The following is a 111,659-nucleotide window of genomic DNA, read 5'->3' as shown; positions in this document are numbered from 1 at the left end:
GATCAAAGTCAGGCTTCTCCGCCCTGTACGCGGGCTCTGAGTGCCCGTGCTTATCCATGACCCTCTTGGATTGGGCGAAGATTTCCTGTCTTCGCTCCTCTTTGGCGGCCTTCTCCCGAGACTTTGCGGTCTTTGTCTTTGCCTTTGGTTCTTCTTCATAAAGGTGCAGAGCCATCGCAGAGATCAGCGCCTTTTCTTGAAGTTCTTCGTCTTCCGGGGTGAAAGTTTGCTTTCGCAGTCTCGCCAACTCATCGAAGGATAGAGCCGGGCACTCTTCATACTTTGCGGGCACGAAGAAATGCTCATTATTCAGGCGATCCAGAACTGCAATTTCTCGAATGTCATTCGGGTCAACGCGGATTTCGACCGTCGCTGGCACACCGACCATTTTCAAGTAGTTGGCGAGTTCAGCGCTATGGTATGTCACTCCGCCGTAGGAGATACCGTACCGTTGCACAGTTCTCGTCGCGGCCTGAACCATAAACATCTCTCTGAGTTCGTGGGGATCTGGGGGCATTGGCACAAAACACTCTTGGGAAGCCCTCTTCCAAGATTGCATCGGACAATCCCGCGTTCGGAGCACGTGTTGTACGCGCCGCCTGGGCATGCGTAAGTACACATCGTAACGCCATCTTTGCAGTCGCGTTTCAATCTCTTGCAAAGTTAGGCAGGCCTCTTTTTGGGCCTTTTCCGTCCGATCTCTCGGGCCGATGAGTGACGTTTGCGAAGCACCGGGAAATTGAGTGACAAACCGGCTCAACTCCAAGAAGAAACGTTCGATGAACGGTTTTTTATCCGGTCGACCTGGGATCATCTTGCGCCATTCCAGGCTCGAGTAATCGATGATCGAATGGAAGACTTCACCACTGTTTTCACTGCCCTGGTCTGTAATCAACAGCTGAGGCGTGCCAATTGTCTGAAAATCATTCTCGATACCGTGCATCATGAAAAATGCTGGTGTTTTGGGCTCCAAGATTTCTTTTACAGTTCGAGAAACCAACGCGGTGTCAGGACGGCTCCAGCTGAGTTGCATCCCAAGAATAACACCAGTTGCGCAGTCGATTGCTACGCAAATGTTGGGGCGACCAATTGGGGTTCCGTCATCATCGACGCACCAAACATCGAGCGTGGTGCAGTCCAATTCCACTCTTTCGAGCGGGGTTGATACTCTTTGGTACTCCAGCGCCATAAGATAGCGCCTATTTGCCTCTTCGTCCCCCAGACGCCGTTTTAGGAGTCCGGCATGCGGCAGACTATAAACGATTGATTCAACGCTTTTTCTCCCGCAAGGGCCGGGCACTTTGCCTTCGGTTTTGCATTGCCTTCGGTACAGCCGCTCGGCTTGCCGGGCAATCCAAGAGATAGTCTTTAGGTCATTGTTAAGAAAATGTTCTTCCAAAAGATCCAAAACAACTTCCCGGAACTCCGGGTTGTACCTCGGAGTACGATTTCCGGAGTTACTTGTTTTGGGTCGTAGACCCGCTTTTCCAGAAATAAGGTACTGGGTGCGCCAATGCTGAATGGTCCTTACAGTCGGAAATGGTTTCTTCCGATTTAAGTGAAGCGGATGCGCACCGAACTCACCTGCCAATTTGTTTCTAATCTTAACCCACGAGTATCCTTGCCTTTGTAGTTCAGTTACTCTGACAAGGATCAGCTCTCGAAAATACGTTTCGTTGTTCTCCTCTGGTGTACCCAGTCTTTTGGAAGTCGTACCTCGAACATGCGGGCTGTTTACCACACCGAGAGAATAGAGCGTCCTGAACTCTTCGTTGGTAATCTCTTTGTATGTCCCCTCTTCATCCTTAAGCAAAACGTGGTCTCGGTAATGATCAACCTCCTTGACCACGAAAGCCTCTGTTCCGATGAGAACATTCCATCCGACATAGTTGGGGCCTTTCTGCGTCATAGTGGAAAGATTTCCAGATGAGACTTTTCGCCGTGGGCTAGCCGTCCGACAGATTTAGGTCGAAGCATGCCTGCTCTAAGATCAACTGAGATGTGGCCCAATACGATTGAACTTAGTACATCGATCTGGTTACAACCCAGTTCTTTCAGGAGAAATTCCAGCCGGAACGGTTGTGCTTCAATTGAAGACAGTTTGCGAAGGAACTCGTCAGTTGGAGACCTCTGAATGTAGGGATGTAGAGATCGGATATTGTGCACCAAATCTCTGGCAAGAAATTGATCGGTGAGGATCAAAAGCTCTAATCCGAGGCTTCTAAAGATATTTGGCAGTAGCAATGTGCTCTCATTGTGCTTCAACAATCTAGAGTGCCGCACTTCCACGAAGAGCTTCCGACCATCAAAACAGATGACTTCAAAATCAGGGGTGTAAGGTTTTGGCTTGTATCCCGTTCCCTTGAACTTGGTGATGAGCTCCGCTTTTGTTGGATAAACACGACCTGATTTCAGATCGAAAGTGCAGGGTTGCGGCCTGATAGCTTTGACCTTCGGATGCAGGTCGCAACCAAAAGCAAAACTTGCCTCTAATCCACTTTCAGTCTGGATCACGCCCTGTGCTTTTCTTGCGGACAAGAAATGGGACTTCTTTTTTTGCCCTCTTCGCCAAGCTTGGCGCGCGGGAATTTCTGCTCTACTGTCGATTTTCATAGGGTATTCCCTACAATATAAGCGTCGTGTACTGCAATTAATTGTTGCCGACGCACAATAATGGTGAATTAACCGATGCGAAAAAGCAACGGCCTCGAAGACGTGGCAAAAAGAGAAAATTGGATAGACTTTGGTGAGGCGCTAGCAGAAGCGGTCGAAGACCCAATAAAATATGACCTCCGCTCGTCTTCGGAGGTTCTAAATTCGGTAGCGGAACTAAGAGGGAAGCGTGCTCATACCCTGAGAAACCCACTCGAAGCATACAAGTGGTTAAAAAAGAGATTTCCTGACGTAGAAAAAGAGAGACCGGCTTGGCTAGGTATGACCCTGGTCATGTTTTTGATGAAAATCGAAGAACTGGATCCGACGACTGCTGAAAGACTTGCGCCCCAGGTGTTCGGCGGACAAATGAGACAAGTGCAGTTAAAAGCCGAGTTCGACCGGCTCCGACAGGAGCGAGCAGAAAAACACTCGGATGCAAATCTTTCAAAACTATCCTCTCCTCAACGCGCGCAGATTTTTGACCAATCTGTTTTCTCTTTCCTCAGGCAATACGGACCCAAGATGTTCGGGTCCGACAATGCCGAGCTAAAAGACGGAAGAAGCCTGGGTTCATTGTATCCTGACTACGTCATCGAAGTTGACGGGATGCCCAAAGTAGCGGTCGAAATAAACGCGCACAGGACAAGAGTAGAAAGACAGTTCGCAATAAACACGCTTGGCTACCTGTGGCTCCTTAGGAGGCTTGTACCCGAGGCCCTGTTGGTCGTTCCTCGAGACTCCGGCTACGACCTGAAGCAGCTGGCAAAACTCAGAGATGAAATTGGTCTTGATGGAATTCGTTTTGCGACATTACCGGAAGCTGGAGCCAAGCGTTTCGAAGATTTGGTGGTTCAGGAGTAAGGAACGGCTAGGGATAGTCGATCCAGTTTTGTAGTCGCTGAGCTGCTTGTGCAATCCCCGGCAGCGCTAATCCTATCCGGGAGTTTCAAAACTCGACCACCAATCCGGCACTTAGGAGCAACGCCGACCATATTGGTTCAATAGCACACTCTACGATTTATTCATTTGTCGAGTTGCAGCCTCCAAAAGGAGACATGCTTGAACAAAAACCGCGCAAAAAGAACTTTTATGGCCACAGCGAAAGAACTCGACGTTTCGCTGAACAAAGATATTGCACCAACTAAGGCTCAAAGCGCAACGTTTGGAAACTGATCGCTTCACCTAACACTTCATGAAATCATTTCAATTTCGTCCTCGGCAAACAACCCATTGTTGATTGCTGTATCCTTCACGGCTCTTGGATTGTCAGTGTACGCAACAATTGCCAAGCTTTCTTTGGCACGGCTTGCAGTTACATAAAGAAGACGGCGGGTTCGATCCAAAGCACTGTCTAATCCCGCGGCCTCATTCTCAATATCGCGTTTGCTCTTTTCCTTTGCGCCGAAGAGCTTATCGTAGCTGAACAAAAAGCCTCTTGCTTCGTCGTCATTGATGACGACCATCACACGAGGGAACTCCAATCCTTTGACGCCTTGGTGTGTATCAAAGCCTGTGCGCCCATTAACATACGAATAGTACTTTCGAGCTTGGCTAAGCGGTGCATCTAGTGCCGCCCTCCATGCCGAGATTTCCGACTTTGCATCGTCGGCATCAGCCTCATCATCTTCTATTGTTCCATTTGCCTGCTCATCCACGAACGGACTTAACGACCGAGGTATTTGAAAAAGCCGATTGGATGCCACCACTTTCAACAACTCGTTCAGCGTAGGGTCTTCTTCCGCTTTCAGAAGTTGTCGCAGTTCGTAAACGGCAGATTTGGCGGCTTTCAGTACTTCCAATTGCGCGTTGCCCGCAGTCTTAAATGACTGCGGATCAAGGATAGGCGATTTGTCTTGGATAATTCGAGCGACAGCGAATTCATCGTTTTGTACAATTGCGTCAACAAGCTCCGTCACATCGACACAAAAAAAACGCAACCCTGGCAACGATCCTTCAAGTAGATTAGTGCGGAAAGTGTCGTTAGATACTCTATACAGCGGATCAAATACTTCGCTGAAGCCCATGCGGCCGGCTGCCATATGGTGTTCCAAAATAAGCGTTTTGACGGACGCCTCAACCCCCTGCTCGTCTGAGGTCCAATTTGCATCACTTGTCGTGTCCGCCATTTTTTGTCGAACGCTATTTTCGACAACAAGCGGTTTCGCATGTTGAAGTCGATCAACGACAAAGAGCCGGACACAACCGCCAGTCTTGTCACTTCGTGGCTTTTGTTTGTGATCGTCTGCGTCTGACCGGATCTTATTAACAAGCTCGATGATCCGACTACGACTACGGTGGTTCATTTTTTTTGCGGGCTTGGACCAAGTTTCTGGAACGAAACCTTTCTTGCCAAGATTCGGGTGACCATCGGCATAGATTTTTTGCATGGTATCACCAAGCAAACCCAAACTGAAAATGCCACTATAGTTGGCTTCAACCTTGAGCAAAGCTTCAAGAAGATGACGGTTGGTGTCTTGACTCTCGTCGATGAGAAGCACTGGAAAAGCATCAACCAAAATTCGCTGGATAGTCGGTTTTTCGGATAGAAAACTAGCTACAATCTTTAAGACTTCGCCATGACTCAGTGAGTCTCTACTGCTGTTGTCGCCGGTAGGGCTATAGATGAACTCTGGAATTTCATCCAACAGCTCTAGACGCTCTTTCTTCGAGACTATGGAGCGTTCTGTGTCCGCATAGACCTTTGTGTCGGTTCGCTTCCTTCCGGCTTGAGCTTCTTGCATCTCTTCAATTGATGCCTCCAGCTCATCTTTCAGCCAGACTCGTATGTCAGACTGATGGTCTCGAATTAGCAGCCATGAGAAAGAATGGATCGTATGCACGAAAACCAATGGGTCTTGTTTGGTTCGATCAATGATCTCGTCTCGGGCAGCATTTGTGAAAGTGATAACCGCAACTTTCTTACCGCGAACTTGCAACCAACGTCGGTTCTGCATCGTTGGATCGTCAGCTGAGCGAAGAAAATCTATTGCCTTGACCAAAGACCTTGTCTTTCCAGATCCAGCTCCCGCAAAAAGAAAGAAGCTTTGGGGGGCATCAAAACTCAAGCAAGATTGGATTTCCTCGTCCACTTCATCGTCAATGTGATCGTCATTTGCCTGATCAGACATCTTCGTTTCCCTTGGGTAACATGTCAGACTTATTCATCCGTAGTCGGTCTTCCAGCCACTTCAGTCCTTCTTCAATATAGTTTGGGACGATAAGGGCTTCGAAGCCATCACCACTGAGAACATCCAGTGCAAAACTCGCTTTGCTGCCCTTTCCTAAGGCTTCATAAAGCTTCGAAGCGACTGCACTCCAGTCTGGCGCTGAGGCAAGCGCCTCTCGGATTTTACTTGTGAGATCGTTTCCTTGCAGTTTCTTGAAGAAGTCTACGTTTTGCAGCACCATCGAGTCTTCGAATGTGCTTGGAAAAATAGTTGCAGCTTCTTCTTTTGCGCCATCTGACGCCGTTTCCACACCTATCTGATATGCGACTCGAACACCAAAGAGTTGATCATGCTCTACTAGTTTTTCGTCGAACGCCATTTCAACTAGTACATCGAACTCAGTTTCCTTTGGCAGCCAGTTCTTCAAAGTAGCATTGGTTGTGACTTGGCCATCACCTTTTGCAGGAGGGACGCCAGAAACCCTGGTCGTTTCGCCCTCGCCTTTCTTGCCGGCGTCGATGTCGGTTATAATCAGAGTCAGTAAACCCAACTTCTCAATCAGATCCTTCAATCTATGTGCATGGCTTCCATTGATTTCTAAAAGCGTCACAAAGCATTGATGCAAGAATGGGAAGCGATTCTTAATGAAGTGTGGCACAAGCATCCGCTCCGCCGAACCCTCGATCAAAATTGCGGCATCGGCAAAAAACAGATCTGAATGTTGCGCTCGAATGTACCGAGTCACGAAATCCTGTGTTTCCTTCTCGCTGTTTCCAAACACCTCTTTTAGATTTACCACAGTCGATATTGGAACCACTGCGCTCATTCCAGCAGGGAGCCGTCTGAAATAGCGCAAGCAGTTATATGGTGTTTCGTGAGCAACGTGGCTCGAATGAGTGCTGACAACGAGTTGTGTTGTTAAGTTTTTCTTATCCCCCAGGCGATCATGTTGTCTAAGTACATCGTAGGCTTTCTTTATGAAGACCTGTTGCACTTGGACATGGAGATGCGCTTCCGGTTCTTCCAAAAGAACGAGGTGGATGGGTTCAAAGACTGTGTCATCAGATTTCTCTGCCTTTCCTACTCGCATCCATGCATCTCGAAAACGCATTAGCTTGAAGACCATTGAAATCAGGTTCTGGTATCCCAGCCCATTCTGGTTCTCCGGCAAACGCATTAGTTTGTGCGAAGTAGCGGATTTCGAAGGATCACCCATCACATACGAAACAGTTGTCTTGTGCTGAAGTATGTCTCCAGCCTTGAGTTCGGATGTCACTTGGATGTGAGGGTCAGTTACCCCAGGGTAGTTCATACCCTCAACTTCTACAAAGGCTGGTTGGAATGCTTCTCCAATGCGCTCATCGAATGCGGTTCTCGCGGCCTCTATTGCCTCAAGTGCTCCGATATCATCCGGGGAAGGACTGTCGGTTGGATCTAGGTGTTTTTGGTGATAGTGCCCAAGTTGGCTGGAAAGCCGTTGTCCGGGGAACACTTCGAAACGATCATCTGGTCCGCTAGTTTCGTTTTCATCGCTCATTCCGCGTTGCGCTGGTTCGAAGTTCACACGAATGAGGTGCTTGAGCGGGTCTTCTTTCAGTGGTCGAGAAGTTTCACGTAACTTCTGAGGCCTTGCCAACGTTGAAGTAGGCGTCTTGATTTTTGCCGGATCGAGAGGATAAGCGACAACTTTAAATTTTCTCGACAGCAATCGATCTAGGTAGTCCGGCAAATCACGCGGCCAGATCGGGATTTTGGGTTCCTTAAAATCCGTACCGGTTTCTTCTGCCTGCGCCTTTGCCTTTTCGACAGCTGCCGAATGCAGTTCATTTGCCTCATTTCTTAGTTTTCGGAAGTCGTAGAACATGTCCTCAATGTTTGAGGGCTCGAGGCGCAGTCGAAGACCTATCAAACCACCTGCCCAATCTAGATTTGGCATAATGGAACTAACGTAGTGAAACTCGCCTTCATCTACATTCAGCCAAAGATCGAGATATGGGAGCAGTTGAACCCACTCTAACATGCTAACTGGTATCGGATCGCCGGACTCAGGGTCGTGTTTCTCCCAAGTTTGGCCGATCTTTTCCAAAGCAGCGATGTGGCTCAACGTCAAATCTTGCAGCTTGAAGGCGGTTGAGGACTGACTCAAGAACCTGCGAAAAGCCAACATTGCAGATGTCTTGCCGCTGTTGTTCGCACCAACGAAAATCGTCTTCTTGGGTGATAGGTCAATCCTAGTTGCCAGGAGCTTTCGAAAGTTCCCGACTTCGACAAAATCTATCTGCATTATGGCCTCAATCAAAATTCTAGGGAACGCTATTACCTCGTCCCTTACAACTCAGAGTAGCGTCGCCTAATACGGATCACAATCGCGCTTCAATAGCGAACGTATTTTTCGAGCAGGCTAATTTTCCGAATTGACGTCAGACATGATGCAACAAGAGTGTGGTTGATAGCTGCATCAAATGCTTGGAACGTCACATTTTTTTAAGCCGTGCGTGAGAATCGGCGGCTATGTTGAATGTAAGCTTTAGACCGATTGCGAAACACAGCTAAGCCCTGTTTCCACTCAGCGCAATCTTTGCAACTGGCTACGCAACCAGCTGCATTTCATACTTAGCTGTTCAGGCAGTATCCGCTTCAAGTCGATAGACGCAGAAAGTCGAGAACCGCTAGAGTTGCGCCCTGAGTTAATCTAATCCGTCGGAGCGGCAGACAGAAACTCACAGCGCAATACTATGGGCAAACTACGCAAACTTATGGGGTGCGCGAAGTGTTATGCGCAAACCTACAACCGCTCAAAAATCCAAATTCTCCACGCTCAGAGCATTCTTTTGAATGAATTCACGACGCGGCTCCACCACATCACCCATGAGTTTGGTGAACAGATCATCGGCCTCGACCATATCATCCACGCGTACCTGCAACAGGGTCCGCGCGTCCGGGTCCAGCGTTGTTTCCCAGAGTTGATCGGGGTTCATCTCTCCCAAACCTTTGTAGCGTTGCAGCGACAAGCCCTTTTCGCCTTCTTCCAGAATCGCGCGCAGCAGGTCGAGCGGGCCGTGTATGACTTGACCCCGATCACGACGCACCAACGTTGCGGGGGTGTTGTAGACCTCTTGCAGGCTCTGGGTGAAACTGCCGGTTTTACGGGCCTCACCCGAGCGCAACATGGGGCCGTCCAGTGTGCGCACTTCTTCCACACCGCGCAGGATGCGCGCGAGGCGGATGCCGTGATCCTGTGTGATGCGGCCTTGCCAGCCGCGTTCGTATTCCAGTGCAATCAAGTCAAGGCGCGCCGCGACCTTGTCGGCCACGCCCTGCAAATCGGCATCAACAGCGCCGGGCACGAAAGCACCGGCTACAGCAGCCTGCTCCAGAATATGGCGTGGATAATGCGTTGGGAAGGCGTCCAGCACACGCTTCAGCTGGCGCGCTTCATCCACTACGCGGGTCAGGTCCTGGCCGATGATTTCCTCGCCCGAGCCTAATTTAAGTACTGCGCCTTCGACGCCCTGATTGATCAAATAATCATCCAGCGCAGCCTGGTCCTTCAAGTAAACCTCTGATTTACCTCTAGAAACCTTGTATAGCGGTGGTTGAGCGATGTAGAGATACCCGCCCTCGATCAACTCTGGCATTTGCCGGTAGAAGAAGGTCAACAAGAGGGTGCGGATATGCGCGCCGTCAACATCTGCGTCCGTCATAATGACGATTTTGTGGTAACGCAGTTTTTCGATGTTGAATTCGTCGCGGCCAATGCCGGTGCCCAACGCCATCACGAGGTTACCGATCTCTTGGCTCGACAACATCCGGTCAAACCGCGCCCGTTCCACGTTCAAGATTTTGCCACGCAAAGGCAGAACAGCCTGAGTCAGCCGATCCCGACCGGTCTGAGCAGAACCACCAGCCGAGTCCCCCTCGACCAGGAAAACTTCAGTCTTGGACGGATCTTTTTCAGAGCAATCCTTCAGCTTACCAGCCAGATAGTTCACATCCATCGCAGTCTTGCGGCGGGTCAGTTCGCGGGCTTTACGGGCGGCCTCGCGCGCTAAAGCTGCCTCGATGATCTTACCGACAATCCCCTTAGCCTCATTCGGGTTCTCTTCGAACCATTCAGCCAGCTTCTCGTTCATCAGACCTTCGACCGCCGGGCGCACCTCAGAGCTGACCAACTTGTCCTTGGTCTGGGACGAGAATTTCGGATCGGGCACTTTCACAGACAACACGCAGGTCAGGCCTTCGCGTGCATCGTCACCGGTGAAGCTGACCTTTTCCTTCTTTGCGATGCCGCTGGACTGCGCATAGTTGTTGATCGTCCGGGTCAGCGCGCCGCGGAACCCAGCCACATGGGTGCCGCCATCGCGCTGCGGGATGTTATTGGTGAAGGGCAGTACGGTCTCATGATAACTGTCGTTCCACCACATGGCGATTTCCACGCCGATATCGTCACGCTCGCCCTTGATATAAATCGGTTCGGGCATCGCCGGGGTCTTGGACCGGTCGAGATATTTGACAAACTCTTTTACGCCGCCCTCGTAGAACAGCTCGGTTTCCAGCCGCTCAGCAGGGCGCTCGTCGATCAGGATGATCCGCACGCCCGAGTTCAGGAAAGCCAGCTCGCGCAAGCGCTTTTCCAGCGTTTCAAACGAGTATTCGAGGTTCGAAAACGTGTTGGTCGAGGCCAGAAATCGTACCTCGGTTCCCGTGCGATCGCCGCACTCGCCGACGACTTTCAGATGTTCCGCCGTCTCACCGCCCTCAAAACGCGCCACATGTTCCTTGCCGGCCCGCCAAATGCGCAGTTCCAGCCAATCGGATAGCGCATTCACCACCGAGACGCCCACTCCATGCAGACCGCCTGACACCTTGTACGAGTTGCTGTCGAACTTACCGCCAGCGTGCAGTTGGGTCATGATGACTTCAGCCGCTGAAACGCCTTCCTCGGGGTGGATATCCACCGGGATTCCACGTCCATTGTCGCTGACCGAAACGCTGGAATCCGCGTGAATTTTTACAGTCACATGGTCGGCATGACCGGCCAGTGCCTCGTCAATTCCGTTATCGACAACCTCGTACACCATATGGTGCAGACCCGAACCATCATCCGTATCCCCGATATACATACCGGGACGTTTGCGAACTGCCTCTAAGCCTTTGAGAACTTTGATGGAATCAGCGCCGTATTCTTGGGGTGCCTGTGCGTCTTCGGACATGCCGTTAGTACCTATATTATTTTGGTAACTTATACGTTTTCTGGTGGGGATTGTCACGTGCTCCCCCCATATTTTGTGGTTCTGATCCGCTTAATTTGCGGATCAAAGCCGATCAAGGTCTGCTGCAATATCCTCGGCGATTTCTGCCGCGTTCACATCGTCCCGTTCGGCTGACAATCGCAACCCCAGAAGGTCGGATTGATAGCGCGCCGCCAAGCGATCCGGGTCATGACTTGGCGCGATTTCTCCGGCCTTCTGCGCGCTGCGAAAGAGGTCCGCAAAACAAGCTTTCATGTCAGCCATGTGGGTTTGCGCCTGATCAGCCAAATCATGGTCTTTGGCTTGCAATTCCGCATAAGTCTTCGCCAACATGCAGGCTTTTGTTGGCAGTTCCGACGCCTCGATCACACGACAAGGTTGCACCTTAAGAGCACCAAGCGGGCCTAATTCCTGCGCCAAAGCCTTCATATTGGCAACCCCTTCCTGAGTATACCGCTCTAACGCCAGCGCGTAGAGCGCATCTTTCGACCCGAATGCCGCGTAGAAGCTGCCCGGTTTCAGCTTCAGCTCTCGCTCGAGATCCTTAAGCGACGTCCCCGCCCAGCCGTGACGCCAGAAAATATCTCGCGCCTGCGCGATAAGCGCGTCTCGGTCATATGAGGGTTTGCGGGGCATCGTTTCACCAATTCTTGAACGTTCGCTCAAATATATACTTGAGTGATCGCTCAAGAAACCCTAAATACGACTCATCGCGCCAGAAACAGGAGTTTTGACATGGCCAATTTCCCGTCTCACGACCTAGAAACCGCCCCGGAAGGGTCCAAGCCGCTGCTTGAGAAATCTCAGGCTGCATTCGGCCGCCTGCCCGGTCTTCATAAAGTAATGGCCGAGAGCCCCCAGCATCTGGAAGGCTATCAGGTTCTGCACGGCCTGTTTCTGCAGACCGATTTCAACAACGACGAAAAAACCGTTGTCTGGCAAACCATCAATGTCGAAAACGAATGCCATTACTGTGTGCCTGCGCATACCGGCATCGCAAAGATGATGAAAGTCTCTGACGAGATCACCGAGGCGCTGCGCAACGAAACTCCGCTGCCCACGGCCAAGCTGGAAGCGCTACGCACCTTTACCCTGCAAGTGATGGAAACCCGTGGAAACCCGACTGAGGAACAGCTGCAGGCCTTCTTTGACGCTGGCTATTCCCACCGTGCGGTCCTGGATGTCGTACTGGGTCTGGCACAAAAAACCATGTCGAACTACGTCAACCACATGGCCAAAACCCCGGTCGACGAAGTGATGCGCGGCTTCCTTTGGGAACGCAAAGTCGGCGAGCCTGCCTAAACGCTGACGACCGAGCCCTCGTCACCTTCGGTAACGACCAGCGTTTGGGCTCGATCCCCCAATTCTGCAAATAGCTCAGGCCCGGTGCCCGTCATCCAGGCCTGTGCACCCAGCGCACAAATCTCATCATACAACGCAGCGCGCCGACCCGCATCCAGATGCGCGGCCACCTCATCCAGCAATACAATAGGAGGTGCTCCAACCATCTCCGCCAACGCTCGCGCGTTTGATAGGATCAGCGATACCAGCAGTGCTTTCTGCTCACCGGTCGAGCAATCTTTGGCAGGAACGCCCTTGGCGGAATATACACCATACAGGTCTGATCGATGCGGGCCGACCAAAGTCCGCCCGGCGGCCAGATCGCGAAACCGGCTTTCATCCAAAGCTTCTCGCAAGTCTTCCGCCGTCTCAGGCATTGCACCTTCGGTTTGAACCAATTCGAGATCCGCTGACGGAAAGGCCGTCTCAGCTTTGTCCTGTGCTGCGCGCAGATACTCCAACGCACTCAACCGCGCGGCGTGGATGCGATGCCCCATCTCAGCCATCTGCCCTTCCAGCGCCGCGTACCAATGGGCATCGCGAACTTGTTCTTTCAGCAACCGGTTCCGCTCGCGCATCGCTTTTTCATAGGTCAGAGATGCCTCGGCATGTGCAGGATCAAAACTCAGCGCGATTCTGTCGAGGAACCGCCGTCGCCCTTCGGCCCCTTCGATCCAGAGACGGTCCATCGATGGGATTAACCAAACTACCCGCGCCAGCTTTCCCAATTCAATCTGGCTTGAGGTTTTCTCATCAATCCGCACTTGCCGCGCCGCACCACCTTCGGACCAGGTTTCAATCTCGAAATTCTGTCCTTGCGCATTCAATAGCCCAATCAGCTTCCACCCCAGCGCCTCGGGGCGCCGTGTCATCTCAGCGGCGCTTGCCCGCCGCATCCCGCGCCCGGGTGAAAACAGAGAAACCGCTTCCAGGATGTTGGTCTTACCGGCCCCGTTTGGCCCATGGATCGCCACTGGCCGCCCGTCCAACGACAGGCGCGCCAGCTTATGAGACCGAAAATGCGAGACCGTAAGCTCGGTCAGGGCCAATCCCATGACCCCTCTCTTTCGTTAGAGATCACCCAGTCGAGGCAATCAGACGCGCATCGGCATTACGACATATACCGCGCTTTGGTCGTTGCCTTCGCGCATCAGTGTCGGATCACCCGCCGAGTTGAACATAAACACCGCATTTTCACGATCCACCTGAGACGCGATTTCGAGCAGATACTTTGCGTTGAACCCGATCTCCAGGCGCTCATCCCCGTAAGCAACTGCCAGCTCTTCCTCAGCCGCGCCACTGTCGGGTGCATTCACTGACAGAACCAGCTTATCCGCATCCAACTGCAGTTTGACGGCCCGCGACCGTTCGGACGAAACTGTCGCCACTCGATCCACGGCCTGCGCGAATTCAGCCGCGTCCACTTCTAACTTGCGCGTGTTACCTTGCGGGATGACACGTGTGTAATCCGGGAACGTTCCGTCGATCACTTTCGAGGTGAGCGTGATGTCAGGCGTTGCAAACCGCACCTTGGTTTCGCTGACAGAGACGGCGATGTCCATCTCGTCATCATCCAGCAGCTTGCGCAGTTCGCCCACGGTTTTGCGGGGCACGATCACGCCCGGCATATCCGCTGCACCATCCGGCAGATCCGCATCGATCCGTGCCAAGCGGTGACCATCAGTCGCCACGCAACGCAGTACCTTGCCGCCCTCGGAACCATCCGCAACGTGCATGTAAACGCCGTTCAAATAGTATCTCGTCTCTTCCGTGGAAATGGCAAACTTCGATTTATCGAACAGCCGGCGCAACAATGCCGCCGACGCCGTAAAGTTCGATTGGTATTCTGAAGACGCCATAACCGGGAAATCTTCTTTCGGCAGCGTGGCCAGAGAAAAATTCGAGCGCCCCGCTTCCACGGTCAACCGCCCAGCTGCACTATCTGCGGTCAGGGTCACCAGCGCCCCATCGGGCAGCTTGCGTACGATCTCATGTAGCGTTGTGGCCGCAACAGTCGTAGCGCCCGCTTTCTCGACTTGCGCGGGGGCCTTGTCGACCACTTCGATGTCCAGATCGGTGGCACGAAACAGCGCCTGATCGCCTTCGGCCTCGATCAGCACGTTGGCAAGTATGGGAATCGTGTTGCGACGTTCGACAACTGACTGGGCCTGCGAAACGGCCTTGAGAAGGGTGCCGCGTTCGATGCTGATCTTCATACCCTCTGTTCCTTTGACTTGCGTGCCGAAATAGGCGGGACTGGCACGTTAGCGTCTCAGCCCTGAGGCACAAGGATTTTTTACGGATTTCTGGGTCGGATTGCCTCGGTGGTCAAGAGCAGCGCGCGTGAAACACACCAGATCATTCTCAACCGTGGACAATAGCGCACAAGAAAACACCCCGAACGTAATAGTCCGGGGTGTTTTTCAAGGATTCAGTGCGGTTTAGGCTTCCAAGGCCCGGCGCAGCATCTCAACATCTTCGGCAATCTGGCCATCGGTCAACTTCAGCTCTTCGATGCGCTTCACGCCATGCATGACCGTGGTGTGGTCGCGCCCGCCAAATCGACGGCCAATCTCAGGCAGCGACCGACTGGTCAGTTGCTTGCACAGATACATCGCCACCTGACGCGGACGCGCATAGGACCGCAGGCGTTTAGGGCCGATGATATCGCTGAGGCGGATGTTGTAATAATCCGAGACCTTTCGCTGGATCTCTTCGACGGTGATCTTGCGCTCGGAGGCGCGCAGTACATCGGCCAGACAATCCTGCGTCAGCTCCATATCGATCTCGCGCCCGACCAGCGAGGCAAAGGCAAAAAGGCGGGTCAGCGCCCCTTCCAGCACGCGCACATTGGTCGAGATGCGGTGTGCAAGGAACTCCAATACACCATCAGCAATGGTCAGATCGGGATAAGTGCTGCTGTACTGCTGCACTTTGTTCTGCAGGATTCCCAGACGCAATTCGTAGTCTGTGGGATGAAGATCGACGACAAGGCCACATTGCAGGCGTGACTTTACGCGGTCTTCAAGGTCCTTGATCTCGCCCGGCGCGCGGTCGGCCGAGATGATGATCTGCTTGTTCTGATCCACCAGCGCGTTGAACGTGTGGAAAAACTCTTCCTGCGTCGAATCCTTGCCAGCGATGAACTGCACGTCATCGACCATCAGCACATCGACCGAACGGAACAAGTGCTTGAAATCCATCATGCGGCGTTCACGCAAAGCCTGCACAAAGCGATACATGAACTGTTCTGCTGACAGATAAAGCACATTCAACTCGGGGTGCTTGGTTTTCAACTCCCACGCAATCGCGTGCATCAGGTGGGTTTTACCCAGTCCAACACCGCCGTAGAGCACGAGCGGGTTGAAAGTTACCGGGCCGCCCTCGGATACGCGGCGAGCTGCGGCATGTGCAAGTTCGTTGGGTTTGCCAACAACAAAGCTATCAAAGGTAAACCGTGCATCCAGTGGCGCAGCCTGTAGTGCTTCAAGCGCATCGTTGGCTGTATCTGTAACAGCGGGCCGGGTTTCTGGCGCGGGAGATGGCTTGGACTCTTCCACCAATGTGGGACGGGCTGACGAATTGGCCGCTGTGCGAAATGCCAAGCGCTGAACCTTTTCGCCCGATGTGTTCAACTCATAGAGAATAAGGTCCGCAAAATTCTGACTGACATAGTTGCCCATGAAGTTGGTCGGCACCGAGAACACCGCTACACCATCCTGCAACTCCTGAAACTCCAAGGGTTCAATCCAGGTGGTAAAATTGTTCTTCCCAACCGCCTTCATCAATTTGCTACGCAGTTGTCCCCATTTCTCTTGTGTCATTCGGCGCCTCACGCATCCCATTCATTATTGGCCTTAAGGCCTTTTTTAATGTGTCCCGAATTACGGGCCTTTATGGCGCTCACACACAAGGGAACGTTTCGCCAAACCTGATGGTCTGGCGGGTACGCTCGAATATCATCGCAGTCCAATACAGCACGGCCCCAAAATGGGGGCACACCCGGAATCCGGGATGCGCATGATATTCCAATTTATCGACAGGGCCAGGATCTTCGGCTAACCCGAGACCCAGAGCAGATCGTCCAACTGACCGAAGCCAGCTTTCGAACATTCGTTCCTAAATCTTTCCGATGCCCGTCGGTCAGATCCTTGGAACAGCCTGTCCCCCCAAGCGAGTGAATCGCTGATTAAGTCGTAGCAAGAGCCCAAGGGTCCGGGCAACGAAACTCTGATATTGACTCGGGGTTCTGGGCGAAAGAATCTCTCGGCTTCGTGAAGACGCGGCTTTCCGGCAACAATGAAAAAGGCGTCGCAATCAGCGACGCCTTTTTCGCAAATCAACGCTTGACGCGTTTTCCCAAAGAATCAGCCCAGCGCTTTGACGCGCGCCGACAGGCGCGACATTTTGCGGGCAGCGGTGTTCTTGTGGAAGACGCCTTTGGTGACGCCACGCATCAACTCGGGCTGAGCGGCGCGCAGGGCTGCGGTAGCCGCGTCCTTGTCGCCGGATGCGATCGCTTCTTCAACTTTGCGCAGGTGGGTACGGATGCGCGAACGACGCGCTTTGTTGACGGCGAAGCGCTTTTCGTTCTGACGGGCGCGTTTCTTTGCCTGGGGCGAATTTGCCATGTGTCTCTGACCTTTTGTTCGGTACGGTTATCTTGGGTTGTGCGCCACGGACATATCCGCACCGGATCAGAAATCACGAGTGTGAGTCGGGCCAAGCGGGCCGCACGCGCATGTATGACGGCGGTCTCTATCCAAGTTTGGCAGGTTTGCCAAGCTGATTCTTCCAGTATGTGATGAGGGAAAAAGGCGGGGTCTGCCCGCCTAATATCACTAAGCGACGATTATGATCACTTGTCGCGGAACTGAGCCGCACGTTTTTCCAGAAACGCGGCCATGCCTTCTTTCTGGTCCTCTGTCGCGAACATCGAATGGAACACCCGACGCTCAAACAGCATGCCTTCGCTCAGCGGCAGCTCATAGCTGCGGTTCACAGCCTCTTTGGCCGCGATGGCCGTGATCTGCGATTTCTCTGCAATCTTCTGCGCCGCACCGGTTGCCTCTTCGATCAGCTTTTTGGCGGGCACAACCCGACTTACCAATCCGGCGCGCTCGGCCTCTTCCGCGTCCATGAAGCGGCCTGTCAGGTTCATGTCCATCGATTTGGACTTACCAACGAAGCGGGTCAGACGCTGACTGCCACCAAGCCCCGCGATGACGCCCAGATTGATCTCGGGCTGGCCGAACTTGGCGGTGTCGGCAGCGATGATGAAATCGCACAGCATCGCCAGTTCACAGCCGCCGCCCAGCGCGTAACCGGCAACGGCAGCGATGATAGGTTTACGGATCGCGGAAACCCTATCGTTGGCGTCTGCAAACAGATTGACGTCGAATACATCGACAAAACTCATCTCGGACATTTCCTTAATGTCCGCACCGGCGGCAAAGGCCTTGTCCGAGCCGGTGATGACGATGCAGCGCACTTTGTCATTGCTATCCGCATCTTCCAGCGCATCGCACAGCTCACCCAGCAACTGGGTGTTCAGCGCGTTCATCGCATCGGGGCGGTTGAGCTTGATAAGGGCGACGTGGTCTTCGATTTCGACGATGATCGTCTCAAAAGCCATGAGGTGTAAGCTTCCGGTTGTTCCGTTCAGGTACGATTCCTTATCACGCGATTTCGCTGGATCAAGTTATCTTTGGCATTGCGCGCAATAGAAGGATGAGCGACCGGACTGGGTGATTCTCTTGATTTCAGCGCCACAACCCTCGGTTCGACAAGGCTCTCCTTCGCGGCCGTAGACGTCGAAACTGTGTTGAAAATATCCAAGTTCTCCATCGGCTTGGCGGAAATCACGCAGCGATGACCCACCCGCTTCAATCGCGTCCTGCAACACTTTTCTGATGATCGGCACAAGGGCCGCAACGCGTGGCGCAGAAATCTGTCCGGCTTTGCGACGTGGCGACACCTTGCCGCGATAAAGCGCTTCGCAGACGTAAATATTACCCAAACCAGCAACGATTCCCTGATCCAACAACGCTGATTTGACCGGGCTGTTCTTGCCTTTGAAGGCGTCTATCAGGTGCTGTTCGTGAAAATCATTACCCAACGGTTCAGGACCCAGAACCGATAGCAGCTTGTGCTGCTCCGCCGTTGCCGTCGGCAGCAGGTCCATTGCCCCGAACCGGCGCGGATCGTTGAAGGTGATGCGTGCGCCATTAGCCATATGAAACACCACGTGATCATGTTTCTGCGCCATCGGATGCTCATGCGCATACTGTCCGAGCGGATCGCCAGAGACCGTCATCCGCCCCGACATGCCCAGATGGATCAACAACGTCTCGGCACTGCTGAGATCCGCCAGAATGTACTTCGACCGTCGCCGCAGCCGATCCACCCGTTGCCCCGTCAGCCGCTCGGCCATGCGAGCCGGGAAAGGCCAACGCAAATCGGGGCGATTCACATCCGCCCTTTCGATCACTGCGCCCTCCATTGCAGGGCTCAGGCCGCGTCTTACTGTCTCGACCTCGGGCAATTCGGGCATTACAGGGCTCCTATTCCAAAGGGCCGCATTGTGCCCGCCTCTTATCGCCCTATAACAGAGGCGAAATTCGACAAACGGCAAGGCAAATGTCCGACACAAACGACAAGACCACCCATTTCGGGTTCGAAACCGTGCGCGAGGCTGAAAAAGCCGGCCGCGTACAGGGCGTGTTCAATTCGGTCGCCTCGAAATACGACGTGATGAACGACGTGATGTCGATGGGCATCCACCGGGTCTGGAAAGACGCGATGATGGACTGGCTTGCCCCGCGCGCCGGTCAGCGGCTTCTGGATGTGGCGGGCGGCACCGGCGATATCTCGTTCCGCTTTCTGAAGCGCGCAGGCCACGGCCATGCTACCGTGCTGGACCTGACCGAGCCGATGCTGGTCGAGGGCCGCCAGCGCGCCGAGGCCGACCAGATGTCCGACAGCCTGAATTGGGTGGTGGGCGATGCGATGGCGCTGCCCTTTGAGGATAACACCTTCGACGTCTACACCATCTCCTTCGGCATCCGGAACGTCACCCGCCCGCAAGAGGCGCTGAACGAAGCCTTCCGCGTGTTGAAACCCGGTGGACGCCTGATGGTACTGGAATTCAGCCAACTACCCAATGACGGGCTGCAAAAGCTCTATGATCTCTACAGCTTCAACGTCATCCCGCGCATGGGCAAGCTGATCGCCAATGACTACGACAGCTACCAGTATCTGGTGGAGTCGATCCGCAAGTTCCCGGATCAGGAGACATTCCTGAACATGGTCCGCACCGCCGGGTTCGAAAACGCCAAATACCGCAACCTGAGCATGGGCATTGCCGCACTGCATTCTGGCTGGAAGATCTAGATGCGCGGCCCTCACAACATCATCCGCCTGATCCGCACAGGCGCCACACTGGAACGTACCGGTGCCATGAACGTCGTATTGGATGCATTCGAGGCACCGCGCGCCGTACGTATTCTGGCGCATACGCTGGGCAAACCGTTCCAATGGCTGGGCTACAAGGGCGACCCCGAGATGCCGCCCGCCACCCGTGCCCTGACCGCATTGGGTCCGGCTTACATCAAATTCGGGCAGGTGCTTTCGACCCGCCCCGACGTGGTGGGAAATGAGCTGGCCGAGCAATTGCGTGTTCTGCAAGACAAGCTGCCGCCCTTTTCCAAAGCTGAAGCAATGGCAGAGGTCGAGAAAGAGTTAGGCCAACCGACGTCAGAGATATTCAGCGAGTTCAGTGAACCTATTGCCGCTGCCTCGATTGCTCAGGTTCACAAGGCCAAGCTGACCAGCACAGGCGAAGACGTTGCTGTCAAAGTCCTGAGACCGGGTATCGAGCGCGCCTTCCGCAAGGATGTAGACGCGTTCTATTTCGCCGCGCGTATGGTGCAACTTTGCGCCCCCGGAGCGCGCCGACTACGCCCGATGGAAGTGATCGAGCATTTCGACGGCGTAGTACGCGGCGAGTTGGACCTGCGTCTGGAAAGTGCCGCCGCCTCAGAATACGCTGCCAATACCAAGGATGATGCCGGATTCTGGCTGCCTCCGGTGGTCTGGTCGCTATCCGCACGCCGCGTCATGACGCTCAGCTGGGCTGATGGCATTCCCTTGGGAGATAACAATGCGCTGGACGCTGCCGGACATAATCGCCGCGATCTGGCTGAGCGCGTGCTCCGCCTGTTCCTATTGCACGCGCTACGCGACGGCTATTTTCACGCCGACATGCACCAAGGCAACCTCAAGGTCGCTGCGAACGGGGACATTATCGCCTATGACTACGGCATCATGGGTCATATCGATGAATATACTCGCCGGGTATATGCCGAGATTCTCTTTGGTTTCATCCGCCGCGACTATAAACGCGTGGCTGAAGTCCATTTCGAAGCAGGCTATGTGCCTGCCAATCAGGACGTCGACGAATTCGCCCGCGCCTTGCGCGCGGTAGGTGAGCCGATCTTCGGCATGGACGCCACCCATATCTCGATGGGTCGGCTGCTGAGCTACCTGTTCGAAGTCACTGAACGCTTTGGCATGGAAACCCGCACCGAGCTGATCCTGCTGCAACGCACCATGGTGGTGGTCGAAGGCGTCGCCCGCTCGCTTGATGATCACATGAACATCTGGGAGGTCGCCCGACCGGTGGTCGAGGATTACATCAAACAATCCATCGGCCCCCGCGCCGCCCTGCGCGATTTCGGTAAAACCGCCCTGGTGCTTGCCCGTTTCGGTCCCCGCTTGCCCGGTCTGGTGGAAAATGCCCTGATTGCCCAGACCCAAAAAGACGACCCAAAGACACCGGGTTTCATCGCAAACCTTCTGCCAGCAGCGATCGGCGCGGCCGCAGGCATAGCCGCGACGCTTGTCATCTTCGCACTCAGCTAAACCAACCCGACCGCTTCATCTGGCCAAAAATACCTTCGGGGGGAATCGCGCCCCGGCGCGATGGGGGGCAGACAGCCCCCCCTTGCCCCGGTCCAACTCAGAGCCGCTCGATGGCGAGGGCAATCCCCTGACCTCCGCCGATGCACATGGTGATCAGACCTTTCGATCCGCCAATACGCTCCAACTCATACAATGCCTTAAGCGTGATAATCGCCCCTGTGGCGCCCACCGGATGGCCCAGTGCAATAGCCCCACCGTTCGGATTCACCTTTGCAGCGTCCAGACCCAATTCCTGATTGACGGCCAGAGCTTGCGCCGCAAACGCCTCGTTGCTTTCGATCACGTCGAAATCATCCGAAGACAGACCCGTCTTTGCGAACAGGTTCTGCACAGCTGGAACCGGGCCGATGCCCATCACCTCGGGTCGCACGCCGGCATGGGCATAGCCAATCACGCGCGCTTTGGGATTCAAGCCCGCCTTTTCTGCAGCATCCGCTGTCGCCAACACCATCGCCGCCGCGCCGTCATTGATGCCCGAGGCGTTGCCCGCCGTCACCCGCCCATCTTTCTGGAATACCGGGCGCAATCCGGCCAGCGCCTCGGCAGTGGTGGCCTTGGGATGTTCATCGACCTTGAAGTCGACCATGTCGCGCTTGACCTTGACCTGCACCGGCGCGATCTGGCTGCCGAAATACCCGGCCTCAATCGCCGCAGCCGCACGGGTCTGGCTGGTCAGCGCAAACGCGTCCATCTGTTCGCGGCTGATCTGGTGTTCATCCGCCACATTCTCGGCGGTCACCCCCATATGCCCGGTGCCGAATGGGCAGTTCAGCGCGCCCAGCATCATGTCGAGCGATTTGACATCGCCCATCTTCGCCCCCCAACGGGCCTGCGGTACGACATAAGGGCTGCGCGACATGCTTTCGGCACCGCCCGCCACGGCAAACTCGGCATCGCCTAGCATCAGCGCCTGCACCGCCGACACTACTGCCTGCGCCCCCGAACCGCACAGCCGGTTCACGTTCATCGCCGGAGTCCCGTTCGGAATACCCGCCTGCATTGCGGCGACTCGCGACAGATACATGTCGCGCGGTTCGGTGTTGATCACATGACCAAAGACAACATGATCAATCTGCGCGCCTTCAACGCCCGAACGCTCCATTGCCGCCTCGGTCGCCACGGTCGCCAGATCGATCGGAGCGGTCGAGGCCAACGCACCGCCAAAGGTCCCGATGGCTGTGCGCGCACCGTCCAGTATTACTATGTCCGTCATGTTTTCTCCTCCAAGTCTCGCGCCCATTATGCACCTGCAGCATGATCTTCATATTAGACTCACTGTCACGCCGGAATTGACATTACGTTGCGCAACACCCATGGATTCCGTCATGACGGAAAACACAGACGATATTCTGACGCGCCTGCCCGCCCGATTGAAAGAGGCGCGCCGCGCCAAAGGCCTGTCGCTTGAGGCGGTCGCCAACCTCAGCGGCGTCTCGCGTTCCATGGTCAGCCAGATCGAGCGTGGCGAAAGCAGCCCCACAATTTCGACTCTGTGGAACCTGACACGCGCTCTGCAGGTGGATTTCGCCGGACTTTTGGAAGACGCCAAAACGACCGACCAGATCGAAGTGCTGCGTCAAGCAGAAGTGCCCAGTATCGACAATATGGGCGATAAATGCCGGATTCGCATCCTCTCTCCCCCCGAAGAGGCCGGGGGACACGAGGTCTATGATATTCAGTTTCAGGCCAATGGGAGCCTAAACAGCCAACCTCATGCGCGCGGCGCACGGGAGCAACTGACTGTGCTGGAAGGCGCCGTCCGTGTCACTTCGGGAACGGCATCCAGCGATCTGAAACAAGGGGATACCGCCCGGTATGCCGCCGATATTACGCATTCGATAAGCGCTGAAAACCCGGCCCGCGTTTTCCTGATCGTAAAAAACGCCTGAACGGGCAAGATTCCGCCTTCACGGATATTTTTCCCAAATACTGTAATTCTCCTATTTGGGAATTTCATCCGCTATGTTAGACGTGCGACTCAGATTAACGGAGGTCGCCATGGCTGATGCATTCCTGTCCCATATTTCGGATACACTCGCGCAGATTGAGGCAGAGGGTCTGTACAAGCGCGAACGAATGATCACCTCGCCTCAGGGCGGTGAGATTACAGTGGGCGACAAGCAGGTGATCAACCTGTGCGCCAACAACTATCTGGGTTTGGCCGATCACCCTGCGCTGATCAACGCCGCCAAAGGCGCAATGGAGCCCAAGGGGTTCGGCATGGCCTCGGTCCGGTTCATCTGCGGTACGCAGGACATTCATCGTGAACTTGAGCAGAAGCTGGCAAAGTTCCTGAACAAGGACGATTCAATTCTGTTCGCTGCCTGCTTCGACGCCAATGGCGGGTTGTTTGAGCCTTTGTTAGGGCCCGAAGACGCCATTATCTCTGACAGTCTAAATCATGCCTCGATCATCGACGGGGTACGGCTGTGTAAGGCAAAACGCTATCGCCACATGAACAACGACATGAATGACCTCGAAGCGTGGCTGAAACAAGCGCGCGAGGACGGGGCGCGGCATATCATGATCGCAACCGATGGCGTGTTCTCAATGGATGGCTATCTGGCCAATCTGCCGAAGATTCGCGAGCTGGCCAACAAATACGACGCCATCGTGATGGTCGATGACTGCCACGCCACCGGCTTTATGGGGCCAAACGGAGCGGGCACGCCGGACCACTTCGGCGTCGACGTGGATATTCTGACGGGAACTTTGGGCAAGGCACTTGGGGGGGCAATCGGCGGTTATATCGCCGGGCCGCAGCCAGTGATCGACCTGCTGCGGCAGCGGGCGCGGCCCTATCTGTTCTCAAACTCGCTGCCGCCGTCCATCGTTGCCGCAGGGCTTGAGGCAATCCGTCTGGTTGAAGAAGGTGACATGCTGCGCGCCCAATTGTTCGGCAATGCCAAGTACTGGCGCGCCGGGTTAGAGAATCTCGGCTTCGACCTACTTCCGGGCGAACACCCGATCATCCCGGTCATGCTGGGTGAAGCGACCCTGGCGCAGGATATGGCATCGCGATTGTTTGACGAAGGCGTCTATGTTTCGGGCTTTTTCTTCCCTGTCGTGCCGCGTGGTCAGGCCCGAATCAGAACGCAGATGAATGCGGCTCTAACACGCGACGAATTAGACCGGGCGCTCGCGGCATTTGGCAGGGTCGGCAAAGAATTGGGGATAATCTGATGCGGCCCAACACGATGAAAGCCCTTGAGAAATCCAAGCCCGAGGAAGGCCTGTGGATGGTGCAGGCCCCAGTACCCGAGATCGGCCCCGACGAGGTTCTGATCCGCATCAACAAGACCGGGATTTGCGGCACGGATATTCATATCTGGAACTGGGATGAATGGGCTGCGGCCACCGTGCCGATCCCGATGATCACCGGCCACGAGTTCGCGGGTGAAATTGTTGAATTGGGTCGCAACGTGACAGGGATGACGGTCGGCCAGCGCTGTTCAGGCGAGGGGCATCTGATCACCCCTGACAGCCGCCAGAGCCGTGCGGGCAAGTTCCACCTTGATCCCGGCACGCGCGGTATCGGTGTGAATGAACAGGGTGCCTTTGCGCAATACCTGAAACTGCCTGCCTTTAACGTGGTGCCCCTGCCTGACGACGTACCGGATGAGATCGGGGCGATCCTCGACCCACTGGGCAATGCCGTGCACACTGCACTCAGCTTCGATCTGCTGGGCGAGGACGTATTGATTACTGGCGCAGGCCCCATCGGCATCATGGCCGCCGCCGTTGCCCGTCATGCCGGTGCCCGGCATGTAGTGATCACCGATATCAACCCCGACCGCCTGAAACTGGCCGAACACGTGGTACCAACGGTACGCACCGTTGATGTGTCCAAAGAGGATCTGCAGGATGTCATCGCGGAACTGGGCATGACTCAGGGCTTTGATGTCGGGCTTGAAATGTCGGGCTCGCAAGCCGCGCTGGACCAGATGGTCGAAGCGCTGGTTATGGGCGGCAAGATCGCACTGTTGGGGATTCCGCCCGGAAAATCTCCGGTGGACTGGTCGCGCATCGTGTTCAAAGCTATCACCATCAAGGGTGTCTATGGGCGCGAGATGTTCGAAACCTGGTACAAGATGATCGCCATGTTGCAGAACGGGCTGGATGTCAGCCGCGTAATCACCCACCAGTTCGCGGTCGATGACTTTGCTCAGGGATTCAAGGCCATGAAATCCGGTCAATCAGGCAAGGTGGTTCTGGACTGGACCTAACGCTCTGGAACCGTGCGGGTTTTGTCCCTAAACATGGATAAACCCGCGCGTCTGGAGGAGCACATGGGCGACAAAGACAGGTATACAGAACGGGGAATCGAAGAGTCTCTGGTCACCGATTTCACAGAAACTCACCGCAAAAGCTATGGGGATTTTCTGCAACTTAAGACTCTGCTGAACCTGCAAAAGACCTTTCAGGACCCGGCCCAACCTGATGAGATGTTGTTCATCATCATTCATCAGGTCAGCGAACTGTGGCTGAAACTGATGCACCATCAACTTGTCGAAGTCCGCCGGTTCTTGCAGCAGGACGATTTCGGTCCGGCGATGAAGAACCTCGACCGGATCAAGGCGATCCAACGGCAGTTGATCGCCGCGTGGGAGACGCTACTGACTATGACTCCCGCGGACTACATGACGTTTCGGGACGCATTAGGCAGTTCGTCAGGCTTTCAAAGCTATGGCTATCGCCAAATCGAGTTCATTCTGGGCAACAAAGATCCCGCGACCCTGAAAGTGCATGCGCATGACCCAGAAGTGATGGAGATGCTGAACGCGGCTCTTACCAAACCCTCGCTCTATGACGAAGTGCTGCGGATGCTGGCCCGGCAAGGGTTTGACGTGCCGCATGAGCTGATCGAGCGGGATTACGCAAAGCCCTATTCCGGCGATCCGCGTATCGTCAAAATCTGGGTCGAAGTGTTCCGCAACACGGAACAATACTGGGATCTTTACGCGCTGGCCGAAAAACTGATGGATGTGGAATCTCTGTTCCAGAGGTGGCGATTCGATCATGCAACCGCGGTTGAGCGCGTGATCGGAATGCAGCCCGGAACGGGTGGATCTAGCGGCGTGGCCTTCCTGCGCAAGGCGCTGGAGTTGCGGTTCTTCCACGACCTCTACGACGTGCGAACCGAACTGATGTATACTGGGGAATAGGCCATGCTGTATCGCGGATTCACCCAAGAAGAGCTTGAGCAGGAGTATTCCCCTAGCTCAATGATTGGCGGTGATCTGACGCCATATCTAGCCAGCTATTCTGCCCTCAGCGCACAGGCACGGTCTGAAATTAGGATGCAGGAAAACCGTTCCTATGGCGACAGCCCGACGCAAGTTCTGGATTTCTTCCCCGCACCTGGCGCCAACGCGCCTTTGCATGTCTTTATTCATGGTGGCTATTGGCAGGCGCTTAGCCAGCGTGAGTCGGCCCCTATGGCACCGGTATTGCATGAGAACGGGCAAGCCTTTGCCACGCTGAATTATACGCTCGCCCCCGATGCCAGATTGGGGCAGATGGTCGAAGAATGCCGTACCGCCTTGTTGTGGCTTGCGTCACAGGCCGAAACACTGGGTTTTGATCCATCAAACATCACGCTATCGGGTCACAGTGCAGGTGCCCATCTGGTTGCGATGGTGATGGCGACGTCTTCGAAGGCATTTGCGCAGGCTGGCCTGCGGGTGCGCAATGTGATCCTGATTAGCGGGATCTATGACCTTGTTCCGATCAGCCTGACCTCGGTGAATGATCCGCTGCAACTGACCAAGGTCGAGATTCACGATTTCTCACCCTGCCTCAACCTGCCCGCGCCAGGACCCCGTTACAGGGTGACAGTCGCCGAGCGGGATACGCCCGAGTTTATCCGCCAAAGCCGTGACTATGCTGAACTACTGCGCAAGGCCGGACATTCGGTCAGTTTCGATCTGCAGAAGGGCAAGCATCATTTTGACATCATCATGCCCTCGGGCACGTTTCTGTCGTCGCGCACGGACTAACCTAAATGAAAACAGCGGCCTAGTGGGGCCGCTGTTTCAAGTTTTTTTCTAGATCCGGATCAGTCCAGCGTACGCGTGACCTCTTCGCGTTCGAAAATCTCGATCACGTCGCCGGCGCGAATATCGTCGTAATTCTCGAACGCCATACCGCATTCCTGTCCCGACTGAACTTCGGCCACTTCATCCTTGAAGCGCTTGAGGGTCTTCAGCGTACCTTCGTGGATCACCACGTTGTCGCGCAGCAGGCGTACGCCAGCCGAGCGGCGGGCAACACCTTCGGTGACCAGACAGCCGGCAACTTTGCCGACGCCGGTAACCTTGAAGACCTCTTTGATCTCGGCGTAACCGATGAACTTTTCGCGAATCTCGGCGCTCAGCAGGCCCGATGCGGCTGCTTTCACGTCATCAACCAGATCGTAGATCACCGAGTAATACCGGATCTCGACGCCCTTCTGGTTCGCAGTGTTCCGCGCCGATGCGTTGGCACGGACGTTGAACCCGAAGATCGGAGCGCCAGAGGCTTCGGCCAGGCCGACATCCGTCTCGGTGATCGCACCAACGCCAGAATGCAAAACGCGCACGCGGACTTCGTCGTTGCCGATTTTTTCCATCGCCTGAACGATGGCTTCGGCAGAGCCCTGCACATCCGCTTTCATCAGGATCGGCAGCTCGGTGACGTTTTCGTCTTCCTTTGCCTTCTGCATCAGCTGCTCAAGGGTGGTCGCGGCACCGGCGGCGGCGCGTTTGTCCTTGGCGGCTTGCTCACGATAGGCGGCAATCTCACGGGCCTGCGCTTCGGTCTCGGTCACGTTCAGAACATCGCCCGCTTCGGGTGTACCGTTCAAACCCAGAACCTCGACCGGAACCGAGGGGCCAGCTTCTTTGACGCGGTCGCCCTTATCGTTGATCAGCGCACGGACCTTACCGTACTGCTCACCCACAACGAAGATATCGCCCTGACGCAGCGTGCCGTTCTGAACCAGAACGGTGGCGACGGGGCCACGGCCCACATCCAGCTGCGCCTCGATCACGGCACCTTGGGCGGCGCGATCCGGGTTAGCTTTCAGTTCCAGTATCTCGGCCTGCAGCGCGATGGCTTCCAATAGTTCGTCCAGACCCTGACCAGTCATTGCCGAGACCTCAACGTCCTGAACCTCACCCGACATCTTCTCGACAATCACTTCGTGCTGAAGCAAATCGGTACGAACTTTGTCCGGGTTGGCATCCGGCTTGTCGATCTTGTTGATCGCCACGATCATCGGCACTTCGGCCGCTTTGGCGTGGTTGATCGCTTCGATCGTCTGCGGCATCACAGCGTCATCGGCGGCAACAACCAGAACCACGATATCCGTGACCTGAGCACCGCGAGAGCGCATCGAGGTAAAGGCCGCGTGGCCCGGCGTATCCAGGAAGGTCAGCGTGGTGCCACCATCGGTTTTCACCTGATAGGCGCCAATATGCTGGGTGATACCCCCGGCTTCGCCAGCCACAACACGCGCGTCGCGGATCGCATCCAGCAACGAGGTTTTGCCGTGGTCAACGTGACCCATGATGGTGATGACCGGCGGACGGGGCTGCAGATCGTCATCGCTGTCTTCGACCTCTTTGATGACGTCTTCAACATCCGAATCAGAGACACGCGTGACCTTGTGGCCAAATTCTTCGATGATCAGTTCAGCGGTGTCAGCGTCGATGGTCTGGTTCTGCGTGACCATCATGCCCATCTGCATCAGCGATTTGACAACGTCAGCGACACGCTCGGCCATACGGTTGGCCAATTCCGAGACCATGATCGCCTCGGGCAGCTGAACGTCGCGGATCACCTTTTCCCGCTCGACCGTGCCGCCCATGGCCTTCTGGCGCGCACGCTCCTGCTTGCGCTTCATCGCGGCCATTGAGCGTTGGCGATTGCCTTCGCCGCCAGTGGCCTGACCAAGTGTCAGCTTGCCCGAGCGGCGGTTGTCGTCACGGCCCTTGCCACGGCCACGCTGCTCACGCTCGCGATCCTGCTTGCGCGGTGCCGCAGCAGGTGCAGGCTTGCTGGATGGGCTGCGTGCTGCCTTGGGCTCGGCGGGTGCCGGGGCTGCGGCAGCACGCTGGGCTGCTTCCTCGGCCTCTTTACGCTTGCGTTCTTCCTCTTCGGCCTTGGCACGGGCACGCTCTTCAGCTTCACGCTGCTCGCGTTCCTTGGCCTCTTGTTCGGCCCGGCGGCGTGCGCGTTCTTCTTCGCGCGCCTTTTCCTGCGCCTCACGGGCAGCGGCCTCTTCAGCCTCACGTGCCTTGGCGGCTTGCAACGCCTTCATACGACGCGCCATTTCCGCATCGGAAATACCCGCTGGGCGACGCGAAGGATCACCCGAAGGTGTCGCACCACCACTTGGTTTGGTCGCGCCCGGCTTGGGAACGACCACGCGTTTGCGTTTGGTCTCCACCACGACATTCTTGGTGCGTCCGTGGCTGAAACTCTGTTTCACATTTCCGGGGCGTGCCCCGCCACGAAGACCCAATGTCTTTTTGCCGTCACTATCGCTCATAAAGCTTCTTACCCTTCCGAGCGGCCCTTGCCGCCGTCATCCTTTTCGCGCAAGCCACGCAGGCGCTGCGCTTCCTCTACAACACGTTTGGCGAGTCCGCCAGAGGCCAAGGCCGCATGAATCACGGTTTGGCGCCCAAATGCCGCCCCAAGCTCGTCTGCGGTCAGCCAGCCGATGTATTTCCCGAAGTGCGGCGTGCTGAGTTTCGACTTGCCGCGCCCCGATCCGTCTGAGGCCTGAATCAGCACCTGGGCCTCTTCCCGGTCCAGCCACGACTTGACCTTTTCATACCCGGCGACCGCATCTCCGGATTTGCGCGCCAGACTGATCAGTTCGATCACACGACGCGCCACCTGTTTCTCGACCTCATCGGTCAGGTCCTTGGCGGCACTCACCTGTGCCTTAAACCCGCGCGAGAACAGTTTCTTGTTCACCGCCTTGTCCAGCGCCGCGCGATCCGCCGCCACGTAAACCCCACGCCCCGGCAGTTTTGCCGCAACATCGGGAAAAACCTGACCGTCGGGCCCCGTTACAAAGCGGATCAAGCCATATTTAGGCTGAACCTCGCCCGTGGCGATGCACTTGCGTTCAGGGCCTTCCGACCGATCCTTATGGACGCCACCGCGACCCATGTCAGCCACCCGAGGCCTGAGATCAGGCCTCGACCTCCTCATCGGTTGCTTCACCGTCTTCTTCGGCCTGCTCCAGCTCGGCCGGATCGACCCAACCCAGCATGATGCGCGCGGTCATGACCAGATCCTGCGCCTCTTCCAGCGTCACGCCGAAGGGCTCCAGTACACCATCATCCTTGATGCGTTCGCCATCGACCGTGGTCCAGCCACCGGCCAGTTCCCAGTCGGCGCAGGTTGCGAAGTCTTCCAGGGTCTTCACATCATCCTTGGCCAGCGCCTCTACCATCTGGGGTGTCAGGCCCTCGAATTCAATAAGACTGTCCTCGGCACCCAGCGCACGGGCTGCATCCAGCGCCGCCTTGGCCTGAGCTTCCAGGAATTCGCGTGCACGTGTCTGAAGTTCTTGCGCGGTACCTTCATCCACACCGTCGATGACCAGCAGTTCGTCGATTTCAACATATGCCACTTCTTCGAGGTTGGTGAAGCCTTCAGAAACCAGCAGCTGAGCGAAGAATTCGTCCAGATCCAGCGTTTCCATGAACAACTGGGTACGGGCCTCGAATTCTTTCTGACGGCGCGCCGATTCTTCGGCTTCGGTCATGATGTCGATGTCCAGATTGGTCAGCTGGCTGGCCAGACGCACGTTCTGACCACGACGGCCAATGGCGAGGCTCAGTTGCTCCTCGGGAACCACAACTTCGATCTTGCCGGCTTCTTCGTCCAGAACCACCTTTGAAACTTCGGCGGGCTGCAGAGCGTTCACAAGGAAAGTCGGCTGATCTTCGTTCCACGGAATGATGTCGATCTTTTCGCCCTGCAGCTCGTTCACAACGGCCTGCACGCGGCTACCGCGCATACCGACGCAGGCACCGACTGGGTCAATCGAGCCGTCATAAGAAATCACGGCAATCTTGGCGCGCGAGCCGGGATCACGAGCAACGGCCTTGACCTCGATGATGCCGTCATAGATTTCCGGTACTTCCATCTTGAACAGCTCAGCCATGAATTCCGGCGCAGTGCGCGACAGGAATATCTGGTGGCCACGAACCTCGCGGCGGACTTCCTTGATGTAGGCACGCACACGGTCGTTCGGGCGATAGCTTTCGCGACCGATCTTGTCATTGCGGCGCAGAACAGCCTCGGCACCGCCCAGATCGACGATCACATTGCCGAACTCTTCACGCTTGACCGCACCGTTGATGATGGTGCCGGCACGATCCTTGAATTCTTCGTACTGACGATCACGCTCGGCTTCGCGAACCTTTTGCAAGATGACCTGCTTGGCGGACTGAGCAGCGATACGGCCCATTTCCACGGGCGGGACTTCTTCAACGAAGACGTCACCAACCTCTGGCGCCTCCATGTACTGCTTGGCCTGCTCGACGGTCATCTCGGCCTGATAGTTCTCAAGCTCTTCATCCTCGACCACGGTGCGGACACGGGTAAAGGTCGCCTTGCCGGTCTTGCGGTCGATGCTGACGCGGATGTCCATCTCGGCGCCGTAGCGGCTTTTGGCGGCACGGGCGAGCGATTCCTCCATCGCTTCGACAACCAGACCGGGGTCGATCATCTTTTCGCGGGCCACGGCCTCGGCGGTCTGCAGCAGCTCCAGCTGGTTGGCTGAGGTGATTGCCATCAGTTCGTCTCCTCTTCGGACCCTTCGGTCTCAATCTCGTCGAAAGCGTTTTCGTTCAGGGCACCAGCGTCTTTGCGCTGGCGCAGCATTTCCTTGATCAGGTCATCGGTCAGAACCAGCTTGGCGTCGCTCAGCCAGTCAAATTGCAGACCGATGGTAATGGTCTCGTCTCCCTCGGGGATGTTGATCAGAACCTCAGCCCCTTCGATCCCGGCCAATTCGCCCTTGAAGCGGCGGCGACCGTCGATCAGTTCTGCGGTTTCGATCTTGGCCTCATACCCTTCGAACGTCTCAAAATCTTTGAGACGGGTCAGAGGACGGTCAATTCCAGGGCTGGAAACTTCAAGCGTGTAGGCGTCCAAAATGGGGTCTTCGACATCCAGCGTGGCGCTGACCGCATTGGAAATCTCGGCGCAGTCATCCACTTCGATTCCGCCATCGGGCTTGTCTGCCATTATCTGCATCGTGGTGGTCTTGCCGCTCATCAGCCGAATGCGGACAAGCTCATACCCCAGATCCTCGATCACAGGGGTGATGATCTCGGCCAGTCGCCGGTCGATGGCAGCTTTGGCTATCAGGTCGTTTGTCATTCAGGTTCTCTACCCTGTTATCGGGCACAAAAAAACGGGCGCGCGGCCCGTCGAATTTTCCGGTGGAGCCCCGGACCAGAAGTCCGACGCGCCGCTGTTGCAACTGCATATACGCAGGAGTTCCTGAGTCTGCAACCCCCGGCGCAAATCGTGATCAAATTTACGCCAGCCACCACCGTTCGGCGATGCGCCCATCATCCAGCGCAGCCCGGCTGATCTGGCGCGGCATACCGACATGAGAGGCCATTGCCAACGCCATCTCGGCCTCAGACGGATGAAATCGCAGCCCGCGTTGCGCGGTTAGCTCCTCACCAGCCGGGAGCGCTGCGATATCTACATATCCATCGCGCAATGCTTCGGCCCGCACCCCGGCGTCCGGGATCACGATAATCTCAAGCGTATCGACCCATCCTGCCGTTCCGCTTTTGTAGTGATTGGACACCCTGCGTGCGCGGAAATGACGTTCATCCTCGGCCCGCTCAACCCGGTAGCATCCTGTGCCGTTGGCCAGAGCCAGTGGCGTCACGCCCCCTCGCGCAATGACAAACCGTGACCCAGCCAGCAAGAATGGTAGTCCCGGGTTACCCTCAGCCAATTGCAACTGCACACGATCAGGTGCAATGGCCTCGGCCTGACCAATATCTTCCAGAACAGCTAGAACATCGTTCACGTCCAGCTTGGTGCCATCGTGGAACACAGCATCATCGCGCAGATCAAAGTTCCAGACCCGCGCATCAGCATCGGTCTGCCAATTTGTAGCCAGCTCTCCGCGCAGGGTACCATCGGGCGCGATCTCGGTCAGGCTGTCAAAGACTGCGCCCCGAGCCACCTGTTCCAGACTGTTGTCGCGTGGCACCGCCAGCCGCAAGGTGCCACCCTGTTTCGGCGTATCGGCCAGAGACGCTCCTGTCGCCGCCAGCAAAGCGGCGGCGGCGCCCGAGGCAAATAATGCGCGACGGTCGATGCGAGTCATACCGTTTCCTCCGACACGCGATCCATGATCCGAACCAGTTCCGCGCTGATGCCCGGTTCTGACAGGGCGTGACCGGCCTGCCGCACCATCTTCAGTTCGACATTGGGCCAGCGCTCGGACAGGTTCCATGCAGCCTGCGGTGGGCAGATCATGTCATAGCGTCCCTGAACGATATGACCGGGAATATGGGCAATCCGGTCCATCTGATCCAGAATTTGCCCGTCATACTCAAGAAACGCCTTGTTCGTGAAATAGTGATTCTCAAGCCGCGCAAAAGTTCGCGCGTATTCGCCGGGGCTTTCCCCAACCGAACCATTGGTGTGGATCGAAGCCAAAGCGTTTTCCCAATGTGACCACGCGCGGGCATAGAGGATCTCGGTCGCGCGGTCGCCCGAAAACAGGCGCTTGTTGTAGGCCGAAATTGCGTCATTTACTTCATGTTCGGGCAAGAGAGAGGTGAACTTGGCCCATTGTTCAGGCCAGAATTTGCCCGCACCACCGCCATAAAACCAGTCCAGCTCGGCCTGTGTGGCCAGAAACACGCCGCGCAATACCAGCCGATTTATCCGATCCGGATGTGTTTGGGCATAGATCAACGCCAGTGTCGCGCCCCAGCTACCGCCAAAGACGATCCAATCTTCGATGTCGAACAATTTGCGCAGACGCTCGATATCCGCCACCAGATGCCATGTCGTGTTGTTTTCGACCGACGCAGTTGGCCGCGATCGGCCACATCCGCGCTGATCAAAGAGAATCACCCGATAGGCATCCGGGTTGAAATACCGTCGCATCGCCGGGCTGCAGCCGCCGCCCGGCCCGCCGTGCAGGATCACCACTGGTATCCCATTGGGATTACCGCATTGTTCCACATAAATACGGTGCCCATCGCCCATATCGACCACGCGCTGATCGAACGGATCGATCGGCGGGTAAAGATATTGAACTGCGCGCTTTTGGTCCGGGTACTTATCCATTACGGCCCTATATAGTCCTTAAGCGTAAAAGAGCACACGGAGACAGGAATGCAAGCGCATCCGAACACGGTTGACCCGTCCGAGATCGCAAAATTCGAGGCGATGGCCGCAGAATGGTGGGACCCGCATGGGAAATTCAAACCTCTGCACATGCTGAATCCGTGTCGCCTGGATTATATCACACAGCAGATCGCAGGCGAGTTCGACCGTGATCTGAAAGCTCCGCGTCCCTTCGAAGGCTTGCGCCTGCTGGATATCGGCTGCGGCGGCGGGTTATTGAGCGAACCGATGGCGCGTTTGGGCGCCACGGTCGTGGGCGCCGACGCCGCCGAAGGCAACCTGCCTGTCGCCCGCATCCATGCCGAGCAATCGGGGCTGCAGATCAACTACCGCCACACTACCGCCGAAGACATGGCCGCCGCAGGCGAACAGTTCGATGTGGTGCTGAATATGGAAGTGGTCGAACACGTCGCTGATCCGTTGGGTTTCCTGACCGCATCGCAGCAATTGCTGAAACCGGGCGGGTTACTGATCTGCTCAACCATCAACCGCAACCCAAAATCCTACGCGATGGCCATCATCGGGGCCGAGGTCGTCATGCGTTGGCTGCCGCGCGGCACGCACGAGTGGAACAAGTTCATCACCCCGGATGAGCTGTTCGACCTGCTGCGCCAGGCCGGGCTGGATCCGGTGGACCGCAAGGGGTTCGTCTTCAACCCGATCCTGTGGAGCTGGTCGATCTCGGACCGGGATTTGAGCGTGAATTACGTGACGGCGAGTGTGAAGCCTAGGTAGGATGGGTTTTCAACCCATCTTGCAAGCGTTTTCGATCTTAAGCGATGGGTTAAAACCCATCCTACGCTTGATTATTTTACGGCTAAACGGTGAAGGTAAAACGCTGAGGCAAAACCAGCTTCGTCCAACGAGTGTTTGAGACGCCCATTTAGAAAAACGCGATGTGGTACGCCCGGGTCGCGCCAAATGTCGATCCCGGACGCCGCATCTGCATTGCAGACAACGTCCCCGGGCTTGGCATCCTTCCATTCAGGAAGTCGAAAAAGGTCATCCCGGTCGGGTCGGGCTCGTCGAAGACTTTTTGACTCAGCAATGTTCAGCGTGCCGGATTTGTTTGCGATCCACAGGATCGAGTAGTCCTGCTCAATCGGTGTGATCTTGTCTCTTTCGAACAGGTTGACGGGATAAAGCCCCCCTTGCCCTAATTCGAGATTTTTGAGGATATCAGCCACATCTGATCGGATCGCCAGAATTCCAAACAAAGTGATTACAGGAGAATACTTCCCGTAGTGAGGCTCAAAATCATGATCTTCAGGAGCAACCTCTTGAAAGAAATCCGGCAAGATATCCTGCTGCTCCAGCGGCTCCCCGTGGCGCTGCCAACGATACAGATTCGCATGATAACCTGATCCGGGTTGCCACCTGAAGGCCTTGAAGCGTTCACTTGGTTCTTCAGGAAAATCATCGGGGACAAGCGCTCGGAATGGCCTCTGCAGGTCCATCCCGACGGTAATGTCTGAAACCCAAATTTCATCCGTCATCTTTTACGATCCTTTGGCACAGTTGGCGTAAAGCCCCTACTCCCCCTCCAACTGCAACCGCAAATCCCGTAGCACGGGCAGCGTGCTGCGCACCCGCTCCAGCCCCAGCTCTCCGACCACGCGGTTGATCAGCGGGGCAATCGAGGAAATCGCCTGATCGCGTGCGCGTCGGCCTGCGGGGCTGATGGCGACCATCTTGCGGCGGGCGTCGTCCCAGTCGGGGCGGATGTGGATATAACCGGCCCATTCTAGTTTGGCCAAAGTGTTGGTCATTGCGCCTCGGGTCACGTGGAAGGTGTTGGCCAATTGCGCGGGGGTGCGCTCGTCGCCGACAAACACCAGATGGTTCAGCACCGAGAAATGCGAGATTTCCATGCCCTTGGGCAGCACCCGGCTCAGCCGGTTGCGCAATAGCTGATCGGCGGTCAGGATCTCGCTGAACAGCGTGACCGCAAGGGCATTTTTTTCGTCAGTCATGGTCCGGTTCTGGATCAGGGTCCGTCAAAGGGGCGGACATGTGTTAGTGAAGGCACGCGTCGTCGCGCCTCTGTAACAGACCTATCATCCAAATCAAAAAAGTGAATGCCCGGATCGGTGCCTGCGTCGATCAGCACCTCTCCCCACGGGGCGACAACCATACTGTGGCCGTGTGTATATCGCGTCTTGCCGCGAGTTTTAGGGTGCTCACCCGTTTGTGCCGGAGCCAGCACCCAGCAGCCGGTCTCAATGGCCCGCGCGCGCAGCAGTGCTTCCCAATGGGCCGCACCGGTGACCGGCGAAAACGCCGCTGGGACGGTGAGAATCCGCGCGCCCGCCTGCGCCAAAGCGGCATACAGGTAGGGAAATCGAATATCATAGCAGATGGTCAGGCCGACTTTACCGAAATCGGTGTCGGCAATCACCGCTTTCTGACCGGGGCGGTAGTTCTTCGATTCGCGGAAGGTCTCGGATTCCGTGACCTGCACGTCGAACATGTGAATCTTATCATACCGCGCCACGATCTGCCCCTGCGGGTCGATCATGAAGCTACGGTTGGCAAAGCGGCCATCGGTATCATGCGTTTTGATCGCTAGTGACCCGATCAGCAGCCAAACACCCAAATTGGCGGCCTGTTCGCCAAGGCCCGCCAGAGTGATATCGTCCTCTTCATGCTGCAAAACCTCGCGCTGCCGAGTGGTGCTGGTTGAGACGCAATTCGTGACTTCAGGCGTCAGAATGAACTGCGCACCTTGCGCAGCCGCATCGGCCATCATGGTTCGCACCATGTCCAGATTCTCGGTCGGATCATCCGACGCGGTGATCTGCAGCAAAGCGGTTTTCATCAAGCCGCCAGCAGGCGGTCCAGCTTGCCCTGACGTTCAAGCTCGTAAAGATCGTCGCACCCACCAACATGGGTGGTGCCCACAAAAATCTGCGGCACAGTGCGTTTTCCTGCCGCGCGCTGGATCATTTCAGGTTTGCGTTTCGGATGCATCAGCACGTCGATTTCCTTGAATTCGACGCCTTTCTGTTTCAACAACCGCTTGGCCGCATGACAAAAGCCGCACAGCGGCGAGGTGTAGATTTCTACCGGCTTCATATTCCGTCCCTTTGGGTTTCGCACATTCTTGGGCGAATTAGGCATCCTTGGCAACGCGCGCCAGTACCAACACGAAAATATGATTTGCCCCTGACGCGCGACAGACACGCGCGCAGGCGTCCAACGTCGCACCCGAGGTCATAACATCATCGACCAGAAGAATATCTCGGCCTCTGATCATGGGAGCACGTTTTCGGTGCAGGGATATGGCGCTGGACAACGCAAGGGATCGCTCAACCGCAGTTTTTCCATCCAGAACAGGGGTGCGTACCGTGCGTACCAGAAGATCGGGGCAGACACTCAACTCCGCTTCCCGGCCCAGATGCCCCGCCAGCAGCGCCGATTGATTGTAGCGACGCTTGATCAGCCGGGTCCAGTGCAGCGGAACCGGTGCGATCAGCATGTTCGGGTGCAACAGCTCTTGCCCGGCTTGAGCCATCCAGCGTGCGGCAGGGCGGGCCAACTCAGGCCGATCCCCGTGCTTAAAGGCAAGTATGAGTGCCTTCGCGCGCCCCTGATACAGCAACGCTGCCCGACCATTCTGCCACGCGCGTGGAGCCCTGAGGCAGTCATCACATTCAATCCGGTGTCCGTCCTGCGCGCCGGGAAGTGGCATGCCGCAGCTTTCGCAGACGGTGCCACCGATGAACGGCGTGTCGCGCCAGCATGCGCCGCAGAGGCCGAAATCGGATTCGGTCAGTGCTCCGCAGGACAGGCAACGCGGTGGGTAGATCATCTCGACAGCGGTTTGAATCCCCTGACGAATGCGATACTTGCGGCTTATGAAGCTTCCGTCCGACACTACACCCTCTCTGTTTGACCGCGCCGTCCTTGCGCTTCACCGCAGCCGCGCGCGGGACGACGCGCTTTTCCTGCACCATGCCGCTGTCGACGAAGTGCAGGATCGTCTGTCCATGGTTAACAAAACCTTTAAGGCGCCCGCCGTCGTGACCCCCTTCCCCCATATCTGGGAGGGGTTGTGGCCCGAGGCTCGGGTGATTGGGGATGAAGATGTTCTCGACTTGACGCCAAGTGCGCATGATCTCGTGATACATGCGATGGCGCTGCATTGGGCAAACGACCCGGTCGGGCAACTGATCCAATGCCATCGCGCCATGAAACCCGATGGATTGCTACTGGCGGTATGTTTGGGGGGTGACACCCTTCAGGAATTACGCGCGGCCTTGGGTCAAGCCGAGATCGAGGTGACTGGCGGTCTCAGCCCCCGTATTGCTCCCATGGCCGAGCTTCGTGATCTGGGGGGGCTGCTGCAGCGGGCCGGGCTGGCTTTGCCCGTCGCCGACAAGGCGACACTGTCTGCGGAATACCGCGATCTGTTGCATCTGATGCGTGACCTGCGTGCAATGGGAGAAACCAACGCATTGGCCGATCGCCTGAAACACGCGACCCGACGTGCTGTTTTTGACAAAGCGCAAGACATCTATGCCGGACATTACAAATCGCCACAGGGCCGCCTGACGGCAACCTTTGAACTGATCTGTCTGACGGGCTGGACCCCCGATGACAGCCAACCCAAACCTTTGCGTCCGGGATCCGCCAAGATGCGGCTGGCTGATGCGCTAGGTACGGATGAGGGCAAACTGCCCGATTGACGACCGGCCTTTTCCCTATATCTCAGGCCAAACACCACAAATCAGGAAGCTTTCAATGTTTGATGCCACTCGTCCAACCCATGCCCCTGCAGACCATCCCAAGGTCAAGATGGGCCGCGTCGGCATCCTGCTGGCTAATCTGGGAACTCCAGATGACTACAGTTATTGGCCTATGCGGCGGTATCTGAACGAGTTCCTGTCGGACAAGCGCGTGATCGACTACCCGGCGTGGAAGTGGCAGCCGATTCTGCAAAGCATCATTCTGACCAAGCGGCCTTTCAGTTCGGGTGGGGCGTACAAGTCAATCTGGAATCACGATAAGGGCGAAAGCCCGTTGATGACGATCACCAAAGATCAGACTGCCAAGCTGCGCGCAGCGATGCAGCAGCGGTATGGCGATCGGGTGATGCTGGATTTTTGCATGCGCTACGGCAATCCTTCAACTCCGTCGAAGGTCCGGGAGATGGTAGAAGAAGGCTGTGATCGCATCCTGTTCTTCCCGCTCTACCCGCAATATGCCGGTGCCACGACTGCTACAGCAAATGATCAGTTCTTCCGCGCGTTGATGAAGGAGACATGGCAGCCTGCCAGCCGAACTGTTCCGGCCTATTTCGACGAACCTGCCTATATCGATGCGTTGGCGAGCTCTGTCGAGCGCGCCTATGCAGATATGGAGACAAAACCGGATGTCCTGGTCTGCTCGTATCACGGGATGCCCCAGCGCTATTTGCAGCAAGGGGACCCCTATCACTGCCAATGCGTGAAAACATCAAGGCTACTGAAAGAGCGTCTGGGATGGACGGATGATCAGCTGATCTCGACCTTTCAATCGCGCTTTGGACCGGAAGAATGGCTGAAGCCCTACACCGTCGATCACGTGGCTGATCTGGCGCGTCAGGGCAAGAAGAACATCGCCGTCATCGCACCTGCCTTCTCTGCCGATTGCATTGAGACGCTGGAAGAGATCAACGAAGAGATCAAAGAGAGCTTCGAAGAGGCGGGTGGTGAATCGTTCACCTATATCCCTTGCCTTAACGACGATGATTCGCATATCGCCGCGCTGAGCAAGGTGATCGAAGACAATCTGCGTGGTTGGTTAGACTAATCGCGCGCTTTCACCAGACACGAAAAAAGGCGGTGGTTTGCACCACCGCCTTTTAAGTGCATAAAGTCTCGTCGACTTAGCTTGCTGCAACAGCTGCGGCAACAACAACCAGCAGGATCAGCGGCAGGATGATGCCCTGCGACGAACCTTGGGTCTCTTCGACAACAACAGGTGCTTCAACAACCGGCTCTTCCAGGTTGCCAGCATATGCGGTCGAAGCAGCAGCGGTCAGAGCAGCAGCGAGAACGAGTTTCTTCATATTAACCTCCAGAATTTGCGCGATTCCCAATAGCGAAACCACGCATCTAAGACTTACCTCGTGAGTTTTTCTAATCAGCAATGCAGGCGGATTGCAATTGCAACTTGTCCCGCAAGCGGGTTCGTGCGCGAAAATGTCGTCAAATTAGCAACACTTGCGTGCCGACCTTGGCCATAGAAAACAGTTCGGCGATGTCATCGTTGAACAAGCCAATGCACCCGTTCGACGACCGGCGTCCAATTTTACGCGTATCGTGGGTGCCATGGATGCGATAGTACTTCCAGCTCAGATATAAAGCGTGTGTTCCCAGCGGGTTATCAGGACCCGGCGGAATATAATCCGGCCATTCAGGGTTGCGCTTCTTCATCGATGGCGTCGGTGACCAGCTTGGGCCTTCCACCTTGCGGATGACACTGGTGCGCCCCCGACGGGTCAATTCCTCGGTCAGAGGCACCGACGAAGGGTACAGTTTGTATACAGATTGATCATCTGACCAATAATGCAGCGCCCGCGAAACGGTATCCACCAGGATGGCACCGTTTCTTGTGTTCGAGAAATATGGCTGCCAATCCAGCGCACGGAAGCCAGACACGTTGCGACGCACCTGCGGTTCAGGCTCGGGCGCCGGGCGCAGCGGGTCTCCCGGGATGTACTGGGACAGCGCAGGCGAAGCCAAACTGGCGGTGGCACCCGCCAGAAATCCGCGGCGTGTCGAAGTGTAAATGCGTTTCTTGACCATGAGGAGCGGTCCTTTGCTAACAAAAATGCAAAATCTGATGCATTTTATGGCCAGAATGCTTCAGTCGCAAATCAAACCGGCAGAATCACGCGAGGATCGGCCATTGTGGGTTTGCCCCGGACACTCAGGCAGGCTATTTCCCTTGTTAACACTACATTCAGGCCGATCATGACACGTATTCTTTCCCTTCTCGCGATTTGTTTTTTTGCTCTGGCGGCATGTACCGATTCGGGTACGACCGCTATTGGCGCGGATGGCAGACCGCTGCCGTCCGTTTACAAAATCCGTGGCAATCCCGAAAAGCTGCAGTTCAGGATGCTGGATTCGGTGAATGCGCTGCGGCAGGCGTCTGGTCTGCAACAGGTCCAATTGAACTCGCAATTGAATGCGGCGGCTGCGACTCATTCTAAAGACATGGCCCGTCAGAATCGGCCCTGGCATTTCGGGTCTGACGGCTCTTCTCCGTTGGATCGTGCATCACGGGCTGGGTATTTTGGTACATTCCTGGGTGAAGCGATCTCGGAAACCTATGAAACCGAGACCGAGACGCTGGCGGCGTGGATGCAGGAACCCGGCCCCCGCGCAGTGATTATGGATCCCAAAGCCTCGCAGATGGGGTTTGCGTGGCATCAGGAAAATGGCGGCAAAATCTGGTGGACGCTAGAAATGGGAACTGGCGGTTAAACGTCGCCATATAGGCAAAAAAAGCCCCCGATTGTCGGGGGCTTTATTTGTTGATAAGTGGGCCAATCAGGCAGCTTGCATCGATTGCGCTTCAGTCAGAATGGCATACAGCTTTACCGGGTCAGGGTTGGCCCGCAGCTTGGCGCAGACCGATTGCTCGCGCAGCGTGCGCGAGACCAACGCCAGCGCCTTAAGGTGTTCAACCCCCGCCTCTTCTGGCGCAAACAGGGAAAACGCCAAATCGACCGGCTGACGGTCGACCGACCCGAAGTCGATGGGCTTTTCCAGCATGACAAACACGCCCGAAACCGATTCCAGTTCGGAAAGCCGTGCGTGCGGAAGTGCAACACCATGTCCAACACCAGTTGGGCCAAGGCTCTCCCTCTCAAGCAGGCTGTCTACGATCGTCTGAGCATCCAGCCCAAGCGTCGCGGCGCCCACATCGCCAATTTCCTGAAACAAACGCTTCTTGCTGGAAGCAGCGGACAGTACACGCACCGCTTCTGGCTTTAGAATGCTCGAAAGCTCCATCATTTTGCTCCTAAGCCGTGCCCCCGCTATTCGGGGGCAGGCCGATTAGTCTTGCCTGTTACGGATCGATCCAACCGATATTGCCGTCCTCGCGGCGATAAACGACATTCAATCCGTCCTTGTTCTCATTTCGGAACACCAAAACCGGCGCACCAGCGAGTTCCATCTGCATAACGGCTTCACCAACACTGAGCGATGGGATCTTGGTTTCCATCTCAGCCACAATCATAGGCTGCAGTGAATCAGGCTCGTCAGCTGTCTCCGATTCGTCAGAGGCGAGGATATAAGAGGACGCGCCAAAGAGTTCAACCGGCTCGGACCGATCCTTGTGGTGGTCTTTCAGGCGGCGTTTATAGCGTCGCAGTTGTGTCTCCATCTTGTCGCAGCAGCCTTCGAATGCCGCGTAAATCTCGGTCGCGTGCGCCTTGGCCTGTGCGGTCAGGCCGGTCGACAGATGCACGGTGGTTTCGCATACATATTCATGCGCCGAACGGGAAAAGACGACGTTGGCGTCTGTAGGCCGCTGGGCATATTTGCCCACGACCTCGCCCAGTTCGGTCTGCACATGGGTCTGCAGGGCCGCACCGATGTCGATCTGTTTTCCGCTGATTTGGTAACGCATGTGATCTCCTTCACAATTCACACCCATTCTGACGTCGCGTAACGCGACTGACTTGTTTTTATCGGGTGGGGGGTATCGGCATGTTCTGCGGTTGCCGTTGGCCCGGCCCTTCAACGAAGGGAGATCGAGATCCAGTTTGGAACCGAAGAAATGCCATATGCCAATTGAGCCAAGAGGTGAGGGAAGAGTCAATCAAAACAGGTGTGTATATACGTGATTTCCGTCATGCATCAGGCGCATCTCCGCACAACCTTATGAAATACGGAAGTTTTCACCCAGATAGACCCGGCGAACATTTTCGTTTTCGACAACTTCATCGGGCGTGCCTGACATCAAAACCTGGCCGTCATGCAAGATATAAGCCCGATCCACAATCTCCAGCGTTTCCCGGACGTTATGATCCGTGATCAGCACTCCGATGCCACGCTTTTTCAGATCGGCCACCAGATGCCGGATATCACCGACACTGATCGGGTCGACACCCGCAAATGGTTCGTCCAACAGCAGATATTTCGGATCGGCGGCCAGACAGCGCGCAATTTCGACCCGGCGGCGTTCCCCGCCGGACAATGCCAATGCAGGCGCTCGGCGCAGGTGTTCGATGGAAAAGTCCGATAGCAGCTCTTCCAGCCGCTCCTTGCGGCGATGGGCATGTTTAACCGTGATATCTAGAACCGAAGCGATGTTGTCTTCAACGCTCATCCCGCGGAAAATCGACATCTCCTGCGGCAGATATCCGATCCCCATCCGTGCACGACGATACATCGGCAGGGTCGTGACGCTCTGCCCATCAATCGTGACCGTGCCCGCTTCGGGGAAAACCAGACCGGCGACAGAATAAAAAGTGGTGGTCTTGCCCGATCCGTTCGGGCCTAGCAACGCCACGACCTCGGAGCGGTTCAATTCCATGGACACATCGCGAATGACGGTCTTCTTGCGATAAGACTTTCGTAGCTTTTCGATCTTCAGACCGGAAGAACCTTCAGCGATGGAGAGTTCGGGCCGGTTCATCAGTTGCCACCTTGTTGCAGAATGGTTTTGACACGCCCTGACATCGTCGCGGTTCCCGTGGTCAGATTTGCAATCATCTCGTCGCCGCTGATGATACTTGGGCCCTGCGTCAGCAACACGTTGCCCTTCATCTCAATCACGCCGGAATCGATGGTGTATTCTGCCCAATCGCCCTCGGCTGCGTCGGGCGGACTGACTAGAACCACGTTTTCGGTGGCCTCCATCCGTTCGATGGCTGAGCGTTCTTCGTTATAGATGACAAGAACCCGGTCTGCCGTCAGGCGCATCTCGCCCTGGATGACAATGACGTTGCCGATAAACTCGGCCGATCCATCTTCCTGATTCACGTTCAATGTCTCGGACGTCACCTCGACCGGCAGCGTCGGGTCGGCATTGACCGAGCCGAACGCCACCTGAGCCTCTTGTGCAGAAACAGGTGTGGCTCCGACAGCCACGGCTAGACACAAAAAGGCGACACGTAAATCGAACACAAGTTATCTTTCTGCTTTTTGCGGCTCATATATCAACTTCACGCCGCCTGTAAAAAGAATATGAACCGGACCGTCCTTTTTTTCGGTCCCAAACACCATTCTTCCGGCAGTAAAGTCGCCAATCGGACCGGTTCCGTCAATCTGTCCAGGGCTATCACCACGTATTTCATCCAGCGACGTATTCAACAGGTCGGTGGTGACCTGGATGCCGTCTCTGGTGGTGATGACCACATCCCCTGCAAACGTTGCAGTACCCTTGTCTGGCCTGATGATGCCTGTGTTGGATTCGAGTGTGATCTCGCCCCCATTGCTTAGTCCAAAGCGGCCCTGCACTTCGGCTGCCGTCGGTGTGTCGCCATCGCCACCCTGACTGGCCCTTCGGGCTTCGACTCGGATTTCCTCGCCCTTGCTGGTGACACCTTTATAGTCGGGCCGCGTGACCACCTGGTCTGTCAGCCGGTCGTCAATATCCTGATCACTGAACGGCACCGAGACATTGGTGTCGACGCTGCGAGAAAGAAGAAAGACAGAAGACAGCAACAAAATCGCCACAAGCGGTAGCAGTACCTTCAGGAACTGCACCCATCGGGAATGGCGATCAACTTCAGCCATCTTCCTAACCCAATCCTACACGCAGACAGTCATGTATGTGCAGCAGACCCAAAGCTGGGCCATTTGTGTCAGGATCAACCACAAAGAGTGACGTGATCTTGCGATCGTTCATGATTGCAACCGCCTCCTCCGCCATGGCACTTGGCGCAATGGTCATTGGGTTTTCGGTCATCACCTCTTCGGTGTTTTTGCTCAATAGTCCGTCCATGTTCCTGCGCAGGTCGCCATCGGTCACAATACCTAGCAAACGACCTGCATGATCAGTGACTCCCACAACACCAAAGCTCTTCTGACTCATGACCAGCAGCGCCTCGCTCATCGGGGTGCCAGCGGTCACCAAGGGCAAATCTTCATGCATCAGATCACGCACAGTAGACAGTTGCGCCCCCAACTTTCCACCTGGGTGGTAAGCGCGGAAATCTTCGGGTTTGAAATCCCGGTACTTCATCAGCGCAATCGCCAGCGCGTCGCCCATCGCAAGGGTCAGCGTCGTCGAGATTGAAGGCACCATCCCAAAACCACAGGCCTCTCCCAGTGACGGGATAAGCAGATGCACATCCGCCTGTTTCATCAAGGTGCTTTCCGGCTTGCTCGACAACCCGATCAGCGGAATTCCAAAGCGACGCGTAAAGGCCAGCAAGTTCGCCAGTTCCGGCGCTTCACCTGAGTTCGAGATCGCAAGGACCACATCGCCTTTCGAGACCATGCCCAAATCACCATGGCTGGCTTCGGCGGGATGGACAAAATAGGCGGGTGTACCAGTGCTGGCCAGAGTCGCCGCGATCTTGTGGCCAATATGGCCGGATTTGCCGATACCACTGATAATGATGCGGCCAGTGGCCTGCAGGATCAGTTGCACGGCTTCGGCGAAATGCTCGTCCAAGCTTTCGGCAAGGACCTCCAATGCGCGGGCTTCGTCGGTAACGACCTGCCGGGCGGTTCTGAGGAATGCTTCGGTGTCAGTCATGAGTGCGCAAAAATATCGGTTTCGGGCCAGCCTGCGAGGTCAAGCTTCGCACGCATCGGCAGGAAATCAAAACACGCCTGCGCCATTTCGGTGCGGCCTTCGCGGGCCAGACGTCCGTCCAGTGCATCCCGCAGTTGGTGCAGGTACAAAACATCCGATGCCGCATAGTCCAACTGGGCATCAGTCAGCGTTTCAGCGCCCCAATCGCTCATCTGCTGTTGCTTCGAGATATCGACGCCGATCAGTTCCTGACACAGGTTCTTAAGACCATGACGATCAGTATAGGTGCGCACCAACCGGCTGGCGATCTTGGTGCAATAGACCGGGGCGGCCAAAGCGCCAAAGGTGTGATACATCGCAGCAATATCGAAGCGGCCAAAGTGGAACAGCTTCAAAACATTCGGATTTTCCAGCATCGCACAGAGGTTCGGCGCCTGCGTCTGCCCAATCTCAACCTGAACGATATGGCTGTTGCCGTCCCCTCCTGACATCTGGATCACGCACAGGCGATCTCGATGTGGGTTCAACCCCATGGTTTCACAGTCAATGGCCACGATGGGGCCCAAATCCAACCCGTCCGGCAGGTCATTTTTATACAGATGGTTCGCCACGGAATTGTCCTTTGTGCGCTTTCGGCCCCGAGATAGGCGGTTTGGCCCGCAAACTCAACGCCGTCCTTGGAAAAGCGTCCCCTTGACCTTGTGGCCAACACTTGAACTATGGATCGGCGACACCGCGATTGAGAAATTCCGACAATGCTCAGCATCCTGAGAAACCGCACTTACAGACATCTGCTGGCCGCGCAGATCGTGGCGCTGACCGGAACCGGGCTGGCGACGGTTGCCTTGGGGCTGTTAGCCTTTGATCTGGCCGGAGAGGCCGCCGGGATGGTCCTTGGTACCGCTCTTACGATCAAAATGATCGCCTATGTCACCGTTGCCCCGCTTGCTGCTGCCTTTGCCGAGCGGCTGGATCGTCGCCGGATGCTGGTCGCACTGGATTTGGTGCGCGCTGTGGTTGCGCTCTGCCTGCCTTTCGTGTCCGAAATCTGGCAGGTCTACGTGCTGATCTTTGTGCTGCAATCCGCCTCAGCCGGATTTACACCCGCGTTTCAGGCCACCATCCCGGATGTGCTGACCAACGAACAGGACTATACCAAAGCCCTGTCCCTGTCGCGGCTGGCTTACGATCTGGAAAGCCTGCTGAGCCCGATGCTGGCCGCCACCTTGCTGCTGTTCGTCAGTTTCGACAGCCTGTTTCTGGGCACCTGTGTCGGTTTTGTCGCCTCGGCCCTGCTTGTGGTGTCTGCAACTTTGCCCTCACCCAAACCATCCCAGCCGCGTGGCATCTATGACCGCACAACGCGCGGCATTCGAATTTACCTTAAAACCCCGCGCCTGCGGGGCCTGCTGGCGCTGAGTTGGAGCGCGGCCGCGCTCAGTTCGATGGTCATCGTCAACACGGTCGTGATCGTGCGCGGCGATCTTGGTCTTTCTGAAAGCGCCGTTGCCATCGCGCTGGCCGGGTTCGGTGGCGGTTCGATGCTCGCGGCATTTGCACTGCCACGCCTTCTGGATCACATTCCAGAGCGTCGCGTCATGCTGGGTGGTGCATCATTGGCGACGGGCACCATGGCGGTGGCAGCGCTGCTATCTGTCACTCTGCCGATGACATTAGGTTTGCTGACAACGACATGGCTATTGATTGGTTTTGGGTATTCCAGCATGCTGACGCCTTCGGGCCGCCTACTGACCCGATCAGCCCACCCCGAAGATCGACCCGCCGTGTTTGCCGCACAGTTCACTCTGTCTCATGCTTGCTGGCTGGTGCTTTATCCCCTGGCCGGGTGGCTGATGACCCGCTTTGGCGTAACTGTGGCCATGGCCGGAATGGCGACCGCAGCGATTCTGGGTCTGGTTCTTGTGCTCATTGCCTGGCCACGGCGCGAAGACAATGCGGTGGTTCACGGCCATCCTGACCTCCCACAGGATCACCCCCACCTGTCTGGGCCGAAACCTCATGCGCATCCGATCATCATTGATGAACTGCATCCCCGTTATCCGCACCAGCCTTGAGCCCGAACACCAAACTACCCTAAACCGAGGCGAAGTTGCCTGAACCCGGAGCCGCAATGGACCAGCTTGACCGACGCATCATCGCCGCCTTACAGCACAATGCGCGCGACTCGACGACCCGCATTGCAACAACACTTGGCGTCGCGCGGACAACGGTGCATGAACGCATCAATCGAATGGAAGAGCGGGGCGTCATCGCTGGTTACTCGGTCGTCCTGCGCGAAACCGTAGATACGCCACGCGTTCAGATCATCGTTCTGCTTGAAGTGCAGCAGAAAGAAACCACACGGATCATCAAGCGGCTTGAAGCTTATCCCGAGGTCAAACTGTGTTTATCAATCAATGGCGAATTTGACCTGCTGCTTTCCGCCGAAGCGCCACGGATCGAAGACCTCGACATTCTGGTCGACGAACTTGCGCGCATCCCCGGCGTATTGCGTACCAACACCAGTGTGGTTTTTGGCCGAAAGATTGATCGAAACTAAGGCGCGCTAACTCTCTGTAAACAGATGATTGGATAGCTTGGCCCGGACTGATTAGAATTCCGGACCGGCAGAATGCCAACTCAAAACCTACTAGTTTCCGCGCTCTTGGCACAGGCCCTTCTGGCGCAGGCCGGATACGCATCGCCAACATCGGCGCTGTGTGATCAAGCGGCCCGGCGGGCTGCGCAGGCCGAAGGCGTCCCGCTCGATGTTCTCAAGGCAATTGCCCGCGTAGAAACAGGCCGCACGCAGAACGGATTACTGGAACCCTGGCCATGGACCGTCAATCGTGAAGGACGGGGATATTGGTTTGCCTCCGAGGTTGAGGCAAAGTCTTACGTGTTCGACATCTTCAAATCCGGTGTACGCAGCTTTGACGTCGGTTGCTTTCAGATCAACTATCGCTGGCACGGAAAGGCTTTTCGATCGATCGACGCGATGTTCGATCCGGATGAAAACGCAGTTTATGCGGCGCGGTTTCTGGCCCAGCTTTATGCGGAACTTGGATCATGGCCCGCCGCTGCCGGGGCTTACCACTCGCGCACGCAGCACCTCGCAGCCTCATATTCTGACCGTTTTCAGACGGTCCTGGCGCAGCTGGATGGCTCGGGCACAGCCCACGAACGCGATCCATTCACCGCATCTGCCAGCCCACTCATCCCGCTGAACGCTCACCCGGTCGGCCAGAACGCGCTGGGTTCACTGGTTCCCGAAACCTCTACAGCCACCGCCTTTATCGCTTTCAATTAGGAGCAGATAGTGCCCCGAATCGATCCCCGCACCTTGTTCTCTCCGACCATACTGCTGGCGCTGGCGCTGATGGCGGTCATCGTGATGATGATCCTGCCCATGCCAGCCTGGGTCCTGGATGTGGGGCTGGCGGCGTCCTTTGCGCTGGCGATCCTGATCTTCACATTGACGCTGTTCATCGAACGGCCACTGGATTTCTCATCCTTCCCGACGATCCTGCTGGCCTCGCTGATGCTGCGCTTGTCGCTGAACGTGTCTTCGACGAAGCTGATCATCGGTCAGGGGCATACTGGCACTAACGCCGCTGGCGATGTGATCGAAGGTTTCGCCCAGTTTGTCATGGGCGGCAGCATCTTTCTGGGCCTTGTGGTGTTTGGCGTTCTGCTGATCGTGAACTTCATGGTCATCACAAAGGGTGCAGCCCGCATGGCCGAAGTGGGTGCCCGGTTCGCGCTGGACGGGATGCCAGGCAAACAGTTGGCCATCGACAGTGACATGTCGGCTGGAGCCATCGATCACCAGCAAGCCAAAGAACGGCGCGAGCGCGAGCAGCAGGAAACCACCTTTTTTGGTTCGCTCGACGGCGCGTCGAAATTCGTCAAAGGCGATGCGATTGCCGGGTTGCTAATCACACTTCTCAACCTCGTGATGGGATTGGTCATGGGGGTCATCGTGCATGGGATGCCGGTATCGTCCGCCTTCGAAACCTATGCAATCCTGACCGTTGGGGACGGGTTGGTATCGCAGATACCAGCAGTGATCATCTCGATTGCGTCTGCCTTGCTGTTGGCGCGTGGCGGTACGCAGGGTGCAACTGACAATGCGATCTTCTCGCAGCTTGGACGCCACCCGGCGGCGTTGGGCACCGTAGCGGTTCTAATGGTGCTGTTCGCCCTGGTGCCCGGTTTGCCGTTCTTACCGTTCATTCTTGGGGCCGGGGTGCTGGGCTATGCGGCTTATTCAGGCCTCAGAAAACGCAACGCCAGCGAGGCAGAGGCTCAGACCCCCGAGGCCGAGTCTGACACTCCGGTTTCACAGGCCATCGGTGATATCCTTGACCTCGACGACGTTCACTTGGAATTCGCCCCCGATCTGGTCAGCATGGTGCTGAATCCCGGTACCGGCCTTGACGCGCGGATCGCCAACATGCGGACCTATGTCGCCTCAAGCTTTGGGCTTATCCTGCCCGAAATTCGATTGACTGACCGCGCCGATCTTCCGACCGGAACTTATGTGATCAAAGTACAAGGGGTCGAACAGGCGCGTGGTGTTCTGAATTCTGAACTCGTGCTCGCACTGGTACAGGACGGGCACGACTTTCTACCTGATGGCACCGATGTGACCGAACCCGTCTACGGTGCCCCGGCGCGCTGGATATTGCCCAAGGACCAGGAGGTCGCCGCACTGAATGGGGCCACCATCGTCACCCCTCCTGAAATTCTGGCGACCCATCTGCTAGAGATCATCAAACAGAGTTTCTCGCGCCTTATGACCCTGAAATCCCTTCGCCGCCTGCTGTCCGAGATGACGCGGCTCAGCGATCCGACCCGAGCTGAAGCCAACCGCAAAATGCTGGACGAATTGATCCCGGACAAGGTGCCGATCGACACACTGCATGCTGTTCTGCGGCTGTTGCTAGACGAACGGGTCTCGATCCGAAACATGGCGCTGATCCTTGAAAGCGTGGCCGAAGCACGATTGACCACCACCCAGCCCGAAGGGATCTGCGAACTGGTCCGCCAGCGGCTGGGCTTTCAACTGGTTGCCGACATGAAGCGCGAGGACGGCTCGATCCCTCTGATCCAACTCGCGCCGGAATGGGAGGACACATTTGCCACCTACCAGATCGACGCCGCGAACGCCGGTATCGACGTGGCACTACCGCCCAACCTGTTCAATAAGCTGGCCGATGGAGTTGTCGATAGCGTCGCAAAATCAGCAGATCACGGGTTGTTCCCGGCGGTCGTAACCACGACCCGCCGACGCAGATTGCTCAGGACCATTATGCACGCGCGCGGCGTCGCCAACCCCGTCCTGTCTTTTGAAGAGATCGGGCTTGAGGCGCGCCCCGCCTTGGTCGGAACGGTGCCCGCGTGATCTCAGTCCCGTCAGAGCTTTTGCCACATCTGGGGCAAAACCTGTGGCATCTGTTCGCCGTATTTCTTCGTGTGTCCGCATTGGTTTCGCTGCTACCGGCCTTTGGTGAACGCAGCGTCCCTGTGCGGGTCAAACTGGGCGTGGCAGTTGCTTTCACAATGATTGTCATTCCCGCCATACCCGCATCGGGTGTTATGCCGGGCTTTCACAAAATGATTGGATTAATCACCATCGAAGTCTTGATCGGTCTTATGCTCGGCATCGGGTTGCGCCTTTTTGTCCTTGCACTACAAACTGCAGGTTCAATCGCGGCGCAAGCGACATCCTTGTCTCAGATCCTGGGCGGAGCGGACGCAGAACCTGTCCCGGCGATGGGGTATCTGCTGACGCTGGCCGGCTTGGCGCTGGCGGTATTGCTTGGCCTTCATATCCGTGCAGCGCAGTTCATGATCCACAGCTATATGCTGTTTCCGATGGGCGCGCTTCCAACTGCGCCTGATCTGTCGCAATGGGGCGTTGCGCAAGTCGCCCGCAGCTTTGGACTGGCCTTTGCGCTGGCGACGCCCTTTGTCATCGCATCGCTGATCTACAACCTCGCACTGGGCGTAATTAACCGCGCCATGCCGCAGCTCATGGTCGCTTTTGTCGGTGCCCCAGCAATCACTTTCGCAGGCCTTTTCCTGCTTTTCGCCGGGGCACCATTGATCTTGGCAACCTGGTCTGACGCTTTGTTCACCTTTCTCCAAAATCCTCTGGGAGGGCTGAGATGAGCGCATCAGACGACGACAGTGATAAGTCATTTGAGGCGACCCCGCAAAAGCTGGAAAAAGCCCGCAAAAAAGGCGAGGTGGCGAAGTCCAATGATCTGTCGGTTGTGGCTGCATACATGGGACTGCTCGCCGCACTTTTGCTCACGGGGCAATTCACGGCAGAGCATCTGGGGACTGTGTTCGTGGTCTTGATCGACCAATCAGATCAATTCGCAAGCTTGCTGACCGTCGGACCCGCGACATCCACCGTCGCTGGGATTCTGAGATCAACTCTGGCACCAATCGCCGCGTTGTTTATCGTTCCTGCAGTCGCGGTGTTGCTCAACCTGATCGCCCAGCGCGCACTGATCTTCGCGCCGGAAAAGCTGAAACTACGCGGTTCACGCATCTCGATCGTCTCAAACGCAAAGAACAAGTTTGGCCGGGGCGGGTTGTTCGAATTCGCCAAGAGCTTTGTTAAATTGTTGATCTATGGAACATGCCTGACCCTATTTTTACACGCCCACCTGCCCGAGATTCTGACAGCCAGTGCAGCCGCCCCGAGATCCTCAATTCTGTTGATGATGAACTTACTAAGCCAATTTCTGTTTATCGCCATAATGATCGCGCTGGCGATCGGCGTGATCGACTATCTGTGGCAACATGCCGAACACCTTCGCAAAAACAGAATGTCACGCAAAGAAATTCAGGATGAAACCAAGGATTCCGAGGGTGATCCGCACGTCAAACAGCAGCGTCGCCAACGCGCGCAGGACATAGCAACCAATCAGATGATGGCGGATGTGCCCAAGGCCGATGTGGTGATCGTCAACCCGACGCATTATGCGGTGGCGCTGAAATGGTCGCGAGCAAGTGGCAGCGCTCCGGTTTGCGTCGCCAAAGGGGTAGATGAAATCGCGGCAACAATCAGGGTCACGGCCGGAGACGCAGGCATTCCTATTCATTCCGATCCACCAACAGCACGCGCATTGCACGCGACCGTCGGGATCGGACAGGAAATTACCGAAGAATACTACCGACCCGTTGCAGCAGCTATTCGGTTTGCCGAAGCCATGCGCAAACGAGCGAAGGGTCAGGTCGGATGACGCAAGATCGCATAGATAACCTTTTGACCGTCTCCGAAGCTGTTTATCAACGGGAACACCAAAAATTGCACCCTTTGTTGCAGCGCGAAGCCCAGTTGCTTCAGCAATTGACGCGTCTGGATTCTCAATTAGCCGAAGTAAAATCGACGAGTTCACAGTCGGATGGCTATCAGGTCACCGGCGCAGACCTGTTGTGGCACGGCTGGGAATCTTTGACACGGCGCAACCTGAACACCGAGTTGGCGCGCCTGCGATCACAAAAGCTTGCGGCAATGGAAGAATTGCGTGGGGCATTTGGGCGCAAACTGGCCGTTGCCGATCTGTCGCGCCGCCTGCAAGAACACAAGCGACGCGTGCGACAATCTAAGGCCCAGGATTCGTAACCCCAACCCGTTCAGGTATCCTGTCGGCTGACACTCATGATCAGAACTTGCGAGACATCTTCACCCAGATCCTTTCTCGCAACCTCCAGCAACGCATTGCGCAATGCCGTCAGGTTGTCTGACCGCGTGAATGCGCCGTCAAACCCGCCGATATTGGCGTGATCAAACAGAACTTGCAGAAACCGGTCCCTTAATTTTGGCTCGATCTCATAAAACGCTTCGGCAATCCCCGGCCTCACCTCAAGGCTGAGGGACATGGTGACGAGCGCCGATATCTCGTCCTCGGAAACCACGGGGACCACGAACTGTTTGGTGAGTTTCAGATACTCATGTGTTTCTGATTGATCATCTTTGCCGGGTTTAGTTTTGTTTTTCTTGTCTTCATTGGGTTTTTGCCCAGCCTCCGCAAGATCTTCAGCTTCCCCGGAAGGGGACAATAGGATCCGGGCGCCCGCACCGGCAGCCAGGCCGAAAACCAGAAAAACGATCGGTAGTAGTTTTCCCATAAGCGCGGCCCTCAGAAAGGTAGCAAGGTATCAAGTATCTGTTGTCCATAGCGTGGTTGCTGCACATCCGTGATCTGCCCGCGGCCACCATAAGACACCCGCGCTGACGCGATCTTGTCATAGGTGATTTCATTCTGGCGCGAGATATCTTCGGGGCGGACATAGCCCGAGACCAGCAGTTCCCGAAGTTCGAAATTCACCCGCAGTTCTTGCGATCCAGAAATCGAAAGCACACCGTTAGGCAGCACGTCGACGACCGTTGCCGCCACGCGCAAGGTCAGTTTCTCTTTGCGTTTGACCGATCCCTTCCCTTTGCTGACCGAAGCGGAGTCAATTGAAACGGCATCATCAAGTGAGGCCCCTTCAGGTAGTCGTTCACCTGCACGCTGCGGCAGGCCGAAGAGTTCCGGCACTGCAAGGCTTTCCGACCCCGCGCGCGATCGATTGGTATCGTTGGAAATTTCGGCCTTTTCATCCAGCTCGATCACGACCGTTAGAATGTCCCCTTTTTTCATCGCGCGCTGATCCCCAAGCAAGGAATGCTGACCGCCACTCCACAAAGATGACTGATCAACGGTTCGCTGAGGCTGGCTGTGCAAAGGTAGTCCGGGCCACAGCATCGCTACATGCTCAGGCGATTCCGTGTTTGGTGTCAGGCTGGGCGGCTTGCCAAGGTGGTCCAATCGTCCACACGCCGCAACACTCAGAACGACAAATAGCAGGGGTTTCGAAAGGCTCGGCATCATTTAACCTCAATTTGTCCATCGGGACGGATTACGCCCGTTACTGTTGTGCGAGACGCCAGATTCATGACACGGATACGCTCGCCTGCTGCGCCCCGGCCCAACGCGCGGCCTTCGGCAGTGATCGATAGCGCGACGTGATCGAACACCAGCGTCACCAGATCGTTTCGGTCCACGATCGCAGGCGGACCGACATCGGCAGGGCGGATTGGCCGACCTGGATAAAGCGCAACACGTGCCTCCTGACCGATAAGATCCTCTGGCCTACGAACCGCCCCATTGACCTCAGAGGTTTTGACTTCGAGGTCGGATGAGACAATGACCTCTTTGGCGCGGATCGTGCGGGTCGGCACAACGATCTCGGCCAAGCTTGGCATCGGCGTCAGGCATAGTATGAGGGTTAACAGGCGCATCACCGCACCTGCGTGGTCGCGCCCATCATCTGGTCGACGGCGGAAATAACTTTGGCGTTCATTTCATAGCCACGCTGCGCTTCGATCAGTTCCGTGACCTCGCGCACCGCATCGACTGAGCTGTCCTCAAGATAGCCCTGCCGCAATGTGCCCAGCCCATCTTCGCCCGGGGTGCCGGCCACCGGTGCACCCGAGGCTTCGGTTTCCTTGAAGAGGTTGCTACCAATGGCCTCAAGACCCTTGGCGTTCGAGAAGCTGGCCAGCGTAAACTCGCCCAGCAACTGCCCCTCGGCCGTATCATCGAAATAGGCATAGACCTCACCCGCCGCATTGATCGAGATCGATCTGGCATCGTCTGGAATGGTAATTTCAGGGGCAACGGCAAAGCCATCAGAAGTTACGATCAGACCTTCGGCCGAACGTTTCAGGCTTCCGTCTCGGGTAAAGGCGGATTGGCCATTCGGCATGGTGACTTCAAGGTAACCTCGCCCTTCAATGGCGACATCCAGATCACTGCCCGTTGCCGAAAGCCCACCCTGTTCCAGCTGTACGGTGACGGCGGCAGGGCGCACGCCCAACCCCAACTGAATACCTGTCGGAAGGACCGTTCCATCCGAGGCATTGACCGCCCCGGCGCGCGCCATCTGTTGATAGTGCAGATCGGCAAACTCGGCCCGGCGGGTGTTGTAGCCGGTTGTATTCATATTCGCGAGGTTGTTTGAAATTGTCTCAACCCGCATCTGCTGTGCGGTCATGCCCGTAGCCGCGATCTTCAATGCTCGCATGTCGTATTCTCCTTCCGGTAATCAGCGCATCAATGCCTTAAGCGCCCCGCGAACCCGTTCGTCTTCGGCCTCAAGAAAACTCTGCCCGAGCTCGTAGGCCCGCTGAATTTCAATCATCCGGGTCACCTGACCAATGGCATTGACATTCGATCCTTCGAGGAACCGATGCAGCACGACCGGCTCGCCCACCGGTTCCACCTGCCCGCCTGCACGAAAATGTGTGCTTCCTTCGCGCACCAGGTTTTCGGGATCAGCGACGTTGTAGACACCGATCTGGCTCAGAAATTGTCCATCGACGCTCATCGTGCCGTCGCTGCCAACATCGATCGTTGCGGCGTCGGGCGGGACAAAGACCGGCGCGCCATTGCTGTCCAGAACCCGGTGCCCGTCCATCGTCACCAGATCGCCCTCAGCATTGGGTGAGAAACTGCCGGAACGCGTCAGGCGGTTCCCAGCGGACGTTTCGATCATAAAGAACCCGTCCCCTTCGATGGCAAAGTCGAAGGACCCGCCTGTCTCGGTCAGCACACCTTGTTGCAGAGAAGTGTTTCGAACCTGCGCACGGCTGAGCGATAGTGAAGGATTGCCCGGCATATCCCGGACGAATTCGGAGAACACCAGCCCCTGCTGACGATACCCGGTCGTGTTGGCATTGGCGATATTGTTGGCCACCATTCGCATCTCATCCATGAGACCGGATTGACGGGACAAGGTGACATAAGCGGTGTCCATTAGCGACCTCCGGCAATAAGCGGGACCAATGTCCCGGTAAAAAACGTAACAAGGGTCTGGGTCATGAAACCCATCGACATCCAGAACACGACCACGATTGCAATCAGCTTAGGCACGAAGGTCAGGGTCATCTCCTGAACCGAGGTCAAGGCCTGAAACAAACCAACTGTAAGGCCCGAGATCAGCGCCACCGCCAGGATCGGAACCGACGTGATGACTGCAACCCAAAGTGCCTGGCGCACGATGTCGTAGAACAGACCTTCGCTCAGCATCGTTCAGACCGGCATCCGCAAGATTTCCTGATAGGCTTCAACGACTTTGTTCCGAACAATCACAGCCGTTTCCACTGCCAGCTCTGTCTGCGCCAGCGCCTGAACCAAAGCGTGCGGGTCGGCCTGCCCAACCATCGAAGATTGCGTGACTTGCTCGCTTTGTTTCAGCGTCGCCACGAAATCCTGAAACGAGGATCGCAGCCCTTGCGCTGTCCCCTGATGTTCGGGGGCGGCCTGCGTTGCAGGGCGCGCCCCCGTATAATTCTGCGCGGCGGTAAGTGAGCGAACATCCATTCTGGTATTCCTTTATTTACGGAGTAGATCCATCAGACTCGATGACATCTGCCGGGTCTGGTCGAACATCTTGAGGTTGGCTTCATAGCTGCGCTGCGCCTCTCGGGCGTCTGCGATTTCGATCATCAGATCGACGTTTGATCCTCTGTAATGGCCAGTCTCATCAGCCATAGGGTGGCCAGGATCATAAATTCGGCTCAGGTCGCGACGATCGAGTTTGACGCGCCCCGCCTGGACCATCTCTTTTCCGTCCCGTTCGACTGTCTCAAACGGGACTGTCTTACGCCGGTATCCGGGCGTATCGGCGTTCGAGATGTTCTCGGACACATGACGCAACCGCGCTGCTTGCGCACGCAGTGCGCTAGCCGACGCGTCCAACGAGTAGGAAAAATCGCTCATCGTGAAACCCCCTATGCCCGGCCCAGACTCGTGCGCAGCACACCGATTGAAGACTTGTAGATCGCTAATGCCCGGTCATGTTGTCGCTTGACCTCGACAGCTTTCAGCATCTCTTCTTCCAATGAAACACCATTGCCATTCGGATCGCTCGAAGCCGCGACCGTGAATTCAGCCCAAAGCTGAGCGCGCACATCACCATTCAGATGACCCGTCCGAGTCGCGGTCATCGCGACCTCTCGGCTCGTGTTTTCAAACGCTGTCTGGAAGGCTTCAATATCGCGGGGCTTGTATCCCGGCGTATCCGCGTTGGCCATGTTGCGCGCAACAACCGCTTGCCGTTGTCCGGCATGGGTTGCCATTGCGTACGCAGTCTTAAAGACGTTCAGGTCATTGAACATCGGGGCTTCTCCCTCGATCAATTTCAATCAAGGCTTAACCCCGATTCCTTTAGAAACCGTTTTCAACAAATCTATTTGGAGGACCTGCGATGGCCGATCTCGATCCGATGCGTCTGAAATGCGAATTCGATAGGATGTCGGCGGTACACCATATCGGGCGTGTGACCGGTGTTGCGCGCGGCGTGGTTGAAATCGATGGTCTGACCGCCCAAGCCCGGATCGGGGATCATCTGACGCTGCGCCGACAAAAAGGCCCGGACCTGCCGGGCGAGGTCCTGCATGTCGAATCAGGCGCGATCCATATGCTGCCAGCCTCCGCACCCGATGGCGTAAGCCTGGGGGATCAGGTCTCTCTCGACCAGATGCCTGCCTTTGCGCCCGGAATGCATTGGCTTGGGCGGGTAATCGATCCGTCTAGCAAACCTCTGGACGGCAAGCCCCTGCTGCCTGGCACGCTTGAACGTGACCTTATGCAGGCCCCGCCATCTGCGGTATCGCGCAAGCCGCTGGGCTGTCGTATGGAAACCGGGTTGGCCATCCTCAATACGATGCTGCCCATTGTCCAAGGTCAGCGAATCGGCCTGTTCGCTGGTTCAGGCGTTGGCAAATCAACACTTCTGGCGACGCTTGCCCGTTCAGTCCAGGCGGATGCTGTGGTCGTTGCATTGGTGGGCGAACGCGGGCGCGAAGTGAATGAGTTTGTCGAGAACGCCCTGGGTGCCGAAGGTCTGAAACGATCCGTCGTCGTGGCCGCAACCTCGGATCAATCGGCCCTGATACGCAGACGGTGCGCATGGTCGGCCATGTCGGTGGCGGAATACCTGCGGGATCAAGGGTTAAACGTTCTGTTTCTGGCCGATTCAGTTACTCGTTTTGCCGAAGCGCATCGCGAGATTGCCGCCGCAATGGGTGAGGCCCCATCGCTACGTGGCTACCCGCCATCGGTCACGCCGCTGATTGCAAACCTGTGCGAACGGGCGGGTCCCGGAACTGCCGATCAAGGTGACATCACCGCAGTCTTCAGTGTTCTTGTCGCGGGTTCTGACATGGACGAGCCCATTGCGGACATTCTGCGCGGCGTCTTGGACGGACATGTCGTGCTGAGCCGAGACATCGCCGAACGCGGGCGCTTCCCAGCGATTGACCTCAGCCGATCCGTATCACGCAGCCTACCAGGTGCGGCGACCGCAGATGAGAACCAGTTGATTACAGAAACCCGCAAGCTGGTCGGCAGTTATGAGCAATCTGAGGTGATGATCAAAGCCGGTCTCTATGCCGAAGGAACAGATGCTTTGTTGGATCGCGCCGTCCGGGTCCACGAAGAGCTAGATAGCTTTTTTGCGAAGGCCGATCCCGATGGTATCGAAAACAGCTTTAATCGATTATCTCTGGTTTTAAGGCGCGCTGGTGTAAACCCGGTGTCGCAGTCTTAGAATTCAGAACAGTTTTAAGTGTTAAGCCCACCTTAACACCTGCCCTGCTAGGCCAGTAAGCGGGTGAATAGAAGGTGGTGGAGATGGGTGCGCAATCCAATGCGGCGCCAATCATCATCAAGAAGAAACGTGTATCGGGTGGCGATTCTCACCACGGTGGTGCGTGGAAGGTCGCGTATGCGGACTTTGTCACTGCCATGATGGCGTTCTTCATGTTGATGTGGCTGCTGAATGCAACGACCGAGACGCAACGCAAGGGTCTGGCGGATTATTTTTCGCCCACGATACCGGTCAATCCGGTCTCGGGCGGTGGCGATGGTGCCTTCGGCGGTGACAACATGTTTTCGGAAAAAACCATGGTTATGGATGGATCAGGTGCCAGCAATCGGAACCCCACCGAGGCGAAACAGGCGCGCGGATCAACCGGCGTGGATGCGAAAGGCGGCGGTAAGGGTGCGTTCGAAGATTTCTCGTCGCTCGAGGCGCAGTTGCTGGGGCGCGCTGGGGAAAGCCTGGTGTCCGATAAGATGCGCAAGCACATCGTGACCCGCGTCACCGACGAAGGGCTGGTGGTCGAGCTGTTCGCCACTGAGGATCAACCGTTGTTCGAATCGGGGACAGACACGCCAACCCAAATGATGCGCGCGCTGACACTTTTGGTAGCGCGGTCTTCTGATCTGGTGACAAACGCAATCGCGGTCGAAGGGCATGTGCGGTCTGCGCCCGTCGTGTTGGCGAATAACCCGGTCTGGGATCTGTCGACCGCGCGGGCGCAAAGCACCCGCCAACTGCTGCAGAACAAAGGCATCCAGCCACAGCGGTTGGACCGCGTGACTGGGCACGCGGACCGAGAGCTTTCGGATAAAAACCCCATGGCGATACGCAATAATCGGATTGAGATCATCTTTTTACGCAACCCTTAAGGGGTAAAGGATAGACAGCATTTTAGCTGTTAGCCGGCTGTTAAGGGCCAGTGCGGTACGTGTTGCATCAACGAATGACGCAACAAAAGGGCGTACCGATGACCATATCCTCTTCGCTGAATGCCGGTGTGGCAGCGTTGAAGGCCAACGCCAACAGGCTGGCCACGATCTCTGACAACATCGCCAATTCATCGACATTTGGCTATAAAAGAGTCGAGACCGACTTTCACTCCATGGTCACGTCTGGTCAGGGCGGCAGCTATTCGGCAGGCGGGGTCAGAACCACCAGCCAACGCCTGATAGATCAGCGCGGATCGCTGGTAACCACCAACAATTCAACCGATCTGGCCGTGCGCGGTAGAGGCATGCTGCCTGTCCGTCCCAGTTCGCAGATCGCGTCAGGTTCAAATGAGATGCTGCTGACCACGACAGGCTCATTCCGCACCAATGAGGAGGGATATCTGGTCACACAATCCGGCCTTGTACTTCTTGGCTGGCGTGCCAATCCAGATGGCTCGATCCCCAGCGTCCCGAGGGATACGCCCGCCGCTCTGGAACCCATTCAGCTAAGCGTTAATCAACTTTCGGGCGCCCCCACAACATCCATGAACCTGCGGATGAACCTGCCTGCAACAGCGACCGACGCCGGTGCTCCGGGTGACACGCAGCCCTTGTCGGTCGAGTATTTTGACAATTTGGGCAAGTCTGAAAGCGTCGATATCGAATTGGTCCCCACCGTTCCTGCAACCGGCAGCAGCAATGAATGGACCATGACATTGCGCGATTCAGCCTCGGGCGGTGCTGTCATCGGAGAATATACCCTGACCTTCACCGATAGCCGTACAGCCGGTGGTACACTAGCCAGCGTCACCGCCGTGACCGGCGGTGCCTATGACCCGGCAAACGGCAGCGTTGTCGTCAACGTCGCCGGCGGACCGATGGAGATCAACATCGGCCAGATCGGCGATGCGGACGGCATTACACAGCTTTCCGATACCTTTGCTCCGGTTTCGATCACACGCGATGGTTCGGCCGTTGGCACGATGACAAGCGTACAGGTTGATGAGAACGGCTATGTCTATGCTTTCTATGATACTGGGGTCAGCCGCCGGATGTTCCAGATTCCGCTGGCCGATGTGCCGAATCCAAACGGTCTGACGGCGTTGGACAGTCAGACCTATGCCCCCTCGCGCGACAGCGGCACCTTTTTCTTATGGAACGCGGGTGAAGGTCCAACAGGCGATCTCGTGTCTTTCGCACGCGAGGAATCGACCACCGATGTCGCCACCGAGTTGACCTCAATGATCCAGACCCAGCGGGCCTATTCCTCAAGCGCCAAGGTCATTCAGACTGTGGATGAGATGCTGCAGGAAACCACCAATATCAAACGCTGATCTGATGATTGATCAACGAAAGGGATGCGTCCGATGAATATGTCGACAGCACTGAACAACGCTCTGGGCGGGCTGAGCGCAGCCAGCCGTGGTGCGGCGGTGGTTTCAGGAAACATCGCCAACGCCTTGACCCCGGGATATGCTCGCAGATCGCTTGAACTGGCGACCAGCGCAGTTTCTGGTAATGGCGTTCGTGTCGTTGGTATCACTCGGCACCAGGATCCGGTACTGATCGCAAACCGCCGTGCGACCGATGCAGACCTGATGGCAGCCAAAACCGTGGCGCAATTTCATTCAAGTTACGAGAAACTGTTGGGGGCAGCCGACGATGCCACTTCGATCTCGGCCAGACTGGCCCAATTCGAAAGCAGCCTGATTACAGCTGCAAGCCTGCCCGGCTCAGCCCAACGGCTGGATCAGGCCGCCCGTGCAGGCGGTACATTGAGCACAGCGCTCAATACAGCGTCCGAAGGGGTGCGGCAAATGCGATCCGATGCGGATCGCACGATAGGCAAACAGGTCGATACGCTGAATCAGACTCTGAAAGACATCGAGAAACTGAATGCTCGTATCCCCGCTGTCCGCAATTCGGGCGGTGATATTGGCGCGCTGTTGGATCATCGTCAGATTCTGGTCGATCAAGTCAACGAGTTGGTGCCTGTCAACGCGATCGCGCGCGATAATGATCAGATTTCCCTTTATTCCGATGGCGGGTTGATCCTGCTGGAAGGAACCGCGGCCGAATTTTCGTTCTCGACCACAGGCGATACCATGCCGCATATGACCGTTGGCAACGGGTTGTTGTCCGGGCTCGAGATCAACGGCCGACCCGTTCGCGTGAGCGGAGAGTTCGCCCAAATCCGAGGCGGCGCATTGATGGCCCAGTTCTCGGTCCGCGACGAACTGACCGTCGAAGCGCAAGCCGATCTGGACGCCGTCGCCCGCGACCTGATCGAGCGCTTTGAAACCACCGGGTTGGACCCGACCGCTGCCGCGACCGATCCGGGCGTCTTCACGGATGACGGCAGCCGCTTTGATTCGGTTTCTGAAACCGGTCTTGCGTCGCGCATCTCACTAAATGTTGTGGTCGACCCGGATGCAGGGGGTGACAGCTGGAGATTACGCGCGGGTCTGGGGGCATTGATTCCCGGTGCGCCGGGTGATGCCAGCCAGTTGCAAGCTTTTGGGGCCGTTCTGACCGACTCGCGCCCGGCCCCCAGCGTGGGGTTTGGGACAGGCACGATGCGCGCGGCCGAGATCGCCGAGGCGTTGCTTTCCAAAGCCGGGGCAAACGCACACACAGCTGACCAGCGCAGCAGTTTTGCAGCAAACGCGCAGCTGGAAATGCAAAAAGTCGTCGCGGAGCAAGGTGTTGACAGTGACGTGGAACTGCAGCGCTTGATGCAGATCGAGCAGGCCTATGCCGCAAACGCACGCATCGTCGCCGTCGTGGATGAACTGATGGATACCCTGTTGAGGTTATGAACATGACACTGAATTCGATCGGGGATCTGGCCCGCGGCCTTACCCTCAGAACTCGCAGCGCCGAGATCAAATCACAAATCGAAACACTGTCGTATGAGATGTCCACCGGCAAGGTGCAGGATATCTCGGGTCGTCTGGGTGGTGATTACTCGCACCTACTGGATCTAGATCGCAGCCTGGAACGGTTGGACGCGCTTTCCATCGCCACCGTCGAGGCGCGGCTATTCACGGACGCAATGCAATTGAGCCTGACAACGCTAAGCGGCTCGGTCGCCGAGATGTCAGCGTCGCTGCTATCATTCGGCACGGCGAACCAGACCGTGACACATGAACAAGCATCGGTTCAGGCACGAAATGAGCTCGACACAATGATCTCAGCCCTGAATACGCGGGCGGGAGGGCGCAGCCTGTATTCCGGAACATCGACTGACGTCTCACCTCTGCCCTCCGCTGAAACATTATTGACAGCGCTGCAGGCCGAATTGATAGGGCTGACCTCCCTAACAGATATCCAACAGGCCGCTGAGGATTGGTTCAACGACCCCGCCGGATTTGATGCGGTGATATATCAAGGTGGCACAGACACCTTGGCTCCGATGCAGATTTCCGAGAACGAGCGGATCACGCTTCCGATCACTGCGACAGACCCCACGCTCAAGGACGCTTTGCGCGATGTTGCGGTTGCGGCTCTGGCCACAGATGATGCGCTTGGATGGACGCCTGATCTACGAACCGCAATGTTCACGCAGCTTGGTGTTGAGCTGGCCAATACACAGGATGCGACGGTCAATTTGCGCGCCCAGGTCGGCGCGGCTGAGGCGCGTGTGGAGCAAGCCGCAACGCGCAACGCCGCCGCAAGGACCAGCGCTGAGCATGCGCGCAATGCGTTGATCGCTGCAGATCCCTATGAGACTGCGGCACAGTTGCAAACCGTGCAGTTCCAACTGGAGAGTCTGTATTCCGTGACCGTTCGCAATGCCAACCTGTCACTGGTGAATTTCTTAAGATGAAGATACTCGCATTCCTTTTGATAGTCTTACCGTGCATTGCCAATGCCGGGGCTATACGCCTGAAAGATCTGGTGGATTTCGACGGTGTCCGCGGCAATGATCTGGTTGGCTACGGCCTTGTGGTTGGCCTGAATGGCACTGGCGACGGCTTGCGCAATTCTCCGTTCACCGAAGAGATTATGTCCAACATTCTCGAACGGCTGGGTGTAAACGTGAATGGTGAAGATTTTCGCCCCAAAAACGTCGCCGCCGTATTGGTCACCGCCACCCTTCCACCCTTCGCGCGTGTCGGAGGTCAGATTGACGTTACTGTCTCTGCCATCGGAGATTCCAAAGGGCTTCTTGGGGGGACATTGATCATGACACACCTGAATGCAGCGGATGGTCAGATTTATGCCGTGGCACAAGGGACAGTGCTTGCCGGAGGCGCTGCGGTTGAGGGCGATGCAGCGTCGGTTGTCAGTGGGGTGCCGACATCGGGTGTCATACCCGCGGGCGCGCGGGTGGAGCGTGAGATTGATTTTCAGCTTGCTGATTTGACTCAACTGAGGCTGGCGCTGAGAGAACCGGATTTCACGACCGCAAGCCGCATTGAGGCCGCCATCAACAGGGAGTTCAACCGCGCCGTCGCACTCATGCGCGATTCCGGCACTGTGGAGTTAAGCGTCGAGGCGACGCGGGCCGTATCAACCGCGCATGCGATTGGACGTATTGAAAACATTCTGGTCGAACCCGAAAGCAAAGCCCGCGTCGTGGTGGATCAGAGATCCGGCACAATTGTCATGGGTCGGGACGTCAGGATTTCACGCGTCGCGGTATCGCAGGGCAACTTGACCCTCACAGTCGAGGAAGCCCCGATTGCTGTTCAGCCAAATCCGTTTGCGCGAGGCGAAACAGTCGTTGTTCCGCGCACCTACGCTGGGATCGAAGAGGAAGAAGGAACGGGGCTTGCAGAAATCCCCGAGGCAACCACCTTGTCCGAAGTGGTGGCCGGGTTGAACGCCTTGGGCGTGTCGCCACGCGATATGATCGACATCCTGAAAACCATCAAAGCTGCCGGGGCACTTCATGCAGAGTTCATCGTGAGATGAGCAGTCAGACCACAGCGCACGCCTTTTGGTGTACCACTTTACTTGGATTTCCAACTGTCCAGCCAGCGGCGAAAGCCCTTGCGCTTTTCATCTATTGCATCACCAGCGGCGTAAAGACCATCTTCCATGTTCTCCAAAACAGGATCGATCTTCTTTTGCCGAAACCGCCGCCATCGAACCCAGATGGCCCAAACCAGCGCAGCAAACACTGTCAGGAAGACGATATTGAACCACGGGATGATGCGGACATCCGGCCCCTCGACATGCCGGATGAAAATTGCGTTGGGAAAAATCGACATGAACTCATTGCGCCAGCCGTAATGCGTTACGACCACCCAATCGGGGTTATCTTTGGTCGACTTGGCATCGTTGGCCTCGGTGTAAAGATTCGCAGTGTCGAACTTGAAATAAGGCGGCCAGCCCCAACCGGTGTCTTCGTTGCGATAGACAATGGGCTTCCCGTTGGCGCGTACGGCCTGAATGAACTGTACATCGCGGTTTGACAGGCTGGTGGATTGATCTTCAGGCTCGGACCAGAAGATTCGCGTCCAGTCCGTCAGGTCCTGACGTTCCTCATAGGTGTTGACGATCCGCACCACATCGTGCTGCGGTAGGGAATACTGCAAGATCACGGCGATCGTGCCCCAGAAGATGATAATGAACGCCCATTTCACATAGGCCATGCCTTAACCCTCACATGTAATTCACGATGTAGATCAGCGCGCCAATCGCCACCCAAGGTACAATATAGACACCCAAAATCAGTTTGCGCCGGAATGAGTTGTCGTAGACGTGCAAACCACGCGCAACAAACGCTTCTTTGTTACCGGTTTTGCCCTTTTCGTCCCACCACGTCTCCAACTTTCGCCGCCTAACTCCGCGCGAATAAAAGGACAGCGCGAAATAGGCAATCGTCTGGATCACCAGCAGGATCAGAAACAGGCGCAACGCTCCGAACATCTTAATCTCTCCTGACCGCGCCCCAAGGGCCGACCCGTGCGATCACTGTTTCGCTGACCCGGTCATTGCCGGTCATATCCGGTTCATGACCAAATAAAGCCGCCCGCGCACCAGCCTTGTCCACCTGATACTCGCGGGCAAGGAAGTCGGCAACATAGGCTTTCTTGGTCTCGGGCCAGGTCCTGTAAGTACTATAAAACAATTCCTTGTGGCAGATGAACATCTGCCGCGGATCCAGCGGAGCCAATTCGGTCAACAGCATATTCACCAGATCGCGGTTCGGCGTATCGGCTGCGCGCAATGTGTAGAAATAGGCGGGATGATCCGAGGTGATGCGTGGCCAGCGCCCGCCATCGGTCGCCCAGCGCAGCAATTGTGCGAGGCCGTGGTACGCCTCGGGCAGGCGATCCGCGTGGTTGCGGGCCAGTCGGCGCATGTCGCTGCGATCCAGCCCGCTCAGATCAACATCTGCGTCAGCAGCCGCAGAAATGGTCAGAAAATCCATTTTCTGTTGCAGGATCGCAGCAGCATCCACACCGCGCGCCTTAACGATAGGTTCAACCAGATCATTGTAGTCGAGAAACTTGGCAATCTGGTTTCGCTGCGACGGGTCAAAAATGTATTTGATCGGCATATCGTCGGGCTTTTCGCCCATGCAAATCGCCGCCGGGTGATCCATATCCGGGAACAGGTAGAGCCCGCCAAAGTGTGCCGTCCAGAAATTACGCTGCTCGAATGCGGTGTGGCGCAGGCGAACGGGATTGCGAGTGACGTCGCCGGTTTCCTTGGCCGTTTCGATCATCTTGGCGATCAGCACATCGTCGAACCATGCATCCTCTTCGGTTTTGAAACGTTCGACCATGCCCGCTAGCTGCTGGGCCTTGCGTAGGGTGCCGCCTGCGGTGTCGGCCTCGATCTCGATCTTGCTCAGGTTCAACAGGTCGCGCGGGGTTGTGAGTTTGATGACCGAGTTCACAAGCTCTCCGGCCACTGCATCGGTGGCGGTCAGGGCGAACAGCTGCGCCTCGTTCATCTCGATGAATTCGCGCAGAATATCGCGCGAGGTAGAAAATTTGACGTTCAGCAAAGGCGCGCGTTTCTGCTCGGTCGTCAGCAGGATGAACTGCCGGTTGACCCCGTTGGGATTGAGGTAAAGCTCATCCTCCAGCTCAATCCCCACCTCCGGAGAATAACCCGAGATATCGACATGGAAATCGGTCAGCGCCGTGGTCTTGCCCGCCAGATGCTGCAGCGCGCGGTTATACCGCTCGACCAGAGCCGGGCTGGAGATGTGGACGAGGTTGCCGAACATCAAGCCTTTTTCGATGAGGCGGATCATATGCTCATGAACCAGTTTTCATCAACATGAACTTCTTCAATCATCCTTTTTGAGACACCAAGTTCATTGTCTTTTAGCAAATCACACAGCCGTTCCCCATCAATCAGATCTATCGCTGTCGCGCCGTCGCGGGTCGCTTCATCCGATGCTTGGGCCGTAAAACTTCCGGTTGTTATGAACAGACCTTTGTCTGCACGTCCCATCATCGCGCCTCTAAAGTCGCGAATATCAGAGGATCCAACGCTACCTTTATACCGTTTGCATTGAAAAAAGACTTGGAACGAAACAAGGTTGACTCTGAGAACACCGACCCCGTCTATCCCTCCATCGCCCGACTTTCCTCTGACCTCCACCTTAGTGAAACCACTTTCTCTCAGTAGTCGTTGGGCAAGTCTTTCAAACGCTGATGGGTCCATCGATTTTAGAACGTCCAAGAGCTCATTACGCCAATCCCGAACGCTACTGTCAGGTCCCTCAACCGCTGCCATTGAGCCGGTTATGAATTCAGGGCTTTGTTGTACTTTTTCTTCTTTCGCTTTCTTTTCAAGGCGTTTTAACCGCGCTTTTTCGCGCTCTTCCGCATTAACTTGATCGCTAATTTCTTTTGTTTGTTTATATTCGGTTATTCGTGCCCCGGATTCGGTTATGGCCCAGACTCCACGAGCAGAGTTCTCAATTGCTCCACCACGCTTTAGATAAGTTCGCGACCAAGCTAGATAGTAGTTCAATCTGGGACGAGGATCATCACCAGACATCTGAAATGCTTGCTCTTCTTCTGTTACACCCTCAAGCTCTGCAACCTTTTCATCCATTTCTTGAATGGTTCCAGAACCACCCATAGCGCGCAAAGCCTCTAGTGTAACCAGCATCATACCCGGCAAATCCGGAAAGCCTTCCGCTTCAATTACAAATCTTCTAGTCAATGTTCTTTCCTTCTAAATACCGCCGCTTCGCCTCTTCCATCCGGCCCATCTCGCGGACGGCGTTTTCGATGGCGACCTCGTCGCTCTTGTCGGCATAGCGGAACTCGCTGTCGGCGTAGCGGTTGATCTCTTGCATCACCATCTCGACCGTGATCGGCTGGCGCAGGTCCTCGATCATCGACTTCTTGGTGTCGTAGTCGCGGAACAGGAACAGGTCGGGGTTTTCCATCCATTCGTCGGGCAGTTCGAAATCCATCGCACGCACCTTGACCGCGTCGGTGATGTTCTTGATCGCGCGGCCGGTAAAGCGCTCATCGGCCTGTTGGATCGCCTTGAGGTAGGTGCCCAGTTTGGCAATCGTGTCCATCTGGCCGATATCGCCGGAGACCCGATCATAGACTTGCAGCAGCGCATCCTCATGCGGTCGGGAATGGCTTTCGAAGCTGGCCGCGACGGCCTTTTTGATTTCCTGCGCGGCATAGGCTTCGTGTTCGCCCAGCGGAATGTCGTGGTTGCGGCCCATCAGCAGGTGCAGGATGTCGATGTAATCCTCGCGCGTTTGCGGCCCGTCCACCAGGAACCGCGCGCCTGCCCGCTGGCGCAGGGCGTCGTCCACATTCTCGGGGTAGTTCGAGAACATGCCAAAGGTGCAGTTGCCGCGCACGACGGTGTTGGCCCCCGCAAAGCTCTCCATCAGCACGGCGGTGATTTCCAGTTGCCCAGCCGAGGACTGCCGGTCGCCGCGCTTGCCTGCCAGTTGGTCGATATCGTCGATGGTGCCGAACCCGATGACCGAGGGGTCGATGATCGTATTGATAAACGCCTTGGCGTTCTGGCCGGACTTGCCCTGATAGCTGTCGATATTGTCGGTACTCAGGTTCTGATAGCGGAACGGATAGCCCGCGTTCTGGCAATAGTCGTTGATCAACCCGGCCATCATCTGGATCAGGGTGGTTTTGCCGGTGCCCGGTTTGCCGTCGCCCATGAAGGTAAAGATGAACCCGCCAAGTTCCGCAAACGGGTTCAGGCGGCGGTCGAAATCATAGGCCATCACCATCTTGGCCAGCTTCATGGCCTGATATTTGGCGATATGGTTGCCGACCACCTCGTTCGGTTTCTTGAACGTCATGGTCAGGGTGGTGGATTTGGCCTTTGATGCCGGTTCGAAGCCCCGGATGGTCAGATCATCTGCCTCGATATGCCAAGCGGCACTCTGGAACGGTGCCAGATGGCCTGCGGACTGGGCGCGTAGAGCTACCTTTTCCAACAGTTGCTCGGCATAGGCGCTGGTGGCCGCGATCAGGTGGGCATCATCGGGGGCGTGTTTGGCAAGGGTCTGGTCCAACTCCCACAGCGCGCCGTGCAAGGCGAGTTGGCCGTTGTCGGTCAGGACCTCTTCGATCTCACCGATATCGACAGTGGTCTCTCCCAGATGCGAGGACATCAAGTACGCCAGCGCATTGCCGAAGGTGTGCGAGGTGATCAGCGCCTCGGCAGTCAGCAGTTCCGAGAATTCGGTCTTTCGCGCGGCGGGCAAATCGCCCGCAAGGTTCGCGCGTTTCAAGTCTGCCAACGGTGTCTGTTCGGCGTAGGCCTCGCTCACCGCCAGAGCGATGGCAACCGCACGGCGGATTGCCTGCTGCGTTGTGGCCTGTGGTGGCGAGACCAGCGCATCGCCATCATCCGAGGCCTCGATCCGTTCGACCAAATGCACCCCGTCTGCGCGCACTGTGCGCCGTGTCACCAAACCCGGCGTGGTGGACCGAAACCTCCGTCCGGTCGACACCCCCGGCGACCGTTCCGTCGACGTCTCCACCGCCTTGGCAATCCGCGGCGCGTGTTCGAACCCATTCAGCAAGGCGGTCGCTGCCGGGTAATGCTTGCGAATATCCGCCTCGCGCAATTCCATCTGATCTGACGTCAAACTCATCTCAAAAACCGCCCTTGATTCATCTTTTTCAAAAATACTCTCGCCGAAGGCGAAACTAATACCTCAACACCTGCCCTGACTTGCTGACCACGAACTTGCGCACATCGGCAAACCCTGGAGGGTTACGCTCGGCCAGCACCTGAAACGGACGCTGGGGCAAGATGATCGACCGTTGGGTGCGTGTGGCCCCGGTTTCGGCCCCTTGCGCGCCGAATGGGTCGAGCGCAAAAACCTCGCGTTCGACGGTCGAGAACCATCCGGCCCGCTCTTCGATCACCTCTTCGCTTTCCAACTCTTCTGTGGTCCAGGCCAGCGCCCAGTCTTGACCTTGCGGAGATTGCGCATCCTCCAGCACCTGCCGCAGGGGGCCGGATTGTTCGGTATAGGCCGAGGAATACATTGGCCCCACATGAATGCGGCGCAGGTGTTTGGGGTGCAGGTCGTCGAAATCCTGATCGAACCCTTTGGCTATGGTCACCAGTTTCAACCCGCCCAGAGACTGCGCCATCAGATGCGCCTGCACTTCGGGCCAGCGGCGTTGGTCTTTGGGAAGGGCGGTTTTGCCGCTGTCCTCCAGTTGCATCAGGTAGATCACTGGCAGGTTGATCTGGCTGTCATAGACCGCCCAGTGGATCATGAACTTCCGCCGTTCGCCCTCATTCCCGATCCATTGGCACTCGGGATCGTTGCGGGCCCAGAACAGCTGACCTTTCAGCAATTCCTCATAGTAGAGCCTTTGTGACAGCGCGAATTGCAGCTTGGTGGGGATTTCCTGATCGCCAATGATCGTCCGCACCATGTCAGTTTTTAGGTCATCCTCGGACGGCATATTCGCCAGATGCACCTGCGCCTGCTGCGCGTCATTGGCCATGGTCAGCAGCTCAGCCGCCACCGGAAAACCGCTGTCACGCTTGTCCATCGCAAGGCTGCCAAAAAACCGTCCCGTATCGCGACCGACCAGCAGATACTTCATGGAAAGCGCGCGGAAGGTGTAGAGCAGCCCCGAGAGGTAGCGCGACACGATCCGCACCTCTTGCTTGCTGATTGCGCCCTCCGCCTCCATCGTCGCGGCCACGCGCAGGAGGTGGACGGTGATGACTTCGAATTTGCGGAAATAGCGGCGTGAGGCGAAGGTGTCGGTCAGGCCGACATGGTCTTGGGTGGGGTTGGTATCGGTCATCTTGGGGCGTCCAAGTCCTTCCCGTTTTTGTCGATATGAAACCACCATCTAAAGAGAGGCGAACCGACACTATGCAGTACTACTTGAGGGTTGATCCCAACCGAGTGCTGAAAACGCCGCCCCCTTTCGCTGCCCCAACTCAACCAACACAGAAGTCGCATTAAGCAAGCCGCAATTACTGCCATAAGCAATGCCTGTAGCACTTCAGGATAAGTCGGCTTCTGATCTATAAAACCAATTTTTTCCAAGAATCTCGGCACCTCCAAGGGACCAAGACTAACTGCTAGTAATAGAAATTGTTGGTGAGCGAAACGCACTTAACCACCATACAAATTCTTATCATGCTTCTCGACAATCGAGGCAAAGCGCCGCGCGAACCGCTCATCCGCCTTGGCCTTTTTCTCCAGCACGTCGCGGGCAAAGACCATGTGGTCCTCATGCGCCTCAAGCATGTCGGCCATCTTCTGGTTGGTCGCGGTGCCGATGGCGGCCATGGCGGTTTGCGCTTCTTGATCCGTCTGCACGCCGATCTCGTTGATGCGGTGGGCCACGTCCTGCTGCTGTGCTGTTTTCAGCGATTTGGTCAGGGCGTCATACAGCACCACGCGCTGTTGCGTGTCTGTCTGCAGCTTGTTGATCAGCACCATCTGCGTCGCCGCCTGGTTTTGCAGTGAGTCGACCCAGGTTTTGCCCTTTTCGATATAGCGTTCCAGCGTCTGAGACTTGGCCAGCTTGACCTGCTCTTCCTGAACCTTGGCGTTGTATTGCTTGTTCAGCTCGGCCAGTTCAGTTTCCAGCTGGGTCCGCGCGGCGGCGTCCTGTTCGACGCTGATTTTGTTTTCCAGCGTGATGATTGTCGGGTCCATACCCTGAATCTCGGCGCGCAGTGCTTCCAACTCGGCCACCGTCGCCTCACGGTCATCCAGCGTGACAGTCAGGTTGTCTTCGACCTTGACGCGCTGTTCCTCCAGTACCGACAACTGCCCTTCCAGCAATTTTACGATCACATCGGACTTGGCGATCAGGTCCTGCAGCTTGTCATCAATATTGGCGGTGCGCATGCGTTCCTGCCGCATGGACTCGGATTTGGCCTTGGCGAAGATGCCGACGAACGACTCCCACCCGGTTTTCGAACGCATTTCGTCGAAATCCTTGGAAAACGCGTTGGTCACGTCGTCGAGCCCCATGATCAGCTCAGCGATGTTGGCGTTCATCACCTCGGTATGGGCGTGCACATCTTCCAAAGTGGCATTTTCAATGTCGATATCTGCCTCTGCGGTTCCGATCTTGGCACGCGCCGCTTCGATCCGTGAGGTCAAGCCTTCAATCTGCGACTGGCTTTCGCGGACTTTCTGTTGCGTCTCTTGAATCAATGCTTCGAATTGCTGGTTCGACATCTGCTATCCCTATTCTTCTTATCATCCAATGACATAGGGAATGTTATGGCAATTTACATCCCCTTGGGCCTCCAAATCACCAAGACTGTGACAAACTCGACGCTAAAAAGATAGACGCAGAGACAAGGCCGAGACACATTGCCTACTGGTTTTCAGAAGGGAAAATAGAAGCTCTTGGATTTCTTAAGTTGAAGCTGCCGATGGCAAGCTCAGTAGTTCGAATACCGGAAATTGACCACAGCATCATCTTGAATAGCGCAATGGGCTTTTATGTGGCTCCGCGCGTCATTGCTGTCCTTTGAGCGCGCGACCTCCAAATCAATCAGATCGATGCCATCAGAATTCGTCGTATAGGAAAGCGTCCGCTCAAAATCGACGGCATAGTAGCCTTGATTGCTCATGGCGGTGTGGGTCCGATGCATACAAAGCCCGATCGCATTCTCCTCGGGCGAAACATGCGGGTGCTTCTGGTATTTTGATCCGTGCTTGTGATGGTGTTTGGCGATCGACGCTCCCAGCACACCCAACGCGACCCCAGCGATAAGCGCTCCGGTATCGTTGGCACGGGTTGGTGTCGCGGTCAGTGTGGTCGATGCAACAACGGCACAGACTATAGCGGCAATAACGGATTTCATTCGCATCTATTTCGTCTCCCTCTGAAGGCACTGAACGAAATTCAGTTCATTGAAGTGTTCCAGAAGAGACTAGCCTGACGACCTAAACTATTGCCAGATTTTCGTGAAAACGTGTTGCCCACCATGTCCGTGTTGCGATGGATACAACTTCGCCCCGCGCCTGGAGGAACGCGGGGCGTGTGGTGCGACAACCCAGAGAGGCGGGACTGTCGCTAAGTGATCAACAGCCTCAGTTCACGGCTTTGGCGTCAACCACGTCCTTTTCAATGGCCTTGCCAGACGAAATTTCGATCCGGCGCGGTTTCAGCGCTTCTGGCACTTCGCGCTTCAGATCGATGTTCAGCATGCCGTTTTCATGGCTCGCGCCGGTGACACGAACGTGGTCGGCCAGAGCAAAGCGGCGCTCGAACGCGCGGGTGGCGATGCCACGGTGCAGGTAGCTGCGCTCTTTTTCGTCCGAAGCTTTCTTGCCGGAAACCACCAGAGAATTTTCCTTTACCTCAACCGACAGATCGGCCTCGGAAAACCCGGCAACAGCGACCGAAATGCGGTAGGTATCAGCATCGGTTTTTTCGATGTTGTAAGGGGGATAGCTGGGCTGAGCCACGTCATTGGTCAAAACCCGGTCCATCATGTCTGCAATCTGGTCGAAACCGATGGTTGCGCGGTGAAGTGGTGCGAAGTCAAATGTACGCATGTCGTATCCTCATCTTTGAGCGATTCACGAAATTGCCCTCCGAAATGGACGGGCGGTGATTTATGCCGGACCCCAGCTTTGGCGATCCAGTAAAACTCAGATGGGAAGTAAAAGGACTGGGTTCAAGACCCGCCCGCGCTGAGGAATTTAGCACCCGAACTGGACTTGGCTGAACCCGGCTGCAATCTGCGGATTGTTGCCGTGGGTCGGGGCGCGTCACGACGCAATATCGCCTTGAGTTCCGAGACAATCCCCGACAGCTCCATCCCGTAGCCGATCTTGCGTTGACCATCCGATGCGCCCGCCGAAACAACCGACAGGATCTGCCAACGCGGGCCTTTTTTTGCTAAAATAGCGGAGCCCGACGAACCGAATGTAATATCGCAATCAAAGCTGATCAGCCCCTGCCCGCGTTGCAGGATGCGGCAAGAGCGTTGGCGCGTGATCGCCTCGGCCCGACCGCGACCATACGAGGCGACGCTGATTTCGCTGTCGCTGACGCGGCCGCTGTGCAGGGCGAACGGATCAGCAATCGAATAGGGAATCGGCTCTTCCAGCCGCATTAGAGCCACATCAATTCGAACACGTGACGCCGATACCGGCGCATTGGCAACAAAATCGGGATGGGTCGCAATCTGGATGACCTTGCGATCCGCAAGCGCCTGACCGTCGCTCAAACCGGCGCGAAAGGTCAATTCACCGGGGGCATAGGGTTTTCCGGTGGCCTTGCTCACAGCGCAATGCGCCGCTGTCAGCACGATGTCCTTTGCGATCAAAGTACCGGTGCAAAAGCCCTGTTCGCCGATATCCAGACGTCCGACCGCCTCCCACCCATACAGATCATCGCGATCCGTCAGTCGGCGCTTGCTGCTGGTCTGGGCCTGCGCGGCAGTTACGAGAATAGAAACAAGCAAGGTGATACTTAGAAAAACACGCATCATGGCTTAAGGAACTTTGCTCCGAGGTTTTTGGTGTTGTTGTCCAATGTGGCGTTCATACCCCGCCCCTGCGAAAGCTCGGCCCGCAACAATTCCAGCGATTCATCCAAGGCGGTGCCCAGCGCAACGCGTTGACCCTGCAATTCGGCCTTCGCTGCAACGACCGACACAATGCGTGGCCGCTCGCCGTCAAACGAAAAGATCGGCGCACCGGATGCCCCGAAATCCACGTTGCAGGACATAACCAGAATTCCAGCCTGTCGCCCAATGACGGAACAGACTTCCTGCAATGCTGGCGCTTCGGCGCGGTCATGCGCGTACGAGACAACCCCCACCTCTTGACCGCGGGCAGGACGACGTCCGGTTTCGAAAGGAATGACCGAGGTGTTGCGGATCGGCTGCCACAGCTCGATCAGCGCAATATCATGACGCACCCGCGTTGCAGAAACATTGCCTTCATAAACATAGTCGGGGTGAACCACTGTTCGACGCGCCGGACGATAAGCCGAGGCGGAACCGAGGCGCCAACCGGCCAGAAACTCGATCCGGGCCGGATTAATTCGCTGTTTCGTGGTTTTGTCGTACAGACAATGCGCAGCCGTCAGTACCAGAGTCGGAGATATCAGCGATCCGGTACAAAACCCGGTGCCGTCGATATCCAGCCGACCAACTGCCATCCACTCGCGCCCAGCATCGGTGGTTTCCAGGCTCCTAAGCCCAGTATCCTGCGCCTGTCCTGCCAAGGGCAGCAAGCTGAAGACAATAGCCGTGATCCAGTTGCGCACGCGGGTCTCCGGTCATGGGGTCCGACCAAGATTCGTATGCCGTTGGTGCGGCGAAAATAGGGCAATTGCCCCTTGGATGAAATTCAACCGGACCTGATGCGCGGGTGCAGCAATCGATCAACGCAGTTGGGGTACCCCAGCCATGCCGCCGCGCAATGCGCGCGGTTCCGGCCCTCCGGTGGCCCAGTCCAACAGCTCGACTGTGTGGACAACGGGCGTGTCAGTCCCAGAGCCGATCTGCATCATGCATCCGATGTTACCTGCCGCGATAACATCAGGATTCCTAGCCTCAAGCGTGCGCACTTTTCGTTGTTTCAACTGACCCGAAATCTCAGGCTGCATCAGGTTGTAGGTTCCTGCACTGCCACAGCACAAATGACTATCTTTAGGCTCTAACACTGTGAATCCAGCAGATTTCAGCAGGTTCTTGGGATAAGAGGTAACCTTTTGCCCATGTTGCAATGAACACGCCGCGTGGTAGGCAACAACCAGTTCTTTCTTGTCGCTGTCCGGCATCTCCAGCTGCACCAAAAGCTCACTGATATCCATCGCCAGGGCGGATACACGCCCCGCATCCGCCGCCAGCGGATCACTGCGGAACATGTGCCCATAATCTTTAACCGTGGTCCCACACCCCGAGGTGTTGATCACGATCGCATCCAGACCATCACCATCCATTTCGCGTGTCCAGGCCCGGATATTGGCTGCAGCAGACGCATGGCTTTCACCGGTTTTACCCATGTGATGAGTTAATGCGCCACAACAGCTGGCACCTTCGGCGACAACGACCTCGCAGCCCAATCGGGTCAGCAGGCGAATCGTGGCGTCGTTGATATCGGTGTTCAGCGCTTTTTGCGCACAGCCCGTCATTAGGGCGACGCGTTTCTTCTTAGCGCCTTTTGCTGCAAAGCTCTGAGGGTCATCATTGCGACTGACTGGTGGAATATATCTCGGCGCCATGTCCAGCATCGCCTTTAGCCGGGCATCCGGCATCAGAAACCGGAACGGACGACCCAGCTTTGCCCCGATTAGAGCCCAGCGAAAGCGTGTCGGATAAGGCAGGATTCTGGCCAATATCCAGCGCAGAGCCCGATCCGAGAACGGGCGCTTGTAGTTGTCTTCGATATATTCCCGTGCGTGGTCCACGAGGTGCATGTAATGCACGCCCGAGGGGCACGTGGTCATGCAGGCGAGACAGGATAGGCAGCGATCGATATGCTTGACAGTCTTTTCGTCCGGAACACGCTCATTCTCCAACATGTCCTTGATCAGATAGATGCGCCCGCGAGGGCTGTCCAACTCATCGCCTAGCACCTGATAAGTCGGGCAGGTTGCTGTACAGAAACCACAGTGAACACAATTTCGGAGTATCTCGTTGGATCGCTGAATCGCTGGGTCTTGCAACTGCTTTTCGGTAAATTTCGTCTGCATCGCCTACCCCATCAGACCCGGATTGAACACGTTCCGAGGGTCAAATTTCTTCCGAATTGCCTTTGTTAGAGCCTGAATCTGCGTGCTCTCCGGTTGGAACCGCCCAAATTCAACGATGGTGTCAGCCTCTGCACGTACCAGCGTTGCATGTCCTTCAAAGTGACCCAGTCGTGCACGCAGATCAGTGCCCTTTGGCACCAATACCCAGATCAAGCCCCCGCCCCAGTCAAATAAGGTTCGATCCGCGTCGATCCGTTCTGCAAGGCTGGCTGCATCGCCGGGTTTCACCGATAAGCGCCAGACATCACCTTCCAGATCCTTAAACGCACGCAGATCACGCAGATCGACCCAGCGGTTCCTCGAATTCTCTAACTCGGTGCATTCGCCCCCAAGGATTTCGCGCAATCGACCTACCCGATAGGCAACCGAGTCGGCAAATCCTTCGATCCGCAACAGCGCCTGCCCACCCAGTGGATCATAGGCTGCGCTGCTCACCTCGAAGGGGGATTTCAGGGCAGTGGACATGAGATCAACTGCGGTTCCTACATCAGCGGCCCCGACTGCCAGAGTGGTCTCAATCTCAGGTCTAGGCAGCACTTTCAGTGAGACCTCGGACAGCACCCCTAGCGTGCCCCAGGAACCCGCCATGAGCTTGACCAGATCGTAACCGGTGACATTCTTCATCACCCGCCCGCCATTCTTGATCACCTGCCCCAACCCGTCGACATAACGTACGCCCAACAGGAAATCCCGGCACGCGCCAGCCTGAATTCGACGCGGCCCCGAGATGTTGGCCGCGACAACACCGCCGATTGTCGGTTCCCCCGTGGTGCCCAGCAAACCGCGATGATCCATCGGCTCGAACGCCAGTTGCTGGCCCTCGGCCTCCAAAGCCGCTTCGATCTCAGTCACTGGAGTCCCGGCATGCGCGACCAGAGTCAATGCGCCCGGCTCATACTGTGTAATTCCGTGCAGTCCTGACAGGTTCAGCACAGGCTCGGGCCCATCAAGGCCGCGCGTGCCGCCTCCGGCAATACGCACTGGGCCATCCAGGCCGGCAACGATGTCCGCAAGTTCAGCCTCGGTTTCAGGTGTCATGGCACTTCATCTTTTCGCAAATACTCTGGGTATTGATGGGGAAGGCTCATCTATTCCGCGGCCATCCTGCGCGTGGCAGACGCCTTTAGCGGAAACACCTTGGCTGGGTTCAACAGCCAATTCGGGTCAAACACATCTTTCACCGCCATCTGCGCCTCAAGATCCTGTGGTTCATATTGGTGTGTCATCAGATCACGCTTTTCGATGCCGACCCCATGCTCACCAGTCAGGCAGCCCCCCGCATCAACGCAAAGCTTCAGGATGTCCGCCCCGAACGCTTCACATTTCTCAAGATCGCCGGGTTTGTTGGCGTCAAACAGGATCAAGGGGTGCATGTTGCCGTCACCGGCATGGAACACATTGCCGACTGGCAGGCCATAATCTTTGCTCAGCTCCCCGATCCGGCGCAGGACGAAGGGTAGCGATGAGACCGGGATCGTCCCATCCAGACACATATAATCGTTGATTTGCCCCATCGCGCCGAAGGCCGATTTCCGCCCCAGCCAGATACGGGCGCTTTCATCAGCCGATTGGCTTTCTCGCAGCTCAACCGGATTATGCCGCTTGGCGATCTCGATAATCTTCGACAACTGGCTATCGATCTCTGCCTCTGATCCTTCAACTTCGACAATCAGCAACGCCTCGCAATCAGGATAACCCGCTTGGGCGAAATTCTCGCAGGCTCGAATACAAAGGCGGTCCATGAACTCGATCGCGACAGGCAATATGCCCGATTTGATTATGTCAGAGACGCATTGACCGGCTACTTCATTATCGTCAAAGCCCATCAGAACGGGACGCGCGCCCTCAGGTTTGCGCAGGATGCGCAACGTTGCTTCAGTTACGACACCCAATTGCCCTTCGGATCCGCAGATAACACCCAACAGGTCCAACCCGCCAGCGTCCAGATAGGCACCTCCAATTTCGACCACGCTGCCATCCATCATGACCATAGTCACACCCATCAGATTGTTGGTCGTCACCCCGTATTTCAGGCAATGCGCCCCGCCCGAATTCATCGCGATATTCCCGGCAATGGCGCAGGCAAGCTGAGATGAGGGATCGGGGGCGTAAAAGAAATCCTCTTCTTCAACGGCACCGGTTACACTCAGGTTGGTTCGGCCGGATTGCACTTTGATAAACCTGTTGTCGTAATCGATTTCCAGAACTTCGTTCATCCGTGCAACGCCTAGAATCACACAATCTGCCGTCGGCAGGGCACCACCCGCCAATGACGTGCCCGCGCCGCGCGGTACAACCGGCACACCCAGTTCATGGCAAATGCGCAAGACATCAGAAACCTGCTGCGTGGTCGAAGGCAGTACAGCCAGCATTGGCGGGCATTTATAGGCGGTCAGCGCATCACATTCATAAGCCCTGGTCTCGGCCTCTTCATGGATAACAGCATCCTTCGGCAGCACTTGCTGTAGTCGCGCAACCAATGCCTGCTTGCGTGCTAAGACATCCGGATTTGGCTTGGGCATTTCCATCGCTGATCCTCCATTTGGTAAAATTATATTACCAATTTTATCGACTGGCAAGTTGCCGAATCCAACAATAGTGTCGCGGCATGACCTGGATCGACCGCACATTACTGTTTTCCTCGCTGGACTATGCAGCCGTTTTGCTATTGTTCGCGACATGGCTGGGGATTGGGTGGAGGATCGAAAATCCGTCCTCTCAGAAACCATCGGTTTCATTGATGATGGATGATTTTCGCAAGGTCTGGATGCGTGAAATGGTGACGCGCCAGCCGCGTGTGTTCGATGCACAAGTGATCTCGGCCATGCGTCAGGGCAGCACGTTCTTCGCTTCGACAATCATGATTGCAATAGGCGGCGGCTTGGCATTGCTTGGCAATACCGAACGCCTTGCTGGGGTTGCTGAAGATCTTGCCATCGGCCGTGCGCCTGCCATGGTTTGGGAAATCAAGATACTGATTATTCTGCTTTTTCTGTCGAACGCTTTTCTGAAATTTGTCTGGTCGCATCGCCTGTTTGGGTATTGCGCGATCCTGATGGCCGCTGTCCCAAATGATCCCGATGATCCACAGGCCTATCCACGCGCCACACAATCCGCTGATATCTGCATCACGGCGGCTCGTAGTTTCAATCGCGCGTTGCGGGCGACATATTTTGCGTTGGCTTCAATTGCATGGATACTTGGACCGGTAGCCCTGATCCTAAGCTCAATCGTCACATTCGGTGTGCTCTATCGTCGCGAATTCGCCTCGCATTCACGCACCGTAATCATGACTGCGCCACCAAACACAGAGTCGTGATCGCAATGCCATGCGCGAGAGCATAGTTTGACCCTATGCGATATCTGATTCTCAGCGCCTTACTGGCCAGCCCCGCATTCGCCGACCCTCCGACGGTCGAACAGGTTTCAGCCCAATCAAATGGGGATACCTGGCGGTTCGACGTCACGATCCGCCACTCCGACACCGGATGGGATGAATATGCCGACGGCTGGCGTGTTCTGGATATGCAGGGGAACGAGCTGGGGATGCGTGTGCTGCATCACCCTCATGTCGATGAGCAGCCCTTTACCCGGTCTTTAAGCGGGGTGGTTATCCCGGACGGGACCACGCAGGTGCAAATTCAGGCGCGCGACAATGTCGGTGGTTGGAGCGAAGACACGACCGTGGTCGATCTGAACTGACCCTCAGAACACCCCGAGGCTGAGACCTGCGGCCAAGGCCGCTCCAACCTCACGACAGCTTTCAAGTTGTTCTTCGGGAATGATCTTTTCGGCCAAGATCGCTTTGGGTGTTTGCGCATGAGTGCAGATGATCAGGGGCGGTTGCACTTCTTTCAGCCGCCATCCCGTTGCGATCCGAGCCATCTGGCGCGCGGCATTTTCGCCATCTGATCCGGCGCAGACCATCTGCGCATAGGGTCGACCTTCGATCTGACCCAGCACCGGATAATAGCAGCGGTCAAAGAACTCTTTCATCAGCCCAGAGATCGCGGCCAGGTTCTCGGGCGCGCAGAAGATATAGCCATCGGAGGCCAGCAAGTCGTTCGGACCGGCCTGATCGGCGGTTTTCAGGATGGTGTTCGCTTCATCCCGCGCTGCTTCGGCTGCGGCTTCAGCCATTTGCCGGGTGCCGCCGGTGCGCGAGTGGTAGACGATCAATAGCTGCGCCATGTCAGACCCGGTGATAAGGGCCGCCTGAAAGGATGGTCGCAGCCCGGTAAAGTTGCTCGGCCAGCATCACACGGACCAACATATGGGGCCAGACCATTGACCCAAAGGATAGGGAAAAATCAGCCTCCGCCCGCAGATTTGAGTCTATTCCGTCCGCTCCGCCGATGATCAGCGCCAGATCCTGTCGGCCCGCGTCGCGCCATCCACCCAGCTTTTTTGCAAATTCAGGCGAGGACAACACCCGTCCGCGCTCATCTAGCGTACAGATCACCACACCTTTAGGCAGCGCCTTGCGCAGCAGGGCCGCCTCGGCCCCCATGCCTGCGTTTTTCTTGTCTTCGACCTCGATCACCTTCGCAGGACCAAGGCCCAGCGCGCGGCCGGTCCTGTCAAATCGGGTCAGGTAGTCGTCAAGCAGGGATTTCTCCGGTCCGGCGCGCAATCGCCCAACCGCAACGATGCTGATACGCATGTCTCTCTCGCCTCCGGCCCCTCAATACAGGCCGGGATGGCGCCTCAATTCGCCGAGGCGCTGCCGCCCTGAGGCAGCCACATCTTTTCCAGCTGATAGAATTCACGCACTTCGGGGCGGAAGATATGAACGACCACGTCGCCCGTATCGATCAGCACCCAGTCGCCGGCATCCTTGCCTTCGATCTTCGAGGTGAAACCGAATTCCTGCTTGATGCGATCCGTCAGCTTTTCCGCCATGGCCGAGACCTGACGGGTCGACCGACCCGAGGCAATCACCATGTGATCCGCAACAGAAGACTTACCTTGCAGGTTGATCTGCACGACGTCTTCGGCCTTGTCATCGGAAAGTGAGGAAAGGATACGTTCAAGCAGCTTGTCGCTGATTGACTGAGAGTGGGCCATTACATCGGCCCCATCATCGGCGGGCAAACCCGCCTGTGTATGTAGAGACAGGACATAGTCCTCCTTTGCTGCGCGCCGCCAAACCCCGGCGCCGGGGTACTAATAAGGTAACAAGGGGATTGCAACATTTCAATGAAAGGGCCGACGCTGCGCCCCACATCCGGTCACTCTTTGGCGAGATGTTGCACCTCGGCGTCGGCCTCCGGGCCGCCCAATACACGGATTTCACGCTGCGGGAACGGAAGCGAGATGTCTTCGACCTTGAACGCATCCCACAGCGCCAGGAAGACATTGCCCCGAATGTTTGTCAGACCCTTGTTCGGATCACTGATCCAGAAGCGCAACACATAGTCCACGCTGCTGTCACCGAAACCAGTGATATGGCAGACAGGTTCATGTTTGCCTCCACTCAGCACTCGACCAACCGTCTTGACGGCACGGATCGCTGTCGCGCGGACTTTGTGCGGGTCGTCGTCGTAGCTGGTGCCGAAATCAAGATCCAACCGCACGAAACGGTCGGAATGCGACCAGTTCACCACCTGATTGGTAATCAGATCTTCGTTCGGAATCAGGTATTCCCGGCCATCCCGCGTAACCACCGAGACATAGCGCGCGCCCAGCGCGTTGATCCAACCGAATGTATCCCCCAGTGATATCACGTCTCCGGGCTTTATCGACCGGTCCATCAGGATGATGATGCCCGAGATCAGATTCGAGACCACCTTTTGCAGGCCAAACCCGATCCCGACGCCAATGGCCCCGGACAGCAACGCTATGCCAGTCAGATCAAACCCGAGGGTGCGGATCGCCGCCATGAACACCGCCCCGTAGAGCAGCACCTGAATACCCTTGGCCAGAAGAACCTGCATCGATGGTGTTATGTCTTGATTGTTCGTTAGGCCGCGCTCAGCCGCGCGTGTGCCGACACGCGCCAAAGTCAGCAGGACGCCAATCAGCAGTACAGCCTTGATGATGCCCAGCGCCGAGATATGAAGATCACCGATTGAAATGGCGACGCCATCCAGGAAACCGGCTACATCATCCGTCAGGTTCAAAGCAATCAGCGTGGCATAGACCCACATAGACCATTTAAATATTTGTCGCAGCGTTCGGTTTCTCACCAATCGCGAAACCAACGCGATGGCCAGCCATGCAACAGCCAGCGTTGCGAAGACACCAAGTATATAGCTCCGCGACGGCCATGTGACCTGTTGCATCACCAGATAAAGCCCACCAGACAGCAACACAAAATAGACCAACGTCAGACGGCGCATCAGTTGTATCAATATCCGCAGACGCCATTTCGGCCATCCCACCCGAGCCCTCGCCCAGGTTTCCCATCGGCCCTGCGTCAGCAGTTTCAGCAAGAATGAGATTGCCCAGAGAAACAGGATGATGATGAGTTGATACTGCCGCCATCCTGGGGTGACGATCAACTCGACCAGACCTTCAATTTGCGAGGAAAACGCCGCCGTCATGTTGGCGTAAAGCTCCGAGAGCGTCTCCGGTAGTAAATCCTGGTTCATTCACCTCTCCTGCAGGTCAGCTTGGACAGCGATGCTGGATGATGCAAGCCCGCAGTGAGACGGTTGGGATTGAACCTTGATTGACACGTATGCCCGTTATATCTGGTGCGTATGAGACTCAATGTGGCCCAAGAACAGAATCTGGAAGATCGCGCGCGTCTGCGTGAACGGTTCTTTGGGGCTGCCCGCACGGTCTTGGCCCGCCTATCGGCGGCCTAAGCCAACTCGCCAGCTATTTCTCATTACATACGGGAGAGGACCGATGTCCCCCAAAACACTCTATGACAAGATCTGGGATGCCCATGTCGCCCACGAGGCCGATGATGGCACCTGCCTGCTGTATATCGACCGCCATCTGGTTCACGAAGTGACCAGCCCACAGGCGTTCGAAGGCCTGCGCATGGCGGGCCGCAAGGTGCGCGCGCCAGAAAAAACCATCGCCGTGCCGGATCACAATGTACCGACCACGCCGGACCGTGTGAATGGTATCGAAAACCCGGAATCACGCATTCAGGTCGAGGCACTGGACAAGAACGCCAAGGATTTCGGCATTCACTATTACCCTGTGCACGACGTCCGTCAGGGCATTGTGCATATCGTCGGCCCCGAGCAGGGCTGGACCCTGCCCGGCATGACCGTTGTTTGCGGCGACAGCCACACGGCGACTCATGGTGCATTCGGCGCTCTGGCCCATGGCATCGGCACATCCGAGGTTGAACACGTTCTGGCCACCCAGACTCTGATCCAGAAGAAGTCCAAGAATATGAAGGTCGAAATCACCGGCAAACTGCAGCCGGGTGTGACCGCCAAAGATATCACTCTGGCTGTGATCGGCGAGACCGGTACTGCTGGCGGCACAGGTTATGTCATCGAGTATTGCGGCGAAGCGATCCGCGATCTTTCGATGGAAGGGCGCATGACCGTCTGTAACATGGCCATCGAAGGCGGTGCCCGCGCTGGCCTGATCGCACCGGATGAGACCACCTTTGAATATGTCAAAGGCCGCCCGCATGCCCCCAAAGGCGCGCAGTGGGAAGCCGCGATGGACTGGTGGAAGACGCTTTACACCGACGAAGATGCGCATTTCGATAAAGTCATCACGCTGCGTGGTGAAGATATCGCGCCAGTCGTCACTTGGGGCACCAGTCCCGAAGATGTGCTGCCGATCACCGCATCCGTACCACATCCCGAAGATTTCGAAGGCGGTAAAGTCGACGCGGCCCGCCGTTCGATCGAGTATATGGGCTTGGAAGCCGGTCAAAAGCTGAGCGATGTTGAAATCGACACCGTTTTCATCGGCTCTTGCACCAACGGTCGGATCGAAGACCTGCGCGCTGCGGCGGAAATCCTGAAAGGCAAGAAGATCAAGGACGGCATGCGCGCCATGGTCGTACCAGGCTCGGGCTTGGTGCGTGCACAGGCCGAAGAAGAAGGTTTGGCCGAGATCTTCAAAGATGCCGGTTTCGAGTGGCGTCTCGCGGGCTGTTCAATGTGTCTGGCGATGAACCCCGACCAGCTGCAACCGGGCGAGCGCTGTGCCGCGACTTCGAACCGCAACTTCGAAGGCCGTCAGGGTCGCGGTGGGCGTACCCATCTGCTGAGCCCTGCAATGGCTGCCGCTGCGGCAATCACAGGACGGCTGACAGACGTCCGTGAATTGATGTAAGAGTCTCTCATATCTAGATATTTGATGGAGAGACTAACATGAGTGATTGGGTCAAATGGCTACTGCTTGGACTTTTGTCCATAGCATTCGGGGTGTTCGTATTAGGCGCACCGGTCGTGGCGTCCGTTGCCGTAACAGTAGTAACCGGTGTGCTGCTATTGATTGCGGGCGGAATGCAGATCGTTGGTGGCTTCACGGTTGAAGGCACTGGCAACAAGATCCTGTCACTCATCATGGGTGCGGTCATGCTGTTTCTGGGCTGGTCCTTTCTGGATCACCCGCTGCAGGGCACGCTGACGCTGGCAACTGTGATGCTGATCCTGTTCATGGCAGGCGGCATCGCGCGGGTCATTCTGTCGTTCCAGATGAAAGGAACGCAGTTTTTCTGGCCCACGATGATCTCGGGCATCTTGTCGATCATCCTCGCCGGCATCATCTGGACCTATGTGGGCAAGGAACCGGCTGCTCTGCTGAGCATACTCGGGATCTTCCTGGGCATTGAGATGCTGTTCAACGGATTCGGATTGGTCTTCATGGCGTTCTTCGTCAAGAACGCACCCAAGGACGAAACAACAGAAGCGAAAGAAGCTTAAACGCGGAGCACGGGCGCGGCCCTACCCCGCAGGAGTGTAGAAATGGAAAAGTTCGAAAAAGTCCACGGGGTGGCCGCCCCAATGCCACTGATCAATATCGACACCGATATGATCATTCCCAAAGTGCACCTAAAAACCATCAAACGCTCTGGCCTGGGTGTCGTGCTGTTTGATGAGATGCGCTATCACGATCATGGCGGCGAGAACGAAGATTTCGTTCTGAACAAACCCGCTTATCGCAACACCGAGATTCTGGTGGCCGGCGACAATTTCGGTTGCGGCTCGTCGCGGGAACATGCGCCATGGGCGATCAAGGATTTCGGCATCAAGGTGGTGATCTCGACCAGCTTCGCCGACATCTTTTTCAACAACTGCTTCAAGAACGGCATCCTGCCCATCGTAGTCGAAGAAGAGCATCACGCGATTCTTATGGATGACGCGCACAAGGGTGAAAACGCCCGCATGACCGTGCATCTGGAAGATCAGCAGATTACCACTTCGGATGGCATGGTCATCGAGTTCGACATTGACCCACACCGCAAGCACTGCCTGCTGAACGGTCTGGACGATATTGGCCTGACGATGGAAAAAGACCATCACATCGACAAGTTCGAAGATCATGCGAGTCAGGCCCGCCCCTGGGTATGATTCTGGGGACGAATCTGTTGATACTCAACCTAACAGGGTCGCAAGCGCGGCCCTGTTCGCATTCTTGGGGCAAAAACCCAGAGCACCACAACATGTAGGTATCAATTTGAGATACACGTCGGATTTGCGTCGAAATTGATGCAATCCCGCACCAGTTGCGCCATCATTTTGCCCGAAATTGCGTGTTATTTGCTCATTGGCTTGAGCGAAATACCGCTTATCGGCAAAGTTGGCACCCATGAGGTAGCCGCCAACGAACGAGCGGTGAGCACAAGTTGGACGATAAGTCGGCACAGAATCGACTACGCCGGTTTGAAAAAGGGTTCGGATTGTGATTGCACGCACAACGGGGGCGGCGATACGTGGATTATTGGTAGCACTTATGGTGCTTACCCCTGCGTTGTACCTGCCTACATCGACGTCGAATGGGACTGAGATTGTCGTCTTTCTGGCGATCCTTGCGTTTATCCTGACTTTCTCGGAATACAACTCGGCCTTTCCAAGCTTTATCGAATTTCGTGACGCACCACCTGTGAACAGGCTGCGCTTTGTAGGTTTGATGTCGATGGTTACCTTCCTGACGCTGATCTGCAAAAACGCCTATGCCCCCTCGGAACTTACCGGCCTGTTTTATTCAGTTGGCCTGATGGTCGCGAATGTGGTGGATTTCCCCTACTCCCCCGTTCGTCTTGTGGTTCTGATGCTGCCCGCCGATGCCAGCCAGCCCCTCGTAGATTTGGTGCGTATCTCCGCCAGCGTCGCTTATGTCGCGGCCTTGGTTACCATCGCCAGCTTTGCCTATGCAGTAAAGCTTCGGGGATGGCCAACAGGCAACGGCGCGTTCAACGTCTGGACCAATCTGCCCCTGTTTGACCCAACCAAGGGTGGTGATGTGGTCACCCGTCTGCAGCGTGACGGGCGGCTCAACATCGCAATTGGGGCTTTGCTGCCTTTCCTGATTCCCGCCCTGATCAAACTGATGGCTGCTTTCATCACGCCGATCGCGCTCAGCAATCCGCAGACATTGATCTGGACCCTTTGCGCATGGGCATTCCTGCCTGCCAGCATGATCATGCGAGGCATGGCGACACTGCGCATTGCCGGCCTGATCGTTGAGAAGCGCCGCGCATACTCAACTTCCGAGTCAACTCAGATCGCATGATCCGACTGCTGGTTCTGTTGCTGTTGCCGTTTACGGCACAGGCAGAGACATTGCGCATCGCAAGTTTCAATACGGAACTCAGTCGCGAAGGTCCCGGCCTGCTGCTGCGTGATATTCGGCGGAACGACCCTCAGGTCGCTGCGGTGATCGAGGTGCTGATGACAACCCGTCCCGATATCGTCGCGCTGCAAGGCATCGATTGGGATTTAGACGGGCTTGCCCTTGCTGCGCTGGTCGAGGCGCTGAAAAGCAACGGCTTGGATTATCGATACAGTTATGCCGAGCAACCCAATTCCGGGATCGAAACCGCGTTGGATCTGGATGGGGACGGCGAGACGGGCGGCCCGGGCGATGCACAAGGCTGGGGGCGGTTCACCGGCCAGAATGGGCTGGCAGTGCTGTCCCGCTATCCTATCGCTAACGATCAAGTGCGGTCATTCACCCAGTTGCGGTGGCGCGACTTGCCGAATGCCCAGCTGCCAGCCGAGGATGGAGAGCCCTTCCCATCACCACAAGCGCAGGCTGTTCAGCGGCTGTCTTCTACATCGCATTGGGTCGTTCCGGTCGACACCCCGAGTGGTCGCCTAAACCTGATGACGTTTCACGCCAGCCCGCCTGTCTTTGATGGACCTGAAGATCGGAACGGACTGCGCAACCGGGATGAAATTCGGCTCTGGTCGCTTTTGCTGAACGGTGATCTGGGTAAGAAACCTATGGAGCGTTTTGTCATCGCAGGTGATGCGAACCAGGATCCTTACAAAGGCGAGGGTCGCAAATCGGCAATCCGTGATCTTCTGGCCAATCCGCAACTGCAGGATCCGATGCCTGTTGACCCTGCGGGGTCAACTTCAACAGTTTTGTGGAAGGGCGTTGGCGAGATGAGAGTGGATTATGTCCTGCCTTCCGCGGATTGGCGCGTGCACGATGCGGGCATCTACTGGCCGGAACCTGCATCCCGTGACGCGGCTGTTGCCGCAAGCCGTCACCGGCTTGTCTGGGTCGATCTGATCGACAATTAGACCACGGTCATGACCGCAACGCTGTGCCCATTCGTTGGGGAGATTCAGCAGACACGGGTGCGGGAACGGCGTTCCTCAACGCCTCGCTCAGATCAGTCTGTGTAAATTCCTGCAGCAGCGCATCAAAGAAGTGCTCGTCCAGCCGGTGCGGTGTGTCCCACAGATACCTCATCTCAAGCAAATGCGGTGCCATCCGCCAGAACGGGCGGGCCAGTTGCAGGGGCCACCACGCCATCTGTTTAAGGGTAAGCTCACGCCCCACAACCTGCGAAAGCGCCAATGCCATTTCATTGCCGGTCAAGGTGTATCCAGCATAGGGGACATCGCAGAAACGCGGTAGCAGGTTGCGCATTTCTGCCAATTCCACAGCAGCGCGAGTTAAATCGGGCAGATAGGCCCAAGCATGCTCGATATCCGGATTGCCGGGATACACAAAGCGCCCGCGCCGCAAGTGTTTGATGAGAATCTGATCGAACCAATTGCCAGAAGCCGTGGTATCTATGAAATCACCTGCCCGCAACATGATGGTCCGAACCGACGAGGCACGATAAGCCTCTTCCATCTCGATCCGAATGCGTCCCAGCGGATTTCGCGCAAGATGCGGTGTCCTGGTAGACCAGGGGCCGGGCGTATCCGCACCGAAAACATAAACGTTCCCCGGGACAATGACCGTCAAGTCACGCTCTGATGCAGCGGCGATTACCTGACGATGCAACTCTGGCACCTGCTCCGCCCAGTCGGGGTAAAGCGGATTCCAGGCGTTCACGATGACGTCTACTCCATGTACCGCCGCGCGCAATTCCTCCCTGCGTCGATCAAACCTTTGCACAATCCATCCCGCATCCGAAAAGGTTCTTGCAGCGTTGCGCCCAAATCGACCGTTGGCCCCGAGAATAAGTACGGTTTGTGGCATTGATCCCTCCGTTCCGGATCAATCTATTCATTCACGATGTTTTGGAAATTGCGAATAATCGCAGATTATGTATTCGTTTTTGAATGGCTAAAACACTCCAACTATCCGACTGGTCCTTAGTTCAAAGCTTTTTGGCGGTTGCCGAAACCGGCTCACTATCCGCAGCCGCAAAGCAACTGGGTCGCAGCCAGCCGACGCTTGGACGTCAGGTGCATGCGCTGGAAGAAGAATTGGGGGTCTCGCTGTTTGATCGTCACGCGCGTGGACTGACGCTCAGCGAGGTGGGGCAGCAAGTGCTGCCAATGGCGCAGCAGATGTACAGCGCAGTCAATGCCCTGGGGCTGACGGCAGCGGGTCAGGCGCAACAGCTGGAAGGGTCGGTCAGGATCACCGCTTCGGTATTTGTATCGCATCACCTGTTGCCGCCGATACTTGCCGCAATCCGTGAGGCAGAACCGGCGATTCAGCTTGATCTGGTCGCCTCGGATGCCAGCGAAAACTTGCTGTTCCGCGAAGCCGATATTGCCGTGCGCATGTATCGGCCCGAACAGGTCGACATCGTGGCAAAGCATATCGGTGAGGTTCCGTTATGTTTCTGCGCCGCCCAAAGCTATCTGGATCGTGCAGGGCGACCAATGACCCCGACAGAGTTGATGCAGCACGACCTTGTGGGATTTGACACCAATGAAGACATTATCACCGCTATGCGGAACAAGGGCTGGCCTGCCAGCCGGGACAGCTTTGCCACGCGATGCGACAACCAGACCGCCTATTGGGAATTGATCCGCGCAGGGTGTGGGGTGGGCTTCAGCCAACTCAGCATCGCGCAGTCCGATCCTCTGGTCGAAGTGCTAGATATTGATGTCGAGATACCGGTGCTGCCGGTCTGGTTGGCTGCCCCTCAGGCGATGCGACAGACCCCGCGCATTCGCAGAGTCTGGGATCTGCTGGCCGACGGGTTGAAGGCCCGGCTTTAAAACCGCCTACAGCGCGCCGGTATAGGTGCCGCGCGCAGGATAGTTATTGGCCAAGGTGAATTTCAAACCGCCGACGATGTCCGACATCGGCGGTCGCGCAAAAGGCGTTGTCTGCTGCCAGACGTAATAGAGGGTCTGATCAGGTTTGATATAGAAATGTCCCGGCTCAGCGAACAACGCTGGCTCGGCACTACCTTCACGAGCCACCGAGATGTTCAGGCCCCAGACATCCCGCGCGTCGGCCATGGACAGGCCGTATCCTACGCGCAGCTTCGACACTCCGGCCTTCTCAACCGTCTCGGCCGCACGTTCGTCGGTATCCGTGGTGATCATGATCACCTCAACCCCCAGCTCGGCGAATTCACCCAGCGCAGCCTCGACCTCACCCATTTGGCGAACGCAGATCGGGCAATGCAGACCGCGATACTGAATCACCAGCGTTCCGTTTTCGCCAGTGTCGCGCTCAAGATCAAAGGTGCCATGGCTTACTGTTTCGATTTTTAGCGATGGGGCCGGATTTCCGGGTGTCAGCATGTGGTTTCCTCGTGATTTGATGGGTTCGTCTCATTGACCCGATGCGCCGCAAACGCTAGGGCCTGTGCGACAAAACGCAAGGAGACTGTCGATGACCAACCCCTCGCTCCTCATCCTGCCCGGAGACGGAATTGGCCCGGAAGTTATGGCCGAAGTGTGCAAAATCATCGATTGGTTCGGCGCCAATCGCGGTCTTCAATTTGACGTGAGCGAGGATCTGGTCGGCGGCGCTGCCTATGATGCGCACGGGAAGCCCCTGTCGGATGAGACCATGGCCAAGGCACAAGAGGTCGACGCTGTTCTGCTGGGGGCTGTTGGCGGCCCTAAGTATGACGATCTGGATTTCAGCCTGAAACCCGAACGCGGACTGCTGCGTTTGCGCAAGGAAATGGACCTGTATTCCAACCTGCGCCCAGCTCAGTGCTTCGACGCGCTGGCGGATTTCTCTTCGCTAAAGAAGGATGTGGTCGCTGGCCTCGACATCATGATTGTGCGCGAGCTGACATCGGGTGTCTACTTCGGTGAGCCGCGCGGCATCTTTGAAGAAGGCAATGAGCGCGTTGGCATCAACACCCAGCGCTACACCGAATCCGAGATCGAACGCGCAGCACGTTCCGCGTTTGAGCTGGCGATGCGCCGGAACAAGAAACTGTGCTCGATGGAAAAAGCGAATGTGATGGAATCGGGCATCCTGTGGCGCGAGGTCGTGACACGTGTCGGTCAGGAATACCCCGAGGTCGAGCTGTCACACATGTATGCAGACAACGGCGCGATGCAGCTTGTGCGCGCGCCCAAACAGTTTGACGTGATCGTCACCGACAACCTGTTTGGAGATGTACTATCCGATTGCGCAGCGATGCTGACCGGGTCTTTGGGCATGCTGCCGTCTGCCTCGCTGGGCGCACCGATGGCGAATGGCCGCCCTAAGGCCATGTATGAACCCGTTCATGGCTCGGCCCCGGACATTACAGGTCAAGGCAAGGCCAACCCAATTGCGTGTATCCTCAGCTTCGCCATGGCACTGCGCTACAGCTTTGATCAGGGCGACGAAGCGGATCGTCTGGAAGCGGCGATCGAGAAGGTTCTGGCCGACGGCGTTCGCACAGCTGACCTGCTGGCCGAAGAAGGGGTTGAGCCGGTTTCGACCAGCGAAATGGGTGATGCAATTCTGGCAGCGCTAGACGAAAGCGTCTGATCTTACGATCATTCAGACTAGCAAAGGCGGTGCCCAGCGCACCGCCTTTTTTTGTTCGTCAGTTTCCGAAGATGTTGTTTAGCAGGTTGTTGATCGCACGGTCCAAACCGGTTTGATTCTTACGGCGCTGTTGCTGCGGCTGCGCGGTTCTAACCGGTGGGTCCGGCGCCAACATGGGCAACGGCGTGGGCGTCATCCCTTCTGTCACGCGCAGCATGGTCTCTTTCCATATCTCCGCCGGCAAGCCTCCACCCGTGACACCTGACAACGGCGTATTGTCATCATACCCCATCCAAACGCCCGTAACGTAGTCCGCGGTAAATCCGATAAACCAGGCATCCCGCGCGGCCTGGGTCGTGCCGGTCTTGCCCGCCACCTGCCAGCCCGGCAGCTTCGCGCGCCCACCCGTACCTTCAGAGACCACACGCTCCATCATCCAGGTCAGTTGTTTGGCGGCCTTGTCGTTGATGACGCGTTCACCGATACCGGTTGTCGTGATCATAACTGGATCGGTCTCACCAAGCAGCTTCAACTCGGTCAGGCCATAGGGTTCCACCGCTGAACCGCCGTTCAGGATACCAGCGTAAGCGCCCGTCATCTCTATCAGCGTGCTTTCCGATGCGCCGAGCGCCAGCGCGAGTCCCTCGGCCAGATCACTTGAAAGGCCGAAACCACTGGCAACCGTGCGCACGTTGTCCAGCCCCGAGATATCCGCCACTTTGACTGCGGGAATATTCAACGAGTTCTTCAACGCATCTGCTAATGTCACCCGGCCATAGAACTTATTGGTGTAGTTCTTCGGGCACCACTGACCTGAACCTGCGATGTTCCAGCACGTTGGTTCATCCATCACCGTGTCCAGCGGTGAATATCCCAACTCCAAGGCCGTCGCATAGACAAACGGTTTGAACGACGAACCCGTTTGACGCAGAGCCTGCGTAGCCCGGTTGAACGCCCCCGAAACACGGGTCTTGCGCCCACCGACCATACCTCGAACCGCGCCATCCGCCGACATCACGACAATGGCGGCCTGCGCTTTAGACCCTTCGCGCACCTTCTCCTGGAAGATGAATTTCAGCGCCTCTTCTGCCGACGTTTGAATGCGCTGATCTAGTGTGGTTCGGATCACCACGTCCTCGGTTGTGTTACGTGTGAAAAACTCAGGCCCGCTGGCCATGACCCAATCGGCAAAGTAACCACCAGCACGCGCGGCAGCGGCCTCGGATAACTGCGCCGGACGGCTGCGGGCCTCGCTGGCCTGCGCGCTGCTCAGATAGCCCTGAGTCTCCATTAGCCCAACCACCAAACGTGCCCGATCTTGTGAACGTTGTAGGTTGTTCGTTGGCGCATAGCGTGTCGGGGCCACCAATAGACCTGCCAGCATTGCCGCCTCGGCCGGAGACACTTCGGCTGCCGAAATACCGAAATACCGCTGGCTGGCGGCCTCGAAGCCGCGGGCTCCCGCACCGAGGAAGGCGCGGTTCAGATAGATCGTCAGAATTTCATCCTTGGAGTATTTGACCTCCATCGCAATGGCATAAACTGCCTCTTTCGCCTTGCGCCATAGCGAACCCTGACGGCAATCGGCTTCATATGCAGCCTCAGACTCCCATTCGCTGGGCTCATAAGGCACACCCAGGCATAGAAGTTTCGCGGTTTGCTGGGTGATCGTTGAACCACCGTGACCAGACAGCGGTCCACGTCCTTCGCTCAGGTTGATGCGTACCGCGCTGGCGACACCGCGCGGGCTGACGCCGAAATGGCGGTAGAACCGTTTATCCTCGGTTGCAATCACGGCGTTCTTGAGATGCGGCGAAACTGTATCCGCCGTAATCACGCCGCCAAACTGATCGCCGCGCCAGGCAAAGACCTTGCCGTCGCGATCCAGCAAGGTCACCGAACCACGTGCCCGCCCATCAAGCAGGGCATCGACATCCGGCAATGAGGTGTAAACAACACCCACCGCCAGCGCCAACAGCAACCCCGCCACTGCGCCGACCCTCCAACTGATCCCCCAAATTATGCGCCAGAACCAGCGGAACAGCCGGCGGAAAATGCCACCGCCCTTCCCACCAGAACTGCGCCGCGTTTTCTTCCGCGCCGTTTTGCGCGGAGCGGCTTTTCGGGCCGTCGACTTCTTACCAGCAGGTTTTGCAACCCGCTTGGTCGCCGTAGGTTTTCGACCTTTGGACGGGTACCTTTTATCCGCGACAAGGCGCGATTTGCGACGGTTGGACTCAGTCATGCTCAAACTCTGCCCGGTTATGCTTTTGGGGCACCATACCCCGCTAGGCCAGTCATGTAGAGGTGTGAAATTCCGGTATTTCCCCTTACAGGTTTGCCTATATTTTCACCAAACAGCGTATTTTGTGCAAAAATTGTGCATAATTACTGATTTATTACCCTAATTCACCCTCCGAAAACGTTCCATCTGAACCTCCCTCGCGCATTTTTCTGCAGGTGCAAAATGCCGGGCCTTCCGGAGTAGTAGAGGGGAAAGACGTGAAACTGATCATTGCGACAATCAAACCGTTCAAGCTTGAGGAGGTGCGCGAAGCACTGACCAACGCGGGCGTGCGCGGCATGATGGTGACTGAGATCAAAGGGTTTGGCTCGCAATCGGGTCACACCGAGATTTATCGCGGCGCCGAATACGCCGTGAATTTCGTTCCCAAGATCAAGCTCGAGATCGTGGTGCCCGCCACCATGGCCGACCAGATCGTCGAAACCATCACCACAACCGCCAAGACCGGCAAGATCGGTGACGGCAAGATTTTCGTCCTCGATGTCGAGCAAGCCCTGCGCGTGCGGACCGGGGAAACCAACGAAGAGGCGCTTTAAGCGCGCTTACTCACAATCACTCGAGGACTAACAATGAACCTGATGAAATCTCTCATCCCTGCCGCTGCGATCGTCGCACTGCCGCAGATCGGTCTTGCGCAAGAGGCCGCTACCGGAGAGCCCGCGCAACACACCCAATATATCTTCACCACGCTGCTGTTCCTGATGGGCGGTTTCCTGGTGTTCTTCATGGCTGCAGGCTTTGCCATGCTCGAAGGCGGGCTGGTGCGGTCCAAGAACGTCGCGATGCAGATGACCAAAAACATCGCACTGTTTTCGATCGCCGCGATCATGTACTGGCTGATCGGCTTCAACCTGATGTACCCCGGTGATGGTTGGACCATTTCTGGCTGGCTGGGCCCGTTCTTCTCGACTACCGTGCTTGACCCAGTGGGTGTCGGTGCAGATGCTGCGGCGCTTGACTACGCCTCAATCGGTTCGGATTTCTTCTTCCAACTGGTCTTTGTCGCAGCGACCGCCTCGATCGTGTCCGGTGCGGTGGCTGAACGGATCAAATTGTGGCCCTTTCTTGCCTTCGTTGTTGTCCTAACCGGCATCATGTACCCGATCTCGGGCTCGTGGCAGTGGGGTGGTGGTTGGCTGTCCGAAGCAGGCTTCTCGGACTTCGCTGGTTCGACCATCGTGCACTCGGTCGGTGGCTGGGCGGCTCTGGCAGGTGCTCTCATCCTTGGGCCGCGTATCGGTAAGTACAAGGACGGTAAAGTGCACCCGATGCCTGGTTCGAACCTGGCTCTGGCCACTCTGGGTACCTTTATCCTGTGGCTGGGTTGGTTCGGCTTCAACGGTGGTTCGCAGCTGGCGATGGGCACTGTAGGAGATGTCTCGGACGTATCGCGCATCTTTGCCAACACCAACATGGCTGCTGCATCCGGTGCCGTTGCCGCCCTTATCATGACACAGCTGCTGTACAAAAAGCCCGACCTGACCATGGTGCTGAACGGCGCGCTGGCGGGACTGGTGTCGATCACTGCTGAGCCGCTGGCCCCAACCCTGTTCGGCGCTCTGTGGATCGGTGCTGTGGGCGGTATCATCGTGGTCTTCGCGGTTCCGATGCTGGACAAGTTCAAGATCGACGACGTAGTCGGCGCCATCCCGGTCCACCTGTTCGCTGGCATCTGGGGCACCATCGCCGTGATCTTCTATGGCGAAGCCAGCCTGATCACTCAGCTGACCGGGATCATTGCTTATGGTGTCTTCACCTTTGGTGCTGCTCTTATCCTTTGGTCGATCCTGAAGGCCACCGTAGGTATCCGTGTTAGCGAAGAGGACGAGATCAACGGCCTCGACATGGCTGAACTGGGTATGGAAGCGTATCCGGAATTCTCCAAGGGCTAATAGCCAACCAAGTAAAACAAAAAAACCCGGGCGTTCGCGCCCGGGTTTTCCTTCATTCAAAGATATCGCTCAGACGCCGACATCGACAATCGCCTGCGCCAAAATGGGCACAGTATTGGCGTTCAAACCAGCGATGTTCAGACGGCTGTCACCGACCATGTAAATGCCGTGATCGGCACGCAGCTTTTCAACCAGTTCTGGCGCGGCCCCCAGTCGCGAGAACATGCCGCGATGCTGGGCGATAAATCCAAATCGATCCGATCCACTAAGGCTCTGCAGCTCATCAGCCAGTTGCTGACGCAGGCCCAGCATGGAAAGGCGGACATCTTCCAATTCGGTCGCCCAATCTGCCCGCAGAGCATCGTCATTCAGGATCGTCGTCACCACCCGCGCGCCGTGATCAGGCGGGAATGAGTAGTTCTGGCGGTTCAGAAATGCCAGCGTAGACTGGTTCAGTGCAGTCTGTGCCGGATCGTCACTGATCGCCATCAGCAGGCCGGTGCGTTCACGGTAGACGCCGAAGTTCTTCGAACAAGACGCCGCGATCAGGCAGCGCTTCACTGACGATGCGACCAGACGGGTTGCCTGCGCATCTTCTTCCAGACCGTCGCCAAAGCCCTGATAGGCGATGTCGATCATTGCGACGAGGCCACGCGCGTTGATCAGGTTCACGACCTCTTGCCATTGCACCATATTTAAGTTGGCACCCGTTGGGTTGTGGCAACAGCCGTGCAGAAGAACCACGTCGCCTGCATTGGCAGTTTTCAGGTCCTCGATCATACCGTCGAAATCGACGCCACGCGATTCTCCGTCGAAATAACGGTATTGGACTGTCTCGATCCCCAGATAGTTCAGGATCGACAAATGGTTTGGCCATGTGGGGTTCGACACGAAAACACGCGCGGTGGGGTTGGCCATACGGATCATCTCAAACGCCTGACGACAGGCTCCGGTACCACCGGGGGTGGCTACGGCTGCAATGTTGCCACGCGGGACAGAATTTCCGAGGATCAAGTCGATCATCGCGTCCGCAAAGGCTGGATCACCAGCCAGACCGGTATAAGCCTTGCTCTCCTGCTCTTCGAGAATACGCTTTTCAGCTGCTTTCACCGCGCGCATCACCGGAGTGACCCCCTCGGCATTCTTGTAGACGCCAACGCCCAGATCGATCTTGTGATCACGTGGGTCGTCGCGGTACATCTGCATCAATGCCAGAATCTTGTCTGCTGGCTGCGGTTTAAGGTTCTCGAACATCAGTTCTCTCCGGTTGCGACGGGCAGGGTTGGGAAGGCACCCCATTCAGCCCAGGAGCCGTCATATAGCGCGTGGTCTTTCTTGCCCATGCGTTCCAATGCAAGGCTGAGAATTGCGGCAGTCACACCAGAGCCACAGGATGTGATCGCGGGTTTCGATAAGTCGACGCCGGCATCTTCAAAAACCGCGCGGCAGTCTTCGGGCGACTTCATCGTGCCATTCTTGTTCAACAGCATTCCAAAAGGCACGTTGCGCGAGCCTGGGATATGACCCGAGCGCAACCCCTCGCGCGGTTCAGCTTCGGTCCCGAAGAAACGGGCCGCCGAGCGGGCATCGATGATCTCGTGATCCGCAAGCTTCGCGGCTGATGAAACTTGCGTCACATCGCGGACAAGGTGGTTCTGAACCCGCACCGTCATATGACGGTCGCGAATAATGGGGGGCAGGTCTTCGATCTCGCGCCCTTCGGACTGCCATTTTGGCAGTCCACCATCCAGAACAGCAATATTGTCCTGTCCCATCAGACGGAACAACCACCAGACCCGCGCCGCCGACATCAGCCCCGCACCGTCATAGACCACGACCTGATGGCCATCGCCAACGCCCATCGCGCGCAGGCGCGACATGAACTTCTCGACCGGAGGTGCCATATGCGGCAAGTCGGAACGATGGTCGGATATCTCATCAATATCAAAGAACCGCGCACCAGGGATGTGGGCAGAGTCATACTCTGCCTTGGCGTCTCGCGCTTGCTGCGGCAGGTACCACGACCCATCCAGAATCCTTAGATCCGGATCCTTGAGATGTGCGGCAAGCCATTCGGTAGAAACGAGGGTTTTTGGATCGTCCTGCATCTATGCCTCCCCTAAGCGAGCTTGGGTTTTCCCTATACTTGGCAGGATGCAGGTTCAAGGCTGGATAGCGCTAGCGTCCCAACCACACTGGATTTATCGCAAACGACGCAGGCGATAATACTGGATGATCCCAATAACGCTGATGATGATCCAGAAGCCTTCGATCAGCATCGACGCCAGATTGAAGTTCTGCAGCAGTGAGAACACGATCAGCACCGAACCGATAAGATTCACCAGCGGAAAGGCCAGATCCTCCGAGTTCATCACTCGCATCTGGGTCGCAAAATATGCCGCAACAACGATCAAAGCCCCGAATGAGCCGATGGCATCGACGACGGTCAAACTGTCCAGTAGTGCGGTCATTGTATGGGGCTTTCCTATTCTGAAACTTCCGCTGGTTGCGAATAGTGGTGCATATTTAGAAAAGCAGCTCCCTGATCACCAGCGCGGTATCCATGCGGCACATCCGCAGAAAATCGCAATCCTTGACCGGATTGCAGCGGAACCCAGTTTCCATTTCGCAGCACGTCCAAAGCTCCGCTCAGAACAAAAACCTCTTCGGTTACGCCTGCTGCATGGGCCGGAGATTCGTGGCTTTGATTGGGTGACAACTCGACATGAAATGTTTCGGCCCCCAATGCGGGATCAAAAGGAAAGACAATCTTGACTTCGATGCTTCCTGGAAATCTCACGGTACTGAACACATCGGCATCTGTCGTGTCACGCATTGCAGCAGTACCAATCAATGCACTCAGCGGGAGCTGGAAACCCTTCGCGATCTTCCACAGGGTCGCGATGGTCGGGCTTGATTCGCCACGCTCGATCTGGCCCAGCATGGCTTTGCTGACCCCGGTGAGTTCCGCGACTTTTGACAGGCTCAGCCCGGATGCCGCCCGCACATCCCTTAGTTTTAGCGTTAGTTCGTCCGATTCCATACCCGCGCCCTGCGATTTGTCTTGTGCGTTATAACGTACATATGATACGTGCGCTATAACGTACACACCCAATATCGCAGTTTGGGCAATAGGGATACAGCATCATGCCAATGTACCGATCCAGAACCTCCACCCATGGCCGTAACATGGCCGGTGCCCGCGGCCTGTGGCGCGCCACCGGTATGGGAGACGACGATTTCGGCAAACCGATCATCGCCATCGTCAACTCGTTCACCCAGTTTGTACCCGGTCACGTCCACCTGAAGGACCTGGGACAGATGGTTGCGCGCGAGGTTGAAGCCGCTGGCGGTGTCGCCAAAGAGTTCAACACCATCGCGGTCGATGATGGCATCGCCATGGGCCATGACGGGATGCTGTATTCGCTGCCCTCGCGTGAGGTGATTGCGGATTCTGTTGAATACATGGTTAACGCCCACTGCGCGGACGCTATGGTCTGTATCTCGAACTGCGACAAGATCACGCCCGGCATGTTGATGGCGGCCATGCGTCTGAACATCCCTGCGATCTTTGTCTCGGGTGGACCTATGGAGGCGGGCAAGATCGACATCGCCGATCTGGACGCCAAGAAGATCGACCTTGTCGACGCGATGGTTGCCGCAGCGGATGATCGATTTACCGATGAGCAGGTGCAACACATTGAAGAAAACGCCTGTCCAACCTGTGGTTCATGCTCGGGCATGTTCACCGCGAACTCGATGAATTGTCTGGCCGAGGCACTGGGTCTGGCGCTGCCGGGCAATGGCTCGACCCTGGCCACACATGCCGACCGTAAAGAGTTGTTCTTGGAAGCTGGTCGCCGCATCGTCGAGATCACCAAGCGCCACTATGATCTGGACGAGAAAGGCTTCCTGCCGCGTGAAATCGCCACGTTCGACGCGTTCGAAAATGCCATGAGCTTGGATATCGCAATGGGTGGATCGACCAATACGGTGCTTCATTTGCTGGCCATCGCGCACGAAGGTGAAGTGCATTTCACCATGTCCGACATGGACCGCCTGAGCCGCCAAGTGCCCTGTTTGTGCAAAGTCGCGCCCAACATCGAAAACGTGCACATGGAAGACGTCCACCGCGCTGGTGGCATCTTCTCGATCCTCGGTGAACTCAGCCGCGCAGGCTTGCTGCATGAGGATTGCCATACAGTGCATTCGGGCACCATGGGCGAAGCAATTGCCAACTGGGACATCAAAGTCGCCAACAACCCGAAGGCTCAGGACCTATTCAAAGCGGCGCCCGGCGGCGTGCGTACTACACAAGCCTTCAGCCAGTCGAACCGCTACAAGGAGCTGGACACTGACCGCGAAGGCGGCGTGATCCGTTCGAAAGAGCATGCATTCAGCCAGGATGGCGGTCTGGCGGTATTGTTCGGCAACATTGCGCGCGACGGCTGTATCGTGAAAACTGCGGGTGTGGATGAGAACATCCTGAAATTCACAGGCTCAGCTTATGTCTGCGAAAGCCAGGACCAGGCTGTCAATGACATTCTGACCGGCAAGGTCAAGGAAGGTGACGTGGTGGTGATCCGCTACGAAGGCCCGCGTGGTGGGCCGGGAATGCAGGAAATGCTGTATCCGACTTCGTATCTGAAATCCAAGGGACTGGGCAAAGCCTGCGCGCTGCTGACTGACGGTCGTTTCTCGGGTGGCACCTCGGGCTTATCAATCGGCCACGTCTCGCCCGAAGCAGCGGAAGGTGGTGAGATCGGTTTGGTGAAAACCGGCGACACGATCGAAATCGACATTCCCAACCGCAGCATCCATCTGGCGGTCTCCGACGAAGACCTGGCCGCGCGGCGCGAAGAGCAGGACGAGAAGGGCTGGCAGCCCGTTGCACCACGTAAGCGTAAAGTGTCCACCGCGCTAAAAGCCTATGCCAAATTGACGACCAGTGCCGCAAAAGGTGCCGTCCGTCAGGTCTAAGCACTGCGGGTGAGCGAACACTCCCGCACCCGATACATGGAATCGGCTGCGCCGATTCCACTTTCGGAATTTGGGCCCGGCGCCGCGCATTGCGCGGCGCCGGGCCCAACCAGAGGAGATGTCTCACAAGAGACATTGGCGATGGGCGGGAGCCTCACACTTCGAGCGTCTTAATCACCCAGCTTGGCGTGAATCTCATCTAGATCGATCTCACCCGTCGGCATTTTGTTGGCGGGATTTTCGAAATCATACTTGAACAGTTCAAAATCCTGTTTGTAGATCTCGTAGACCAGATGCATCGACAAATCGTCAAAGTAATCCTCGACCGGATGCACGCGTTTTGGCCCATGGCCTTCGGATTCGTTGAAGCGCGGGATTTCGGACAGAGTCACGGGATGCGAGGTTTCAAGATTGTCCAACACACCCTGCATCCCATCGTTGAACTTCTCGGTCCAAAAAATCCGATCATATCGCCCGCCATTAGCGATCAGCGTCGAGACATGGCCAGACATGGCCGACCAGTGAATGTCGGGGTCCATCGGCCGCCGCCAACGGATCGTGTCACGTGCAAATAACAGAAACCGGCGGAAACTGGCGATCTGATCGAACTCGCCTTTGCCATCGTCACCGCCAACCTCGATCCCATAATTGTAGATCAGCGTTGGCACCAGATTGCCGCGATAGCGTTTGCCGTTGCGCTGAATGCCACAGATCTTGTCAAAAAAGGAACTGAGAATGCGTGTGTAGGGATTACGCACGCAGGTAAACGTATAGGACTGGTGCGATTGAACATTTCTGGCAATCGGATCCTGACTGGCACCAAAGGCCCACTTGTGCATTCCGTCCTTGGCGTCGTGAATGTCACCATCAAAGAAGCTGCCATGATCCGAGAAATACATGATTTGCCCGATCGTCGAGCAGGCGCATTTCGGCACAACACGGTAGACCATGCTTTGACTTTCGGTCATCCATGTTCCTGGAAAACCCATCTACTGCGCCTCCTTAGCCAGTTATCGCATTGATACTCCGGCATTTTGACCCAAAGAACCAAAAATATTCTGTTTATTCAATCGCTCATCCTCAGTATCACGGTTGCAATTGGGCAGAAACGGGGAATTACGAGACGCAAATGGCAAAGATTGCCTATATCTTGCTGTGCCACAAAGATCCTGACGCGATCATTGCGCAGGCCAGTCAGCTAACGGCTGCCGGCGATTGTATGGCGATCCATTTTGACGCTCGCGCCAACGATACGGATTATGCGCAGATACGCGACGCCCTGAAAGATAACCGCAGCGTCGCATTTGCGACGAAGCGGATCAAATGCGGATGGGGCGAATGGTCACTGGTTCAGGCCACGCTCCATGCATTACAGGCGGCGGTGGATCAGTTCCCGAGGGTCACCCATTTTTACATGCTGTCCGGCGATTGCATGGCAATTAAAACCGCCGAGTATGTGCACAGCTTCCTTGATGAACGCGACATGGATTTCATCGAAAGCCATGACTTCTTCGAAAGCAATTGGATTAAGACCGGAATGAAAGAAGACCGGCTGATCTATCGTCACTATTTCAACGAACGCAATCAGCCGCGCCTGTTCTATGCCGCATACGAAATGCAAAAGCGTTTCGGTCTGACCCGCGGCATACCTGCAGACCTGCAGGTCAAGATCGGCAGCCAGTGGTGGTGCCTGCGCCGTCGCACAGTCGAGATGATTCTGGACTTCCTGCGCCAACGCCGCGATGTGGTCCGGTTTTTCTCGACCACCTGGATTCCGGACGAGACGTTCTTTCAGACGCTTGTTCGCCACCTCGTCCCGAAGCAGGAAATCGAAAACCGTACACTGACATTTTTGATGTTTTCCGACTATGGCATGCCTGTCACCTTCTACAATGATCACTATGACATGCTGTTGGGGCAGAACTACCTATTCGCTCGCAAGATCAGCCCCGAGGCTCATGAGTTGAAGGAACGGTTGGGTCAGCTTTATGCCAGCGAAGGGGTCACGTTCCACATCTCGGACGAAGGGCGTAATCTGTATCACTTCCTTGCCGGTCGCGGTCGGGTAGGACGACGTTTCGCTCAGCGCTTTTGGGAGGTCGGCAATACGTTAGGCCCCGAGCGTCAGGCGTTTCTGATTGTTTGCAAGAAGTGGCATGTCGCCAAACGGCTTGTTGACCAGATCGCGTCGGAAACCCCCATTCCCTGCATCGAATACATCTATGATGAGCAGGATACGCCATTGCCCGATTTGGGTGGAATCGAGACGACCCTGATTAAGCGGTCGCGCCATCGGCGGGCCGTTGCACGTATGTTGTTCGATTATTTCCAAAGCGACAGGCTGGTACTCTGCATAGATCCGGCCAATCTGGACGTCATTCAGGATTTCTGTGCAGATCAGGCCCAAACACGAGTTCTGGAAATCGAATGTGCCTATTCAGATGAATATCTGACGGGCCATGCCCATCGTGTCGGTCTTGCGGGCCAGAACAGCTCACAGGATTCTCTTGCACGTCTGCTACCGACCCTTCGCAACGCGCTGTCTTACGAATCCGAATTGATCCGCAGCACCCAGAATGATGGGCTGTTCCATTTGCGTGAGGCGGCGGATCGTTCGGAGAATGAGGTGATTATCGCGGAATTTCTGGGGATCAGTGCCGATCAGGCCAAAGCGATCATGCAACTGGATTACCTGTTCGCTGATTGAATCCGGCGGCACGATCAGGTGCCGCCGGACATTCGAGTTCAGATGTCGAATTTGACACCTTGCGCCAATGGCAACTCGGCCGAATAGTTTACCGTGTTGGTCTGACGGCGCATGTAGGCTTTCCAGGCATCTGATCCGCTTTCGCGCCCGCCTCCGGTTTCCTTCTCGCCACCAAATGCGCCACCGATCTCGGCCCCGGACGGGCCGATGTTCACATTGGCAATCCCGCAATCCGACCCGGCCGCTGTCAGGAATTGCTCGGCTTCGCGCATGTTCAGTGTAAAAACGCAGGACGACAAACCCTGTGGCACGTCGTTCTGGATCTCGATCGCCTCGGCAAAATCGTCATAGCCCATGACGTAAAGGATCGGAGCAAAGGTCTCGGCCTTCACAGTCGCGGTCTGGCCAGGCATCTCAACGATGGCCGGTTTTATATAAACACCGCCCGGCACACCTTCGGTCACGCGCTGACCCCCGAACACGGCACCACCCTCGGCCTTTGCTGATTCAAGCGCTGCGATCATCGCATTGCCCGAAGCTTCATCCACCAACGGCCCAATCAACGTACCCTCGGTCAACGGATTACCGATGGGCAGACCTGCGTAGGCTTTCTTCAGACGCCCAACCAGTTCCTCGCGGATCGAGTTGTGTACAATCAACCGCCGCAGTGTCGTACAGCGCTGCCCTGCTGTCCCGACAGCCGAGAATACGATCGCGCGCACCGCCATTTCCAGATCAGCCGATGGCCCAACGATCATCGCGTTATTTCCGCCGAGCTCAAGAATACACTTGCCAAAGCGCTGCGCCACGATCGGCGCAACCGCGCGGCCCATCCGGGTCGAGCCGGTGGCTGAAATGATCGGCACATCCTCGCTTGCAACCAGCGCCTCACCCAGATCGGCACCACCGATCAGGGTCTGCAAAAGCCCCTCGGGGGCGTCACCAAACCGGGCCAACGCCCGCTCAAAGATTTTCTGGCAAGCCAACGCGGTCAGAGGCGTTTTCTCGGACGGTTTCCAGATCACCGGATCGCCGCAAACCAGCGCCAGCGCAGCATTCCACGACCATACCGCCACGGGGAAATTAAAGGCCGAGATCACTCCGACCGGTCCCGCCGGATGCCACGTTTCCATCATCCGGTGACCCGGGCGTTCCGAAGCAATGGTCAGACCATAAAGCTGCCGCGACAGACCAACTGCAAAATCGCAGATGTCGATCATCTCCTGCACTTCGCCCAGACCTTCCGAGGTGATCTTGCCTGCCTCCCAACTGACAAGCGCGCCAAGGTCGTCCTTGGCGGCCCGCAGCTCTTCGCCCAGCAGTCGGATCAACTCACCCCGGCGCGGAGCCGGCACAACGCGCCATTCCTTGAACGCCGCTTTCGAGCGGGCAAAGATGGCCCCCATCTCGGAAACCGGAGTTTCGTGAACCTCGGCCAACAGGCTGCCATCTATCGGAGAGGTCACCCGCAGCGACCCGCCGCTAAGCTCCGCTGCAGTCAGGTCCAAATTCGCAAGCGTGGTTTCAGCAGTCATTATAATGTCTTTCATATCTCAAGCCGCCTTGTTTTGTTCGGTAACGTCACCGGCGCGATAAAGCCGGCCAAATTCGGTGTTCAGGAAATCGGCAAGCTTTACCTGCTCTTGCCGAACAAAGCCTTTCGAGGGCAGAACCCCTGTCCGCATCAGATCGACGACACCCAATACGCCTGCCGCAGTGGTTACTTGGATCGCACTCCAGACTTGTCCATCGATGGTGCGCGCAAAGGACTTGTTGATCAGGGATTTCTCACGCAACGTGCCGTCAACGATGCCCTTTGCAGTGCAATAGACCAACACGACGTCTTGATCCGTACGCGGCAAGGCCGTTTCAAAAATCTCTTTCAGCAGATCGCGGCGACGCTCTAGTCCCAGGTCACTGAGCAACAAGCGCAAGATATCCCGATGGCCCGGATAGCGGATCGAGCGATAGGATACCGCCTTCGCCTTACCGTCTAGCGTCTCGGGCAAGGTGCCCAGCCCGCCCGATGTATTGAAGCACTCGTACTCGACTCCGTCATGGCCGATCAGCTCATAATCTTCGAGGGGGGCTGTCTTAACCCTCTCGCCATTCACAATGGCATCGCAGGGGTTGCAGTATTCGTTGATTAGCCCATCGGTTGACCAAGTCAGGTTATATTTCAACGCGTTGGTCGGATAGAGCGGTAACGCCCCGACCCGCATATGCAGGCTGTCGATTTCATCGAACTCCGCCGCCAGCGCAGCGCCTGCAATCCCGACAAACCCGGGGGCCAACCCGCATTGCGGCATAAATGCCGTCTCGCTGTTCTGCGCCAGCTCGCGCACCGCGTTGGTGGCGGCGACATCTTCGGTCAGGTCAAAGTAATGCGCCCCAACAGTTTTAGCTGCGCTTGCAATTGCCGGTGTCAGAAAGAACGGCGCGGCAGAGATCACCGCATCAAAACCTTTAAGGCCTTTCTCCAAGCCCGCGCTATCGCTGGCATCAATCTGCCGCGTAGAAATGCCCCGCTTCTTGAATGCTGACAGGGCCGCAAGATCGTGATCGGCAACAGTCACCGTGTAATGTGCCGAGGTTTTCAGCAAAGTCGCGATCATCTGACCGATCTTCCCCGCCCCGACTACGCAAATATTCCAGCTCAAAACGCGCCTCCATTCTGTGTTTCTTTTGATTATGAAGGGCGACTTGTTCGGATTGCAGATCGTATCTTGACGAAATGAGGTAATTTTCCGTCATTTTGCCATATTATACGTCACTTTGCTAAATAGCTTACTCGAATATGACTTCGAACATGGTCGAATTCACAATCGTTTCAGCGCTCCTTTGAAGTGATTGTACTATCAGGTATGAGAGGACCATTGTCGGCTATACAACGCGGGCAATCGCGGTTCGCCCAAGCATATAGGTGCCTTCAATGAGATCTCTCCGTGTCCTGCTTACCTGTTTCGCATGCCTGCTTCCTTTTGCAGCTCTGGCCCAATCCGCTGAGGCACCTGCCGCTGAGATTTCATTAGAGCTCAATGCCTTGGAAGACGTTGGTAGTGCCTGCAGACTGACCTTTCTGGTGACCAACCAATCCGGAACCACTATCGATGAAGCCGTATTCGAGACGGTGATATTTGACACCGAAGGCAGTGTCGTTACCCTCTCGCTTTTTGATTTTCGCGACTTACCTTTGGATCGCCCACGTGTCCGTCAGTTCGATCTGCCAGAGATGTCTTGCACGACTGTTGGGCGCGCATTGATCAATGGCGCGAGTTCATGCGTGGTAAAAGGCTCCCAGAGCGACATCTGTCAATCGACCCTAACGCTCAGCAGCCGGATTGAAGTGGAGTTGCTTGGATGAATATTCTCTCTTCTCTTCGAGAGATCCTGACCCTTGGCGGGCCCGTTGTGGCTATCCTTATTATCATGTCGGTCCTGACCGTAGCAGTTACTCTTTACAAGCTTTGGCAGTTCGCTGCCTGTGGCGTAGGGCGGCACAAGGTTCTGTCACAAGCGCTGCAGGCCTGGGATGCTGGAGATCGAGCCACTGCACGCGCGCGCCTCGCTCAGAGCAGCAGCTATCTTGCACCGCTTGTCGAAGCCGCCATGGACGCGCCGGACACTCCTGATCTGGACGCTCGACTGGATGCCGAAGCTGGATTGGCACTGGCCGGGCTGGAGCGCGGATTTCGGCTTTTGGATACGGTCGCCCAGCTTGCACCCCTGCTTGGATTGTTCGGAACAGTTTTGGGAATGATCAATGCATTCCAAAGCCTTCAGTCTGCCGGGTCTTCTGTCGATCCCTCATTGTTGGCAGGTGGCATCTGGGTTGCTCTGGTAACAACAGCCGTTGGCCTTGCGGTGGCAATGCCGACTTCAATGGTCTTGTCTTGGTTTGAAAGCCGAACTGCCCGGGAACGGGTGTTTGCGGACAAAGCACTGCGTACGGTTCTGGTCCCGAACAACTCGAACCAGTCCGCCTCAGGCAGGACCGAGATTCTGAACGCTGAACATGCGTAACACGGAACCCTTTGTCAGACGACCGATGTCGATGACCCCGCTCATCGATGTCATCTTTTTGCTGTTGCTGTTTTTCATGTTGTCTTCAACTTTCTCAAAGTTCGCGGAGATCGAAATCAGCAGCGCAACCTCAGGAGCATCAGCCTCGGCTGAGCCGGTGGAGAGAATTTTCATTCAGATCGGTGCGGAGCGCGTGACTTTGAATGGCGAAACGCTGACGCTGGATGAACTGCCGGCGCAGATAGGGACTGGTCAGGCTCTGGTGAGCCTTGATGCCGATACGTCCGCCCAACGGCTTGTGGATTTGCTGACCAGGCTGCGTGGCCGCGATGGCTTGACCGTCACGGTGTTGGAGTAGACCGATGATCCGCTTTGGTCGCCCAATCCGCAAACGAGACTCGACCATCCCTCTGATCAACGTCGTCTTTCTGATGCTGATCTTCTTTCTGATTGCGGGCACCCTGGCACCACCGCTTGATCCAGAGCTTCAGCTTGTCGACACATCGGAACTAGAAGGCCGCGACCCTCCCGATGCGCTTGTCTTGAACGCCGATGGCATCCTCAGCTTTCGCGGAGTGCAAACCGATCCCGAGGCTTTTATGGCCAGCCATGATGACGGGCCCGTCAGGATTGTCCCCGACCGCAATGTTTCAGGCCAACGATTGATGGAGGTAACCGGTGCCCTTCGGCGGTATGGCGCGCCTTCTGTTTTCCTTGTGACCCAGCAGGCTTTGAAATGATCCGGAAGTCAGCAGCCATCGCTGCGTTGGCGGGTGTGCTTTCGCTTATCCTGCATATCTTTGGGATCAGCTTGTATGGGTCCAGCCTGCCAGAACTGCGGGCCAATGAGGAATCGGTCAGTTTGATCGAGCTTGGCAACACATTCGAGGAATTCACCGAAGACACGACGGACCCGGTGCAGCCGGACTCTGCTGAAACACCCGAGCCTCCGGTTGAAGACACTGTTAAGCCCGATACTGCCGACATCCCGATCAGCGATACACTCGTCGCTTCCCCCAATCCTCAGCAGGTATCTTCACCCGATGTCGGAGCGCCCGTCGCCCCACGATCAGAGCTACAAGAAGAGGTGCCGACCAAACCGGTCGCCCCGTCCAATCCAGAACCAGCCACAGACGCAGATACCTCCGTAACGTCAGCGGTCGACCCGGAACCCGAGCGCTTGGCAGCTTTACCGCCCACAGACGCCTCAACTGCGCCGGTCCCTCCACTAGAGAGTACGGCAGTCGAACCAGAAATCCCAAGTTCGGTCGATGAGCCAACAAACGAGCCACCAGAAGAACAAGCCGCGCCTTCCGATCAGGCCGTATCTGTTTCCAAACGCCCCCGCCTCCCGGACAGAAGGCCCGCAACGGATACGCCAAAATCGCTCGATGGGTTCAGTAACTTCGGCAATTTGCGCAACCCTACGCAAACATTGGAGTCGCCGCTTAGCCTTTATCAAAAGGAAGGGGCTGACCCGTTCCGAACCAGCAGTGGCAGAAATCAATCCTCGGGTCGCGGCGTTGGAAACTCCGATACCACGAACTATGCCGGACAAGTCCTGGTTCACCTCAATCAAACGCCCGTCGTCTATGTCCCGGTCCGCGGGTTTGCGCAGGTATTCTTCGAAATTAATCCTGATGGATCACTGGCTTGGGTTGATATCGTCGATAGCTCTGGCTCACCTGAAATCGAACGCGCCGCCAGAGATCAAGTCATCCGCGCCGCTCCATTTCCCCGTCCACCAAGCGGGTCAAGCCGCAGGCTATCGTTTTATTACCAAAATAGTTGATACCAAAGACAGCAGTTCGCCGAACCAGTTGTTCGTTCCCTGAATGCTTCAACACGCTCTAAGGAGAGGATTTCCATCGGTCGTCACGGCAAGGTCACCGTGGGCGAAGCACAGAAGTTGGCAAAAAAGAGCTGAGGGGGTAAGTGGCTAGTTACGAAAAGAAGTTTCCTATCGTTGCTTCCACAGTGCTTCTAGAAGTATTGGCACAAAAAGAAACACCGCCCTAGGGCGGTGCGTAAACATCTGATGTTGCACGGTGTTTTTTGTTTGCGGGAGTAGGATTTGAACCTCTGAGTTTCAGGTTATGAGCCTGACGAGGTTTGATCGTTAAGCAATTGATCGGGGTGATCAATTGTAG

General features: G+C 56.4%; 115 protein-coding genes (1 of these 115 running past the window's edge). 45 read left to right on the top strand and 70 right to left on the bottom strand.

The features are described from left to right. On the bottom strand, positions 1 to 1,909 hold the 5' portion of the coding sequence (locus ACR0BT_RS12795) for a Mu transposase C-terminal domain-containing protein (protein WP_480763290.1). The gene continues 50 nt to the left of window position 1, outside the view; only the first 1,909 of its 1,959 coding nucleotides appear in the window; its start codon is at positions 1,907 to 1,909; its stop codon lies off the left edge, out of view. Continuing rightward, positions 1,906 to 2,613: a hypothetical protein gene (locus ACR0BT_RS12790; protein ID WP_480763289.1), complete on the bottom strand. Its 708-nt coding sequence runs from the start codon at positions 2,611 to 2,613 to the stop codon at positions 1,906 to 1,908. The genes ACR0BT_RS12795 and ACR0BT_RS12790 overlap by 4 nt, the downstream gene beginning before the upstream one ends. A gap of 75 nt (positions 2,614 to 2,688) precedes the next feature. Between ACR0BT_RS12790 and ACR0BT_RS12785 the strand changes: the two genes are divergently transcribed. Then, positions 2,689 to 3,516: a hypothetical protein gene (locus ACR0BT_RS12785; RefSeq protein ID WP_480763288.1), complete on the top strand. Its 828-nt coding sequence runs from the start codon at positions 2,689 to 2,691 to the stop codon at positions 3,514 to 3,516. 329 nt (positions 3,517 to 3,845) lie between these two features. Here ACR0BT_RS12785 and ACR0BT_RS12780 read toward each other — a convergent pair whose 3' ends face one another. The 4 genes from ACR0BT_RS12780 to ACR0BT_RS12765 form a co-directional block, all read right to left on the bottom strand. Continuing rightward, a complete protein-coding gene (locus tag ACR0BT_RS12780; protein ID WP_480763287.1) occupies positions 3,846 to 5,783 on the bottom strand; it encodes a UvrD-helicase domain-containing protein in 1,938 nt (645 codons plus the stop codon). Beyond that, complete coding sequence (locus ACR0BT_RS12775; RefSeq protein ID WP_170626305.1) at positions 5,776 to 8,106, bottom strand: AAA family ATPase; 2,331 nt, start codon at positions 8,104 to 8,106, stop codon at positions 5,776 to 5,778. The genes ACR0BT_RS12780 and ACR0BT_RS12775 overlap by 8 nt, the downstream gene beginning before the upstream one ends. A 511-nt stretch (positions 8,107 to 8,617) precedes the next feature. Further along, the gene (gene gyrB, locus ACR0BT_RS12770) at positions 8,618 to 11,035 is read right to left on the bottom strand and encodes a DNA topoisomerase (ATP-hydrolyzing) subunit B (RefSeq protein WP_170395385.1); all 2,418 of its coding nucleotides are present in this window, start codon (positions 11,033 to 11,035) and stop codon (positions 8,618 to 8,620) included. 102 nt (positions 11,036 to 11,137) lie between these two features. Beyond that, a complete protein-coding gene (locus ACR0BT_RS12765) occupies positions 11,138 to 11,710 on the bottom strand; it encodes a TetR/AcrR family transcriptional regulator (protein WP_480763286.1) in 573 nt (190 codons plus the stop codon). A gap of 99 nt (positions 11,711 to 11,809) precedes the next feature. Between ACR0BT_RS12765 and ACR0BT_RS12760 the strand changes: the two genes are divergently transcribed. Beyond that, positions 11,810 to 12,376, top strand: coding sequence for a carboxymuconolactone decarboxylase family protein (locus tag ACR0BT_RS12760; protein WP_170423365.1), 567 nt, complete (start codon positions 11,810 to 11,812; stop codon positions 12,374 to 12,376). Here the strand turns inward: ACR0BT_RS12760 and recF are convergent. The 6 genes from recF to mutM all read right to left on the bottom strand — a co-directional run bounded on the left by recF (position 12,373) and on the right by mutM (position 18,968). Continuing rightward, positions 12,373 to 13,470, bottom strand: coding sequence for a DNA replication/repair protein RecF (recF, locus tag ACR0BT_RS12755; RefSeq protein WP_170395379.1), 1,098 nt, complete (start codon positions 13,468 to 13,470; stop codon positions 12,373 to 12,375). The genes ACR0BT_RS12760 and recF overlap by 4 nt on opposite strands. Before the next feature lie 39 nt (positions 13,471 to 13,509). Then, entirely contained in the window at positions 13,510 to 14,631 is a 1,122-nt protein-coding gene (gene dnaN, locus ACR0BT_RS12750; RefSeq protein WP_010442547.1) for a DNA polymerase III subunit beta, read from the bottom strand. A gap of 225 nt (positions 14,632 to 14,856) precedes the next feature. Further along, on the bottom strand, positions 14,857 to 16,239 hold the full coding sequence (gene dnaA, locus ACR0BT_RS12745; protein ID WP_170395377.1) for a chromosomal replication initiator protein DnaA: 1,383 nt from the start codon (positions 16,237 to 16,239) through the stop codon (positions 14,857 to 14,859). Between the two features lie 543 nt (positions 16,240 to 16,782). Beyond that, a complete protein-coding gene (gene rpsT, locus ACR0BT_RS12740) occupies positions 16,783 to 17,046 on the bottom strand; it encodes a 30S ribosomal protein S20 (protein ID WP_010442545.1) in 264 nt (87 codons plus the stop codon). Positions 17,047 to 17,273: 227 nt separating this feature from the next. Next, the gene (locus ACR0BT_RS12735; RefSeq protein ID WP_480763285.1) at positions 17,274 to 18,050 is read right to left on the bottom strand and encodes an enoyl-CoA hydratase; all 777 of its coding nucleotides are present in this window, start codon (positions 18,048 to 18,050) and stop codon (positions 17,274 to 17,276) included. Between the two features lie 66 nt (positions 18,051 to 18,116). Then, on the bottom strand, positions 18,117 to 18,968 hold the full coding sequence (gene mutM / locus ACR0BT_RS12730) for a bifunctional DNA-formamidopyrimidine glycosylase/DNA-(apurinic or apyrimidinic site) lyase (RefSeq protein ID WP_170408657.1): 852 nt from the start codon (positions 18,966 to 18,968) through the stop codon (positions 18,117 to 18,119). Between the two features lie 86 nt (positions 18,969 to 19,054). Between mutM and ubiE the strand changes: the two genes are divergently transcribed. After that, positions 19,055 to 19,807 carry a bifunctional demethylmenaquinone methyltransferase/2-methoxy-6-polyprenyl-1,4-benzoquinol methylase UbiE gene (ubiE, locus tag ACR0BT_RS12725; RefSeq protein ID WP_170515342.1) on the top strand — a complete coding sequence of 251 codons (753 nt, stop codon included), beginning with the start codon at positions 19,055 to 19,057 and terminating at the stop codon, positions 19,805 to 19,807. Beyond that, a complete protein-coding gene (gene ubiB, locus ACR0BT_RS12720; RefSeq protein WP_170515664.1) occupies positions 19,808 to 21,337 on the top strand; it encodes a 2-polyprenylphenol 6-hydroxylase in 1,530 nt (509 codons plus the stop codon). It begins immediately after the preceding gene. Positions 21,338 to 21,434: 97 nt separating this feature from the next. Here ubiB and ACR0BT_RS12715 read toward each other — a convergent pair whose 3' ends face one another. Next, the gene (locus ACR0BT_RS12715) at positions 21,435 to 22,610 is read right to left on the bottom strand and encodes an acetyl-CoA C-acyltransferase family protein (RefSeq protein ID WP_480763284.1); all 1,176 of its coding nucleotides are present in this window, start codon (positions 22,608 to 22,610) and stop codon (positions 21,435 to 21,437) included. A gap of 112 nt (positions 22,611 to 22,722) precedes the next feature. On the opposite strand from ACR0BT_RS12715, the gene ACR0BT_RS12710 reads away from it, so the two are divergent. The 5 genes from ACR0BT_RS12710 (at position 22,723) to ACR0BT_RS12690 (ending at position 27,396) form a co-directional block, all read left to right on the top strand. Further along, positions 22,723 to 23,286 (top strand): helix-turn-helix domain-containing protein, encoded by a 564-nt coding sequence (locus tag ACR0BT_RS12710; RefSeq protein ID WP_480763283.1) that lies wholly within the window; start codon positions 22,723 to 22,725, stop codon positions 23,284 to 23,286. A 109-nt stretch (positions 23,287 to 23,395) separates the two neighbouring features. After that, on the top strand, positions 23,396 to 24,580 hold the full coding sequence (locus ACR0BT_RS12705; RefSeq protein WP_480763282.1) for a glycine C-acetyltransferase: 1,185 nt from the start codon (positions 23,396 to 23,398) through the stop codon (positions 24,578 to 24,580). 14 nt (positions 24,581 to 24,594) lie between these two features. Further along, complete coding sequence (gene tdh / locus ACR0BT_RS12700) at positions 24,595 to 25,623, top strand: L-threonine 3-dehydrogenase (RefSeq protein ID WP_170818669.1); 1,029 nt, start codon at positions 24,595 to 24,597, stop codon at positions 25,621 to 25,623. Positions 25,624 to 25,686: 63 nt separating this feature from the next. Then, positions 25,687 to 26,562: a tryptophan 2,3-dioxygenase gene (locus tag ACR0BT_RS12695; RefSeq protein WP_170515354.1), complete on the top strand. Its 876-nt coding sequence runs from the start codon at positions 25,687 to 25,689 to the stop codon at positions 26,560 to 26,562. Positions 26,563 to 26,565: 3 nt separating this feature from the next. Then, entirely contained in the window at positions 26,566 to 27,396 is an 831-nt protein-coding gene (locus ACR0BT_RS12690; RefSeq protein WP_170423357.1) for an alpha/beta hydrolase, read from the top strand. A gap of 59 nt (positions 27,397 to 27,455) precedes the next feature. Here ACR0BT_RS12690 and infB read toward each other — a convergent pair whose 3' ends face one another. The 6 genes from infB to pip form a co-directional block, all read right to left on the bottom strand. After that, a complete protein-coding gene (gene infB, locus ACR0BT_RS12685) occupies positions 27,456 to 29,930 on the bottom strand; it encodes a translation initiation factor IF-2 (RefSeq protein WP_170395359.1) in 2,475 nt (824 codons plus the stop codon). A gap of 8 nt (positions 29,931 to 29,938) precedes the next feature. Next, on the bottom strand, positions 29,939 to 30,562 hold the full coding sequence (locus ACR0BT_RS12680) for an RNA-binding protein (RefSeq protein ID WP_170395356.1): 624 nt from the start codon (positions 30,560 to 30,562) through the stop codon (positions 29,939 to 29,941). Positions 30,563 to 30,584: 22 nt separating this feature from the next. Next, positions 30,585 to 32,198, bottom strand: a complete 1,614-nt coding sequence (nusA, locus tag ACR0BT_RS12675; RefSeq protein WP_170423355.1) for a transcription termination factor NusA — start codon at positions 32,196 to 32,198, stop codon at positions 30,585 to 30,587. Then, entirely contained in the window at positions 32,198 to 32,788 is a 591-nt protein-coding gene (gene rimP / locus ACR0BT_RS12670; RefSeq protein ID WP_480763281.1) for a ribosome maturation factor RimP, read from the bottom strand. The genes nusA and rimP overlap by 1 nt, the downstream gene beginning before the upstream one ends. A gap of 160 nt (positions 32,789 to 32,948) precedes the next feature. Further along, the gene (locus ACR0BT_RS12665; RefSeq protein ID WP_170734142.1) at positions 32,949 to 33,761 is read right to left on the bottom strand and encodes an ABC transporter substrate-binding protein; all 813 of its coding nucleotides are present in this window, start codon (positions 33,759 to 33,761) and stop codon (positions 32,949 to 32,951) included. Then, positions 33,758 to 34,735 (bottom strand): prolyl aminopeptidase, encoded by a 978-nt coding sequence (gene pip, locus ACR0BT_RS12660; protein WP_480763280.1) that lies wholly within the window; start codon positions 34,733 to 34,735, stop codon positions 33,758 to 33,760. Before pip ends, ACR0BT_RS12665 begins: the two co-directional genes overlap by 4 nt. A gap of 48 nt (positions 34,736 to 34,783) precedes the next feature. On the opposite strand from pip, the gene ubiG reads away from it, so the two are divergent. Then, the gene (gene ubiG / locus ACR0BT_RS12655) at positions 34,784 to 35,530 is read left to right on the top strand and encodes a bifunctional 2-polyprenyl-6-hydroxyphenol methylase/3-demethylubiquinol 3-O-methyltransferase UbiG (protein ID WP_480562715.1); all 747 of its coding nucleotides are present in this window, start codon (positions 34,784 to 34,786) and stop codon (positions 35,528 to 35,530) included. Positions 35,531 to 35,601: 71 nt separating this feature from the next. On the opposite strand, the gene ACR0BT_RS12650 is transcribed toward ubiG, so the two are convergent. The 5 genes from ACR0BT_RS12650 to ACR0BT_RS12630 are packed head-to-tail and all read right to left on the bottom strand — an operon-like array spanning position 35,602 to position 38,672. Beyond that, the gene (locus ACR0BT_RS12650) at positions 35,602 to 36,291 is read right to left on the bottom strand and encodes a hypothetical protein (protein ID WP_170734144.1); all 690 of its coding nucleotides are present in this window, start codon (positions 36,289 to 36,291) and stop codon (positions 35,602 to 35,604) included. A gap of 36 nt (positions 36,292 to 36,327) precedes the next feature. Beyond that, positions 36,328 to 36,768 (bottom strand): MarR family winged helix-turn-helix transcriptional regulator, encoded by a 441-nt coding sequence (locus tag ACR0BT_RS12645; RefSeq protein ID WP_170395340.1) that lies wholly within the window; start codon positions 36,766 to 36,768, stop codon positions 36,328 to 36,330. A gap of 14 nt (positions 36,769 to 36,782) precedes the next feature. Further along, positions 36,783 to 37,613 carry a carbon-nitrogen hydrolase family protein gene (locus tag ACR0BT_RS12640; RefSeq protein ID WP_170395337.1) on the bottom strand — a complete coding sequence of 277 codons (831 nt, stop codon included), beginning with the start codon at positions 37,611 to 37,613 and terminating at the stop codon, positions 36,783 to 36,785. Beyond that, a complete protein-coding gene (gene grxC / locus ACR0BT_RS12635; protein WP_170395334.1) occupies positions 37,613 to 37,870 on the bottom strand; it encodes a glutaredoxin 3 in 258 nt (85 codons plus the stop codon). The genes ACR0BT_RS12640 and grxC overlap by 1 nt, the downstream gene beginning before the upstream one ends. A 37-nt stretch (positions 37,871 to 37,907) precedes the next feature. Then, on the bottom strand, positions 37,908 to 38,672 hold the full coding sequence (locus ACR0BT_RS12630; RefSeq protein ID WP_480763279.1) for a double zinc ribbon domain-containing protein: 765 nt from the start codon (positions 38,670 to 38,672) through the stop codon (positions 37,908 to 37,910). Between ACR0BT_RS12630 and ACR0BT_RS12625 the strand changes: the two genes are divergently transcribed. Both ACR0BT_RS12625 and hemH read left to right on the top strand, forming a co-directional pair. After that, complete coding sequence (locus ACR0BT_RS12625; RefSeq protein ID WP_480615202.1) at positions 38,653 to 39,483, top strand: methyltransferase domain-containing protein; 831 nt, start codon at positions 38,653 to 38,655, stop codon at positions 39,481 to 39,483. The genes ACR0BT_RS12630 and ACR0BT_RS12625 overlap by 20 nt on opposite strands. Before the next feature lie 55 nt (positions 39,484 to 39,538). After that, positions 39,539 to 40,588, top strand: coding sequence for a ferrochelatase (gene hemH / locus ACR0BT_RS12620; RefSeq protein ID WP_480707576.1), 1,050 nt, complete (start codon positions 39,539 to 39,541; stop codon positions 40,586 to 40,588). Between the two features lie 76 nt (positions 40,589 to 40,664). On the opposite strand, the gene ACR0BT_RS12615 is transcribed toward hemH, so the two are convergent. Next, positions 40,665 to 40,847 (bottom strand): hypothetical protein, encoded by a 183-nt coding sequence (locus ACR0BT_RS12615; RefSeq protein WP_010442520.1) that lies wholly within the window; start codon positions 40,845 to 40,847, stop codon positions 40,665 to 40,667. A gap of 139 nt (positions 40,848 to 40,986) precedes the next feature. After that, positions 40,987 to 41,586, bottom strand: a complete 600-nt coding sequence (locus ACR0BT_RS12610; protein ID WP_480763278.1) for a L,D-transpeptidase — start codon at positions 41,584 to 41,586, stop codon at positions 40,987 to 40,989. A gap of 168 nt (positions 41,587 to 41,754) precedes the next feature. Here ACR0BT_RS12610 and dalA point away from each other — a divergent pair, with 168 nt between their 5' ends. After that, on the top strand, positions 41,755 to 42,270 hold the full coding sequence (dalA, locus tag ACR0BT_RS12605) for a divisome-associated lipoprotein DalA (RefSeq protein WP_170685096.1): 516 nt from the start codon (positions 41,755 to 41,757) through the stop codon (positions 42,268 to 42,270). Positions 42,271 to 42,336: 66 nt separating this feature from the next. Here the strand turns inward: dalA and ACR0BT_RS12600 are convergent, their stop codons facing one another. From ACR0BT_RS12600 to ACR0BT_RS12570, 7 genes are all read right to left on the bottom strand, one after another. Then, complete coding sequence (locus ACR0BT_RS12600; protein ID WP_170395318.1) at positions 42,337 to 42,801, bottom strand: PTS sugar transporter subunit IIA; 465 nt, start codon at positions 42,799 to 42,801, stop codon at positions 42,337 to 42,339. 58 nt (positions 42,802 to 42,859) lie between these two features. Next, positions 42,860 to 43,423 (bottom strand): ribosome hibernation-promoting factor, HPF/YfiA family, encoded by a 564-nt coding sequence (gene hpf / locus ACR0BT_RS12595; protein WP_170685092.1) that lies wholly within the window; start codon positions 43,421 to 43,423, stop codon positions 42,860 to 42,862. Positions 43,424 to 43,675: 252 nt separating this feature from the next. Further along, the gene (lptB, locus tag ACR0BT_RS12590; protein ID WP_170395315.1) at positions 43,676 to 44,434 is read right to left on the bottom strand and encodes an LPS export ABC transporter ATP-binding protein; all 759 of its coding nucleotides are present in this window, start codon (positions 44,432 to 44,434) and stop codon (positions 43,676 to 43,678) included. Beyond that, the gene (locus ACR0BT_RS12585) at positions 44,434 to 44,925 is read right to left on the bottom strand and encodes an LptA/OstA family protein (RefSeq protein WP_255611996.1); all 492 of its coding nucleotides are present in this window, start codon (positions 44,923 to 44,925) and stop codon (positions 44,434 to 44,436) included. The genes lptB and ACR0BT_RS12585 overlap by 1 nt, the downstream gene beginning before the upstream one ends. Before the next feature lie 3 nt (positions 44,926 to 44,928). After that, the gene (locus ACR0BT_RS12580) at positions 44,929 to 45,537 is read right to left on the bottom strand and encodes an LptA/OstA family protein (RefSeq protein WP_170734147.1); all 609 of its coding nucleotides are present in this window, start codon (positions 45,535 to 45,537) and stop codon (positions 44,929 to 44,931) included. A gap of 4 nt (positions 45,538 to 45,541) precedes the next feature. Then, positions 45,542 to 46,504, bottom strand: a complete 963-nt coding sequence (locus tag ACR0BT_RS12575; RefSeq protein ID WP_170597161.1) for a KpsF/GutQ family sugar-phosphate isomerase — start codon at positions 46,502 to 46,504, stop codon at positions 45,542 to 45,544. Continuing rightward, complete coding sequence (locus ACR0BT_RS12570) at positions 46,501 to 47,115, bottom strand: ribonuclease D (protein ID WP_480707575.1); 615 nt, start codon at positions 47,113 to 47,115, stop codon at positions 46,501 to 46,503. The genes ACR0BT_RS12575 and ACR0BT_RS12570 overlap by 4 nt, the downstream gene beginning before the upstream one ends. 144 nt (positions 47,116 to 47,259) lie before the next feature. Here ACR0BT_RS12570 and ACR0BT_RS12565 point away from each other — a divergent pair, with 144 nt between their 5' ends. The 7 genes from ACR0BT_RS12565 (at position 47,260) to ACR0BT_RS12535 (ending at position 54,149) form a co-directional block, all read left to right on the top strand. Beyond that, complete coding sequence (locus ACR0BT_RS12565; protein ID WP_480753891.1) at positions 47,260 to 48,579, top strand: MFS transporter; 1,320 nt, start codon at positions 47,260 to 47,262, stop codon at positions 48,577 to 48,579. A 56-nt stretch (positions 48,580 to 48,635) separates the two neighbouring features. Further along, positions 48,636 to 49,064 (top strand): Lrp/AsnC family transcriptional regulator, encoded by a 429-nt coding sequence (locus ACR0BT_RS12560; protein ID WP_480763276.1) that lies wholly within the window; start codon positions 48,636 to 48,638, stop codon positions 49,062 to 49,064. Between the two features lie 72 nt (positions 49,065 to 49,136). Further along, on the top strand, positions 49,137 to 49,814 hold the full coding sequence (locus ACR0BT_RS12555; protein WP_480763275.1) for a transglycosylase SLT domain-containing protein: 678 nt from the start codon (positions 49,137 to 49,139) through the stop codon (positions 49,812 to 49,814). Between the two features lie 9 nt (positions 49,815 to 49,823). Continuing rightward, complete coding sequence (flhA, locus tag ACR0BT_RS12550) at positions 49,824 to 51,911, top strand: flagellar biosynthesis protein FlhA (RefSeq protein ID WP_480763274.1); 2,088 nt, start codon at positions 49,824 to 49,826, stop codon at positions 51,909 to 51,911. Then, positions 51,908 to 52,681, top strand: a complete 774-nt coding sequence (locus tag ACR0BT_RS12545; RefSeq protein WP_480763273.1) for a flagellar biosynthetic protein FliR — start codon at positions 51,908 to 51,910, stop codon at positions 52,679 to 52,681. Before flhA ends, ACR0BT_RS12545 begins: the two co-directional genes overlap by 4 nt. Beyond that, positions 52,678 to 53,766, top strand: a complete 1,089-nt coding sequence (gene flhB, locus ACR0BT_RS12540) for a flagellar type III secretion system protein FlhB (protein WP_480763272.1) — start codon at positions 52,678 to 52,680, stop codon at positions 53,764 to 53,766. Before ACR0BT_RS12545 ends, flhB begins: the two co-directional genes overlap by 4 nt. Further along, positions 53,763 to 54,149: a hypothetical protein gene (locus tag ACR0BT_RS12535; RefSeq protein ID WP_480763271.1), complete on the top strand. Its 387-nt coding sequence runs from the start codon at positions 53,763 to 53,765 to the stop codon at positions 54,147 to 54,149. The genes flhB and ACR0BT_RS12535 overlap by 4 nt, the downstream gene beginning before the upstream one ends. Before the next feature lie 11 nt (positions 54,150 to 54,160). Here ACR0BT_RS12535 and ACR0BT_RS12530 read toward each other — a convergent pair whose 3' ends face one another. The 9 genes from ACR0BT_RS12530 to ACR0BT_RS12490 are packed head-to-tail and all read right to left on the bottom strand — an operon-like array spanning position 54,161 to position 58,691. Then, the gene (locus ACR0BT_RS12530; RefSeq protein ID WP_170408681.1) at positions 54,161 to 54,655 is read right to left on the bottom strand and encodes a flagellar basal body-associated FliL family protein; all 495 of its coding nucleotides are present in this window, start codon (positions 54,653 to 54,655) and stop codon (positions 54,161 to 54,163) included. An 11-nt stretch (positions 54,656 to 54,666) separates the two neighbouring features. Continuing rightward, positions 54,667 to 55,398 (bottom strand): flagellar basal body L-ring protein FlgH, encoded by a 732-nt coding sequence (gene flgH / locus ACR0BT_RS12525; protein WP_170395282.1) that lies wholly within the window; start codon positions 55,396 to 55,398, stop codon positions 54,667 to 54,669. Beyond that, complete coding sequence (flgA, locus tag ACR0BT_RS12520; RefSeq protein WP_170597152.1) at positions 55,398 to 55,811, bottom strand: flagellar basal body P-ring formation chaperone FlgA; 414 nt, start codon at positions 55,809 to 55,811, stop codon at positions 55,398 to 55,400. The genes flgH and flgA overlap by 1 nt, the downstream gene beginning before the upstream one ends. Then, a complete protein-coding gene (gene flgG, locus ACR0BT_RS12515) occupies positions 55,811 to 56,596 on the bottom strand; it encodes a flagellar basal-body rod protein FlgG (protein ID WP_480763269.1) in 786 nt (261 codons plus the stop codon). Before flgG ends, flgA begins: the two co-directional genes overlap by 1 nt. A gap of 21 nt (positions 56,597 to 56,617) precedes the next feature. Beyond that, entirely contained in the window at positions 56,618 to 57,328 is a 711-nt protein-coding gene (locus ACR0BT_RS12510; RefSeq protein ID WP_223117447.1) for a flagellar hook-basal body complex protein, read from the bottom strand. Then, the gene (locus tag ACR0BT_RS12505; protein WP_170395271.1) at positions 57,328 to 57,600 is read right to left on the bottom strand and encodes a flagellar biosynthetic protein FliQ; all 273 of its coding nucleotides are present in this window, start codon (positions 57,598 to 57,600) and stop codon (positions 57,328 to 57,330) included. Before ACR0BT_RS12505 ends, ACR0BT_RS12510 begins: the two co-directional genes overlap by 1 nt. Before the next feature lie 3 nt (positions 57,601 to 57,603). Continuing rightward, complete coding sequence (fliE, locus tag ACR0BT_RS12500) at positions 57,604 to 57,894, bottom strand: flagellar hook-basal body complex protein FliE (RefSeq protein ID WP_170408685.1); 291 nt, start codon at positions 57,892 to 57,894, stop codon at positions 57,604 to 57,606. Positions 57,895 to 57,906: 12 nt separating this feature from the next. Further along, positions 57,907 to 58,293 carry a flagellar basal body rod protein FlgC gene (flgC, locus tag ACR0BT_RS12495; protein WP_170395265.1) on the bottom strand — a complete coding sequence of 129 codons (387 nt, stop codon included), beginning with the start codon at positions 58,291 to 58,293 and terminating at the stop codon, positions 57,907 to 57,909. Between the two features lie 11 nt (positions 58,294 to 58,304). Further along, positions 58,305 to 58,691, bottom strand: a complete 387-nt coding sequence (locus tag ACR0BT_RS12490) for a FlgB family protein (RefSeq protein ID WP_223117446.1) — start codon at positions 58,689 to 58,691, stop codon at positions 58,305 to 58,307. A 107-nt stretch (positions 58,692 to 58,798) separates the two neighbouring features. On the opposite strand from ACR0BT_RS12490, the gene ACR0BT_RS12485 reads away from it, so the two are divergent. The 6 genes from ACR0BT_RS12485 to ACR0BT_RS12460 all read left to right on the top strand — a co-directional run bounded on the left by ACR0BT_RS12485 (position 58,799) and on the right by ACR0BT_RS12460 (position 66,027). Continuing rightward, positions 58,799 to 60,124, top strand: coding sequence for a FliI/YscN family ATPase (locus tag ACR0BT_RS12485; protein WP_480763485.1), 1,326 nt, complete (start codon positions 58,799 to 58,801; stop codon positions 60,122 to 60,124). 83 nt (positions 60,125 to 60,207) lie between these two features. After that, positions 60,208 to 61,047 (top strand): flagellar motor protein MotB, encoded by an 840-nt coding sequence (locus ACR0BT_RS12480; protein ID WP_223117444.1) that lies wholly within the window; start codon positions 60,208 to 60,210, stop codon positions 61,045 to 61,047. 98 nt (positions 61,048 to 61,145) lie between these two features. Beyond that, complete coding sequence (locus tag ACR0BT_RS12475; protein WP_255611994.1) at positions 61,146 to 62,441, top strand: flagellar hook protein FlgE; 1,296 nt, start codon at positions 61,146 to 61,148, stop codon at positions 62,439 to 62,441. Positions 62,442 to 62,474: 33 nt separating this feature from the next. Then, positions 62,475 to 63,926: a flagellar hook-associated protein FlgK gene (gene flgK, locus ACR0BT_RS12470; protein ID WP_480763268.1), complete on the top strand. Its 1,452-nt coding sequence runs from the start codon at positions 62,475 to 62,477 to the stop codon at positions 63,924 to 63,926. A 2-nt stretch (positions 63,927 to 63,928) separates the two neighbouring features. After that, the gene (locus ACR0BT_RS12465) at positions 63,929 to 64,936 is read left to right on the top strand and encodes a flagellin (protein WP_480763267.1); all 1,008 of its coding nucleotides are present in this window, start codon (positions 63,929 to 63,931) and stop codon (positions 64,934 to 64,936) included. Further along, the gene (locus ACR0BT_RS12460) at positions 64,933 to 66,027 is read left to right on the top strand and encodes a flagellar basal body P-ring protein FlgI (RefSeq protein WP_480763266.1); all 1,095 of its coding nucleotides are present in this window, start codon (positions 64,933 to 64,935) and stop codon (positions 66,025 to 66,027) included. The genes ACR0BT_RS12465 and ACR0BT_RS12460 overlap by 4 nt, the downstream gene beginning before the upstream one ends. A gap of 38 nt (positions 66,028 to 66,065) precedes the next feature. On the opposite strand, the gene ACR0BT_RS12455 is transcribed toward ACR0BT_RS12460, so the two are convergent. From ACR0BT_RS12455 to ACR0BT_RS12390, 14 genes are all read right to left on the bottom strand, one after another. Then, positions 66,066 to 66,710 (bottom strand): DUF1523 family protein, encoded by a 645-nt coding sequence (locus tag ACR0BT_RS12455; protein WP_170395244.1) that lies wholly within the window; start codon positions 66,708 to 66,710, stop codon positions 66,066 to 66,068. A 10-nt stretch (positions 66,711 to 66,720) separates the two neighbouring features. Further along, a complete protein-coding gene (locus ACR0BT_RS12450) occupies positions 66,721 to 66,987 on the bottom strand; it encodes a hypothetical protein (RefSeq protein WP_223117442.1) in 267 nt (88 codons plus the stop codon). Position 66,988: 1 nt separating this feature from the next. After that, complete coding sequence (locus tag ACR0BT_RS12445; RefSeq protein WP_480763265.1) at positions 66,989 to 68,326, bottom strand: DUF6638 family protein; 1,338 nt, start codon at positions 68,324 to 68,326, stop codon at positions 66,989 to 66,991. Next, complete coding sequence (locus ACR0BT_RS12440) at positions 68,323 to 69,249, bottom strand: restriction endonuclease (RefSeq protein WP_223117440.1); 927 nt, start codon at positions 69,247 to 69,249, stop codon at positions 68,323 to 68,325. Before ACR0BT_RS12440 ends, ACR0BT_RS12445 begins: the two co-directional genes overlap by 4 nt. Next, on the bottom strand, positions 69,242 to 71,179 hold the full coding sequence (locus ACR0BT_RS12435; RefSeq protein WP_480763264.1) for an AAA family ATPase: 1,938 nt from the start codon (positions 71,177 to 71,179) through the stop codon (positions 69,242 to 69,244). Before ACR0BT_RS12435 ends, ACR0BT_RS12440 begins: the two co-directional genes overlap by 8 nt. A gap of 55 nt (positions 71,180 to 71,234) precedes the next feature. Next, on the bottom strand, positions 71,235 to 72,359 hold the full coding sequence (locus ACR0BT_RS12430; RefSeq protein WP_480763263.1) for a hypothetical protein: 1,125 nt from the start codon (positions 72,357 to 72,359) through the stop codon (positions 71,235 to 71,237). Positions 72,360 to 72,676: 317 nt separating this feature from the next. Continuing rightward, the gene (locus tag ACR0BT_RS12425) at positions 72,677 to 73,756 is read right to left on the bottom strand and encodes a coiled-coil domain-containing protein (protein ID WP_170423295.1); all 1,080 of its coding nucleotides are present in this window, start codon (positions 73,754 to 73,756) and stop codon (positions 72,677 to 72,679) included. Between the two features lie 209 nt (positions 73,757 to 73,965). Further along, positions 73,966 to 74,397, bottom strand: coding sequence for a hypothetical protein (locus ACR0BT_RS12420; protein WP_170423293.1), 432 nt, complete (start codon positions 74,395 to 74,397; stop codon positions 73,966 to 73,968). Between the two features lie 223 nt (positions 74,398 to 74,620). Then, a complete protein-coding gene (locus tag ACR0BT_RS12415) occupies positions 74,621 to 75,088 on the bottom strand; it encodes an Hsp20 family protein (RefSeq protein WP_170395206.1) in 468 nt (155 codons plus the stop codon). A 122-nt stretch (positions 75,089 to 75,210) separates the two neighbouring features. Then, positions 75,211 to 76,029 (bottom strand): trypsin-like serine peptidase, encoded by an 819-nt coding sequence (locus tag ACR0BT_RS12410; protein WP_480454506.1) that lies wholly within the window; start codon positions 76,027 to 76,029, stop codon positions 75,211 to 75,213. After that, the gene (locus ACR0BT_RS12405) at positions 76,026 to 76,811 is read right to left on the bottom strand and encodes a trypsin-like serine peptidase (RefSeq protein WP_170423291.1); all 786 of its coding nucleotides are present in this window, start codon (positions 76,809 to 76,811) and stop codon (positions 76,026 to 76,028) included. Before ACR0BT_RS12405 ends, ACR0BT_RS12410 begins: the two co-directional genes overlap by 4 nt. A gap of 117 nt (positions 76,812 to 76,928) precedes the next feature. After that, the gene (gene glcF, locus ACR0BT_RS12400) at positions 76,929 to 78,242 is read right to left on the bottom strand and encodes a glycolate oxidase subunit GlcF (RefSeq protein WP_480763262.1); all 1,314 of its coding nucleotides are present in this window, start codon (positions 78,240 to 78,242) and stop codon (positions 76,929 to 76,931) included. Positions 78,243 to 78,245: 3 nt separating this feature from the next. Then, a complete protein-coding gene (locus ACR0BT_RS12395; protein WP_480763261.1) occupies positions 78,246 to 79,340 on the bottom strand; it encodes an FAD-binding protein in 1,095 nt (364 codons plus the stop codon). A gap of 50 nt (positions 79,341 to 79,390) precedes the next feature. Then, entirely contained in the window at positions 79,391 to 80,830 is a 1,440-nt protein-coding gene (locus ACR0BT_RS12390; protein WP_170423285.1) for an FAD-linked oxidase C-terminal domain-containing protein, read from the bottom strand. 80 nt (positions 80,831 to 80,910) lie between these two features. Between ACR0BT_RS12390 and ACR0BT_RS12385 the strand changes: the two genes are divergently transcribed. Further along, positions 80,911 to 81,621 carry a DUF599 domain-containing protein gene (locus ACR0BT_RS12385; protein ID WP_170395190.1) on the top strand — a complete coding sequence of 237 codons (711 nt, stop codon included), beginning with the start codon at positions 80,911 to 80,913 and terminating at the stop codon, positions 81,619 to 81,621. 35 nt (positions 81,622 to 81,656) lie between these two features. Then, positions 81,657 to 82,004, top strand: a complete 348-nt coding sequence (locus tag ACR0BT_RS12380) for a hypothetical protein (protein ID WP_480763260.1) — start codon at positions 81,657 to 81,659, stop codon at positions 82,002 to 82,004. Between the two features lie 3 nt (positions 82,005 to 82,007). Here the strand turns inward: ACR0BT_RS12380 and ACR0BT_RS12375 are convergent, their stop codons facing one another. The 4 genes from ACR0BT_RS12375 to ACR0BT_RS12360 form a co-directional block, all read right to left on the bottom strand. Further along, positions 82,008 to 82,493 (bottom strand): flavodoxin family protein, encoded by a 486-nt coding sequence (locus ACR0BT_RS12375; protein ID WP_480763259.1) that lies wholly within the window; start codon positions 82,491 to 82,493, stop codon positions 82,008 to 82,010. Position 82,494: 1 nt separating this feature from the next. Then, on the bottom strand, positions 82,495 to 82,965 hold the full coding sequence (gene rlmH / locus ACR0BT_RS12370) for a 23S rRNA (pseudouridine(1915)-N(3))-methyltransferase RlmH (RefSeq protein ID WP_480562690.1): 471 nt from the start codon (positions 82,963 to 82,965) through the stop codon (positions 82,495 to 82,497). A gap of 44 nt (positions 82,966 to 83,009) precedes the next feature. Further along, positions 83,010 to 83,369 (bottom strand): ribosome silencing factor, encoded by a 360-nt coding sequence (gene rsfS, locus ACR0BT_RS12365; RefSeq protein WP_480562689.1) that lies wholly within the window; start codon positions 83,367 to 83,369, stop codon positions 83,010 to 83,012. Positions 83,370 to 83,533: 164 nt separating this feature from the next. Continuing rightward, positions 83,534 to 84,895 carry a mechanosensitive ion channel domain-containing protein gene (locus ACR0BT_RS12360; RefSeq protein ID WP_170408707.1) on the bottom strand — a complete coding sequence of 454 codons (1,362 nt, stop codon included), beginning with the start codon at positions 84,893 to 84,895 and terminating at the stop codon, positions 83,534 to 83,536. A gap of 123 nt (positions 84,896 to 85,018) precedes the next feature. On the opposite strand from ACR0BT_RS12360, the gene ACR0BT_RS12355 reads away from it, so the two are divergent. From ACR0BT_RS12355 to ACR0BT_RS12330, 6 genes are all read left to right on the top strand, one after another. Next, the gene (locus ACR0BT_RS12355) at positions 85,019 to 85,114 is read left to right on the top strand and encodes an isopropylmalate isomerase (RefSeq protein WP_260023663.1); all 96 of its coding nucleotides are present in this window, start codon (positions 85,019 to 85,021) and stop codon (positions 85,112 to 85,114) included. 43 nt (positions 85,115 to 85,157) lie between these two features. Next, the gene (leuC, locus tag ACR0BT_RS12350) at positions 85,158 to 86,561 is read left to right on the top strand and encodes a 3-isopropylmalate dehydratase large subunit (RefSeq protein ID WP_170395174.1); all 1,404 of its coding nucleotides are present in this window, start codon (positions 85,158 to 85,160) and stop codon (positions 86,559 to 86,561) included. A 38-nt stretch (positions 86,562 to 86,599) separates the two neighbouring features. Beyond that, on the top strand, positions 86,600 to 87,154 hold the full coding sequence (locus ACR0BT_RS12345; protein ID WP_170395171.1) for an HdeD family acid-resistance protein: 555 nt from the start codon (positions 86,600 to 86,602) through the stop codon (positions 87,152 to 87,154). Between the two features lie 42 nt (positions 87,155 to 87,196). Next, the gene (leuD, locus tag ACR0BT_RS12340) at positions 87,197 to 87,802 is read left to right on the top strand and encodes a 3-isopropylmalate dehydratase small subunit (RefSeq protein ID WP_170395169.1); all 606 of its coding nucleotides are present in this window, start codon (positions 87,197 to 87,199) and stop codon (positions 87,800 to 87,802) included. A 331-nt stretch (positions 87,803 to 88,133) separates the two neighbouring features. Beyond that, positions 88,134 to 88,964, top strand: coding sequence for a hypothetical protein (locus ACR0BT_RS12335; RefSeq protein ID WP_170395166.1), 831 nt, complete (start codon positions 88,134 to 88,136; stop codon positions 88,962 to 88,964). Next, positions 88,961 to 89,983, top strand: coding sequence for an endonuclease/exonuclease/phosphatase family protein (locus ACR0BT_RS12330; protein WP_480562688.1), 1,023 nt, complete (start codon positions 88,961 to 88,963; stop codon positions 89,981 to 89,983). Before ACR0BT_RS12335 ends, ACR0BT_RS12330 begins: the two co-directional genes overlap by 4 nt. A gap of 7 nt (positions 89,984 to 89,990) precedes the next feature. Here ACR0BT_RS12330 and ACR0BT_RS12325 read toward each other — a convergent pair whose 3' ends face one another. Further along, the gene (locus ACR0BT_RS12325; protein ID WP_480763258.1) at positions 89,991 to 90,896 is read right to left on the bottom strand and encodes a sugar nucleotide-binding protein; all 906 of its coding nucleotides are present in this window, start codon (positions 90,894 to 90,896) and stop codon (positions 89,991 to 89,993) included. A gap of 83 nt (positions 90,897 to 90,979) precedes the next feature. Between ACR0BT_RS12325 and ACR0BT_RS12320 the strand changes: the two genes are divergently transcribed. Next, on the top strand, positions 90,980 to 91,873 hold the full coding sequence (locus tag ACR0BT_RS12320) for a LysR family transcriptional regulator (RefSeq protein ID WP_170408710.1): 894 nt from the start codon (positions 90,980 to 90,982) through the stop codon (positions 91,871 to 91,873). Positions 91,874 to 91,879: 6 nt separating this feature from the next. On the opposite strand, the gene ACR0BT_RS12315 is transcribed toward ACR0BT_RS12320, so the two are convergent. Continuing rightward, a complete protein-coding gene (locus ACR0BT_RS12315) occupies positions 91,880 to 92,407 on the bottom strand; it encodes a redoxin domain-containing protein (RefSeq protein WP_480763257.1) in 528 nt (175 codons plus the stop codon). Positions 92,408 to 92,498: 91 nt separating this feature from the next. Between ACR0BT_RS12315 and leuB the strand changes: the two genes are divergently transcribed. Next, on the top strand, positions 92,499 to 93,602 hold the full coding sequence (gene leuB, locus ACR0BT_RS12310; RefSeq protein WP_480763255.1) for a 3-isopropylmalate dehydrogenase: 1,104 nt from the start codon (positions 92,499 to 92,501) through the stop codon (positions 93,600 to 93,602). 58 nt (positions 93,603 to 93,660) lie between these two features. On the opposite strand, the gene ACR0BT_RS12305 is transcribed toward leuB, so the two are convergent. After that, a complete protein-coding gene (locus ACR0BT_RS12305) occupies positions 93,661 to 95,847 on the bottom strand; it encodes a transglycosylase domain-containing protein (protein ID WP_480763254.1) in 2,187 nt (728 codons plus the stop codon). A gap of 257 nt (positions 95,848 to 96,104) precedes the next feature. On the opposite strand from ACR0BT_RS12305, the gene ACR0BT_RS12300 reads away from it, so the two are divergent. Continuing rightward, entirely contained in the window at positions 96,105 to 96,443 is a 339-nt protein-coding gene (locus ACR0BT_RS12300; protein WP_039541190.1) for a P-II family nitrogen regulator, read from the top strand. 33 nt (positions 96,444 to 96,476) lie between these two features. After that, a complete protein-coding gene (locus ACR0BT_RS12295; protein ID WP_480763253.1) occupies positions 96,477 to 97,799 on the top strand; it encodes an ammonium transporter in 1,323 nt (440 codons plus the stop codon). A 69-nt stretch (positions 97,800 to 97,868) separates the two neighbouring features. Here the strand turns inward: ACR0BT_RS12295 and ACR0BT_RS12290 are convergent, their stop codons facing one another. From ACR0BT_RS12290 to ACR0BT_RS12275, 4 genes are all read right to left on the bottom strand, one after another. After that, positions 97,869 to 99,053 (bottom strand): amino acid aminotransferase, encoded by a 1,185-nt coding sequence (locus ACR0BT_RS12290; RefSeq protein WP_170515810.1) that lies wholly within the window; start codon positions 99,051 to 99,053, stop codon positions 97,869 to 97,871. Further along, the gene (gene sseA, locus ACR0BT_RS12285) at positions 99,053 to 99,907 is read right to left on the bottom strand and encodes a 3-mercaptopyruvate sulfurtransferase (protein ID WP_170515509.1); all 855 of its coding nucleotides are present in this window, start codon (positions 99,905 to 99,907) and stop codon (positions 99,053 to 99,055) included. The genes ACR0BT_RS12290 and sseA overlap by 1 nt, the downstream gene beginning before the upstream one ends. Positions 99,908 to 100,000: 93 nt before the next feature. Beyond that, complete coding sequence (locus tag ACR0BT_RS12280) at positions 100,001 to 100,270, bottom strand: CBU_0592 family membrane protein (protein WP_170395139.1); 270 nt, start codon at positions 100,268 to 100,270, stop codon at positions 100,001 to 100,003. A 14-nt stretch (positions 100,271 to 100,284) separates the two neighbouring features. Next, positions 100,285 to 100,842: an XRE family transcriptional regulator gene (locus ACR0BT_RS12275; RefSeq protein ID WP_170395136.1), complete on the bottom strand. Its 558-nt coding sequence runs from the start codon at positions 100,840 to 100,842 to the stop codon at positions 100,285 to 100,287. A gap of 104 nt (positions 100,843 to 100,946) precedes the next feature. Between ACR0BT_RS12275 and ilvD the strand changes: the two genes are divergently transcribed. After that, entirely contained in the window at positions 100,947 to 102,779 is a 1,833-nt protein-coding gene (gene ilvD / locus ACR0BT_RS12270; protein WP_170395133.1) for a dihydroxy-acid dehydratase, read from the top strand. Positions 102,780 to 102,949: 170 nt separating this feature from the next. On the opposite strand, the gene ACR0BT_RS12265 is transcribed toward ilvD, so the two are convergent. Then, positions 102,950 to 103,768, bottom strand: coding sequence for a sulfotransferase family protein (locus tag ACR0BT_RS12265; protein WP_170423261.1), 819 nt, complete (start codon positions 103,766 to 103,768; stop codon positions 102,950 to 102,952). A 140-nt stretch (positions 103,769 to 103,908) separates the two neighbouring features. On the opposite strand from ACR0BT_RS12265, the gene ACR0BT_RS12260 reads away from it, so the two are divergent. Beyond that, positions 103,909 to 105,486, top strand: a complete 1,578-nt coding sequence (locus ACR0BT_RS12260) for a DUF5928 domain-containing protein (RefSeq protein WP_480563164.1) — start codon at positions 103,909 to 103,911, stop codon at positions 105,484 to 105,486. A gap of 38 nt (positions 105,487 to 105,524) precedes the next feature. Here the strand turns inward: ACR0BT_RS12260 and amaB are convergent, their stop codons facing one another. Both amaB and ACR0BT_RS12250 read right to left on the bottom strand, forming a co-directional pair. Next, entirely contained in the window at positions 105,525 to 107,036 is a 1,512-nt protein-coding gene (amaB, locus tag ACR0BT_RS12255) for an L-piperidine-6-carboxylate dehydrogenase (protein ID WP_480763251.1), read from the bottom strand. A gap of 3 nt (positions 107,037 to 107,039) precedes the next feature. Beyond that, entirely contained in the window at positions 107,040 to 108,146 is a 1,107-nt protein-coding gene (locus tag ACR0BT_RS12250) for a saccharopine dehydrogenase NADP-binding domain-containing protein (RefSeq protein WP_170395124.1), read from the bottom strand. 272 nt (positions 108,147 to 108,418) lie between these two features. Between ACR0BT_RS12250 and ACR0BT_RS12245 the strand changes: the two genes are divergently transcribed. The 5 genes from ACR0BT_RS12245 to ACR0BT_RS12225 are packed head-to-tail and all read left to right on the top strand — an operon-like array spanning position 108,419 to position 111,301. Next, the gene (locus tag ACR0BT_RS12245) at positions 108,419 to 108,850 is read left to right on the top strand and encodes a hypothetical protein (RefSeq protein ID WP_170395121.1); all 432 of its coding nucleotides are present in this window, start codon (positions 108,419 to 108,421) and stop codon (positions 108,848 to 108,850) included. Then, positions 108,847 to 109,509 (top strand): MotA/TolQ/ExbB proton channel family protein, encoded by a 663-nt coding sequence (locus tag ACR0BT_RS12240; protein ID WP_480763250.1) that lies wholly within the window; start codon positions 108,847 to 108,849, stop codon positions 109,507 to 109,509. Before ACR0BT_RS12245 ends, ACR0BT_RS12240 begins: the two co-directional genes overlap by 4 nt. A 25-nt stretch (positions 109,510 to 109,534) precedes the next feature. Then, the gene (locus ACR0BT_RS12235) at positions 109,535 to 109,867 is read left to right on the top strand and encodes an ExbD/TolR family protein (RefSeq protein WP_480763249.1); all 333 of its coding nucleotides are present in this window, start codon (positions 109,535 to 109,537) and stop codon (positions 109,865 to 109,867) included. A 4-nt stretch (positions 109,868 to 109,871) separates the two neighbouring features. Then, positions 109,872 to 110,249: an ExbD/TolR family protein gene (locus ACR0BT_RS12230; protein WP_170515817.1), complete on the top strand. Its 378-nt coding sequence runs from the start codon at positions 109,872 to 109,874 to the stop codon at positions 110,247 to 110,249. Then, positions 110,246 to 111,301, top strand: a complete 1,056-nt coding sequence (locus ACR0BT_RS12225) for an energy transducer TonB family protein (RefSeq protein ID WP_480763248.1) — start codon at positions 110,246 to 110,248, stop codon at positions 111,299 to 111,301. Before ACR0BT_RS12230 ends, ACR0BT_RS12225 begins: the two co-directional genes overlap by 4 nt. Positions 111,302 to 111,659 lie beyond the last annotated feature (358 nt).

The sequence above is a fragment of the Ruegeria sp. CJ6 genome (assembly GCF_056536665.1).
The sequence above is the reverse complement of the archived record's forward strand: the minus strand, read 5'-3'. Positions and strand labels throughout refer to the sequence as shown.

What these genes read in the sequence shown, in the direction of transcription:
- ACR0BT_RS12225 (WP_480763248.1), top strand. Translation starts at nt 110,246, where the DNA reads ATGATCCGGAAGTCAGCAGCCATCGCTGCGTTGGCGGGTGTGCTTTCG.
- ACR0BT_RS12465 (WP_480763267.1), top strand. Translation starts at nt 63,929, where the DNA reads ATGACACTGAATTCGATCGGGGATCTGGCCCGCGGCCTTACCCTCAGA.
- ACR0BT_RS12245 (WP_170395121.1), top strand. Translation starts at nt 108,419, where the DNA reads ATGAGATCTCTCCGTGTCCTGCTTACCTGTTTCGCATGCCTGCTTCCT.
- grxC (WP_170395334.1), bottom strand. Translation starts at nt 37,870, where the DNA reads ATGAAGCCGGTAGAAATCTACACCTCGCCGCTGTGCGGCTTTTGTCAT.
- ubiG (WP_480562715.1), top strand. Translation starts at nt 34,784, where the DNA reads ATGCAAGCGCATCCGAACACGGTTGACCCGTCCGAGATCGCAAAATTC.
- ACR0BT_RS12435 (WP_480763264.1), bottom strand. Translation starts at nt 71,179, where the DNA reads ATGAGTTTGACGTCAGATCAGATGGAATTGCGCGAGGCGGATATTCGC.
- ACR0BT_RS12460 (WP_480763266.1), top strand. Translation starts at nt 64,933, where the DNA reads ATGAAGATACTCGCATTCCTTTTGATAGTCTTACCGTGCATTGCCAAT.
- ACR0BT_RS12785 (WP_480763288.1), top strand. Translation starts at nt 2,689, where the DNA reads ATGCGAAAAAGCAACGGCCTCGAAGACGTGGCAAAAAGAGAAAATTGG.
- ACR0BT_RS12780 (WP_480763287.1), bottom strand. Translation starts at nt 5,783, where the DNA reads ATGTCTGATCAGGCAAATGACGATCACATTGACGATGAAGTGGACGAG.
- ACR0BT_RS12480 (WP_223117444.1), top strand. Translation starts at nt 60,208, where the DNA reads ATGGGTGCGCAATCCAATGCGGCGCCAATCATCATCAAGAAGAAACGT.
- ACR0BT_RS12710 (WP_480763283.1), top strand. Translation starts at nt 22,723, where the DNA reads ATGACGGAAAACACAGACGATATTCTGACGCGCCTGCCCGCCCGATTG.
- ACR0BT_RS12575 (WP_170597161.1), bottom strand. Translation starts at nt 46,504, where the DNA reads ATGACTGACACCGAAGCATTCCTCAGAACCGCCCGGCAGGTCGTTACC.
- hemH (WP_480707576.1), top strand. Translation starts at nt 39,539, where the DNA reads ATGTTTGATGCCACTCGTCCAACCCATGCCCCTGCAGACCATCCCAAG.
- ACR0BT_RS12325 (WP_480763258.1), bottom strand. Translation starts at nt 90,896, where the DNA reads ATGCCACAAACCGTACTTATTCTCGGGGCCAACGGTCGATTTGGGCGC.
- flgC (WP_170395265.1), bottom strand. Translation starts at nt 58,293, where the DNA reads ATGAGCGATTTTTCCTACTCGTTGGACGCGTCGGCTAGCGCACTGCGT.
- ACR0BT_RS12485 (WP_480763485.1), top strand. Translation starts at nt 58,799, where the DNA reads ATGCGTCTGAAATGCGAATTCGATAGGATGTCGGCGGTACACCATATC.
- flgK (WP_480763268.1), top strand. Translation starts at nt 62,475, where the DNA reads ATGAATATGTCGACAGCACTGAACAACGCTCTGGGCGGGCTGAGCGCA.
- ACR0BT_RS12695 (WP_170515354.1), top strand. Translation starts at nt 25,687, where the DNA reads ATGGGCGACAAAGACAGGTATACAGAACGGGGAATCGAAGAGTCTCTG.
- recF (WP_170395379.1), bottom strand. Translation starts at nt 13,470, where the DNA reads ATGGGATTGGCCCTGACCGAGCTTACGGTCTCGCATTTTCGGTCTCAT.
- ACR0BT_RS12395 (WP_480763261.1), bottom strand. Translation starts at nt 79,340, where the DNA reads ATGACACCTGAAACCGAGGCTGAACTTGCGGACATCGTTGCCGGCCTG.
- rimP (WP_480763281.1), bottom strand. Translation starts at nt 32,788, where the DNA reads ATGACAAACGACCTGATAGCCAAAGCTGCCATCGACCGGCGACTGGCC.
- ACR0BT_RS12430 (WP_480763263.1), bottom strand. Translation starts at nt 72,359, where the DNA reads ATGACCGATACCAACCCCACCCAAGACCATGTCGGCCTGACCGACACC.
- ACR0BT_RS12455 (WP_170395244.1), bottom strand. Translation starts at nt 66,710, where the DNA reads ATGGCCTATGTGAAATGGGCGTTCATTATCATCTTCTGGGGCACGATC.
- ACR0BT_RS12530 (WP_170408681.1), bottom strand. Translation starts at nt 54,655, where the DNA reads ATGGGAAAACTACTACCGATCGTTTTTCTGGTTTTCGGCCTGGCTGCC.
- ACR0BT_RS12640 (WP_170395337.1), bottom strand. Translation starts at nt 37,613, where the DNA reads ATGAAAACCGCTTTGCTGCAGATCACCGCGTCGGATGATCCGACCGAG.
- ACR0BT_RS12385 (WP_170395190.1), top strand. Translation starts at nt 80,911, where the DNA reads ATGACCTGGATCGACCGCACATTACTGTTTTCCTCGCTGGACTATGCA.
- sseA (WP_170515509.1), bottom strand. Translation starts at nt 99,907, where the DNA reads ATGCAGGACGATCCAAAAACCCTCGTTTCTACCGAATGGCTTGCCGCA.
- ACR0BT_RS12615 (WP_010442520.1), bottom strand. Translation starts at nt 40,847, where the DNA reads ATGAAGAAACTCGTTCTCGCTGCTGCTCTGACCGCTGCTGCTTCGACC.
- pip (WP_480763280.1), bottom strand. Translation starts at nt 34,735, where the DNA reads ATGGATAAGTACCCGGACCAAAAGCGCGCAGTTCAATATCTTTACCCG.
- ACR0BT_RS12580 (WP_170734147.1), bottom strand. Translation starts at nt 45,537, where the DNA reads ATGGCTGAAGTTGATCGCCATTCCCGATGGGTGCAGTTCCTGAAGGTA.
- dnaN (WP_010442547.1), bottom strand. Translation starts at nt 14,631, where the DNA reads ATGAAGATCAGCATCGAACGCGGCACCCTTCTCAAGGCCGTTTCGCAG.
- ACR0BT_RS12765 (WP_480763286.1), bottom strand. Translation starts at nt 11,710, where the DNA reads ATGCCCCGCAAACCCTCATATGACCGAGACGCGCTTATCGCGCAGGCG.
- ubiB (WP_170515664.1), top strand. Translation starts at nt 19,808, where the DNA reads ATGCGCGGCCCTCACAACATCATCCGCCTGATCCGCACAGGCGCCACA.
- gyrB (WP_170395385.1), bottom strand. Translation starts at nt 11,035, where the DNA reads ATGTCCGAAGACGCACAGGCACCCCAAGAATACGGCGCTGATTCCATC.
- ACR0BT_RS12425 (WP_170423295.1), bottom strand. Translation starts at nt 73,756, where the DNA reads ATGTCGAACCAGCAATTCGAAGCATTGATTCAAGAGACGCAACAGAAA.
- ACR0BT_RS12235 (WP_480763249.1), top strand. Translation starts at nt 109,535, where the DNA reads ATGTCGATGACCCCGCTCATCGATGTCATCTTTTTGCTGTTGCTGTTT.
- ACR0BT_RS12760 (WP_170423365.1), top strand. Translation starts at nt 11,810, where the DNA reads ATGGCCAATTTCCCGTCTCACGACCTAGAAACCGCCCCGGAAGGGTCC.
- ACR0BT_RS12505 (WP_170395271.1), bottom strand. Translation starts at nt 57,600, where the DNA reads ATGCTGAGCGAAGGTCTGTTCTACGACATCGTGCGCCAGGCACTTTGG.
- ACR0BT_RS12360 (WP_170408707.1), bottom strand. Translation starts at nt 84,895, where the DNA reads ATGAACCAGGATTTACTACCGGAGACGCTCTCGGAGCTTTACGCCAAC.
- flgH (WP_170395282.1), bottom strand. Translation starts at nt 55,398, where the DNA reads ATGCCGAGCCTTTCGAAACCCCTGCTATTTGTCGTTCTGAGTGTTGCG.
- ACR0BT_RS12305 (WP_480763254.1), bottom strand. Translation starts at nt 95,847, where the DNA reads ATGACTGAGTCCAACCGTCGCAAATCGCGCCTTGTCGCGGATAAAAGG.
- flgG (WP_480763269.1), bottom strand. Translation starts at nt 56,596, where the DNA reads ATGCGAGCATTGAAGATCGCGGCTACGGGCATGACCGCACAGCAGATG.
- ACR0BT_RS12790 (WP_480763289.1), bottom strand. Translation starts at nt 2,613, where the DNA reads ATGAAAATCGACAGTAGAGCAGAAATTCCCGCGCGCCAAGCTTGGCGA.
- nusA (WP_170423355.1), bottom strand. Translation starts at nt 32,198, where the DNA reads ATGGCAATCACCTCAGCCAACCAGCTGGAGCTGCTGCAGACCGCCGAG.
- ACR0BT_RS12420 (WP_170423293.1), bottom strand. Translation starts at nt 74,397, where the DNA reads ATGCGAATGAAATCCGTTATTGCCGCTATAGTCTGTGCCGTTGTTGCA.
- ACR0BT_RS12560 (WP_480763276.1), top strand. Translation starts at nt 48,636, where the DNA reads ATGGACCAGCTTGACCGACGCATCATCGCCGCCTTACAGCACAATGCG.
- ACR0BT_RS12555 (WP_480763275.1), top strand. Translation starts at nt 49,137, where the DNA reads ATGCCAACTCAAAACCTACTAGTTTCCGCGCTCTTGGCACAGGCCCTT.
- ACR0BT_RS12320 (WP_170408710.1), top strand. Translation starts at nt 90,980, where the DNA reads ATGGCTAAAACACTCCAACTATCCGACTGGTCCTTAGTTCAAAGCTTT.
- ACR0BT_RS12415 (WP_170395206.1), bottom strand. Translation starts at nt 75,088, where the DNA reads ATGCGTACATTTGACTTCGCACCACTTCACCGCGCAACCATCGGTTTC.
- infB (WP_170395359.1), bottom strand. Translation starts at nt 29,930, where the DNA reads ATGAGCGATAGTGACGGCAAAAAGACATTGGGTCTTCGTGGCGGGGCA.
- ACR0BT_RS12490 (WP_223117446.1), bottom strand. Translation starts at nt 58,691, where the DNA reads ATGTTCAATGACCTGAACGTCTTTAAGACTGCGTACGCAATGGCAACC.
- dnaA (WP_170395377.1), bottom strand. Translation starts at nt 16,239, where the DNA reads ATGACACAAGAGAAATGGGGACAACTGCGTAGCAAATTGATGAAGGCG.
- rpsT (WP_010442545.1), bottom strand. Translation starts at nt 17,046, where the DNA reads ATGGCAAATTCGCCCCAGGCAAAGAAACGCGCCCGTCAGAACGAAAAG.
- leuD (WP_170395169.1), top strand. Translation starts at nt 87,197, where the DNA reads ATGGAAAAGTTCGAAAAAGTCCACGGGGTGGCCGCCCCAATGCCACTG.
- ACR0BT_RS12410 (WP_480454506.1), bottom strand. Translation starts at nt 76,029, where the DNA reads ATGATGCGTGTTTTTCTAAGTATCACCTTGCTTGTTTCTATTCTCGTA.
- ACR0BT_RS12240 (WP_480763250.1), top strand. Translation starts at nt 108,847, where the DNA reads ATGAATATTCTCTCTTCTCTTCGAGAGATCCTGACCCTTGGCGGGCCC.
- ACR0BT_RS12690 (WP_170423357.1), top strand. Translation starts at nt 26,566, where the DNA reads ATGCTGTATCGCGGATTCACCCAAGAAGAGCTTGAGCAGGAGTATTCC.
- ACR0BT_RS12610 (WP_480763278.1), bottom strand. Translation starts at nt 41,586, where the DNA reads ATGGTCAAGAAACGCATTTACACTTCGACACGCCGCGGATTTCTGGCG.
- fliE (WP_170408685.1), bottom strand. Translation starts at nt 57,894, where the DNA reads ATGGATGTTCGCTCACTTACCGCCGCGCAGAATTATACGGGGGCGCGC.
- glcF (WP_480763262.1), bottom strand. Translation starts at nt 78,242, where the DNA reads ATGCAGACGAAATTTACCGAAAAGCAGTTGCAAGACCCAGCGATTCAG.
- ACR0BT_RS12275 (WP_170395136.1), bottom strand. Translation starts at nt 100,842, where the DNA reads ATGGAATCGGACGAACTAACGCTAAAACTAAGGGATGTGCGGGCGGCA.
- leuC (WP_170395174.1), top strand. Translation starts at nt 85,158, where the DNA reads ATGTCCCCCAAAACACTCTATGACAAGATCTGGGATGCCCATGTCGCC.
- ACR0BT_RS12290 (WP_170515810.1), bottom strand. Translation starts at nt 99,053, where the DNA reads ATGTTCGAGAACCTTAAACCGCAGCCAGCAGACAAGATTCTGGCATTG.
- ACR0BT_RS12705 (WP_480763282.1), top strand. Translation starts at nt 23,396, where the DNA reads ATGGCTGATGCATTCCTGTCCCATATTTCGGATACACTCGCGCAGATT.
- ACR0BT_RS12265 (WP_170423261.1), bottom strand. Translation starts at nt 103,768, where the DNA reads ATGGGTTTTCCAGGAACATGGATGACCGAAAGTCAAAGCATGGTCTAC.
- tdh (WP_170818669.1), top strand. Translation starts at nt 24,595, where the DNA reads ATGAAAGCCCTTGAGAAATCCAAGCCCGAGGAAGGCCTGTGGATGGTG.
- ACR0BT_RS12375 (WP_480763259.1), bottom strand. Translation starts at nt 82,493, where the DNA reads ATGGCGCAGCTATTGATCGTCTACCACTCGCGCACCGGCGGCACCCGG.
- ACR0BT_RS12345 (WP_170395171.1), top strand. Translation starts at nt 86,600, where the DNA reads ATGAGTGATTGGGTCAAATGGCTACTGCTTGGACTTTTGTCCATAGCA.
- ACR0BT_RS12315 (WP_480763257.1), bottom strand. Translation starts at nt 92,407, where the DNA reads ATGCTGACACCCGGAAATCCGGCCCCATCGCTAAAAATCGAAACAGTA.
- ACR0BT_RS12565 (WP_480753891.1), top strand. Translation starts at nt 47,260, where the DNA reads ATGCTCAGCATCCTGAGAAACCGCACTTACAGACATCTGCTGGCCGCG.
- ACR0BT_RS12390 (WP_170423285.1), bottom strand. Translation starts at nt 80,830, where the DNA reads ATGGAAATGCCCAAGCCAAATCCGGATGTCTTAGCACGCAAGCAGGCA.
- ubiE (WP_170515342.1), top strand. Translation starts at nt 19,055, where the DNA reads ATGTCCGACACAAACGACAAGACCACCCATTTCGGGTTCGAAACCGTG.
- ACR0BT_RS12735 (WP_480763285.1), bottom strand. Translation starts at nt 18,050, where the DNA reads ATGGCTTTTGAGACGATCATCGTCGAAATCGAAGACCACGTCGCCCTT.
- ACR0BT_RS12280 (WP_170395139.1), bottom strand. Translation starts at nt 100,270, where the DNA reads ATGACCGCACTACTGGACAGTTTGACCGTCGTCGATGCCATCGGCTCA.
- ACR0BT_RS12650 (WP_170734144.1), bottom strand. Translation starts at nt 36,291, where the DNA reads ATGACGGATGAAATTTGGGTTTCAGACATTACCGTCGGGATGGACCTG.
- rlmH (WP_480562690.1), bottom strand. Translation starts at nt 82,965, where the DNA reads ATGCGTATCAGCATCGTTGCGGTTGGGCGATTGCGCGCCGGACCGGAG.
- ACR0BT_RS12535 (WP_480763271.1), top strand. Translation starts at nt 53,763, where the DNA reads ATGACGCAAGATCGCATAGATAACCTTTTGACCGTCTCCGAAGCTGTT.
- ACR0BT_RS12330 (WP_480562688.1), top strand. Translation starts at nt 88,961, where the DNA reads ATGATCCGACTGCTGGTTCTGTTGCTGTTGCCGTTTACGGCACAGGCA.
- leuB (WP_480763255.1), top strand. Translation starts at nt 92,499, where the DNA reads ATGACCAACCCCTCGCTCCTCATCCTGCCCGGAGACGGAATTGGCCCG.
- ACR0BT_RS12445 (WP_480763265.1), bottom strand. Translation starts at nt 68,326, where the DNA reads ATGATCCGCCTCATCGAAAAAGGCTTGATGTTCGGCAACCTCGTCCAC.
- ACR0BT_RS12450 (WP_223117442.1), bottom strand. Translation starts at nt 66,987, where the DNA reads ATGTTCGGAGCGTTGCGCCTGTTTCTGATCCTGCTGGTGATCCAGACG.
- ACR0BT_RS12680 (WP_170395356.1), bottom strand. Translation starts at nt 30,562, where the DNA reads ATGGGTCGCGGTGGCGTCCATAAGGATCGGTCGGAAGGCCCTGAACGC.
- mutM (WP_170408657.1), bottom strand. Translation starts at nt 18,968, where the DNA reads ATGCCCGAATTGCCCGAGGTCGAGACAGTAAGACGCGGCCTGAGCCCT.
- flhB (WP_480763272.1), top strand. Translation starts at nt 52,678, where the DNA reads ATGAGCGCATCAGACGACGACAGTGATAAGTCATTTGAGGCGACCCCG.
- lptB (WP_170395315.1), bottom strand. Translation starts at nt 44,434, where the DNA reads ATGAACCGGCCCGAACTCTCCATCGCTGAAGGTTCTTCCGGTCTGAAG.
- ACR0BT_RS12665 (WP_170734142.1), bottom strand. Translation starts at nt 33,761, where the DNA reads ATGACTCGCATCGACCGTCGCGCATTATTTGCCTCGGGCGCCGCCGCC.
- hpf (WP_170685092.1), bottom strand. Translation starts at nt 43,423, where the DNA reads ATGCGTTACCAAATCAGCGGAAAACAGATCGACATCGGTGCGGCCCTG.
- ACR0BT_RS12510 (WP_223117447.1), bottom strand. Translation starts at nt 57,328, where the DNA reads ATGGACACCGCTTATGTCACCTTGTCCCGTCAATCCGGTCTCATGGAT.
- ACR0BT_RS12775 (WP_170626305.1), bottom strand. Translation starts at nt 8,106, where the DNA reads ATGCAGATAGATTTTGTCGAAGTCGGGAACTTTCGAAAGCTCCTGGCA.
- ACR0BT_RS12230 (WP_170515817.1), top strand. Translation starts at nt 109,872, where the DNA reads ATGATCCGCTTTGGTCGCCCAATCCGCAAACGAGACTCGACCATCCCT.
- ACR0BT_RS12625 (WP_480615202.1), top strand. Translation starts at nt 38,653, where the DNA reads ATGAAGCTTCCGTCCGACACTACACCCTCTCTGTTTGACCGCGCCGTC.
- ACR0BT_RS12260 (WP_480563164.1), top strand. Translation starts at nt 103,909, where the DNA reads ATGGCAAAGATTGCCTATATCTTGCTGTGCCACAAAGATCCTGACGCG.
- flgA (WP_170597152.1), bottom strand. Translation starts at nt 55,811, where the DNA reads ATGCGCCTGTTAACCCTCATACTATGCCTGACGCCGATGCCAAGCTTG.
- amaB (WP_480763251.1), bottom strand. Translation starts at nt 107,036, where the DNA reads ATGAAAGACATTATAATGACTGCTGAAACCACGCTTGCGAATTTGGAC.
- ACR0BT_RS12600 (WP_170395318.1), bottom strand. Translation starts at nt 42,801, where the DNA reads ATGGAGCTTTCGAGCATTCTAAAGCCAGAAGCGGTGCGTGTACTGTCC.
- rsfS (WP_480562689.1), bottom strand. Translation starts at nt 83,369, where the DNA reads ATGGCCCACTCTCAGTCAATCAGCGACAAGCTGCTTGAACGTATCCTT.
- ACR0BT_RS12715 (WP_480763284.1), bottom strand. Translation starts at nt 22,610, where the DNA reads ATGACGGACATAGTAATACTGGACGGTGCGCGCACAGCCATCGGGACC.
- ACR0BT_RS12295 (WP_480763253.1), top strand. Translation starts at nt 96,477, where the DNA reads ATGAACCTGATGAAATCTCTCATCCCTGCCGCTGCGATCGTCGCACTG.
- ACR0BT_RS12475 (WP_255611994.1), top strand. Translation starts at nt 61,146, where the DNA reads ATGACCATATCCTCTTCGCTGAATGCCGGTGTGGCAGCGTTGAAGGCC.
- ACR0BT_RS12380 (WP_480763260.1), top strand. Translation starts at nt 81,657, where the DNA reads ATGCGATATCTGATTCTCAGCGCCTTACTGGCCAGCCCCGCATTCGCC.
- dalA (WP_170685096.1), top strand. Translation starts at nt 41,755, where the DNA reads ATGACACGTATTCTTTCCCTTCTCGCGATTTGTTTTTTTGCTCTGGCG.
- ACR0BT_RS12645 (WP_170395340.1), bottom strand. Translation starts at nt 36,768, where the DNA reads ATGACTGACGAAAAAAATGCCCTTGCGGTCACGCTGTTCAGCGAGATC.
- ilvD (WP_170395133.1), top strand. Translation starts at nt 100,947, where the DNA reads ATGCCAATGTACCGATCCAGAACCTCCACCCATGGCCGTAACATGGCC.